Below are 88,227 nucleotides of genomic sequence, written 5' to 3'. Positions count from 1 at the left end.
GGATGAGCGAAGCGACATCCGGGACTCTCGCAGCGGTCCCGGGTATCGCTTCGCTCACCCGGGCTACAGGAGCTCACTCCTTGGTTCGCACTGGCGTTCCGTCCGCCCAGGGGCCGCCTGCGACAATTCGAGTCCGCCGCGGACATAAAGACGCAACAATTGCGCGGCTTGTCGATCGCCCCGCCCTAATTCCCTCCCCGGAGTTCCCATGTCTTCTGCCGACAGGCCAGCGACACGCCTTGCGACCAGGCTTGCCTTCCTCGTCGCGGGCTTCGGCATCGCGTGCTGGGCACCGCTGGTGCCGTTCGCGAAGGCGCGGCTCGCCGTCGACGACGGCATCCTCGGACTGCTCCTGCTCAGCCTTGGCATCGGCTCGGTCGTCGCGATGGTTCTGACCGGCATCTTGAGCGCGCGATATGGCAGCAAGCCGATCATCATTGCGGGCGGGCTCGGTCTTGCCTTGGTCCTGCCTCTGCTGACAATCGCGAGCTCGCTCGCGACGCTGGCGCTGGCACTCCTCGCATTCGGCGCCGCGCTCGGTTCCATCGACGTCGCCATGAACATCCACGCGGTGGAGGTGGAGCGCGCCGCGGGACGTCCGCTGATGTCCGGCTTCCACGCGCTGTTCAGCATCGGCGGCTTCGCTGGGGCCGCGCTGATGACCGCACTGCTCTCGCTGCAACTGGGCGCACTCGCTTGCACGCTGATCTGCTCCGTCCTGATGCTGATCGCGATGCTGGTGGCCTGGCCGCGGCTGCTTCGCTCCGTGCAGGTGCAAGAGGGACCGCTGTTCGTGCTGCCGCATGGCGCCGTGCTCCTGCTCGCACTGCTTTGCGCCATCACCTTCCTGGTCGAAGGCGCGATGCTCGATTGGGGCGCGTTGCTCGTCATCGGCGCGGGCCTCGTTTCCGAGGCGCAAGGCGGGATCGGCTATATCGTGTTCTCGGTCGCGATGACGATCGGGCGGCTCGGCGGCGACGCCGTCGTCGCGCGCATCGGAGACCGCACCACATTGTTCTGGGGCAGCCTGATTGCGATCGCGGGTTTCGTGGTCCTGCTCACGGCTCCCGTCGTGGCGGTCGCCGTGGCCGGCTTCCTGCTCATCGGCCTCGGCGCATCGAACCTCGTGCCGGTGCTGTTCCGCCGGGCGGCGAGACAGACGGTGATGCCCACGGGGCTCGCCGTCGCGGCGATCACGACCGCCGGCTACGCCGGCGTTCTCGTCGGCCCCGCCGGTGTCGGCTTCGTCGCACGCTTTGGCGGATTGCCGGTCGCGTTCTGGCTCCTGGCCGCGCTGATGGGTCTCGTCACGCTGACGGCGCGCATTGTCACGCGCGCCGACGGCTGAGCGGCCTCACAAATTGCTCAGCCCGATCGATTTGATCAGGGGCGCGAGGCTTGCGGATGTGGCCTCCACGATGCGCTGGAATTTGTCCGGGCTTGAATCATTGTCCGGCTCCATGCCCTGGGCGCGATAGCTCGCCAGAAGCGCCGGTTCGGCCATGGCGAGCCGCGTCGCCTGCGCGATCCGGTCGATGATCGCATCGTCGGTGTCCTTGGGCGCGAACAGACCGAACCAGCCCTCATACCGGATGCCGGGCATGCCGGATTCGACGGCGGTCGGGATCTCGGGCGCGCCGCTCAGCCGCGTTTCGGTGGTGACCGCAAGCAGCCTGATTTTCCCCGCTTGAGCCAACTGCTGCAATTGAACGGACATGACGGCAATGACGAGCGATATCTGGCCGCTGACGAGATCGTTGGTCGCCTGCGCGATGCCCCGATAGGGCACGTGGACGATGTCTAGCGCGCCGGCCTGCTGCTTGAAGGATTCCCCGACCAGATGGTTTCCGGTGGCGATCCCCGGCGTGCCGTAGGACAGCTTTCCCGGATTGGCTTTCGCATAGGTGATCAACTCGCGCAGGTTTGCGGCAGGCACCGAAGGATTGATGGCGAAAACCAGCGCGCTGTTGATCAGGCGGTAGATGGCGCGGAAATCGCCAACGGAATATCCGGGATTCGCCGACGTCATGGGAATGATGACCTGCGTGCTGCCGTTGCCGAGCAGCAGCGAATAGCCGTCGGGCTCCTCGCGCGCGACCGCCGCGGTCCCGATGGCACCGCCCGCGCCGCCGATATATTCGACGAAGGTCGGCCCCAGCAGCGACGGCATCCTGTCCACCCAGGGGCGCGCGATCTGGTCGCCCGATCCGCCGGCTCCGTAGGGAATCACCAGGCGAATGGGACGAGACGGATAGTCGGCGGCTTGTCCGTTGCGGGGAAGCGCGGTGAGCGCCGCCGCGCTTGTCAACGCGTGCACGAATTGTCGCCGCGTGAAAGAGGTCATGCTGCAAATTCCGGAAGTCGGCAGTCAATGTGGTGGCGGGACCGGCTCCCGGACGATGCCATCGCAGCAATCCGGCATCACAGTCAATGCTCCATCCGGACGAGCTCCGGCATCATCGCATTGTCACGTCGGCCTAACTCTTTACTTTCCAAGCATTATTCGGTGAGCGAGCCGACCCAAGCCGTCCACGCAGGGCTGCCAGCCCTGCCCACTGCTTTCGGCCAGTTTACTGTACGCCTCGTTCTGATAGACCAAAAAGTAATACCTTTTGACTCCCTTCGAGGGGGCGATGGCGCGTGCCAGATCGTAGCGAAGACTCGGCCATTTCCTTTGGGCCATTTCGACTGTTTCCGAAGTCCCGGCTCTTGGAGAAGGAGGGCTCGCCGCTTCATGTCGGCGGCCGCGCGCTCGACATTCTCATCTTCCTTGCCGGACGCCCCGGAGAAGTCATCGACAAGAGGGAGCTGGTCAAGCGCATCTGGGCCGGCGTCAATGTCGACGAGGGCAGCCTGCGCTTCCACGTCGCGGCGTTGCGCAAGGCGCTCGGTGACACCGGCAAGTCGGCCCGTTACGTCGTCAACGTGCCGGGCCGAGGCTATTGTTTTGTCGCCTCGTTCGCTCAAGCGGCTCCGCCGGCCGCCGCGCTCCCGGCCGAAACCGCCCCTCCCCGCTCCCTGCCCGCTCAGCTCACAAGGATGGTCGGCCGGGAAGATGTCATCGAAAAGATCTCGAACGGACTTTCGCTCTATCGCTTCATGACCGTCGTCGGCCCGGGCGGCATCGGCAAGACCTCGGTCGCCGTCACCGTCGGGCATCGCCGTTCCCAGGATTTCGACGGGCGAGTCTTCTTTGTCGATTTCGGTCCGCTGAGGGATGCCAGTCACATCGCGACCACCATTGCTTCGGCGCTCGGACTGACCATCAGCGCGGAGGATCCGACGCCGGCCCTGCTGACGTTTCTGAAGACCGGCCCGGCCCTGCTGATCTTCGACAGTTGCGAACATGTGTTGGATCAATTGGCGCCGCTCGTCGAGCACATTGTTCGCGAGGCACCGCAGCTCCGCGTTCTCGCAACCAGCCGCGAATCGTTCCGCAGCGAAGGCGAGCGGATTTTCCGGCTGTTCCCGCTGGATTGTCCGCCCGAGCGCGAAGGGCTTGCTGTCGACGAGGTCCTTGCCTATCCCGCGGCTCAACTCTTTGTGGACCGCATTGCGCAGAGCTCGGGCCCGTTCCAGCTCAGTGCAGAGGAGGCGCCCCTCGTCGCGAGCATCTGCCGGCGCCTCGACGGCATCGCGCTGGCGATCGAGCTCGCGGCGGGTCGCGTCAATGCTTACGGCATCGCCGGCACGGCATCCCTGCTCGACAGTCGCTTTTCGCTGCAATGGCGGGGCCGGCGTACCGCCGTGCCGCGGCACCAGACACTCGCCGCGGCGCTCGACTGGAGCTACGACCTTCTGCCTGCCGCGGAGAGCGCCACACTGCGACGCTTGTCGGTCTTTGCCGGGCCTTTCGCGCCGGAGGCGGCGGCCGCGGTCGCGTCCGGTGACGGCCTCAACGCATCCGAGACTCTCGAAGCAATCGACAGCCTGGTGACCAAGTCGCTGATTTCGCCGTCCGGCTCACGCACGCTGCGCTATCGGTTGCTCGACACCACGCGCACCTATGCATATGGAAAACTCAACGAGCTCGGCGAAGCCAGGCAGTTCGCGCGGCGTCATGCCGAGCACTTTCGCGATTTATTCGGGCGCGCGGAGGCCGATATTTCGACGCCGCTGCCCGAATGGCTGAGCATCTATGGCGCGGAGCTGGACAATGTGCGCGCGGCGTTGGACTGGGCCTTCGGGCCCGACGGCGAGGCGAGGCTCGGTGTCGCGCTGACGGCGGCCGCGGTCACGCTGTGGGTGCGTCTTTCGCTGTTCGCGGAATGCCGTGAGCGCAGCAGAACGGCGCTCGCAGCGCTCGGAGACACCGCCAACGACGACCGCATCCGCATGCAGCTGCTGTCGGCGCTCGGCTGGTCGCTGATGTATGGCGAGGGCCGCGCGCGCGAGGCGCGGCCGATCCTCGAGACGACCCTCGAGCTTGCTGACAGGCTCGACGACAAGGACTTTAGGCTGCGTGCGCTCTGGGGCTTGTGCATCGACCAGTTCAACAACGGACAGTTCGGCAAGGCCCGTGCGCTCGCCGATCGTTTTGCGAACGCGGCTGCGAACTCGCCCGACAAGACCGATGTCATGCTGGGCGACCGGCTGATGGCCGTCGCGCTGCATTATCTCGGGGATCAGAACGAGGCTCGGCTACGCATCGAGCGGGTCAATGCATCGCTGCATGTATTGGCGGAGAAGCCGAAAATCTTTCCGCTCGATCTGAGAATCTCGACGCAATATTTTCGGGCTCGCATTCTGTGGCTTCAGGGCCTGGCCGATCAGGCTCAGGCCCTTACCGCCAGGAATATCGAGGAAGGCCGCGCCAATGGCCACGCGCTGACCTTCTGCAGCGTGCTTGGACAAGCCGCCTGCCCGATCGCCTTCTGGTCCGGCGATTTCGACGCCGCGGAGCGTCACGGCGCCGAGCTGCTCGAACACACCGAGCGCCACGCCATCCGGCTGTGGGGCCTGTGGGCGCGGGCCTTCAACGCCGCAGTCATGGTCAAGCGCGGCGATTCGACCGGCCTGCCACTGCTGCGCGAGGAGCTCAATCGCGCCGGCGATGCGCGCTTCCTGCCCCGCTTTCTGCCCCTGCTCGGCGAGCTCGCCGCGTGTTCCGGAGAGGCCGACCAGGTCGATCGCGGGCTCGACGTGATCGAGGACGTCCTGACCCGCTGCAACGACCGGCAAGAGCTCTGGTATCTGCCGGAGCTGATCCGCATCAAGGGAGAGTTGATGCTCAGGAGCACCCGGCATTCAGAAGACGCCGAGGCGCGCTTTCGCGAGGCCATGGACATTGCCGGCCAGCAAGGCGCGCGCTTCTGGGAGCTGCGAAGCGCGGTCAGCCTGGCGCGGTACATGAACGGGGCTGGCCGGACCACGGAAGCCTTGGCAATTCTGCAACGCGCATGCGGGCCGTTCACCGAGGGCGCCGGCATCGCCGAGATCCGCAGCGCCCACGATCTGATCGAGCAGCTTCGGGCTTGACGAGTCGGCTGACCGGCGCCGATTCATCCAGCCCGCGGGATGAATCCGGGCAGGCCGGTCTCGACGACCGTGTTGAACCTGATGTTTGTCGTGATCTGGTCCCTCATCTGTCGCATGGCATCTTCGGGCAAGGCTGAAATATCGAAGTTTTCCTGGATGCGCCGGGGATTGGTCGAAGTCGTCAGGAAAGCGGTGCCGCGCTGGACGGCCCACGCCAGCGCAATTTGAGCCGGTGTCTTGTGCAAGCGTTCCGCGATGGCAGTGATCACCGGATCAGCCAGGACGTTCGGCTTCATGGCGTGTCCCAGCGCTGCAAACGCCTGCAGCACAATTCCGTGCTCTCGACAGAAGTCGAGCAGGTCCCATTCGGGAAGATACGGATGCGCTTCGACTTGCACCATGGCGGGCCTGATCCGCGCGACCGCAACGATCTCGCGCAACTTCTCCAGGGTGATGTCCGACAGGCCGATCGACTTGCAGTGCCCCTCGTCGACAAGGCGTTCCAGCGCCCCCCACGTTTCGGCCAGCGTAACCCCAGAATCATAGATGACCCGACCGTGCTCATCCCTCGGGTCCTGCTCGTCGCCGGGTTGAAAGGCAAAGGGCGTATGGATGATGTAGCAATCGATCTCGTCGAGCTGCAGGCGTCGGCGACTGGCGTCGAAGGCAGGCCTGACCCGTTCCGGCCGATGATTGGTGTTCCATAGCTTTGTCGTAACGAACAGGTCATTGCGCTGAAGCGTCCCCGCCTTGAACGTCTCCTGCAGCGCATCGCCGACCGCTTCCTCGTTGCGATAGCGCTCTGCGCAATCAAGATGTCGAAATCCGGCCTCCAATGCAGCCCTGGTGGCCTGCCTTGTCACGAGCGGATCCGGAATGAGTGTGCCAAATCCCACCGCGGGAATCGTCCCGGATTGATGAGTTGGAATCCTCGTATAACGAAGCGTATCTGACGAAGTCATGCTCATACTCCTTTGCTTGTCCTCGGCTCCCTCAAAAGTAAGGGACGAGGTATTCGGAATTGACGATGCGATGTCATTCCACGGCTCCAGGCGCTAACCGGTCGGCCGCGGCTTACGGAGAAAAAACACGAGCGGAATCACGACGAGCATGGCAAACATCAGGATCTCGAATTGGTCGATGACCGCGACTGTCGCCGCCTGACGCGTGACCATGCCGTTGAGGGCGGCAAGGCTTGGCTTCGCGATCGGCCCCCCGACGAATGCAGCGACTCGGTAGGGCGTGAGGTTCTTTGCGAGTGCGACGTGCACAGCCTGCGTGTTGGCGTAGAAGAAGAGCTGGACGACCGCGATGCCAATGGTGCTGCCATAGAGGCGCGACAGGTTGATCAACGCGCTGCCTTCCGGGCGGAGCTTCGGATCGAGCGTGCCGAACGCGGCCCTGGCGAGCGCGGGCAGCAACATGCCGAGACCCGCTCCCTGGAGCAGGCCGGCCTCGACCACCGGCCGCCAATCCATCGCCGGCGAATAGCCGAGCATCAGCCAGTTGGCATAGACCACCAGCGTCATTCCACCCACGAGGAATGGCCGGTAGTCGATCTGCGCGGGGACCAGGCTCGTCAGCACGAGCGCTCCCACCAGCGCGACGCCGCGCGGAACAGTCATGTATCCGGTGGTATCGACGGGGTAGTTGAGCAATTCCTCCAGCATCGGGGACGTCAGGGCCAGGGTCGGCAGCAGCACGAAGCCAAGCGCGAAGGAGATGACCGTCGAGAGCACGAGATTGCGGTCCCTGAACAGCGCCGTGCGGAGAAAGTGCTCCTTTGTCGTCATGACGTGCACAATGAAGAGATAGAAGCCGAGCACGGAGGCGCCCGCCTCGATCCAGATTTCCGTCGAGGCAAACCATTCCAGGCGCTCGCCGCGATCGAGCAACATCTGCAATCCGATCATGCCGACGGAGAACGTCGCAAGGCCAAAGAAGTCGAAGGGCTGGCTCCGCTCGGCCCGCTTCTCGCCGAGCAGCTGAGCCATCGTCAGGAAAATGAAGCCTGTCATCGGCAGGCTGAAATAGAAGATCGCGGGCCAGCCGTAATATTCACTGAGCCAACCGCCAATGGCCGGGCCGCTGCTGATGCCGAGCAGGGAGCAGACGGTCCACGCCAGGCTCATGCGCGCATGTCGCACCGGCGATGTCGCCTCGAGCAGGATCGCCAGCGAGAGCGGCGCAAGAGGTCCGCTCGCCGCGCCCTGGAGGATTCGCGCCAGCACGAACTGAATCGACGTCGTCGCCAGCGTGTCGAGCGCGAGACCCAAGACGAAGATCGTGACGGCGGCTTGATAGACCACTTTCCGGCCGTAGCGTCCCGCCAGCCATTGCGTGATCGACATCGTCACGGCGCTCGCAGCGATATACGAGGAAAACACCCAGCCGACCTCGTCATTGGCCATCGAGAGCGTCGCCTGAATATGGGGTAGCGCCGCGTTCGGTATCGAGATGTTGACGGCCTGCATGTAGGTCGCCATGAGGGCGGCCGCGGCGATCGCGTGATGACCGCCGGGCGCAGTGGTCGATGGGAGGGGCGTACTCATTTGCTCTCCGTCGCGAGCGCGGGTTGGAGCAGATTGGGCCAGGTGCGGCGATAGCCGGTATCAACCCGTGCCGTCACGCTGATCCCCGAGAACAGCGGCCGGCTCGGATCGAGATCGTCGAGTTCCAGGCGCACCGGCAATCGCTGGACGACCTTGACCCAGTTTCCCGTCGCATTCTCGGGCGGCAGGAGCGAGAAGTCCGATCCGGTGCCGGGACTCATGCTGACGATATGCGCCTTGAACTTGCGATCGGGATAGGCATCGACGTCGATCGTCGCCTCCTGCCCTGGACGCATATGAGTGAGACCGGTCTCGCGAAAATTCGCCTCGACCCAGACGTGCCGGCTCGACAGCAGCGAGAACGTCGGTGCCCCGGCAGTGACGAAGCCGCCGATCTGGAGATCGTCGACCTTGGTCACGATGCCGTCGTCCGGCGCCGTCACGGTGGCATAGGAGAGATCCAGCCGCGCACGGTCGAGCTGTGCCCTGGCCGCGCGAATGGTCGGATGGCGATCGATGTCGATATCGGCATCGCCATTGAGGGCCACGACCGTGTTGGCGATCTGCTGTTCGATCGACGCCATGCGGTGGCGAGCGACCTTCATGTCCGTCTCGGCCCGCTCATAGACCGCGCGTGGCGTGAAGTCGGAGGCAACCAGCATCTTCTTGCGGTCGAATTCGCGCTCGTCGAAGGTAGCCGTCTCTTTGGCCGACTGCAGCTCCGCCTGCTGCTGACGATGGGTCGCCTTGAGGGATTCGATCTGGAGCCGCGCACTTCCGAGGCGCGCCTCGGCCTGGTCGACGGCAATTTCATAAGGCTCCGGGTCGATGCGAAACAGCACCTGCCCCCGTCGGACGCGCTCGTTGTCACGCACGGCGATCTCGACCGCCTGGCCGGAAACCCGGGCATTGATGGTCACCTTGGCGGCGCGAACAAATGCGTCATCGGTGGAGACATATTGCTCCTGCGCCAGATAGATGAACGCGCCGACCACGGCCACCGCCATCGGCAGCGCGAGCATCAGCGGTCGTCGCAGCCGCTTGCCGAGCCCTGCCCCGAACCATTGCGCGGCAGCCTCGCTCGGGCGGAAGCTGTTGCGATCGCCGAGCCCGCCGGCGATTGGCGCGAAATCGAAACGCATCGAAGGATCCTCGGGTTCAATCTATTTAATAACGTTCGTTACAAATATTGCACTCCAACGCGGCGATCAAGTGGGCGACCTTGATTTTTATAACGATCCATACAAATATATGTGTGGAGCATGGCAACCGGGGTTCTGACGAAATGGCACGGAAAAAGAGCGAAACGAGCCCGGCGCGCCGGGGACGGCCACCGGCCTACGACGCAGAGACGGCCTTGAAGCGGGCAACGGAAACGTTCTGGAGGACGGGCTATTCCGGTACCTCCCTGGACAAGGTCGCTGCAGCGACCGGCATGAGTCCGCCGAGCCTCTACGCGGTGTTCGGCAACAAGCATGCGCTCTATCTCGAGGCGCTCGCCCGTTATTGGGAGATCAGCCTGGCCGCGACGCGTGAGGCTCTCGCCGGGGACCATCCCTTGGACGAAGCGCTGATGCTGGCCTATGACGCGGCGCTGTCGATCTATTTTTCTGGCAAGGGAGCCGCACGCGGCTGCTTCGTGGTGGGGACGGCGGTGACCGAAGTCGCAGAAGACGCCGCGATCCGGAGCAGCGTTGCGGCGGGACTGCGCATGATAGATGCCGATTTCGAAGCCCGCTTCCGCCTTGCGCAGGACAAGGGCGAGCTGAAGCGCGACGCCGATCCGGCGGCGCTTGCCATTCTCGCTTCAGCCACGATGCACACCATTGCCATTCGCGCCCGTGCCGGCGCCCGCCGCTCCGAGCTGAGGGAGATGGCCCGAAAAGCGGTCGATGTGCTCTGCGGATCCCGGCGGTGACCTCGCGGATTTCGGGCATGGCTCCCCCCGGCAATAGCGCCGACCAGCTTTAGCCTGCCGCTGCGGCCCCGCGCCGCGGCAGCTTCCAGTCGGGGCGGATGAAGTGGCAGGTGTAGCCGTCCGGATAGCGTTCGAGATAATCCTGATGCTCCGGCTCGGCCTCCCAGAACTCGCCCGCGGGCGCGACCTCGGTCACGACCTTGCCAGGCCAGAGACCGGACGCCTCCATCCGCTTCTGTTCGTCGCCGGTATAAAAGATCGCCGAACGATAGCTCGTGCCCAAATCATTGCCCTGACGATTGAGCGTGGTCGGATCGTGGATCTGGAAGAAGAATTCCAGCATGGTCCGAAAGCTGGTCTTGGCGGGATCGAAGGTGATCTCGATCGCTTCGGCATGACCTTCATGATTGCGGTAGGTGGCATTCTTCACCGCGCCGCCGGTGTAGCCGACGCGGGTGGAGACCACGCCCGGCTGCCTGCGGATCAGATCCTGCATGCCCCAGAAGCAGCCCCCGGCCAGAATTGCGCGTTCCGTTGTCATATCTCCACTCCCAATTGATCCGGCTGTCCATTCTGCATCCGTCGCATCCTATGCTTATGGCGGCCCAGCCGAAAGCCGGGCCTTTGTCCATCCAGTTCCACTCGCGGAGGCCAAAGCTTCGGCGACCCCAGCTTCCCCAACCAAAACTAGATGGACATAAATTAAGCCCGCCCTAGATCAGCTTGGCATCGAGCGTGATCGCGGCGTTGAGCACTTTCGACACCGGGCAGTTCTTCTCGGCCTCGCCGGCGATGCGGGCAAAGCCGGCGTCGTCGAGGTTCGGCACCTCGGCACGCAACGTCAGCGCCGATTTGCTGATCTTGAAACCCTTGCCTTCGGGCTCGAGGCTGACCGCGGCTTCCGTCGAGAGCTCGTCAGGCGTGAAACCGGCGAGTTGCAGGCCGAAGGCCAGCGCCATGGTGAAACAGCCGGCATGCGCCGCAGCGATCAACTCCTCCGGATTGGTGCCCTTCTCGTTCTCGAAGCGGGTCTTGAACGAATAAGGCGTCGCGGCGAGCACGCCGGATTCGCTCGACAGTTGACCGGTGCCATCGCGACCGGTGCCTTTCCAGACTGCTGTTGCCTTGCGGATCATCTCAATTCTCCTGGTTGATTTTTTAGCACCGGCGCTCGGTACCGAAGGAAAGCGACATTGGCACGACCACCTGTCGCCGTTCCGGGCCCGGCCGAACGCCGCGGTGGTTCCGTCAAGTCCCGTTCCGATAAAATCGGAACGAGACTCGATTCTTGCTTTGACGCGTTTTCTTCACGCGAACCGCTATCCACTTCGCTCGAAAACGCTTTAGCTACCAATCTGTCCGACGTGGAACCCGAGCCGGTTCTCGACGTCACCAGCGCGGTGGAAGCCGCGCGACATCAGCGCCTTGATGCGGGTCTGACTCGCGGGGCGGCTGAGCGAGGCCAGGAACGCCTCCCATTCCGGCTTGATCTCGACATCCGGCGGCAGGCTCGCGACGTCGACGAGGCGCTTGGTCTCGGCAATCGCCTCCTTGTCGAAGGACGCGATGCGCATGGCCAGCGCCTCGACGAAGCCGTCGAGCTCGACATCCGGCAACGACCGGTTCACATAGCCGTAACGTTCGGCGAGATCGCCGTGAATGTCATCGGCGCCGAGCAGAACTTCGAGCGCGCGGCCGCGGCCCATCAGGCGCGGCAACCGTGCCATCGGCCCGCCGCCGGGCACCAGGCCCGCACCGACCTCCCATTGCGACAGGATCGCCTTTTCGCGGCTGGCAAAGCGCATGTCGCTCGCGAGCGCCAGCTCGCTGCCGACGCCGGTCGCGCGGCCCCTGATCGAGGCAATCGAGACGACCGGCGCGCGGCTGAGACGCACCAGCATGTCGGGCAGTGCCTGCAGGCCGGTCGGCCCAAGCGGGATACGAAGCGAATCCTCCAGCGGCGCGAGGAAGTCGTAATGCGTGATGAAGAAGCCGTCGACGGCGCTGTCGAACACCACGACCTTCACCTCAGGATCGGTCTCGATCGCCGTGACGACGTCGTCCAGAAGCGGAAGCTGCTTGGGGCCGAAGATATTGACCGGGGGCATGTCGAAGGTGACGCGCCAATACGACGGCAGGCGACGTTCCAGGCGGATTTGGTCGGTCGTGAAGGTGCGTTCGGGGCGGTTCATGATTGCATTCCTGTCTGTGGGGAAAGAAGGGAACGCGCGGAAGTGCGCGTCCCCGCAGGTCTCAGATCGACTGACGCAGCGGTCGGAAGGCGGTGCGCATTTCCGCGGAGAACAGCGCGGGCTGCTCCCAGGCGGCGAAGTGGCCGCCCTTGTCGAGGCGGTTGTAGTGCATCAGCTTCGGATAGGCCTTCTCGGTCCAGCTGCGCGGCGCGGCGTAGATCTCGTCCGGGAAGACGCTGACGGCGACCGGGATCTTGATGTGCTTGGGCTCGAAGAACACCAGCTTGTTCTCCCAGTACAGCCGCGCCGAGGACACCGCGGTGTTGGTGAGCCAGTAGAGCGTGATGTTGTCGATCACGTCGTCCCGCGACAACCCTTCCGTCTTGCCCGCGAAAACCCGGGCAATCATCGCGGTGCTGCGCCCATCATGGTCGAGCATCCAGGACGCGAGGCCCGCCGGCGAATCCACCAGGCCATAGAGCGTCTGCGGCCGGTTGGACATCTCGATCGCGTAGCCAAGACCGTGCTTATAGAAATCATCGAGCTGATCGTAAGCGTAGCGCTCGTCGGCCGAGAGGTTCGACGGCCGCGATCCGCCGGGCTGAAGCGCCTTGGCAATGTCGTCCGGAACGGTCGCGGGCATATTGGTGTGGATGCCGAGCAGTTCCGGCGGCGCGATCACCGCCATCTGCTCCGTCACGGCATTGCCCCAATCGCCGCCTTGCGCGACATAGCGGTTGTAGCCGAGCCGCTTCATCAGCACGATCCAGGCGCGCGCCACGCGCTGGGGGTCCCAGCCCAGCTCCGTCGGCTTGCCGGAGAAACCGTGGCCCGGGAGCGAAGGGATCACGAGATCGAAGGCGTCCGCCGCCGTCGCGCCGTGTGCGGTGGGGTCGGCGAGCGGGCCGACGATCTTGATCTGCTCGATGATCGAACCGGGCCAGCCATGCGTGACGATCATCGGCAAGGCATTCTCGTGCCTGGAGCGGACGTGAATGAAATGGATGTCGACGCCGTCGATCTCGGTGACGAATTGCGGCAAGGCATTCAGCCGCGCCTCCATCTTGCGCCAGTCGTAGTCGTTCTGCCAATAGCTCACGAGCTGCTGCACCGTCGTCAGTTGCACGCCCTGCGATTGATCGGCAACGATCTCACGATCCGGCCAGCGCGTCGCCGCGAGACGGCGGCGAAGATCGAGCAGATCCGCCTCGGGCACGCTGACGTGGAACGGGCGAACCGCCCCACTCACGCTGGCCTTCGCCGAATGCAGCGGCAGCAGGCTCGATACGCTTGCGGCAACCGCGGTCATCGCGGCCTGGCTCAACAGTTGACGGCGGTCTGGGTTGAGAATGTCGGTACGTGCTTGCGTGGTCATGTTCGATCTCCCTGGCTTTGGCCGGTGACGCTGACCGAATTCGACATCAGCGCCTCGGTTCGTCATGCAGAGAGATTGGCGCAGGCTCTGGCAATTTGCTCGTTATGGGTTGTTAGACCGCGTTAGCCGTTGCGAGCCGCGCGACACCGAGGAGAGCGATCGTCGACTCGCGATGCGCGCCGCCAAAGCAACACGGCGCGCGATGAGCTCAGTCATCACGCGCCGCGTCGGCTTGCATCAGTCCAAGAATCCGCGCTGTCCCACTCAGGATGGCAGCGGCCCGCCCGCCTGCTCGCGGACGATATAATCGGCGTACCAATCGGCCCAGTTCTCATCGTGCCCGCCGATCCGCTTTTCGTGCTCGCCATGGGCCGCCGCCGCGCGGCGCAGTGCTGCGGCCAGCGCGGCCTGCGAAGCGAATGTGGTGCCGCCGCCCCCGATCCGTCCCGGCAATCGCGTCGTGACCTCCTGGAACAACCAGCCATTGCCGTCGGGATCGCTGAACGACGCATATGAGCCGTAGCTGCCGCGCTTCGGGTCAGCACCGCTCACCCGAACGCTGCCGGAGAGATAAGGCTCGTCGGTCCCAGCGTGAACATCGCCGGCACCGTGGAATGGAGCGCTGACCTCGACGCCGCGGTCGAGCAGATCCGTTCGCGCCGCCTCCAGATCGGAGACGATCAGGTACAACCCTCGCGCGGAGCCCGGCGCTGCCGCGGTCACGTTCCTGCCGAAGATCACCGAGCAGGCCGAACCCGGCGGCGTGAACTGGATCACGCGCCAGTCATCGCCGGAGGCAAAATCGGCGTCCAGTCGCCAACCGAGACGCGCGTAGAAGGCCTTGGCGCGATCGACATCGGCCACGGGGATTACGATCACCTCGAGGCGCTGATCGACGCTAGGCGAGCTCGACGGCGTCTTCGCAGACTTGTTGGAAGGCTTATTGGAAAGCTTGGCCGCGGCGTCGCGGTCGATTTCGGTAGTGGCCATGTCGAACTCCCTGGGTTGGATCTAAGACGAGCTTCAAGCAACTGCGATCGGCATCACGATGGTTACGCGTGTGCCGTCTTCTCCCGCTTCGCCCTGCAGCCGGGCGTGAATGCTGCGTGCGAGTCCTTCGAGAATCCGGCTGCCGGTGCCCTGAAGCGGCCCGGTCGCGCCGATCCCGTTGTCTGTTACCGTGCAGAACCAGGCGCCGTCGCGATTGGCCATCTCGATGCGGATCAGCGCATCATTCCGGTCCGGGAAGGCATGCTTGGCCGCATTCGTCACCAGCTCCGTCAGCATCAGCGCGAGCCGATGGCATTGCGACGCCGGCAGCGTCCCGCTTTCGATCGCGGCCTCGCAGCGGATGCCCGCCGGCTCCAGCACCGCCTCGGAAATCGCTCCACACAGGTTTTCGAAGAAGGCCGCCACCGGGATCGCCGTATGGTCGTCATTGTCGGACAAGAGTTGATAGAGCCTGCCGAAGGCGACGATGCGCCGCTCGAGCCGGTCCGCTGCAAGCGACACATCCCTGGTACCCGTTCGGGTGAAATCGCGGCGGACTGACGCACCGAGTATCGTCAGCGTGTTCTTCATCCGATGGTGGGACTCCCGCAGCACGAGCTCCCAGTCACGCGACTGATCGTCCAAACTTGCCACAAATTGAGATCGAACGACGTCGTCATTCGGCCGAGCATTGATACCGGACATCGTAGCCTCCCCGTTGGAATTAACGCCAAACTCGGAACGGATACTGGATGCAGTTCGTGCGCATTGCTCGTTAGACGTTGCAAGATTCTGTTATGATGGCGGTACGACGACCGGCACTCCGAACGTGAGCTGGTCGGTCAAGCAAGCTGCCGGGTTGTCCAGATCGCTTCGAAAGAGGCCCGCGTTTGAGTACAATTTGCGACGGATCGTCGCGCGCGACCGGCCAATTGCCGGCACCCTCCACGCGATTTCGCCACTTTCGACCAGTTTACTCAGGGTTCCCTTCTGCTAGATCAAAGTGCAGAGTTCAGCTCTCACTGGAATGATTGGCCCGTGCCGGACGCTAACAATCAGGATTCGGCCATTGCTTTCGGGCCATTCCGGCTGTTCGCAAAGACGCGGCTGCTCGAGAAGGACGGCGCCCCGGTTCACCTCGGCGGCCGCGCGCTCGACATTCTCGTCTTTCTCGCCGAGCGCGCCGGCGAGGTCGTGGACAAGCGTGAGTTGATCCGGCGGGTCTGGGCCGACGTGAACGTGGACGAAGGCAGCCTGCGCTTTCACATCACGACGCTGCGCAAGGCCTTGGGCGATCCGGGCGAAGGCTCCCGCTACGTCGTCAACGTCCCCGGACGAGGTTATTGCTTCACGGCCGCGCTGCTCCGGGCCGCCCCTTCGGAGAGCCGAACCAGCCTGCCCGTTGCTGCGCCGCGCTCGCTGCCCTCGCCGCTCGCGAAGATGATCGGGCGGGACGATGCGGTCGAGAGAATTTCCGCCGAGCTTGCCTTGCATCGCTTCGTCACGATCGTCGGTCCCGGCGGGATCGGCAAGACTTCGGTTGCGCTGGCGGTAGCGCATCGCGAGCTCCAGGCCTTCGACGGCCAGGTGTGTTTTGTCGATTTCGGCGCACTGAGGGAGACCCGGCTCGTTGCCGGAACGATTGCGGCCGCGCTGGGCCTGACGGTCAATTCCGACGATCCGATGCCGGGGCTGCTGACGTTCCTGCGCAGCCGGCGGATGCTGCTGGTCTTTGACAGTTGCGAGCACATCCTCGACGATCTCGCCCCTCTGGCCGAGCGCATCGTCCGGGAAGCGGGCGAGCTGCATATTCTCGCCACCAGCCGCGAATCTTTCCGCGCCGAAGGTGAGCGTGTCCATCGGCTGTTTCCATTGGATTGCCCGCCACAGCGCGACGGGCTCGGCATCGCCGACATCCTTGCCTATCCTGCAACTCAGCTCTTCGTGGAACGCATCGCAGAGAGCCTGAGCGAGTTCGAACTCAGCGAAGAGGATGCGCCGCTCGTGGCCGATATCTGCCGTCGGCTGGACGGCATCGCGCTCGCGATCGAGCTCGCGGCCGGGCGTGTGAATGCCTATGGCATCGCCGGGACCGCCTCTCTGCTCGACAGCCGTTTCTCGTTGCTGTGGCGCGGGCGGCGCACCGCTGTGCCGCGGCACCACACCCTGAGTGCGGCACTCGCCTGGAGCTATGATCTGCTGCCGGCAACCGAAAGCGCAACGCTGCGCGGATTGTCGGCATTCGTCGGGCCATTCACCCTGGAAGCCGCGCTTGCGGTCGCATCCTGTCAGGGCATTGGCGAAGCAGAAGCCTCCGAGGCGATCTCCAATCTGCTTTCCAAATCGCTGATCGCGACCTCGCCCGCGGAGCGGCGGCTGCGCTATCGCCTGCTCGACACCACACGTGCTTTCGTCGCGGAGAAGCTCGTCGAGAACGGCGAAGCGGACCGCGTCGCACGCGCCCACGCCGAATATTTCCGCGACTTCCTGCGCGACATCGCTCTCCAATCCACGGGCATGCAGAGCGCCGGTGGCTTTCTTCCCTATGCCGACCACCTGCCCAATGTCCGGGCCGCGCTGACCTGGAGCTTTTCAGACGACGGGGACCGAACGATCGGCGTGGATCTGGCGGCATCAGCGGCGCAATTCTTTCTCGAACTGACACTGCTGACGGAATGCTACCGCTGGACCCAGCAGGCGCTGGCGTCCCTCGACGCGAGTGCGGTGGACGGCCGCAATGAAATGATCTTGCAGGCGGCGCTCGGCGTCTCCGCGATGTTCACGCAGGGCAATACCGAAGCGGTCCGCTCGGCGTTCACGCGCAGTCTCCAGCTTGCGCGGGAGCTCCAGGATTTGCACTGGCAGCTCTGGCTGCTGCGCGGATTGCACATCTACCTGACCAGGGTCGGGGATTTTCACGGAGCGCTCGGAACCGGCGAACAGGGCGAGAGCGTCGCGCGGAAGCTGAACGATCCCGCCAGCACGCTGAATGTCGAATGGATGCTGGGCGTGGCCCATCATTTGATCGGCAACCAGGACAAGGCGGTGCAGCTCTGCGAGAGCGCGATGTTGCATAATCCCGGCTCGCAGCGGCTGAATATCGGGCATCTCGGCTATGACGACCGCATCGTCGCACTGGTGGCGCTGGCGCGCGGGCTTTGGCTCACCGGCCGGCCCGATCGTGCGATCGAGGCGTCGCGATACACCATTCGCGAAGCCGAGCTGCTCGAGCAGCCGCTCACTCTCGGTATTTCCTTGATCTGGACCATCTACGTGTTCCTCTGGGTCGGCGACCTGGCCAATGCGGAAATCCTGATCGAGCGGTTGATCGATCATTCCGCGCGGCACTTCCTCGGGCCCTATCACGCGGTCGGCATCGGCCAGAAGGGTGAGCTGCTGCTTCGCCGCGGCGACGTCGCCGCCGGCATCGAGCACCTCCGCCGCAGCCAGGCCACGCTGTACGCGACGCGACATCGGATCATGACGACGGTGTTTGCGACCGCGCTCGCGGAGGGGCTTGCCTCCCAGAACCAAGCCGACGAAGCCTTGCAGACCATCAATGATGCCATCGCGGAGATCCCCGATCATGGCGAATCCTTCGACATGCCGGAGATGCTCAGGGTCAAGGGCGATATCCTCGCCCGGTCGGGCAATGCCGCGGAGGCCGAAAGCTGCTTCCGGGACTCGCTCGATCTGTCACACCGCCAATGCGCGCTCGGCTGGGAGCTGCGGGGGGCAGTCAGTCTCGGACGGTTCTGGCGCCAGGCCGGAAAAGCCGGAGACGCACGCGCCCTGATTGCCCCTCTCGTCGCGCGGTACCAAGAGGGCCTCCAGACCCGTGATCTCGTCGCGGCCAGGGAGCTCCTTGCGGCGCTGAATTGAGTGTATCTTCAACGGGATACCGCAAGGATATCCGCTCGCAACTCCTAACAAATTCTAACACGCCAAGCCGCATCTGCCCCGCCATGGTGCTGGCACTTCACGGTGGATATGGCGGGACATGGCGCTTCTTGACGATGTAATTGATGCCAGCGGCGGAATGGCCCGCTGGAATAGCTTGAGCCGGTTCACGCTTCACCTCTCCGTCGCCGGAACGCTGTTCTCCAGCACCGGACATGCCAGCGAATTCAAGGACGTGACGGCGGAGGGCTCGACCCGCACGCAGTCGGTCCGCTTCACCGGCATCACCGGAGGCGAACACTCCGGCTCTTTTCAGCCTGACGCGATCACGATCGAAAGCCTCGAGGGTGAGATCCTCAGGACCTGGCCCAATCCGAGCCTTGCGTTCACCGAGACCGGTTCGCCCGCGCTCGCAGACGAACTGCATCTCGTGTTCTTCTGCGGCGTCGCGATCTGGAATTATCTGACCAATCCATTCCTGCTCGCTCATCCAGATGTCGTGGTGGAGGAACTGCCACCGTGGCAGGAGAACAACGAGTCATGGCGGCGGCTGCGGGCGCAGTTCCCGCCGGGCCTGATCACGCTCGCGCCCGAGCAGATCTTCTATTTCGACGACAACGCGTTGCAACGGCGGACCGACCACGATCTGTTCGGCATGAAAGTCGCGCATTACTCCTGGGCCCATGACAGCTTCGGCGGCATCGTGGTGCCGACGCTCCGACGCGCGCAGACGCTGCGGCCCGACGGAACCGTGGTCGCCAAGCCCGTGCTGATGGACGTCGAGATCTTTGACGCCGTCTTCGAGTAGCGGCACGCGCGAGAAATTGGCTTCGACTTCATCAGGCCGTCGGCTCGTTCAGCATGCGCCGTGCCGCAATGAGATCGGCGGTCTCGAATCCTTCCGAGAACCGGGCATAGGTTTGAGTGAGCTGTTCCAGCGGATTCTTCCCACGATGCGGGATTCGAAGCCGTGCCAGCGACATCTCGGCTCGCAGCCGCCAGGATAACGCGCCCTGCTGTTCGGCGAGCGAGATCGAGGCAACAATATCCGCCTCGGCCGCGTCGAGATTGCCGCCATGGGCCTCCACCTCTCCCCGCAGACGGAGCAGCTCGGGCATGTCGAAGGCACCGCCTTCCTGCTCGACCCGCGCAATGGTCTCGTGAAGAGCCTGAATGCCTTCCGTCAATTGTCCCAACGTGACCAAGCCTCGGGACAGATCCGCGGCGAACGCCGAGGCATAGAGCTCGTAGCGATCGGCGTGCAGGCGTGGAAGCGCACTTCGCATCAGGTCGACGCCGCCGGTGACCTCGCCCCGAGCGATCATGCTCTGCGCCCGAAAACCCGCCGCGACGGCTTCGTAGGGCACGAGTCCGTGCATGCTCGCATGCGCGGCCAGGCGATCGGTCATGGCCTCGACCGACGACCAGTCGCCGAGCCAGCCGAACACCGAAGCGGACCAACATAATGCGATAGAATGCATGACCACGTCATGCGGCGCTGAAGCGCCGACCAGCGGCCGTATGCATTCAAGCGCACGATCGGGAAAGCCGCGCAGCCATAGCACGCGCGCAAGCGGAATCTGCGGTGTGCGTGAATAGGCGAAATGCCCTGGTTGGGTCCCGCGGAGCGCAGCGTCGTCGCGCAGGCCCTGATCGAGATGAGCTTGCGCCGCGGCCTGGTCTCCGGCGAGGTGATATGACACGCCGAGCAGCGCTTTGCTTCCGGCAATGCCCGCGGTATCGCCGATGACGCGGGCAATCCGCTCGGCGTGAAGCGCAGTCGGCACCAGATGCCGATAGCGACCGGTCCGGCGGTAGAACATGTTCAGCCGGGACAACAGCCTGAATGTGTTGGCGTGATCGGAAAGCGCTTCCGCTATCTCCAGCCCGCGCCTGAGCGCCGATTCCGCCTGCTCGCTGTTACGCTCGGTGAACATCAAGGCGTGACCGAGCGTCGACTGAAGCTCGAGCTCCCATGCGCCACCCCGGTCGGCCTCGTCCAGCATTGCGAGTGCGCGATCGGACCAGATGCGGGCCTCGTTCAGCAAATTGAGTTCGACGAACAGCCTTGTGCAGCTGCCGGCGAGCGGCACGCGCAAGCCGGCGCCGTCGTCGTTGGCATAAGCCCATTGCAGCGCAGCGCGGGCATCGGCGAGCAGGCTCGCGCGTTCCTGCAAAGGTGGGGCATGATCGCTGCCCTCCTTATCCTTCATGCCCGCTTCGAGCGTGCATTGAACATAGAGAGCGTGACGATGCGCTATCTCGGCCAGCTGTCCGCCGTCGGCCAGTTTCTGCAGGGCATAGGCGCGCGTTGCGTCGAGCAGGCGATACCGCCGCGATGCGCCGTCCGGCTGGACGGACACCAGCGACTTCACCACGAGTTGCTCCAGGGCCTCGACGACGCGGTCCTCCGGCATCTCCGCCCCGGCCGCGACCGCTATCACGCCCTTCAAACTGAAGTGACCTGCGAAGACGGCGAGGCGCTGAAACACGACCCGCTCGCTCTCGCCGATCAGACCGAAACTCCAGTCGAGCGTAGCGCCGAGCGTCTGCTGCCGCGGCGGCGCCGTCCGCCGCCCGCGCCATTCGAGCTGCAGCCGGTTGTCGAGCAGCGCCGCCATCTCGCGCAGTCCATACAGACCGACACGTGCGGCAGCCAGCTCAATCGCCAGCGCGACGCCGTCGAGCTTGCCGCAAATCCGGGCCAGGACTTCGGCATCCTCGTCGGTGATGTCGTCGCGATGCCCCGCCGCGACGGCGCGATCAACGAACAGGCGCACAGCGGGATAGGCCAGCACCTCGCCGGCACTAAGGCGGGTGTCCTGCGGCGGACCAGGGAGCGAAACGAGCTCGAAAATCTGCTCGCCTTCCACCAGCAGCGACTCGCGGCTGGTTGCGAGGATGACGATGCCGGGCGCCTCCCGGTAGATGTTTTCTGCAAGGCGCGCGACCTCGTCGATGACGTGCTCGCAGCTGTCGAGCACGAGAAGCAGGCGGCGGCTGCGCAGGAAGTTGATGATGCTGGCCGTGGGATCATCGTGGTGCACGACGAGGCCCAACGCGGCGGCAACCGTGCTCGCGACCAGGGCCGCGTCCTTGAGCGGACCGAATTCCAGGAAATGGACGTTGCCGTCGAAGCTATCGCACATCTCGTGCGCGAGCGCGGTCGCGACGGTGGTCTTGCCGATGCCGCCCGGCCCTCGCAGCGTGACGAAGCGATCGCGGAGCAAGCGCGCCGCCAACTCGGCCACGGCGTCCTCCCGCCCGACCATCCGGTCCAATCGACGCGGCAGAGACGGTGGCGGCGCGGCCCTTTCGGGCGCACGCGACGCCAGCGCAGCCAGCTCCGCGCGCTCGCCACGCCGCACGGGCGCGACGAAGCAATAGCCCCGGCCCGGAATGGTGGTGATGTAACGTGCACCGTCCTTTCCGTCGCCGAGCACCTTGCGAAGCTCCGCGACATGGACTCGCAGGCTGATCTCCTCGACAGAAAGTCCGGACCACGCATAGCCGAGAATTTCGTCCTTCGGGACCACTTCGCCGGCGCGACTGACCAGCAGGCGCAAAATATCCATGGCCCGGCTGCCGAGCCTGACCGGCAAGCCATCCTTCTCCAGCAGCCGCGACCGAAGCGAAAATGGCCCGAACGCCACGGTATCGAAATCGAGCATCGTCGCGGCCTCGCTGCCGCGGGGCCCGTGTCCCGCCGAGAGCTCGGTCACTTCTGACTCATCCTGACAGCTGCTCCATGGAAATGCGGCGTGACTATACCCGGCACTGGTGCGAGGTCCAGCGAGGGCACCGCAGAGAACTCACACCGCCGCATCGCTCTCCACCGGACGTTCTGCGCTCTCCCGAGTCGGGGCGGAGATGCGCAAATATCTGATAAAATTTGAAAAAAAGACGTTTCCTGAGACGGGATGTCGCACCTGATGCGGTCCCACAAAAACTAACACATCCTAATCACCACTAACGAGCTTGCAGCGCAGCTCACCCCTATCCTCTCACCATGGAAACGTGGGGCTTTGCGCGTTTGCTGGTCGCAAACAGCGGAGAAAGCCCGGAGAGGACGAACGATGTTGACCAATTTGCAGGCGGCCGATGCCTGGATTGAATTTCCGGGCGGCTCGGGGGATTGCGAGATCCCCCAGGCAACACAGGGGATCATTCGGGAGCGTCAATGGCGTCAGATCGATCCGCGCGCGGGGGCGGCCGCCGAGGACATCGCGATCTCGCGATGGGAGGACCCGCGGAGCACCTCGTCGCACCAAGCGACGACGCCTGAGGATCGCTATTTCGTCGGCGTCGCCCTGAAGACCACGCGGGCGAAACTGACCCGGGATCGCCAAGTCATTTTCGACGGGGCCATGCCCGCGGGCACACTGTATCTCACCGCGCCGTCGAAGCCCCTTGCCGTGCAATTCCAGGCGCCATGCGCCTTCTTGCACATTTACATTTCCGCGGACCAATTTCCGGCACAATTTTCCGGAGCCGAGGGATTGAATGATCTCGTGTTGTTGCGCGATCCGCTCGCAGCCGAGCTTGCCAAGGCGCTGATCGAACTTGGCGACGCCGCGGACCACGAGTTTACGCGCTGCATCGGTCAAACCCTTGCGATGCATCTGGCGCGCCTGGAATTGCCACGCGCCAGGGTCAACGCCTTGCCGAAATGGCGGCTGCGGCGCGTCGAGCAATATGTCGCCGATCATTTCCACCGCTGCATCAGCCTGTCCGAACTCGCCAACGTCGCCGGCCTGTCCAGAATGCACTTTGCGGCGCAGTTCCGCGTCGCGACCGGTTACCGGCCCCGCGAATATCTTCTCAATCACCGGATCGAGCATGCCAAGATGCTGCTGGCAACCACCGACCGGCCGTTGGCGGAGATCGCGCTTGCGGTCGGCTTCAGCACGCAGGCGCATTTTTCGACCGTGTTCAAGCGCATCAGCGATCAATCCCCGGCACGCTGGCGCCTCGCCAGCAAGGGCGAACGGCGAGAGATGCAAGCATTCCCGCCGCGTCGTCCTTCTGCGGAGAGAGACTGGATCAGCGCAGCCGCGTGAACATTCGCTCGCGCCCTCATCCTCCCGGGCCTGCGAGCCACTCGGGGCCGTCCCTGCCCCACACAGGGCGGCCCCTTTTTTCTACACCGGATCGAAAGCCCGGATCGGCGGCAGATTGCCGGTGAACTTCTCGACCTCGACTGTCGTGAGCTGGCCGGTGCAGCCCTGCGCAAAGGACGAGGTGCCGACGTCGCGGGTGAGTACGTTCGGATTGCCGTGCACGCAGAGCGGCGCGTCGCCTTCGGGGTCCATCGGGTCGTACCAGGCGCCGGTCGGGAGCTGAACCACGCCGGGCGCGATACCGTCGGTGACGTGGACCGCGGCGAGACAGGCGCCGCGCGCGTTGAACAGCCGAATGATGTCGCCGTGCTTGATCCCGCGTGCGTCTGCGTCCTGCGGGTTCATGCGCGCGACCTCGCGGCCGCGATGTTTGCTTTGAAGCGAATGTCCACCGAAATCGAGCTGGCTATGCAGACGCGTCACCGGCTGGTTGGCGACCAGGAAGCACGGCGCCCCCGGCTTCGGCATGTCGGACTTCTCCAGCCAGACCGGATGGCCCGGACAATCCGCATCGCCATGACCCGCGATCTTGGCAGAGAATATTTCGATGCGACCGCTCGGCGTCGGCAAAGCGTGGTTGACGGGATCGTCGCGAAAGCGGCGCAGCCGGCCACCGTCGTCGGGCTGCTGCGGCACGACCAGGCTGCCGCGCCGCCAGAACTCTTCGAAGCTCGGCGCCTCCAGGCCGCGCGCTTCGAGCGAGGCGCGGGTCGGCTCATAAAGGTGCTCCAGCCACTGCCGTGACGTCCGCCCCTCGGTAAAGGGTTCGCGCGCGCCGAGACGGTCGGCGAGATCGGCAAAGATCTCGTAGTCGTCGCGCGCAAGGCCGAACGGCTCGGCAATCCGGTGCATGGCGACCATCAGAGGATCGTTGCTGGAATAGCCGATGTCCTCGCGCTCGAGCGTCATCGTCGAGGGCAGGACGATGTCGGCGTGCCGGGCCGTGGCAGTCCATGCGAGTTCGTGCACGACCAGCGTGTCGACTTTCGCAAACGCCTTGCGCAAACGATTGATGTCCTGGTGGTGATGGAAGGGATTGCCGCCGGCCCAGTAGACGAGGCGGATATCCGGATAGGTGCGCGTCTCGCCGTTGTAGCGATAGGTACTGCCGGGATTGAGCAGCATGTCGGCGATGCGCGCCACCGGAATGAAATCGCGGACAGCGTTGCGGCCCTGCCCCAGTGTCGGCCCCGGCACGTCGTTGACGCGGCGGCCGTAATAGCCGATCGCCCCCAACGAATAGGCGTAGCCGCCGCCGGAGAGACCGATCTGGCCGAGCACTGCCGCCAGCACCATGCCCATCCACACCGGCTGCTCGCCATGCTCGGCGCGCTGGAGCGAATGAGAGACGGTGATGAGCGCACGCTTGCCGGCGAGGCGGCGCGCCAGCTTGCGAATTGTGTCAGTGTCGACGCCGCAGATCGCGGCGGCCCATTCGGCGTGCTTGGGTTGGCCGTCGCTCTCGCCGGTGAGATAGCGCAGGAAGACGGGCCATCCCTCAGTGTAGCGATCGAGGAAGGCCTGGTCGTGCAGGTTTTCCGCGATCAGCGTATGAACGATGCCGAGCATCAGCGCGGTGTCGGTGCCGGGCACGCATGTCATCCATTCGGCGCCGGCCTCGACGGGCAGGTCTTCGCGCAACGGGCTGACCAGGATGAACTCGCAGCCGCGGCGGCGCGCAGCTTCCATCGCGCCGCGCTCGACATGCTTGCTGATCGAGCCGCCTGCGACCATCGAGTTCTTCAGCGCCATGCCGCCGAACGCCAACACGATTTCGGTATCAGCCGCGATCTGCTCCCAGGTAACGTTGCGCTTGGTTATGTCCTCGTAGCCGCAGAGGATCTGCGGCAGCAGCACCGAGGACGCGCCGGAGGAATAGGAGTTCACCGAGCGCACATAGCCGCCCAAGGCGATGTTGAGGAAGCGATGCACCTGGCTCTGGGCGTGGTGGAAGCGGCCGGCACTCGACCAGCCATAGGAGCCGCCGAACACCGCGCCGGGGCCGCGCGTGTCACGGATGCGTGCCAGCTCGTCGCCGAGCAGATCGAGCGCCTTCTCCCAGCTGACGGAGACGAATTCGTCGCGGCCGCGGCGATCGTCCGGACCGGAACCGCGTTCGAGCCAGCCGCGGCGGATCGCAGGTTGGGTGATGCGCGCCTGATGGCGCAGCGCGCCGGGAAAATTGCCGATGATGCCGTTCGGATCGGGATCGCCCGCATACGCCCTGACCTCGAGCCCGGCCTCGCCTTGACGTGCCGAGAACACGCCCCAATGCGAGGTGTGCGGCTTGAAGCCGTCGGACAGGTCGAGGCCGGGGTCGGGGAAGCCAATCGTATCGTCCATCGTCGCATTCCTTGTTCCGGTCGCGGCACTGTCCCGGCCGCACCGATGTCATCCGGATAGCAGTATAGCGATCCGCTCTTCGATGTCGTCGGGTCAGGGCCGGCGAAAATGCCGGGCGCTCGTGCAAGGACAGCTTGGCGAACGTTCGAAGTGACGACAGGCGGCGATTTTCGATCAATTTGTGCTTTTATTTTCAACGGTTTAGTCGGCTACATTCCGAGCCGCACGGTCGGTCTTTCGGTAAGACTTGGCGCGAGATCTCTTGCGACGACACTGACATTGAAATGTGCGATATGCCGGCTCGTCACACAGCAACATCGGTCCCATCATGATCAAGCGCGTCTTGCCCTACGAAGGTCTGCTCCACGAAGTGGTCGAGCACAATGGCGTGCTTTACATCGGTGGCATCGTCCCCGAGGACGCGAGCCTCGATATGTCCGGCCAGGCAAACGACGTCCTCGGGCAGTTGGCGCAGCTGCTCAAGAGCCTCGGATCCGATCTGAGCAACGTCTTGCAGGTGACCATCTACATGACGAGCCTCAAGGAGAAGGCAGACTTCAACGCGGCCTGGAAGGCGCATTTTGCAGAGGCTCATCTGCCGGCGCGCGCCGCAATCGGCGTGGCCGATCTCGGTCCCGGTGTCAAACTCGAGATCACGGCCATCGCCGCTCGAGGATCATCAAGTTTAGATGCGTGAACTGGTGCGGTTGAGGCAAGTCGAATCAGGAGGCGGCCGCTTGGTACAGGCACTCGCGTAGCCAGGCATGAGCTCCGTCCTCCTGATTGCGCGGATGCCACAGCGCAACGATACGCGCTGGCGGCAGATCGAGCGGCGGCGGCGTGAGATCGAGCTCGTGGGAAAATCGCATGAGAAAACGTCGCGGTAGTGTGCAGATACAGTCACTGTGCGCAAGGATGACCGGCGCCAGCGCATAGGTTTGAATCGAGACGGCGACGCGTCGGGAACGTCCGAGCGCAGCCAGCGCATCGTCGACGAGGCCTGAGAAGCCGCCGCCGTCGGCAGAGATCAGCAGATGATCGAGCGCACAAAAGCGATCGAGATCGAGCGCGCCGTTGCCGCGGGGATGACCCTTGCGCTGGGCGGAGAGGAAGCTGTCCTCGAAAAGCGGGCGCTGCATCAGATCGCCGTGTGCCCCGTCAGCCCCCGTCACCAGAATGTCGATCTCGCCCCGCTCAAGACGATCGACGACGTCGCGCGTGGGATGAACGAAGGCCAGCCGCGCCCGTGCGGCCATCGAGGTCAACCGCGCGACGAATCCGGGCGCCAGCGTCACGGCTGGATTCTCATGGATGGCAACGACAAAGGTGCGCTGGCTGCGGACAGGGTCGAATACGGCCGGTCCCTCGACCATGCGACGGAGCTTGCCGAGCACGTCCGCCAGCTCCGCCTGCAGCTCCACCGCTCTCGTCGTCGGCACCACGCCGCGGCCCGCCGCCGCGGGCACGAACAACGGATCGGCAAAGACCTGTCGCAGCCGGTTCAGCCGAGCCGATAGCGCCGGCTGGCCGATGTTCAGGCGCGACGCCGCACGCGTGACGTTCCGCTCGCGCAGCAGAGCCTCCAGGGCGAGCAGTAGGCCAAGGTCGATCTCGGCAAGATCGGTATCGTCGGCCGGCCGACCTGGACCGTTTTCCGCATCCGGCATCGGTCCTCCTCCGTTTCAAGGCACATGATCGCGGCCGGACGAGCCGCGATGAGAGAGGTAAAGCCAAAATGGCGGCCTGAAAAGCTCGGCTGACAGCCTTTCGATATCGACGGGGTCGATGGGACCTATCGAGCCCACGGCTCTCCCGGCGGTGTGGCGCGCTTCGTACTTCCCGGTCACGGCGGCGCTGGCAATCAGGCCAGCTCAGCCACGACCTGGAGTGGAGGACCTTGATGACGCAAGCGACGAAAACCTATCGCGTTGGCGATGCAACCGTCACGCGGATCGATGAATTGCGGCTCGCCGCATTCAAGTTCGAGGCCCTCTATCCTGACGCCGAGCCGGATGCGCTGGCGCGTCATCGCGACCGGCTGGAGGCGGGCTCTTTCGATCCTGCGACCGGCACCTTCATCCAGAGCATCCACAGCTGGCTGGTCAAAACCCCGCACCACACGATCCTGATCGACACGGCGACCGGCAACGACAAGAACCGGCCCGACATCCCGCCGCTCCATCGTCTGAACGAGCCCTTCCTGGCGCGGCTGGCGGCGGCGGGAGTCGCCCCGGAACAGGTGGACTACGTTCTGCTCACTCATGTCCATGCTGACCACGTCGGCTGGAACACGCGACTCGTCGACAATCGCTGGATTCCGACGTTCCCGAATGCGACCTACGTCTTCTCCGGGATCGAGCAGGCCTACGGCGAGAGCCTCGCGGCGGGCAACGACCCCACTGGGGCAGCGCGCCCGGACCCTGCGCTCGGCCCGGTGGCGCGCAAGCCGGCCGACCGGGTCTATGACGACAGTGTGCGGCCGGTGATCGAGGCCGGCCTTGCCAAGCTCATCTCCGTAAATGGTGAGGAGGTCCTGGACGGCATCTGCTTCATTCCGACGCCCGGCCACAGTATCGATCACGCGTCGATCCGCCTCGTGTCACGGGGCCAGCAGGCGCTGTTTGCCGGCGACGTGATGCACCATCCGCTGCAGGTGTATGAGCCTTCGCTCAATTCCTGCTTCTGCGAATTCCCTAAGGCCTCCTTGCGCTCGCGCGCCAGCGTCCTGGAGGACGCAGCCGAGCGTGGCGCAACCGTCTTCACCACCCATTTCGCACAATCGTCCGTCGGACGCATCGACCGTCGCGGCGATCGCTTCGCCTGGCAATTCCTCTAATCAAGGAGACCGATCATGGACCAGCAAACTTACGCGCGGGCAGAGAGGCCCGACATCGTGGTCGAGGATCTCATGATCCCGAGCGACACGGCCGGCATCTCGCTTCACTTGCGCAACAAGCGACACGCGGCGCTCACGACGTTTTCCGCAGAGCGAACCATCCTGATGATGCATGGCGCGACCTATTCGTCGGAAAGTCTGTTCGACGCGCCGCTCGGCGGCATCTCCTTCATGGATTATCTCGCCGGGCATGGCTACGACGTCTTTGCACTCGACGTGCGCGGCTATGGCGGATCGACGCGTCCGCTCCAAATGGACGTGGCGCCCGAGGACTCAGAGCCGCTTGTGCGCACCGAGGTGGGCGTGCGCGATCTCGCCAGCGCAGTCCAATATATCCTGAAGCAGCGCAACATCACGCAGCTCAATCTGGTCGCGATGTCCTGGGGCGGCTCTGTGGCCGGCGCTTACACGGCGGGCAATAACGACAAGATCGTAAAGCTCGCGCTGGTCGCGCCGCTGTGGTTGCTGAAAGGCCCGGCTCCGATCGATGCGGGCGGCCGCCTCGGGGCCTATCGCAACGTCCCTGTTCTGGACTTCAGGGAGCGCTGGCTTTCGGCAGCGCCGGAAGCAGCGCGATCAAGCCTAATTCCGGCAGGCGGCTTCGAACTGTGGGCGAACATCTCGCTCGCGACAGACCCGCAGGCCAGCGCAGGAGCTCGTCCGCTCATGCGTGCCGTGAACGGCCCGATCCTGGACATCCGCGAATACTGGGCCGCCGGCAAGGCCCTTTACGACGCCAGCGCCATTCGCGTGCCGGTGCTTCTGGTCCACGCCGAATGGGACCGGGACGTGCCCATCAGCTCGGCGCAGGATTTCTTCCTCTCACTGAAACACGCGCGATATCGGCGATGGGTCGAGATCGGCGAAGGCACGCACATGGTTCTGCTGGAGAAGAACCGGTTGCAGGCGTTCGACGCGATCAACCAGTTTCTCTCGGAACAGTATGAGCATGACTAGCGCGATCTCCGCGGATCCCGCCGCGAGAACACAGATGCTTCGCCTGAGCGCGCCTCGCGCTTCCGGTTCCCGAATCGTCCGATCCCTGAGGACGATCGCATGCGCCGTCTACTGTTCCGGAACCGTTTGACCGATGGTCCCTCCCACTTCTGGGCGCATGCTGGGCAGACAAACATGACCTGCATGGAGTGAAACTATCAAAGTTTAATGCGCTCTATCGTTCTCATCGATCAGATTGGAGACGGGTTCTGAGTTGTTAGGCGACCAATGCAGGCAGGATTTGCGTTCTCCAAGCTCGCCGACCGGTTGGCGAGCCTCACTCCCGTAACGGCCGACGATCTCCACCTGCTCGCGGACATGGCAAGCACAATCGCGCATCTCGGTTCGCGTCAGGCCGTTTTGCGGCATGGCGATGATGCCACCCAGTGCTGTCTGCTCCTTCAGGGATACCTGTCGTGGCAGGATGCAGAGAGTGCAGACGGGCAGATCACGTCAATCCATGTTCCCGGAGACATCGCCGATCTACACACGCTTTATCGTCCTCGCGTTGACGGCAACCTGATCGCACTTGGCCCCGCCATCGTCGCTCTCGTGCCACACCGTTTCTTCCACGATTTGTCGGCGCGTTCGCCCGCTATGGCTCGCGCATTGCTGCTGATGCTGCTCACCAGCCACGCCATTCAGCGCAACTGGACAGTGAACCTGGGTAGCCGTGATGCATTGACGCGTGTGGCGCATCTGCTGTGCGAGATCACCACCCGCTTGCAAAGCGTCGGCTTGGCGAGAGATCTCAGGCTGCCATCACCCTTCACCCAATCGGACCTTGCGGCAGCATGCAGCATCTCCCCGGTCCACGCCAACCGCACGATTCAGGAACTGCGACGATGCAACCTCCTGCAATGGCAGGGTAAGACGGTAACGATCACGGACTGGCCGGGCCTCGTACGGCTCGCAAGATTCGATCCGACTTACCTGGGCATTCCGTCCAGCCGCGACGATGCGTCGTCCTCGCGTCTCCGGCCACTTACGGCGGACCTTGCGCTCGCTTGAGCTCCTTGCGGACGACACCCTGGAGACTTGCGGAGCGTGCAATCAGGGCCTCCCGCACCTCTCCAAGGACGCTATCCCAATTGCCTGATGTCCTCTGATGAAACAGCCGCAGGCTCGGATACCAAAGGGAATGGGACTCGGATGACGGCCAGCGCCAATCGCAATCCGCATGCAACAAGACCCACGCGTCACAGCCGAGTGCTCCCGCGAGATGAGCCACCATGGTGTCGACGCAAATGAGCAGATCTAGCCGCTGGAGGAGATGACCGAGAACCGTAATGTCGGGCGTACTGACGTCCTTCGCGCCGATCTCGGCCAGTTCGCGCGTCCGGGCCCCGCGTTGCAGTGAGCAGAGCGTCACGCCGGGAACGGCAAGTTGCCCTAGCAGGGACGGCGGGATGGTCCTTCGCTTGTCCCAGTTGCCAACCTCCCAAACCAGGCCGACGGCAAGACCTTGTGGCAGTGGTAGCTCGATCGCCGACGGCAGCGAAACGTAAGGTGCGCGCATTTCGACCTGCTCCCGCCTCGCCCTTATGGCATGCGGCACCTCCATAATCTCGATATCGACCTCGAAGTCGACGTCAGGTGCACCGTCGTGGAGCGCAAAGGCCCGATCGACGCCGGCCGCTCGCTCAACCAGCGGCCGAAGCTCGCTCTGGCACCAGACCGTGACGCGGCGCGCGACGCCACGAAGCGGCCGCATGAAGCGCAGGAACTGGATGGTGTCGCCGAGCCCGTGGTAACAGCGGACCAGTACATCCTTGCCCCTCAGCTCCTCGCCGCGCCAGATGCGCTGGAGGTGACGAGGCCCGGTATGCTTGGGGGGATACGCAAGCACCGTCAGATCGCGGTCATTGATCGCCCAGGCGCGTTCGAACTCGCCTGCCCGCATCGCCTCGGTCCAGCTGCCCGACACGTGGTGATCCAACTAGCGTCGCACGAATTTGTGAAAGCGGCTCGGCTTACCGTCCTTGGTCTGGTCCTGGTGGAGGAAGGCAATGCCGGCCTCGTCGAACTTGGTGAAGAATTCGTCCCAGCCGATCCGGTCGAGCCCTTCGTCGGGCGGATCGAAATCGATGCGCAGGATGCCGGCGTGTCCGTCCTCCTCGGTAGCCTTGACCGTCGCGGGCTTTCCGCCGCGCTCCTCCGCCCATTTCCGGATCACGTCATGGCTGGTGGTCTGCTGGGCTTCGCTGGTTTGTGATTTGGATGACATGTGACACCTCGATTTCCGACAAAGAGCAAGCGACGGTTAGGTCGTCGCGTCAGACTGTTTCGCCGTGAACGCCGGACGCGAGGATTTGTTCTTTTGTAGGCCGGACTCTCTCAAAGCATCATCTTCTTCATCTTCATCATGGCAGCGTTTCGTTCCCGCCAAACTCCCCGGGATTCTATCCCAGGTTAAGCGCGCGAAATTTTTTCGGCCGAAATCCGACGTGAGGCGGACATAGTGCCGTGAGTTCAGGAACGAACATACGTTCCTCACGTTCGCCGACGTACTTACGTCAACACTGCAAGTCTTCAACACTGCATGCCTCAACGCTGCACGTCTTCCGGAGGGCCTCGATCCATGCATTCTCGTCTTCAGGACAGGCGGCGTGTGCGCGTCGGCATCGTCGGTGTCGGCAATTGTGCGAGCTCCTTCGTTCAGGGGCTCTCCTACTACCGGGACGCCAAATCGAATGAGCCGGTGCCTGGGCTGATGAACGCCGATCTCGGCGGCTACCACATCAGCGACATTCAGGTCGCGTCGGCCTTTGACGTCCATGCCGGCAAGGTCGGACGCGACGTGGCCGAGGCGATCTTCGCAGCGCCGAACAACACCCACCGCTTCTCCGACGTCGCGCCCACCGGCGTCGTGGTCCAACGCGGCCCGGTCATGGACGGCGTCGGCCAATATCTCAAGGATGACGTTCCGATCGCGGATGTCCCGGAAGCGGACGTCTCCGAAGTGCTCGCGACGTCGCGCACGGACGTGCTTGTGTCCTATCTTCCCGTCGGTTCGCAGCGCGCGAGCGAATTTTACGCCGCGCGCGCGATCGAGGCCGGCTGCGGCTACGTTAATTGCATCCCGGTCTTCATTGCCTCGCATCCCGACTGGCGGCGGCGCTTCGAGGACGCAGGCCTGCCGATCGTCGGCGACGACATCAAGAGCCAGGTTGGCGCCACCATTCTGCACCGTGTGCTCGCCAACCTCTTCCGCGAACGCGGCGTGCGGCTGGACAGAACCTACCAGCTCAATGTCGGCGGCAACACCGATTTCAAGAACATGCTCGAGCGCGAGCGGCTGACATCAAAGAAGATCTCCAAAACCCAAGCCGTGACCAGCCAGTTCGACGTGCCCATGGATGCCGACAATATCCATGTCGGCCCGAGCGACCATGTGCCGTGGCTGACCGACCGCAAGCTGGCCTTTATCCGCCTGGAGGGCACGACGTTCGGCGGTGTTCCCTTGAGCGCGGAAGTCAAGCTCGAGGTATGGGACTCCCCGAACTCGGCGGGCGTCGTAATCGACGCGGTCCGCTGCGCCAAGCTTGCCATGGACCGCGGGCAGGCCGGGGCGCTGACGGGCCCTTCGAGCTATTTCATGAAGTCGCCGCCTCAGCAGTTCACGGACGAGGAAGCCGGACGGCGAACCCGCGCCTTCATCGACGACAAGGCGTATACCTGATGGCGAAGATCATTCATCTGATCCGCCACGGGCACCATGCCCTGCTCGGCCGCACGCTCTGTGGGCGGATGAAGGGCGTAGAGCTCGATGATCTCGGCTGCGAGGAAATCGCGCGATGTGCTGATACCTTCACGCCGCCGCCGAGCATGGTTCAGTCGAGCCCGCAGCGGCGCTGCATGCAGTCGGCCTGCATCCTGGCGGCGCACTTCGGCTTGCCGGTCGAGATCGTGCCGGCACTCGACGAGCTCGACTACGGCGAATGGACCGGACTGTCGTTCGAGGCGCTCGCCCGGGACCCCCGATGGTCGCGCTGGAACGAACAACGCGGAACGAACCGCCCGCCGGGCGGCGAAAGCATGCGGTCGCTCCAGAAGCGCGTCGTCGCCCATCTGGAGCAGCTGCGCAATGATCACGGTAGCGGCACCGTCGTCGTCGCCGTCAGCCATGCAGAACCGATCCGCGCGGCGCTGCTGCACTATTCCCGGAAAGAGCTCGACGACTTTCTTTCGATCGAGATCGACCCCGGCAGCGTCAGCACCCTCAGCGTGGACAATCGCGGACTCAGGATCACCGGGATCAATCAGCGGGTGCCAGCGTGAAGATCGTCATTTTCGGCCTGACAATTTCTTCGTCCTGGGGCAACGGCCACGCCACCTTGTGGCGAGGGCTTTGCAAGCATCTCGCGCGAGCCGGCCACAGCGTCGTCTTTTTCGAACGCGACGTGCCCTATTACGCCGGCGCGCGGGATTTGCACGAGCTGCCCGGCGGCCAATTGCGACTGTTCTCGAACTGGGACGACGTGCTTCCTTTGGCGCGCAGCGACATTCGTGATGCCGACGTCGCGATCGTGACCTCCTATTGTCCCGACGCGATCGCCGCCACGGAGCTTGTCCTGTCCGAGGGCCGTGCGGTGCCCGTGTTCTACGACCTCGACACGCCGGTCACGCTGGCGAAGCTCATGGACGGCGAGGCCGTTCCCTATATTGGGCCGCGCGGCCTGCGGGATTTCGCCCTGGTCCTGAGCTTCACCGGCGGTCCACGCATCTGCAACGAATTTCGCGACAGGCTCGGCGCCTGCAATGTCCGCCCGCTCTACGGCCATGTCGATACGGACACCCATCGACCGGTGCCGCCGCAGCCGCATTACCGGGCGGATCTGTCCTATCTCGGCACTTATTCTCAGGATCGCCAGCGCGCGCTCGAGGCTCTGTTCGTCGAACCTGCACGCAGCAGGCAGGATCGGCGATTCCTGATCGGGGGTGCACAATACCCGGAAGATTTTCCCTGGTCGCCAAACATCTACTTCGTGCAGCACTTGCCGCCGTCGGAGCACGCGTCGTTCTTTGCGTCGTCCCGGCTGACACTCAACGTCACGCGGCGCGCCATGGCGGAGATGGGCTGGTGCCCCTCCGGCCGCCTGTTCGAAGCCGCTGCCTGCAAGGCCCCGCTGCTCAGCGACGACTGGCCGGGACTCGATGAATTCTTTGAACCCGGGCAGGAGATCCTGATCGCACGCGATGCGAAGGACACGCTTGCCGCGTTGACGATGGCCGACGCCGAGCTTCAGCACATCGCCGGGCGCGCATATGAACGGACCATGGATCAGCACACATCCGACAAGCGCGCAGCCGAACTGATTTCGCTGCTTGAGCAGACGGCATCCCTTGGCGCACGCCGACAGCAACCCGAGGAGGCCTGATCATGTGGGGCATCGTTCCGGCCGCGGGCCGCGGCAGCCGCATCCAGCCGCTCGCCTTTTCCAAGGAGTTGCTTCCGGTCGGAAGCCAACGGGACGACGGCGTCGACCGTCCGTGCGCCGTCTCCGAATATCTGCTGGAACGGCTGATCCTTGGGGGCGCCGACAAGATCTGCTTCGTGATATCTCCCGGCAAATCGGACATCCTCGAATATTTCGGCGATCATTATGGCAGCGCCCAGCTCGCCTATGTCGTGCAGCCCGATGCGTCGGGGCTGTGCGATGCCGTGTTCCGGGCGGGCACGGTCGTTGGCCACGACGAAGACATCCTGGTCGGACTTCCGGACACGGTCTGGTTCCCCAAGGCGGCCTTGCAGGCATTGCCGGCCGCTGACCTGTCATTTCTGCTGTTTCCGGTTGAGCACCCCGAGTTCTTCGATGCGGTCGTGCTCGACGGCGATCGTGTCACGGAGATCCAGGTCAAGCAGCCGGATGCGGCGTCGAAATGGATATGGGGCGCCTTCAAGATGTCCGGCAACGGATTTCGCGAGCTCCAGTCGCTGTGGACGAAGCGCGAGCGCCGGGATGAATATTTCGGGACGCTCGTCAATGCCTACATCGCGGCCGGCGGCCAGGGTCTCGGCGTCAAGGCTGGCGAATCCTATGTCGACGTCGGCACCATCGACGGCTACCGGACGGCAATGGCGTTGCTCGCGGAAAGCTCCGCCGGGAACGGACGCTCTCGGCTGCTGGCCGGCGGTTCGCCGGAGGCAGCCCGCCCGGCCCACGCAATGAACAATGGAGTGACCGCATGAGCAGAGGCGCCCTCTCCCGCGAGGAAATCCGTCAGCGCGTCGATGCGCTCGGGCCATGGTTTCACAATCTGGACCTGAACGGCGTGCCGACCGCGCCTTCACACTTTCTCGGCGACTATCCCAACGTGAAATGGCGCCGCTTCTCCGGGATCATCCCGGACCGCCTCGAAGGCAAGACCGTGCTCGATATCGGCTGCAATGCCGGTTTCTACGCCATGGAGATGAAGCGACGCGGCGCCGAGCGCGTCCTCGGCCTGGACACTGACGACGAATATCTCGCGCAAGCGCGCTTCGCGGCTGAGGTGAACGGGCTCAGGATCGAATTCCGCAAGATGTCAGCCTACGATGTCGGACAGCTGCGCGAAAAGTTCGATCTCGTGATCTTCATGGGCGTGCTCTATCACCTGCGGCACCCTCTGCTGGCACTCGACCTGATCCACGAGCACGTCGCCGGCGATCTCCTGTTGTTCCAGTCGATGCAGCGCGGCGACAGCCGCGTGGATTCCCTGGACAAGAACTACGACTTCTGGACCACCGATCAGTTCGATTCCCCGGGCTATCCAAAGCTGCACTTCATCGAGAACAAATATGCCGACGACCCCACAAATTGGTGGGTGCCGAACCGCGCCTGCGCCGAAGCCATGCTGCGCAGCGCCGGCTTTGCGATCGCGGCGCATCCGGAAGAGGAAGTCTATCTCTGCAAGCGGGTGGCGAGGCCGCAGGCGGAAGGTCCGGTTTATCCGTCGCGGGAGACCGGCCGATGATCGAAGCGGCCAAGATCTGGAACGAGCCCAACAACAAGTCGCACTGGGACATCCTGATCGATCCGGATTGGACCATGTTCGCGAGCCTGGCGCTCGCTGCCGGAAAGGCGATCCGCAGTGCGCATCCCACACTGCCGCGTGTGCTTGGCGGTATATCGCCGATCGATCCGTCCTTCATCCGCAACATGCAGGCGCGCGGCGTGCTCGATCATGTCGATGCCGTGGCCGTGCACGGCTTTCCGCTGGACTGGAACCTGTGGCAGATCTCGGAATGGCCGGCCAAGCTCGACGAGATCAAGGCCGTCACTTCCCTGCCGGTGTGGGTGAGCGAGGTGGGAGTCTCGTCCTTCGGTGCCGAGGAGGTGCAGGCCTGGGGACTGACCCGAACGGCGGAGTTGTTGATCGGCCGCGTGCCGCGGATTCATTGGTACAGCCTCTACGATCTTCCTTCGAGCTGGGAGGCGACCACGCGGCACAAGGAAGCTGAAGGCTCGTCGTACTATCGGCACTTCCACATGGGGCTGCTGCGCGAGGACGGAACGCCGAAAGCCTCGGCGGACCTTTTCGCCCAATATGCACCCGCGATGGGCCTGTGCCAGTGGTTTCACTTCGAGGACCACCGCCTCGACGACGCCGTGCGCTGGATGCGCCGGCTCGGCGTGCAGCATCTCAGGACCGGCCTGTCCTGGGCCGACAGCTTCCGTCCCAACGCGCTCGCCTGGTTCGATCGGCAGATGGACGCGCTGGCCGAGTTTCAGGTCACCGTGACCTTCTGCTTCACCCCGGAACATCGCGGTATCGAACCTCATCACACCAGCCCGCCCCTCGACGTCAACGAGTTCGCGGATTTCTGCGCACAGATGGTCGAACGCTATTGCGCGAAAACCGGACTCGCGCCGTCCGTAGCGTCTTCCCGCCCAGCCATCTCGGAGCCGACATGCGTGCCCTGATCCTGGTGATGGACTCCGTCGGGATCGGCGCCGCCCCCGATGCCATCAATTACGGCGACGAGGGTGCCGATACCGTCGGCCACATTGCTGACATGTGCATGGCCGGCACTGCCGACGGACCAGGCCGGGAGGGGCCGCTTCGGCTTCCCAATCTGGTTGCGCTCGGACTTGGCGAGGCTTGCCGTCTCGCCACCGGACGCGTGCCGCCGGGGCTCGATGGCCGTCCTGAGCACGCGCGATTTGGCTGCGCGAGCGAGATCTCCAAAGGCAAGGACACGCCATCCGGCCATTGGGAGATCGCCGGCGTGCCGGTGCCGTTCGACTGGGGCTATTTTCCAAGAACCAAGCCGTGCTTTCCGCGCGACCTGGTGGAGCGCCTGTGCGAACAGGCTCGATTGCCCGGCATTCTCGGGAACTGTCACGCCTCCGGCACCGAGATCATCGCCGAATTCGGCGAGCGTCACATCAGGACGGGCGAACCGATCTGCTATACATCGGCCGACAGCGTGTTTCAGGTCGCAGCGCACGAGCAGACGTTCGGACTCGAACGCCTCTATGAGGTCTGCCGCATTGCCCGCCGACTGATCGATCCCCTCAACATCGGGCGCGTCATCGCACGTCCCTTCATCGGCACGTCGGCAGGTGACTTCAAGCGGACAGCCCACAGAAAGGACTTTTCCGTCCCCCCTCCCGAGCGGACGATCCTCGATCTTGCCGAAAGCGCAGGCCGTGACATCGTCACGATCGGCAAGATCGACGACATCTTCGCCCATCGCGCGACCGGGAGGAACCTGCGCGGCGACGGCAACCAGGCGCTGTTCGACGCCACCCTCGATGGGTTGGCCTCTCTCGCGGAGGGCGGGATGTTGTTCGCCAATTTTATCGATTTCGACACGCTGTACGGCCATCGCCGAGATGTCGGGGGCTATGCAGCGGCACTCGAAACCTTCGATGCGCGCGTTCCGGATCTGCTGAACCGCCTGCGCGAGGATGATTTCCTGATCATCACGGCCGATCATGGTTGCGACCCGACCTGGAGCGGTACCGATCACACCCGGGAACAAGTGCCGATTTTGGCGTGGAGCGCGCGGTCAACTTCTCCGATCGGCAAGCGCGCAGGATTTGCGGACATCGGCGCGACGGTTGCGAGCCATCTCGAACTGCAGGCGCCGGGTCACGGCGTACATTTCTAGCCCGCTGCACCCGGCAGATTCACCTGGGTTATTGATCCAGGTTAGAGAAATATTCGTTTGTAGGTTTCGCAGGAACGAACATTCCTTGCATCGCTTCTACTCCCAAATGTGACTGGCGCGCCGGTCGCCCGACCAGAACAGCAGCGCGCTTTCATTCTCATCACGGATTGATCCCGCAGGATCGATCTCACGGCGGCACGGAGCGGTGAATGACGCGAGTATTGATCACTGGAGGTGCGGGATTCATCGGGTCGCATACAGCCGACGCGCTGCTGGCGGCCGGCTATGAAGTCCGCCTGCTCGACAATCTCTCGCCGCAAGTCCACGGAGGCAACCGCCAGCGCCCCGCTTACCTTGCCAAAGACGCGGAGCTCATCGTCGGTGACGTCACCGACGCCCTCGCGGTCGATCATGCGTTGCGCGGCACCGACATGGTGCTGCATCTCGCATCAGCAGTCGGCGTCGGCCAGAGCATGTACGACATCGAACCCTATGTCAGAACCAACGAGCTCGGTACCGCCGTGCTGTTGCAGGCACTATCCAAGCGCCCGGTCGCGCGGCTCGTGGTGGCCTCGTCCATGAGCATTTACGGCGAGGGCCTTTACCGGAGCGCCGATCAAAGTGTGGTCGCCTGCGAGGAGCGCGCGGTCGAGCAGCTTCGCCGCGGCGATTGGGAGCTGCACGATGCAGCCGGCAACCCGCTCGATCCCGTTCCCACGCCGGAGACAAAGCAGCCTTCGCTGAGCTCGATCTACGCGCTCAACAAATATGCGCAGGAGCGCATGTGCCTGATCACGGGCAAGGCTTATGGCATCCCGACGGTGGCGCTACGCTTCTTCAATGCGTTCGGACCGCGTCAGGCCCTGTCCAATCCGTACACCGGCGTGCTGGCCATCTTTGCCGCCCGGCTGCTCAACGGCCGCCCTCCCCTCGTCTTCGAGGACGGCCGGCAACGCCGCGATTTCGTCCATGTCCATGACGTCGCCCGCGCCTGCCGGATGGCGCTGGAGGCGGAGCACGCGCAGGACGTCTTCAACGTCGGCTCCGGCCAGAGTCGCACCATTCTGTCGGTCGCGGAGGATCTGGCCGAAGTCATGGGGCGCCGCGACATTGCCCCCGAGCTGACGCGGAAATATCGCGCCGGAGATATCCGGCACTGCTTCGCCGACATGGGAAAATCCCGCGACGTGCTCGGCTTCGAGCCTCGCGTCGCATTCAAGGATGGGCTCGAAGAGCTGGCGGAATATCTCGCCGACCAGATCGCTGACGATCAGGCCGAGCGAGCCACCAAGGAGCTGCAGCAACGAGGATTGGTCGCGTGATGAGTGAACGAGACAACAGACCCGTCCTGATCACCGGCGGCTGCGGGTTTATCGGCTGCAACCTCGCCGACCGGCTCGCGGAGCGCGGCGAGCCGGTACTGATCCTGGACAATCTCGCCCGCGCCGGCGTGCGAGAGAACGCGCAATGGCTGAAGTCCCGGCATGGCGACCGGGTCACAATCACCGTGGCCGACATTCGCGAGCCGATCCCGGTGATCGACGCCGTACGCGAAGCCCGCGCCGTGCTGCACTTGGCCGCCCAGGTCGCCGTCACTGATAGCGTGAGCGATCCGGCCACCGATTTCGAGATCAACGCGCGGGGCACATTGAACGTACTCGAAGCCGTGCGCCTCCACAACAACGCCGCGCCGATCGTGTTCGCCTCGACCAACAAGGTCTACGGACGCCTGATCGACGATGGCGACATCGCGCTCACCGGCCGCCGCTACACGCCGAAAACCGGCCTGCTCGGCGCTGGCATCTCGGAAAATGCGCCGCTCGACTTCTACAGCCCCTATGGATGCTCCAAGGGAACGGCGGATCAATACGTCCATGATTATGCGCGGGTCTACGGCCTCCAGACCGTGGTGATGCGCATGAGCTGCATCTATGGGCCCCGTCAATTCGGCACGGAGGATCAGGGCTGGATCGCGCATTTCCTGCTGAGCGCCATCCGCAGCAAAGAGCTGACGATCTATGGCGACGGCCATCAGGTCCGCGATGCGCTTCACGTCTCCGACGCGGCCTCGGCCTGGCTCGCCGTGCTCGATGGCATCGCACTGGCCCGTGGACGCGTCTTCAATCTCGGCGGCGGTCCGGCCAACGCAATCAGTCTGCTGGAATTGGTCGACCGCATCACCGATCTGACCGGCCGCAAGGTGGCCTATCGCTTTGCCGATTGGAGGCCCGGGGATCAGCCCTGGTACGTCACCGACACGCGCGCACTCTCCAACGCGCTCGGCTGGGCCCCTCAGGTTTCGTTCGCAGACGGTCTCCGATCCCTGCACACCTGGCTGGACGGCCGGTTCGGATCGTCACAAGGCAATCGCGAGGCGCTGGCATGACGCGTGTTGCCCTCATCAACCCAAACTGGGATTTTGGCGGCAGCATCTATTTCGGCTGCCGATCCCCTCACCTTCCGCTCGAACTCGGGATCTCTGAGCATTATTTGAAGGCGGCCGGGCACAAGACGCTGCTGCTCGACGCCCACATGTTCGATCTTTCCCTCGCCGATATCGAAGCCGAGCTGCGCGCGTTCGGCCCCGACCAGATCGTCATCACGACGGCACCGACCTATCTGTTCTGGCGCTGTGCCCCTCCCGAGCTCCGCGTTCCGCAGGAGCTTGCGAGGGCAGTGCGCGACTTGGCTCCGATCCTCATCGCGGTGGGCCCCCATGGCTCGACCGTGCCAAAAGCGGCGCTTCGAAAGCTCGGCACCGACATCGTCGTGATGGGCGAGTGCGAGGCTTCCTTGTTGCGTCTTGCCAATGGTGAGCGGGACTTTCCGGGCCTGTGCTTCGTCGATGGCGCATCGCTTCGTGTCAATGGCGGCCCGCAGGCGGTCTCATTCAAGGATCAGCCGCCGCTCGATTGGCCGGAGGAGATGATCCTCCGGCACCACCATCACCATCACCGCTTCGAAGCCGAGCCGCTGGCGCCGGGCGCCGAGGTCGAGGCGTCCAGGGGGTGTCCGTACAACTGCACGTTCTGCGCCAAGGAGAACTTCCGCAACGCTTACCGCAAGCGGCCTGCCTCCATCGTTCTCGAAGAGATCGACGGCCTGCGTCATCAGGGCATCGAATACGTCTATTTCATCGACGAGATTTTCCTTCCGAACGCGGAACTGTTGGAAGGGCTGACCACACGCGGGCTGAAGTTCGGAGTGCAGACCCGCATCGACCTTTGGAAGCCGGATATGCTCGCGCTGCTCGGCCGCGCCGGCTGCGTCTCGATCGAAGCCGGCATCGAAAGCCTCACGGTCGAGGGCCGCGCCGCGCTCGCCAAGAACTGCAAGATGACGACCGACCAGCTTGCCGAACGGCTGGTCGAAGCGCGCCGTCACGTCCCCTTCGTGCAAGCCAATTTGATCGAAGTCCCCGAGGACGACGACCCCATCGTGCAGCGCTGGCGCCGCACCATGCAGGATGCCGGCATCTGGGCCAACGATCCGGTCCCGCTGTATCCCTATCCCGGCTCGCCGGATTATCGAAAGCTGTGGGGCGAGCCCGATGATTCCGCTTGGGAGCGCGCACACCGGCACTATCTCGCGATGTTCGACCAGTTCAGCGATGTGCAGAACGATCGCCCGGTCCCGCTCGAGGCTCTCGAACTGCAGGTGGCGTCATGAGCCGCAGCTCGCAGCTCACGATCCTGATAACGACTGACACCGTCGGAGGCGTCTGGACCTATTCGTCATCTCTCGCTTCCTCCCTTGCTGCGAAGGGCGCCGACGTCACCTTGGTGACGATGGGTCCGCGCGCGCGGGCCGGCCAGCTTGCGATGCTCCGTGGCTCGCGGGTCCGCCTGATCGAAACGGACCTTGCACTCGAATGGCAGGACCCGGAAGGACAAGATCTGTCCCAGGCCAGGCGCGTCCTTGCGAAGCTCGAAGCCAGTATCGGGCCCGACGTCGTTCACCTCAATAGTTTTCGCGAGGCGACCTTCGCCTGGCGCGCTCCGGTGGTGGTCGTCGCGCATTCCTGCGTCAATTCCTGGGGGCTCGCTTGCCACGATACGAACTGGCTCGGTGAACCGAAATGGCGCGGCTACACCGAACGGGTGACGGCCGCACTCGACACGGCACAGGCCTGGGTTTGTCCCAGCCAGTCCTTCCACGATGACATTGCGGAAATCTATCGGCCTCGCTCGCGCGGCATCGTGATCTGGAATGGAATTGGCCCTCAGGGCCTCGCGGGGCGGAAGCAAGACGTGATCTTTGCGGCGGGCCGGCTCTGGGACCGCGCCAAGAACATCGAGGTCCTGGCGGCCGCGGCACCTGGGCTGGACTGGCCCATTCAGGTCGCCGGGCCGGCGGACGAGTGCCCTTCGGCTTCCGTCACCTGGCTCGGGCAGTTGTCTCACGAAGCCATGCGCGCGCACTTGCAGCACGCTGCCATCTTCGCCAGCCCCGCGCTCTATGAGCCGTTCGGCCTCTCCGTTCTGGAAGCCGCGGCGGCGGGATGCGCTCTCGTCCTATCCGACATTCCCACTTTCAGGGAATTGTGGAGCGGGGCCGCGCTGTTCGTCGATCCCACCGACAGCAAGGCGCTGCATCAAGCACTCGCAGGTCTGTGCACCGACGACGGCGAGCGGGTACGGCTGCAACGTGCCGCCTTTGAGCATTCCCTGACCTACTCGCTGGGCCGAACCACGAGCGCCTATCTCAGCCTCTACGAGGAGCTGCTTGCGGTCCATCACGCGCCCGCCCCCATGGAGGTACGCGCATGAAATGCGTTCTGTTCTACCACGCGTTCACCTCCTGCTGGAACAATGGCAATGCCCATTTCCTGCGTGGCTACGCCCGCGAACTTCACGCGCTCGGTCACGAGGTTGTCGTGTTCGAGCCAATCGACGGCTGGAGCCGATTGAATGCGATCAAAGAGGGCGGCAGTCAGACGATGGAGGATATTCCAGCGCTGTTTCCCGGAATCGGCATCCGCCGTTACGACGCTTCCCTTGATCTCGATGAAGCCTTGCACGGCGCCGATCTCGTCGTCGTCCACGAATGGAATTCGCCTGATCTGATCGCGGACATCGGATCGAGACGGGCTCACGGCGCTCCGTTCACGCTGCTGTTCCACGATACCCATCATCGCGCCGTCAGCGCACCGGACGAACTTGCGCAGTTCGACCTCGACGGATTCGACGGTGTGCTCGCCTTCGGCGAGGTGCTTCGCCAAATCTATCTGAAGCTCGGCTGGGCCGACCGGGCCTTCACCTGGCACGAGGCGGCCGACATCGCCCTGTATCATCCGCTGTCGCATATCGAGCGCACCGACGATGTTGTCTGGATCGGCAATTGGGGCGACGGCGAACGCAGTGCCGAGCTCAACGAATTTCTGGTCGAACCCGTGGCCGAGCTGAAGCTGCGCGCGGGGGTCTATGGCGTCCGCTATTCGGACGCGGCGCTTGCGACCATTCAGGCGGCAGGCATTCGATATGGCGGCTGGCTGCCCGCACACTGGGCTCCCATTGCTTTCGCCGGCGCACGCGCGACTGTTCACGTTCCCCGCGGCCCCTATGTCCGCTTGCTCCCGGGCATTCCGACCATTCGCGTCTTCGAAGCGATGGCGTGCGGCATTCCGCTGGTCTCGGCCCCCTGGTCAGATGCGGAAGGCCTGTTCCCGGAAGGTGCCTATCTCAGCGCTTCCGACGGCACCGAAATGAAGCGGGCGCTTCGTGCGCTGCTCGATGACCGAGAGTTATGGTCCGCCACGGTGGAGACCGGGCTCCGCACGATCAAGGAGCGTCACACCTGCCGTCATCGGGCGGAGCAGCTTGTCGGCATCGCGCAGGAGCTCCGGGCCACAGGCCACTCCACACAGCCCCTGCGATACATCGGAGCCTCCGCATGAAGATCTGCTTCTTCGGATCCAGCCTCGTCTCATCCTACTGGAACGGTGCCGCCACCTATTACCGCGGCATGCTGAAGGAGATTGCGGCCCTCGGCCACGACGTCACATTCTTCGAGCCCGATGCCTTCGAGCGCCAGGCTCATCGCGACATCGACGATCCGGACTGGGCGAAGGTCGTGGTCTACGCCGCAACGCCCGACGGCTGGCGAAGCTCGCTTGAGGAAGCCGCCCGCTCGGCCGACATGCTGGTCAAGGCCAGCGGCGTCGGCGTCTTCGATCAGGAGCTGGAGAACGCGGTCGCCGAAATTCCATCGAATGCAATGCGCATCTACTGGGACGTCGACGCCCCCGCGACGCTGGAGTCGGTGGCGGACAATCCAGACCATCATCTGCGCCATGCGATCCGGTCCTACGACATGGTTTTGACCTATGGCGGCGGCGATGCTGTCGTATCCGCTTATCGCGGCATCGGCGCGCGAGACTGCGTGCCGGTCTACAATGCGCTCGACCCCGCCACGCACTTTCCGGCGCCGCCCAATGCGCGCTTCACGTGCGATCTGAGCTTACTGGCAAACCGCCTCCCTGATCGCGAGCAGCGCGTCGAGCGGTTCTTTCTCGACGTCGCACGCCAACTGCCTGACAAGACGTTCGTGCTCGGTGGATCGGGGTGGGACTCCAAAGACACGCCAGCCAATCTGCACAAGGTCGGGCATGTCGGGACCGGCGACCACAACGCGTTTTTCGGCTCCGGTCTGGCTACGCTGAACGTCAATCGCGACAGCATGGCGCGCTACGGCTTCTCGCCGCCAACACGCGTGTTCGAAGCCATTGGTGCTGGCGCCTGCCTGATCACCGACGAGTGGGACGGCATCGATCATTTTCTCGAGCCAGATCGCGAGGTGCTGGTGGCCGCGAGCGGGGCGGAGGTCGCGGAGCATCTTGCCGCACTGCGCCCCAACCGAGCTCAGGCGATCGCAGCGCGCGCTCGTGCGCGCATTCTGAGCCATCACACCTACCGGCAGCGCGCGCGCCAGTTCAACGATCTCTTTGCCGCAAGCAGTTCGCGAATCGAGGCAGCAGAATGAAGCTCACCATCGTCGTCGTCGGTCTTTCGGTTACTTCGTCCTGGGGCAATGGCCATGCCACGACCTATCGCGCCCTGATCGAAGCCCTGGCACGACGAGGTCACCAGGTCACGTTTCTGGAACGCGACGTCCCGTGGTATCGCGAGCATCGTGATCTTGCCAAACCTTCCGCTTGGACTGTCGAGCTTTACCAATCCTTGAAGGACATCCCGCAGCGTTTCGGAAAAATGATCCGCGATGCCGATCTGGTGGTCATCGGCTCCTACGTGCCCGACGGCATCGCGATCTCCGAATGGATCACGACCCATGCCCGGGGGATTACCGCCTTCTACGACATCGACACACCGGTCACGCTTGCCAAGCTCGAACAGGGCCTGGACTACCTTTCCGCGGCGATGATCCCGCGCTTCGACCTTTATTTGTCCTTTGCCGGCGGCCCGGTGCCCGGCATGATCGAGGAGAACTATGGCAGTCCGCTGGCTCGGGTGCTGTATTGCAGTGCCGACACCGACATCTACGCGCCGCAACACGCGGAGAAGAAATGGGCACTGGGCTATCTCGGAACCTACAGCGAGGACCGGCAACCGGTTCTGGAGCAGTTGCTGCTCGCCCCTGCTCGCACTCTGTCACGCGAGCAATTCGTCGTCGCCGGGGCGCAATATCCTGATGAGGTGGTCTGGCCCGCCAATGTCGCCCGGATCGAGCACCTTACACCCAAACATCATCCGGACTTTTACGCAGGGCAACGCTTTACGCTGAACGCCACCCGCGCCGACATGCGCGCGCTCGGCTTCTCGCCCAGCGTTCGGCTGTTCGAAGCGGCCGCGTGCGGCACGCCCGTCATCTCGGACCGGTGGCCTGGAATCGAGACCGTCTTCGAGCCTTCCCGGGAAATCCTGCTCGCATCGAGCCCTCGCGACGTCGTGGAGATCCTGCGCGACATGCCCGAGGAGCAAAGGCGCACGATCGCGGAAAACGCGCGGCGCCGCGTTCTGGCCGACCACACCTCCGACCATCGCGCCCGGCAAGTGGAGACCTACTACGCCGAGGCATCGGTACGTCGCCGCTGGAAAGCCCCGCAACTTCCCGCCTCGCGTCCCATGCAGGTCGCTCAAATCTGAAAGGCAGCACAATGACAGTTCAGACCCGCATCAACGCGTCCCGCCGCTCCCCCACCGTTCTGGTGGCCGGCGGCGCCGGCTTCATCGGATCCCACCTTTGCGACGCGCTTTTGCAGCGCGGCCACACCGTGATCTGCCTCGACAACCTGTTTACGGGAACGACCGACAACATCCGGCCGCTGCTCAATCACCCGAATTTTCGCTTCATCGAACACGACGTGCGCGATCCCGTCGAGATCGAGGGCGAGATCGACCGGATCTACAGCCTCGCCTGCCCGGCGTCGCCCCGTCATTATCAGAAAGATCCGGTCGGCACGATGAAGACGTGCGTGCTCGGCACCATCAACATGTTGGAGCTCGCGCAGCGGAAAGGCGCCCGGGTGCTGCAGGCATCGACCAGCGAGGTCTACGGCGATCCGGAGGTCCATCCCCAGCCGGAAACCTATCTCGGCAACGTCAATCCGATCGGGCCGCGGGCCTGCTACGACGAGGGCAAGCGGGCCGCGGAAACGCTGATGTTCGATTACCATCGGATGTACGGCGTCGAAATCAAGGTCGCGCGCATCTTCAACACCTACGGACCCCGGATGCTGGAGAACGACGGGCGCGTGGTCTCCAACTTCATCGTGCAGGCCTTGCGCGGAGAGCCGATCACGATCTATGGAGGTGGCACGCAGACCAGGAGCTTCTGCTTCGTCGACGATCTCGTGCGCGGCCTCCAGCTGCTCATGGAGAGTCCATCGTCGGTCACCGGACCCTGCAACTTGGGTAATCCGCACGAGGTTACCATCGAGGCGATCGCGCGCGACGTGCTGGCGTATACGGAATCAGCCTCCCCGCTCCGGTTCGAGGAGCTGCCGAAAGACGATCCGAAGCGCCGCAAGCCCGTCATCGACAAGGCCGTGAAGGCGCTGGGGTGGCGGCCGCGCGTGGCGCTCAAGGATGGCCTTCGGGCGACGATCGCCTATTTCGCCATGCGGATGGCCGGGGAAGCGCCGGCACTCGTTCCGGCTGTTGCACCGCGCAGGGGCGGACGTACCGGGGCGCGCGGACAGCTGACGATCGCCGATCGGCAGTAAACGGCAGAAAGAGCCCACGAACCCGCGTGAGCTCTCAGGCCCGCGAAGCAGCCGCGCCACGGGCCGGCTTGCAGAAGTTCTCGAGATGGTACTGGTATTCGGAGATCGCGCGATTGGCCATCCGGATCCGGTTTTCCCGGCCTTCCTCGACCATCATGGTGATGCGCTGGGCCAGAAATACGCACGCGTCGAACTCATCGTGGATCGCCCCGCTGCGGGCGAGAAAGTCCCATGCGATCTCATAGGCCTGTTCGGCAGCAGGACTGCGGTAGTCGCTGAAAATGATGTGCGCCATGACACCAAAACGCGGAGAGATGGTTTGAGAAGGCAGGCGGACCCAGCGGCCGAAGCCGCCGGTCTCGCCGTGGTGGCGTGACGTACGATCAGGCTGCCTGGCGCTGATGCGCCAGATATTCCATTGTCACCTTCTCGACGTTTGAGTCGATCCAGGCGGCCATGCGCTGCTCCTCCTTCAGCGATGTCTCGAGCGGCTCCTTGGCCTCCGCGAACCCAGCGGCGCCACAGAGGGCGAGCAGAGACTTGTAGGCCGCGATCTCGAAATTCTCGAAGGCATTGTTGGCGAACGTGTTCTTCAGGATCTCGTCGCCGGCAACCGAGTGTGCCATGGCTTGCATGTTCGCCATCATGGATTGCGTCGTATCCTTGAGGCTGGAGGTACTCTCCCCGCAGGCTTCCAGGCATCTCTCCAGCCGCTTCAGCTGCTCGTTGGTCTCCTGAAGGTGGGCGGCGACCTTGGCTTTGACCTCGGGATATTCGTCCAGTCGTTCCGACTGACGTTCCATCAACTCTCGCGCTTGCACTTCCATCGCATGCGCATTGCGTAATCCAACCACGAATGTATCGCGGGCTGCGTTCGTCATCTCATGTTCTCCATTTCACGGGCCATGTTGCCGCCAACCGCAGTTTCGGTGGATCGTTCCTAGGGATGATGAGTGACGCGAACGCTGGGTTCCGGCCGCCGGACCCGAGGCTAACCTGCGATAACAGAACACAAATCGCCCTAAAGCCGCAGGAACGCTGCATGCGAATGACTGTTCTCGGCAACGTGTGGTCGCATCGGCAAACGGCCGCAGCGCTCAGGGAAAAGAATGACAAACAGTTCTCCGCACGCCAGCAACCCAGGCCCTTCGCTTGGCAGGCCCGGATTTGGCCGGCCGGGCGAGGGACGGCCGGACAACACGTCCGATCCGTTCTTCACGAGCATCCGCGACGATCTTGCAGACAAGGGCTTCTTCACGGCGACCGCGGAGGAGCTGATCACCTGGGCCCGAACCGGATCGTTGATGTGGATGACGTTCGGGCTCGCCTGCTGCGCGGTCGAGATGATGCAGATGTCGATGCCGCGCTATGACGCCGAACGCTTCGGCTTCGCCCCGCGCGCATCGCCACGCCAATCCGACGTGATCATCGTCGCCGGCACGCTCACCAACAAGATGGCGCCGGCGTTTCGCAAGATTTACGACCAGATGCCCGAGCCGCGCTACGTAATCTCGATGGGGTCGTGCGCCAACGGCGGTGGTTACTACCACTATTCGTATTCGGTCGTGCGCGGCTGCGATCGCGTCGTGCCTGTCGACATCTACGTGCCCGGCTGCCCGCCGACCGCGGAAGCGCTGCTGTACGGCGTGATGCTGCTTCAGAAGAAGATCCGGCGCATGGGCACGATCGAGCGCTAGTGAGCTGACCAACCGGACCCGAATGAACATGACGCAGATATCGCTTCCCTCTTCCGCCGACGCGGAGCACCCGCAATCCGACCTCGACCGCAATGACAATACGCGACAGATCGTCGCTGACGTCGCCTATCGTCAGCTTGCGATCGTCAACGTCATCTTCGTCGGTTTCGAGAACGCCGGTGACGGCAATTGGGTGCTGGTGGACGCCGGCATTCCCGGATCGGCTGGCGCCATCCGCTCCGCCGCGAAAGCTAGATTTGGAGGAAACGGCCGGCCCGCCTGCATCATCATGACGCATGGGCATTTCGATCACGTCGGTGCGCTCGAAACGCTGGCGAGTGAATGGGAGGTGCCGGTTTATGCCCATGCGGCCGAGCATCCCTATCTTGATGGAAGCCAATCCTATCCGTCGGCCGATCCCAGCGTCGGTGGCGGGCTGCTCGCTCGGCTCTCTCCGCTATTTCCGACAAAGCCGGTGAACGTCGCATCGCGCCTCTATGATCTGCCCTTTGATCACAGTGTGCCCTTCATGCCGGAATGGCAGTGGATCCATACGCCTGGCCATACCCCCGGGCATATCTCGCTCTGGCGCGAACGCGATCGCGTGCTGATCGCCGGCGACGCCTTCATCACGACGCGCCAGGAATCCGTTTACGCGGCGGTGACGCAAACGCCGGAGATGCACGGGCCCCCGATGTATTTCACCCCCGATTGGGAAAGCGCCGAGAGATCGGTGCGCGCACTTGCCGCGCTCGCTCCGGAGATCGTCGTCACCGGGCACGGCGCGGCCATGCAGGGGCCGCATATGCGCGTGGCTCTCGATGCTCTCGCCCAACGATTCGACGAAGTTGCCGTGCCTTCGCAATACCGACGCGGAGTCGTCGATGACAGAGCTTGATCAGGCTGCACGGCTAGGAACGGTCAATGCTTCACATGATTGGTCCGACATCGAAACCTCAAGGAGAAGAAAGATGCGTAAGACGATCCTGACGATCTTCATGGCCACGATGCTTGCAGGCGCTTCAGTCGGCGCAGCGTTCGCGCAAGGTGCTGGCGGCGGCGCTGGGGGTGGCGCAGGCGGCGCCGGCGGTGGCGCTGGTGGCGGCGCTGGCGCGGGCGCTGGTGCCGGCGGCGCAGGCGGCGGTGCTGGAGCTGGCGCTGGCGGTGCGGGAGCCGGCTCAGGCGGAGCCGGCGGCTCCGGTGGCGGCGGCATCACCCATGTCGAACGGGGCGGACAAGGTGCCTCCAGTCCTTCCGGCATGCGCAACGAGACGACCCCACCGTCCAACGGCACCATGCCGCGCCGCTAACGGCTCGCGGTTCGCAATTTTCTTAAAGCGCGCTCCTTGCTGTTGCGCGCATGAGAGCGGCTCCGGCGAGATCCTCTCCTCGCCGGGGCCGCATCGCGTTCACGTCGCAATTTAAAGGTTTTCAAAGCAGTCGCTAGAAACTTCATAGGAACGCAACCCGGCAGCACTCATTGCGCAATAGCGTGAACATAAAAGGAGCTGCGCATGTACTACTTCGACAAACGACTGCAATATCCGGTCAGGGTCGAGAAGCCCGATCCGATCTTCGCCCGCCAACTGCAGCAAGCCATCGGCGGCGTCGAAGGCGAGATCCGCGTCTGCCTTCAATATTTCTTCCAGGCCTGGGGCGCGCGGGGGCCGGCCAAATATCGCGACGTCCTGCTCAATACCGCGACCGAAGAGATCAGCCACATCGAGATGCTCGCGACCGCGGTCGCATTGAACCTGGAGAATGCGCCGGCAACGATGCAGGAGACCAGCCTGCAAGCCAACCCGGTCGTCGGCGCGGTGATGAACGGCGGCGAACGGCCGCGGCATGTGATCGAGGGCATGCTGCACCGGCATCTGCTCTCGACCGGCATGGCTGCCTTCCCTGCCAATTGCGACGGCGTCCCCTTCGATTGTTCGCATGTCTATGCCAGCGGAAATCTGGCCGCCGACATGTATTGCAACGTCGCGGCCGAATCCACCGGCCGGACCCTCGCCGTGCGTCTCTTCAACTCCACGAGCGATCCCGGCATGCAGGACATGCTGAGCTATCTGATTGCGCGCGATACCATGCATCAACAGCAATGGCTCGCGGTGATCGAGGAGATGGGCGCGGACGCCGCCCTGCCGATTCCGAACAGCTTCGACCGCAGCAAGGAGGCGACCGAGTTCAGTTACATGTTCATGGGCACCGAACGCAACGCGGCGCCGCTGCAGCCGGGGCGCTACTGCGAAGGCCCTTCGCTCGACGGCCAGGGGTCGTTCAGCTTCCGCGCCGGGTTCGAGCCTTTGGGCGAGGAGCCTGTGCTTGGACCGGCCCGGCCCGATAGCGGCGCACAGGTCGAGCAAATGAACGAGCCGCCGGTGACGAACGCGCTGGCCTGATTCTCGTGCAACGGCCGGGGTCGTCCGATGAAAGGGGCGGCCCTGGCCGACGTCTAGCGACGCCGGGCCACCAGAACGCCCAACAGAAACGCCGCAAAGACCGCTTGCAGCGGCGCTGCTCTGGTTATATTCCGCAGTTCGTCGGCCAATTGCGCCGAGGGCGCTTGGGAAGGCGTATCAAGTCCTGTTCTTGTATCGCCGTGCGGCGCGTGCGAGCCGTTCTGCGCGGTGATCTGATCGTCCACAAGGCCCGACGCTTCGGTCATCGCGGAGCTTTCCCTGATATCCATCCTGATCCTCCAATGCGGTTTTCCTGTCAGCGATCGACCTCGCCGAAGACAATATCCAGCGACCCGAGGATCGCCGAAACGTCTGCCAGCAAATGCCCTTTGCATAGAAAGTCCATCGCTTGCAGGTGGGCGAAGCCCGGCGACCTGATCTTGCACTTGTAGGGACGGTTCGTCCCGTCCGAGATGAGGAACACACCGAACTCTCCCTTCGGAGCCTCCACGGCGACATAGACCTCGCCGGCGGGAACGTGGAAGCCCTCGGTGTATAGCTTGAAGTGGTGAATCAGCGCCTCCATGGAACGCTTCATCTCGCCACGTCGCGGCGGCGCGACCTTGTTGTCCTGCACGAGCACCGGGCCCTGCCCGTCGGCAGACTTCAGCTTCTCGATGCACTGCTTCATGATGCGCACCGATTGCCGCATCTCTTCCATGCGAATGAGATAGCGGTCGTAGCAGTCGCCGTTTCGTCCGACGGGAATGTCGAAGTCCATCTCGGCATAGCAGTCGTAGGGCTGTGCCTTTCGCAAGTCCCAGGCCGCGCCCGATCCCCGCACCATCACGCCGGAGAAGCCCCACGCCCATGCCTGATCGAGTGTCACCCGGCCTATATCAACGTTTCGTGCCTTGAAGATGCGGTTGAGCGAGAGCAGCCGATCCAGGTCGTCGACGACGCGCAGGAACGGATCGCACCAGGCCTCGATATCGTCGATCAGTTTCGGTGGAAGGTCCTGGTGCACGCCGCCGGGACGATAATAGTTGGCATGCATCCGACTGCCGGACGCACGCTCGTAGAACACCATGAGCTTCTCGCGTTCCTCGAAGCCCCAAAGAGGTGGCGTCAAGGCCCCGACGTCCATCGCCTGCGTCGTGACGTTCAGAAGATGAGACAGGATGCGGCTGATCTCGTGATAGAGCACCCTGATCAGCTGCCCTCGCCGCGGAACTTCAAGCCCGATCAGTTTCTCGATCGCTAGGCAAAACGCGTGCTCCTGCGTCAGGGGAGCGACATAGTCGAGCCGGTCGAAATAAGGGATCGCCTGAAGATAGGTCTTGGCCTCGATCAGCTTTTCGGTGCCCCGATGCAAAAGACCAATATGCGGATCGACGCGTGCGACGATTTCGCCATCCAGTTCGAGCACGAGCCTCAGCACGCCATGGGCGGCGGGGTGCTGGGGGCCGAAGTTGATGGTGAAATTTCTAAGGCTGGGGGATTGGTCAGGCATACGACTTCCGATCGAGGACATCCGTCACCTTAGTCGCGATCGACATCGAACGGCTTCACACAGGTTAACGATTTGCGCCGAACCGGAGAAAAGGAGCCGTGACCGTTGCGCTTTGGAACACCGCTTCACGAGCGACGTTCACTGTTGAAATTGGAGATTTTCATGAAACATCGATTGCTCCTGGCTGCGGCCTCACTCGCGCTCATGGCGGGCATCGGCTCCCCAACGGCGGCCGTCGCACAAGACCGCTACTGCCTTCAGGGCCGCGTTTGGGGCTATCCGGGCAACTGCCAGTTCGCCAGTTACGCTCAATGTATGGCGACTGCATCGGGAACGAACGCCTATTGCGGCGTCAATCCGCGCTATGCCTATGCACGGCGATATAGGGGATATCGGTGACCGGCCCAGGTTGCGGCTGATAACCGAGCTCCTTTCTGACCGATCCTGCCGCTAAGCCGAGCGACCCCATGGCAACAGAGCAACCGCTCACGGCCGTCGTGTTCGCTGGCGGTCTCGGTCTTGGCGCGTACCACGGCGGCGCATTCGAGGCCCTCACTTCTTTCTCGCCGCATATCGACTGGGTCACCGGCTCGTCCGCGGGCGCGATCACGGCCGCATTGATCGCCGGATCTCCAATCGCCGACCGCCTCTCGAGTTTGCGCAGCTACTGGCATGCTTCCGCAGCGCCCGCCGCCACAAAGGGCGCCAGCCGCCATCTGTCCGCCTGGCTGAGCTCAATCAACACGCGCCTGCTTGGCCACGCCGGCTTTTTTCATCCCCGTCTCCCTCTAACGTCATTCCCGTTCACCGGTCTGTATGATCTCGGCCCGACGCGCGAGCGCCTTCAGCGGCTGGTCGATTTCGGGCGCCTGAACAACGGCGAGCTGCGCATCTCTATCTGCGCTACAGACCTCGAAAGCGGCGATGCCATTCTGTTCGACTCGTCATCGGAACGGATCGAAATGGATCACATCCTGGCCAGTTGCGGATTTCTCCCCGAATTCGCTCCGGTACAGGTCGCCGGAAGATGGCTCGGCGATGGCGGGTTCTCGCTCAACGCGCCGTTCGATCCGGTCCTCGAAGCTGCAGCCTCGCTTCGCCTTTACGTCGTCGACCTCTATGCGCGGGACGGCAGCGTCCCTGACGGCCTCGAGGCCGCGGCTGAGCGCAAGAGCGATCTCACCTTCGGCAATCAGACCTTTCAGCGTCTTCGCCACGCCCTCGAAGCCCGCCAGCGTCGCGCCGAGCTACAGGGGCTCGATCGCAACGACAGGATCTATCTCCTGAGCTACCGGCCGGGCCGCGAGGAAGCCGGACCTGAGAAATCGTTCGATCTGTCGGAAGCCGCCATGGCGCAACGTTGGCGCGCGGGCTTTTTGGACATGCAGCATGCCGCATCCCTGGCGCCCGGGGACGGGATATGCAAGGTGCGGCGAGGCTAGCAGCGTTTCAGCGCGCCGGGGACCGCTTTAGGTCTCTCGCTCGATACGCTGCTGGATGTCCAGCAAAAACCGGCTGACACCATCATCCGGGCTGACGCCATCGGGCGGCGCGATGGTGGTGATGCCCCAGTTCGCCAATACGGCCTCTTGCACCGGATTGCGCTGCGTGACGAAAGCGAAGGACCTCGGCCGGTCCTGGCGGTGCCCGGATTCGTCCCAACTCTGCCAAATGCGGTGCAGCAGGAGCCGAATGTTGGGATCTGACATGCTGTATCCAATGAAAAGCAACGTGCTTCCCAAAGCATCGGCGCGAAACCGGATATCGAGTGGCGAGTCGAACGCGAGCCGGTTGAGGAAGTCGGTCTCGGTCAAGACGAGCGAGGCATCGTCGTCGAAATCGCCATGGAATTTGATGATGTGCGTGACGCCGGAACGGGCGCTTGCAATGTCCTTTGCGTTGCTGATCTTGGCATAGGGCTTTTCCAGGACCTCGAAGGCCGTCTCGAGGTTGCGGTCGTAGTTCGTAGTGTAAATGGTCGGAAAATCGAGCTCCACGATCAGCCGGTGGAGCCGTGAGGCAGCGATCCTGTCGGGGTCGACGCGCCAGTTGCGGTCGAGCCAGCTGCGGAGCGGGCCAATTCCGCCGCGCTTCAGCCGGTAGTACTCCGCCAGCATCTGGTAGCCACCGTGCATTCCATCGATCGCGTTGCGCTCAAGACCAAGGTCATCCAGCAGATGGTCGATCAGAGACTGCCAGGACGGCAGGCCAACAGCCATCGAGACGCCGGCGCCGACGAACAGGATGGCGCAGCGCCGCTTGATCGCAGCGGCCAGGACCTCCTGAGGCGGTCGCTCCTCGAATGCGAGTCCAGTCGGCTGCTGGTTCATCTACCTTGAATAGCTGGACGAGACGCGGGTTCCTGGAGCCATGCGATCGCTCAGTGGTGCGGAGGCGGTCTTCTCCGTCTGCGCGGCGAAGCGGGCGATCAGACGCCGAAGCTGCGCCTTGTGCACCAGACGGCCCGCCGTCTTCGGCGAGACCCAGATTGCTTCGCGCTCGCCCTTTTCCGGCCACCAGCGCTCCTGCCCGTGGACCCTCATGGGAAAGACGGCGACGTCCATGGTCCGCTTGCGATCACCCTTCCGTTTGCGATGCTTGAATGACCCGAGGGCGCGCTTTGCGGTGACGCCGACAAGACCGGCCTCCTCGTAAGCCTCGAGCGCAGCCGTACGATGCGGCTCCGTCTTGCGCATCGGCGATCCCTTCGGGACACTCCACCTGCCCTTGCGCCTGGTCGTGATCAGCATCACGCGCAATTCGGAATTGTTCAGCGTGAACGGCAACGCGGCGAATTGTTTCTTGCCCATCAGGCGCCTCCAGTTTGGTCGATAAGCCAACGCCGCAGCCATCGTTCCTTTCTGCGGACAAGTGTGCGCACGAGGATCAGAACTTCCGTTCGACCATCTTGAGGCGCAATCCGGAAATGGCTTCGCCCGGATTCAAGCCCTTGGGACACGCCTTCGCGCAGTTGAGGATGGTGTGACAGCGATAAATCCTGAAGGGGTCTTCGAGCTTGTCGAGGCGCTCGCCCGTCGCTTCGTCGCGGCTGTCATTGACCCAGCGGGCCGCCTGGATCAGCGCCGCCGGGCCGAGGAAACGCTCGGAATTCCACCAGTAGCTTGGACAAGATGTCGAGCAGCAGGCACAGAGGATGCATTCGTAGAGCCCGTCGAGCTTCGCCCGGTCCTCATGGCTCTGCCGCCATTCCTTCTGCGGCGTGGGCGACACGGTTTGCAGCCAAGGCTCGATCAATGCGAGCTGTGCGTAGAAATTCGTCAGGTCGGGAACGAGGTCCTTGACCACCGGCTGATGCGGCAAGGGCAACACGCGCAACGGCTCGCCTTGAGTTACGTCCTCGCTCATGGACTTGGTGCAGGCGAGCGTGTTCTGGCCGGCGATATTCATTGAGCAGGAGCCGCACACGCCTTCGCGGCAGGACCGCCGGAATGTCAGCGTGGAGTCGATGTTGTTCTTGATCCAGATCAGACCATCCAGCACCATGGGCCCGCAATCGCTCATATCGACGAAGTAGATGTCGAGCCGGGGATTGCGTCCGTCGTCGGGATTCCAGCGATAGACCTGGAATTCTCGCAACGATTTGCTGTCCGGCTTGGGCCAGACCCTTCCCTTTTCGACGCGGGAGTGTTTCGGAAGCCTGAACTCGACCATGGTACCTCCGGGCGGACATGAGGCGTTGATAACCGCATCAGTTGGGATTGAAGCAACGTAGTTGCAGGAGATCGTCCAGCGACACACCAAACAGCACGATGCGAAAAGCCGGTGCTATCGCCAGCAACAGCAGCAATATAAAAATGGCATAGACCAGAGCTGGCGGAGTCTCTCTAGCGAGCCTGTAGACTGCTTTCCGCATGTCCCCTCCCCTGCGTACCCGCGCGTGACATGGCGGCGCCGATGACCAACATGGCCGCACCCCATAGCAGGAAGCCGATGTCCCAGAAGATGCGCTGTTCGTCGGGGACCGTCTCATTCACCCGATGCAGCTTGAAGATCTCATGGTCCACCACGCCTTCAACCAGATTGAAGATGCCCCAACCGAGCAGGACCGCGCCGAGGCACCGGCTGCCCGACAAGTGAATGTCGGACCTGCGCGCCCGTTGCCACAGCACATACAGGCCGAGGAGCACAAGAACATAGGCTGCGCTATGAAAGATGCCGTCCCAGGTCGTGTTGAGCTTGACGTTGTCGATGGAGTTGAGCGGGTACCAGCCGCTTAACATATGATGCCATTGCAGCAGCTGATGAAACACGATGCCATCGAAAAATCCGCCCAGACCAAGCCCGAGAAGGACGCCCGCGGAAATCGGGAAGCTGGATGAATCGCTGTCTTGCATGAATTGACTCGTGCGCCGGTCGGCATCTGGATCATGGACAAACCGTCCTCAGTGCTGCCGTTCCTATGATCATGGCGCACTTGCCGTGCCAATAACCTGCGTTAATCCGCCGGCGCATGCCACGATGCCGATGACGTCAGGTGGAGCATCGCTCGGCTGCTTACGGCGACGATAGGAACGTTCGAAACGGCCGCAGCGTCTTGTGAATCCAACATTGGAGATTCCATCATGCTGAGAAGATCGTTTTTACTTGCATTGGGCGGCCTCGGACTATCGACCTACGCTGCGCAATCCAAACCAGTCCCACAGCGGGATTTTCGAACGGCCGACCTCATGGGTGGGGCGTTTGCGATGCAGACGAGTCAGCTCGCCCTGACGCGGACCGGCAATCCCGACATCGTCAATTTCGCCAATGCGGAGATCGCCGAGCAGGTCCAGGTCGCGGGCGCGCTCGGAGCAGCGCCGGGATCGGCGCCGCTGCGGCCGGATCATGCCGCCCTGCTTCAGCGCCTTCAGGCCACACCATCGGGTCCCTTCGACCGGATGTATGTGCAGGGACAGATCCGCGGACACCGCGAATTGCTCGCGCTCAACAGTTCGTATCTGCGATCCGGTGGCAACCCCGGCGAACAGCAGGTCGCGCAGATGTCGCTGCCGATTATTCAGCGCCACCTGGCGATCCTGAGCAACCTCAGGGAAGTCGGCTAGAGCTTCACCCAGGGACAAGGAGCGGCGGTGGCCGCGTGTGTCGACCCCCGTCAAAGTCTTCGATGATCCAAATCGCGAGGAGCTGATATGGCGTATGCCCTGTTCAAGGACGACGAAAAACTGAGCCGGACGTTTCCAACCAAAGAGGAAACGCTGAAAAAGGCCGAAGACGCCGGTCTGGTCGAAAGCAGCGAGGGCAAGCCCAGGCTTGAGGACGATCTGAAGATCAAGCCCTGCTCGCCCGACCCCGAACCTCGAAGCGAGGACGACCTCGATTGGACGCCGGGGAACCCGACGTCCTGATCACCGATCTAGCAACCTTTGCAGATGCTCTTGATCTTCCGATCGACGTGGGAATCCTGAGAGTTCTCCGATCGTATTTCGGCGTCGCCCGGCATCGACGGACCGGGTGTCGCAGTTCCGTCGATCCGTCCGCTGCTAGTCCCTCCCGCGGGATTGCCGGCCCGCCCGACGGTGGTCGATCCTCGCGGGCCAGCACCGGTTGATTGGGCCGTTCCAGCGGTGTTCGTGCCGGTAGCCGTCGTGCCGCGCGAAGCCGCGGCCGCGTCGGCTGGATTACCCAGATTGGGCGATGCACCGCCTGTCTGGTTTGTAGCTCCAGCAGACCCGAGGCCTGCAGACCCAGGACCGGCAGACCCAACGCCTGCAGACCCAACCCCTGCAGACCCAAGGCTCGAGGCACCCCCGGTCGACCCGGGGCTTGTGGCACCGCCGGTGCCACCGCTCGTGCTGCTCGCGCTTGCTCCGCCCGATCCTCCCGAACCGCCGCCGCCGCCGCCACCCCCGCCACTCTGCGCCGAGGCTGCCCCTATCGACGCGCTCGCCAGGAAGGCGATCAGTATCAAGCTCGAAGTTGTCCTGGCCATTGCTCAGCTCCTCTCACGATCATTGTGCGTGTGATGTTGATCGCGCTCACCACCGCCTCCCGAGACGTGTGATTTGCGGTCGTTGGTGGGCGCTCCAGCCGCAGGGCGCTCATGCTCGCGACCTCCCTTTTCGGGGTGCTTGCGGTCCTGCCGCGAGGAGCCCGGACCACCGAAGCGTTCAGTGTCTGAGTTCTTGTGTGGCATTCATCGGTCCTGCTGGTAGCCTTGGTTTGTCGTGTTCTGCTTGATATTGCCGTGACGGCCCTGGGTGTCGAAGTTCTCGCGGCCGGGCACCTTTTCGTCCATCTCGATCCTCGGATCAGATCCGGGTCCCTTGTCGCTGCGCTGCTCCGGCGGGATGGGGGGCATTTTGGACATTGCATGCTCCTTGTTTCGATCTCGCGACCTCATGCGACGGCAATGAGATGCGGCGGCGGTCGTTCCTGATCGATGCTGATGCATGCCCGTAGGAACGAACGATTCCTGCCCGTGTTGACCCCGCAGTTCATACCGAAGGCTTTCAGTTCATGGTCAAGGATCTATCGCGTCAAACGGAGAAGGACGGCACCCGGAAGCTGATGATGGCGGGATCGGTAGTGGCCGCGGTTCTGTTTGTAGGTTTCATCGTCTGGTTCGCCGTCCCCCAGATGTTCGGGACAACGGACTATCTGGGCCGCCCCTCCACAGGAGCAGATAAAAGTGCCGCGGCCACGACGGTCGGCACTGGAGTTCCAACGCAACACGAAGCCGTCAGCAAAGCGGCCAAGGAAAACCCGGCTGGCAATGAAGATGCGACCGGCGCCCGTGCGCGGGATGTGAAACAGACCGCGCAGCCGGCAGGCCTCAACGATCAGCAACGCGAACAGCTCCGCGCCATCATCTCATCGGCGCACAGCCCGACGATGGATCGCCCGAATTTCGAGATGATGATCGGTACTTCCGTGCCGCGCCAGACCGAAGTGGCCGACCTGCCGCCCGAAGTCACCCAAGTGCTGAACGGTTTCTGGGGCGACCAATATCTGATCGCCGGAAAAGATCTCGTCATTGTCGATCAGCATTCGCGCCGCGTCGCCGCAATCATCGCTGGCGTACGCTGATCGCGTGCCGCCGCATCGATAAATCATAAAGAGGACAACTCATGCCGAAAGCAAAAGAACCTGAAACCGACCCGAGAGAGACCCCGGTCGACGATCCGCGACAGCAGACTGATTTGCCAACCCACCGGCAGACGGATCAGCCTTGGCAGGGAAATCCCGAGAAGGAGCAGATCGACCCAAAGCGTCCCCCGATTGATCTGGAGCGGTGGCAAAAATCGAATACCCATTAGCTGCCACGCACGTACCTCGTTCACGCGTCGAGCTCATGGATGGTGGGCCGCAGGTCGCCGCTCTCATCCAGATCCAGCGTTGCCAGCGTGATCGGCAGCTTGAAGCGCCTTGGACCGGCGCTCCCAGGATTCAGGAAAAGCACTCCGTTGATCGTGTTGACCTGCACCCGGTGCGAATGTCCTGATATCACCGCGTTCACGCCGGATGCTGCAGGGTCGAGGGCGAGCGCCTTGAGATCGTGCAGAAGGTAGAAGCAGCGAGCGCCGAGGTGCACTGTTTCGGTTTCGGGATAGCGCCTCGCCCAACTGCCCACGTCGACGTTTCCCCTGATGGCGGTGACGGGCGCTATTCGGCAAAGCCGCTCCAGAACCTCCGGCGCGCCGATATCACCGGCGTGGAGGATATGCGACACTCCAGCAAGGCAGCGTTCGGCCCCCGGCCTGAGAAGGCCGTGCGTATCCGAGATCACGCCGATCCTCAACGTCATGTCAGGCCAGGACTTCAGTGCAGGACATCCAGAGGTACCTTCCCGATTTCCTCGCCCTCCTGGTTCGTGACCAGGATGGAAAAATGACGATTCCGGAGTTCGGGACGCTCCGCAAGGAGCCTCTTCGCGATCTCCTCGGCAACATCCAGCGCCATGATGTCGTCGGGCAATTCAGCACCTCCCTCGTCTGCAACGGTCTTCGAATCGACCAGATCAAAATGATAGCGCGGCACGTGAACCCTCGAATTCGTCGCAGGAACGCGCGATCTGGAGCCTTCGTTCCGGCGCTCGCACGTCAACTCCCGGCATGTCTGCAGGAACCCTGAGGGTCATCGCGGCATTGCTGCACTTTTGGAGCCGACACATGCTCGGAGAGTTGCGCGTGCTTGCCCAGCCCGGCGCGATCATCGCCAGTCTTGCCGTCCTGTTACTGATGGCCGCTGGCGACGCAGCGATCGTGGTCGCCGTGAAGGGCTGGCCATTCTAGCCCGATGAACGATGTCGGACATGTCCTTGTTCGGCGAACCGATCCGATTAGCGCATAGGAACCTTTGTAGGCCTGACCGGTTCCGCCTGTGAGCGGAGTGCGACAAAACGTCAATGCAGGTCTGGGTACGAAGGGTTCTGATGTTGTGCATGACCTGGCCGCTTGCTGCGTGCGCGGGCCGTCAGTCGGCGCTCGACCCTCAGGGGCTGGAATCCGACCAGATTCGGCGCACGCTGTTCATCTTTCTCATTGTTGCGGCGATCGTCTGGACTGCTGTCGTCATCGTTCTAGGCGTGGGGCTGTTGCGCCGAAAGCGCGCAGCCGATCAGCCGCTGGACCTCCACCAGCCGTTCGAACAACGCTCCGGGCGCGTCATCCTCGCACTCGGGATTGCGACCACCGTCATCGTGCTCGGCCTCTCCCTGGTCAGCTATGCAGGTCAGCGCACCGTCTTTGCCAAGGATGAGAAAGCCCACACGCTCAAGATCATCGGCCATCAATGGTGGTGGGAGGTTCGCTATGAAGCCGACAGTCCGCACCAGAGTTTCGTGACGGCCAACGAGATCCGGATCCCGACCGGCCAGCCGGTGAAGGTCGAGCTGGAATCCGCCGACGTGATCCACAGCTTCTGGGTGCCCAGCCTGACCGGCAAGATGGACCTGATCCCCGGACAGAAGAACGAGCTGCAATTCACGGCGAAGAATGCCGGCGTGTATCGCGGACAATGCGCCGAGTTCTGCGGGATCCAGCACGCCCATATGGCATTCGCCGTGATCGCGATGTCGCCCGACGAGTTCGGCCGCTGGCGCGACCATGAAAACCAGAGCGCGAACAGCCCGGCGGATCAGCTCGGCAAGCAGGGCGAGGCTCTGTTCCGCGGTCGTGGGTGTGCCCTATGCCACAACATCAGCGGTACGCTGGCCGGCGGCCAACTCGGCCCGGACCTCACGCATATCGGCAGCCGCACGACGATCGCGGCGGGAACGCTGCCGAATACGCCTGCCACGCTCGGCGCCTGGATCGCCGATCCCCAGCACATCAAGCCCGGCAATCTCATGCCGAAGATGCCGCTGCAATCTGACGAGCTGATCGCGATCATTCATTATCTGGAGCAGCTCAAGTGAGCATGGCCGCTGAACCAAATGAGTTGCGAGACGACGTCCTGAATGGCCTGCAACTTTCGACGCAGCTCGAGCGGGTGTGGCGCACGCCGTCCGGACTTGTCGGTGCGCTCATGTCGGTCGATCACAAGGTCGTTGGACGTCGCTACATCCTGACCGCATTCGCCTTCCTGCTTCTTGGCGGCATCCTTGCGATCCTGATGCGCGTTCAGCTGGCCGGGCCCGAGAAGACGTTTCTCTCCGCCGACAAGTACAATCAGGTCTTCACGATGCACGGCTCGACGATGATGTTCCTGTTCGCCGTGCCTGTCATGGAGGCGTTCGCCGTCTATCTGGTGCCGTTGATGGTCGGCACACGGAACATCGCCTTTCCGCGCCTGAATGCCTTCAGTTATTGGATGTTTCTGTTCGGCGGCTGCTTTCTGTGGATCTCCTTCCTGTTCAACGTCGGCCCGGATGTCGGCTGGTTTTCCTACGTTCCGCTCTCCAGCCTCCAGTTCACACCCACGAAGCGCGCCGATGTCTGGGCGCAGATGATCACCTTTACTGAGGTCGCGGCGCTCGCGGTCGCCGTCGAGATCGTCGTCACCGTGTTCAAGCTCCGCGCGCCAGGCATGACGCTCGACCGCATACCCCTGTTCGTCTGGGCCATGCTGGTGACGGCCTTCCTGGTGATGTTCGCGATGCCATCGATCATGGTCGCATCGACGTCACTGATCCTGGACCGCCTCGTCAATACCCGCTTCTACGACTCCTCGTCGGGTGGGCATCCCCTGCTCTGGCAGCATCTGTTCTGGTTCTTCGGCCATCCCGAGGTCTACATCATCTTCATCCCGGGCACGGGAATGGTCTCGGCGATCCTCGCGACGTTCGCGCGGCGGCCCGTGATCGGCTATCCCGTCGTGATCCTCTCCTTGATCGCGACCGGCTTCCTGTCGTTCGGCCTCTGGGTCCACCACATGTTCGTCACGGGCCTGCCCCAACTCGGCGCGGCCCTGTTCACGGCCTCCAGCATGCTGATCGCGGTGCCGAGCGGGCTGCAGATATTCTGCTGGCTGGCGACGCTCTGGGACGGACGTCCGGTGTACCGGACGCCGCTGTTGTTCGTGATCGGCTTCATCGTGATCTTCGTGCTCGGCGGGCTGTCCGGCGTGATGGTCGCCTCGGTCCCGATCGACACCCAGGTGCACGACACCTATTTCGTCGTCGCCCACTTCCATTATGTCCTGATCGGCGGCGCTGTGTTCCCACTGGTCGGCGCGGTCTACTACTGGTTTCCCAAGATCGCCGGCCGCATGCTGAGCGAAAGGCTCGGACGCTGGAATTTTTGGCTCGCCTTCATCGGCTTCAACGTCGCCTTCTTCCCGATGCACATCCTCGGGCTGATCGGAATGCCGCGCCGGGTTTACACCTACACCGCCGACATGGACTGGGCTCACTTGAATCTGCTGTCCAGCGTCGGCTCCTTCGTGTTCGCGCTCAGCTTCGCGCTGCTTGTGGTCAACGTGATCTACAGCCTGCGCAAGGGTGCGCTTGCGGGCGACAATCCCTGGAATGCCTCGACGCTGGAATGGGCGACTTCGTCGCCGCCTCCGCCGCAGAATTTCGACCGCATTCCGGTCGTCAAACACCGCGATCCGCTGTGGGCCGACAGCGAGAGCCTGCCTGTGGTCGCGGGTCTGAGCGCCGAGCGGCGGGAGGTGCTGCTGACCTCGCTTGCGGAAGCCGAGCCGCAGATCCGCGAGGCATCGCCCGAGCCAAGCATCTGGCCGCTGCTTGCAGCGATCGCAACGACCGTGTTTTTCATCGGCTCGATCTTCACGCCCTGGGCGGTGCTCTGGGGCACGCCGCCGATGGCCGTAACCTTGATCGGCTGGTTCTGGCCGACCGGCAGCAAGGAGGACGAGGAGTGAGACAGACCATCGTCCGCGACGTCTCGGACCTGCCGACTTACGGCTATGGTCCGCGTAGTGGCCCGTGGTGGGGCGCCATGGGTTTCATGGCGCTCGAAGGCATGGGCTTTGCCATTGCCATCGGCGCCTACCTTTATCTCTACGCAGTCAACCCGACCTGGCCGATCGGAGCATCCCCGCCGGATCTCTGGCCGGGAACGGTCGAGACGGTGATTTACGTGTTGAGCATCATTCCCAACGAGTTCACGAACCGCGCCGCACACCGACAGGATCTCGCGAAGGTGCGGATCGGCCTGATCGTGATGGCCTTGATCGGCATCGCGCTCCTGGTGCTGCGCGGCTTCGAGTTCGCGCATCTCAACACGCGCTGGGACAATTCAGCCTATGGCTCGATCGTATGGCTCATTCTCGGGCTGCACACGACTCACCTTGCCACCGATCTCGGCGACACTGTCGTGCTGGCGGTGTTGATGTTTACGCGTCATGCGAAACCGCGCCGGTTCAGCGACGTGACCGATAACGTGTTCTACTGGAACTTCGTCGTGCTCGCCTGGCTGCCGCTCTATGTCTTGCTGGATTGGGTGCCACGCCTATGACCGCAGCCGACGGACGTTCCAGACTGCTCTACTGGGCCGGCGTTGCGCTTGGGCCCATCGCGTGGGGGATCAATTTGCAGGGCGTCTACGTGCTCGCGCACTTCTCCTGCGAACAGACCAGGATCAGCGGCGCGATCATGAGTGCGGTTCTGGCTATCGTCGCCCTCGCGGGCACTGTCATTTCCGCCCGCGCGGTTCGGCGCGGCGCCGGGGCTGAATGGACGGATGCGCAAGGCGGCGGGCCACGAACGTTCATGGCATGGCTCGGCGTCGGCTCCGGCGTGCTGTTTGCGCTGGTGATTGCGAACCAGTTCGCCGCCTCGCTCATGATCAGCCCATGCCTGCGCTGAGCCTTCCAGCACTGCTGCTTGCGCTGCTCGCGGGACCAGCCGCCGCACACGGACTGTCGGAGGTCGATCCCGGCTCGCTGTGGAGCTACGATCCCTGGCTCATGGCCCCGCTCTATGCCGTCGGCATCGGCTTCTATGTCGGAACGCAGCGGCTCTGGCATCATGCGGGCGGCGGCCGCGGCGTCAGCTTCCGCCAGGTGGCCGCGTTCTGGACCGGATGGCTGGTGGCCGCACTTGCCGTGACCTCGCCGCTGCACTGGCTCGGCGAGCGCCTGTTCACCGCGCATATGGTCGAACACGAACTGCTGATGGTGGTCGCGGCACCGCTGATGGCGTTCGCCCGGATCCATGGCCCGCTGCTGTGGAGCCTGCCGACCCGGCTTCGCCCGGCGGCAGGTCGCATGCTCAATCTGCCGATACTGGCGTGGCCGTGGCGGTTTGTGAGCCACCCGATGAGCGCGACCATCCTGCACGGCGCAGCGCTCTGGGTCTGGCACGCACCGCCGTTATATGCGTGGGCGCTCGAAAATACGGCAATCCATCGTCTCCAGCACATCAGCTTCTTCGCGACCGCGCTGTTGTTCTGGTGGGTGCTGCTGCATGGCCGCGGTCAGGGCCGCAGCACCCGAATTCGTGACGGCATCGCTGTCGCGTGCCTGTTCATCACCATTCTGCATTCCGGCGTGCTCGGGGCTCTGCTGACAGTGTCGCCGAGACTGTGGATCCCAGGCCAGGGCGCCCTCGCCGGCGAATTCGGCCTCTCGGCACTTGAGGACCAGCAACTCGCCGGAATCCTGATGTGGGTGCCCATGGGCATACTCTATACGGGCGCGGCGTTGTTCTTTGCTCACCGATGGCTGACCGCGAACGGCGGCCATTCCCACCTGCCGCTCCTTCAACATCCGGGCTGAGCGACGTTGCATAGGAACCGCAACTTCTCTTCGAACGTTCGCCCGCCGACTGCGACACTCCACGGAGGCCACATGGAAAAGCGATCCGTCAGGGCGGCAACGGTTATCTTCACCGCAGCATTCTTGATGCCTGCAGTCTTGAACGCGCAGGATCAACCCCGGCCAGGCACGTCGTGCCCGGTCGACCATGACAAGCTCGCCGATATCCTCAAGAAGAGTGTCAAGCCGGGCGGCGGCCCGAGCAACGGAGGTCTCGACAACAACGAATGGGCTGCCGTCGTCAATCGGCAGGGCGTCGTCTGCGCAATTGCCTACAGCGGCGGCAAGGTCGACGACCAGTGGCTGGGCAGCCGTGCCATCGCGGCCGAGAAGGCCAACACGGCGAATGCGTTCAGCCTGAAGGACAAGGCGATGGCGACGGCCAATCTCTATGCCGGCGCGCAGCCCGGCGGGTTCCTGTTCGGCGCGGCACTCGGCAACCCGCCCTCCCCGGAAGCCTTGTACGCCGGATCTCCGGACAACTTCGGCACACCCCAGGATCCGATGGTGGGCAAGCCGATCGGCGGCACCGTCGTTTTCGGAGGCGGGCTGGCGCTCTACGATGGCAACGGCATCACGGGCGCGCTCGGTGTCAGCGGTGACAGTTCCTGCGCCGATCACAACGTCGCTTGGCGCGTGCGCCACCAGCTCGGGCTCGATCGCGTGCCGGCTGGAGTCAGCCCCAACATGAAGGACGCGATCATCTACGACATCGGCCCCGACGGCAAAAGCCCGTCGGGATTTGGCCATCCCAAATGCAACGGCAAGGAAGACCAGATTGGAGTCGACCTCGGCGCCGGCGTGTCGGGCAACGTCGTGAGATAGCTCGTCGGTCTCACCATTTTGGAACCAAGCGATGGCGGAACGTTTGTAGGTTCGTAAACCGGCCTGCAACGCGGCACGGCCGCATTCCCTGCCGTGGAGATCTTTACATATGTTAGTGCGTGGTCTCACGCGTCTGCTCAACCGGATTCCGGCCATCCTTTGCGCCTGTTGCGCGGTGCTGTCATCCGCGTCAGCACAGAGCGATCTCGCCAGCCGCATGAAAGATCCCGGCCAGTGGCCGATGGCGGCGCGCGACTACGCCAACACCCGCTACAGCGAGCTCGACCAGATCAACGCGTCCAATGCTTCGCGCCTCCAGCTCGCCTGGACCTTCTCGGTGGGCGCCGACCGGGGCCAGGAAGCGGCGCCGCTCGTGGTGGACGGCACCATGTATGTGGTCGGTCCCTATGCGGGACCCTATCCCAACCGCGTGTTCGCGCTCGATGCCACGACTGGCGAGTTGAAATGGTCCTATGCGCCGAAGCCGGAGCCCGCAGCCGCGGGCGTTGCCTGCTGCGACGTCGTCAATCGCGGGCTGGCCTTCGACAACGGCAAGGTCTTCCTCAATACGCTCGATAACCACACCGTCGCCATAGATGCCAAGTCCGGCAAAGAACTCTGGCATACAAAGCTCGGCGAGATCAACAAGGGCGAAACCATCACGATGGCTCCCATCGTGGTGAAAGGCAAAATTCTCGTCGGCAACAGTGGCGGCGAACTGGGCGTGCGCGGCTGGGTGACCGCGCTCGACGAGACCACCGGCGCCATCGCCTGGCGCGCCTATTCGACAGGCCCCGACAAGGACGTGCTGATCGGAGACGATTTCAAGCCCTTCTACGACAATCTCAAAGGCCAGGATCTCGGCGTGAAGACCTGGCCCGCCGACCGCTGGCAGGTCGGTGGCGGCACGGTCTGGGGCTGGATCTCCTACGATCCTGATCTGAACCTGATCTATTACGGCACGGCCAACCCAAGCCCCTGGAATGCGAACCAGCGCAGCGGTGATAATCTCTGGAGCGCATCGATCTTCGCGCGAAACCCAGACACGGGCCAGGCGAAATGGGCCTACCAGATCAACCCGCACGACCTCTTCGACCACGACGAGATCAACGAGAACGTCCTCGTCGATCTCGAGCTGAATGGCCAACCGCGCAAGGTTCTGATCCATCCCGGCCGCAACGGCTATATGTACGTGATGGATCGTGCCACCGGTGAAGTCATCTCGGCGGACGCCTACGAGTTCGTGAACGCCTACAATGGCGTCGACCTCAAGACCGGCAAGATCATCCCGAACGAGGAGAAGACCCCGCTCGTCGGCAAGACGGTCGAGAACATCTGCCCGACAGCTCCGGGCGCCAAGGACTGGCAGCCGAGCGCGTGGTCACCGCGTACAAAGCTGCTCTATGTGCCCCATCAGCATCTCTGCATGAACTTCAAGGCTTCTCAAGTCGGCTACATCGCCGGGACCCCCTATGTCGGCGCAGACGTCGACATGTATGCAGGCCCCGGCGGCTATCGCGGCGAGTTCATGGCGTGGGATCCCATCGCGCGCAAGAAAGTCTGGGAGATTCACGAGAAGCTGCCGGTCTGGAGCGGCGCGCTGGTCACGGCAGGCGATGTCGCCTTCTACGGCACCATGGATCGCCTTTTTAAAGTAGTCGACGCCAAGGATGGGCACGTGCTCTGGCAATTCCGCGCCGGATCCGGGTTCATCGGCCAACCGATCTCCTATCGCGGCTCCGACGGGCAGCAATACGTCGCGATCCTGTCGGGCGTCGGCGGCTGGCCGGGGGTAGTCGCCAATGCCGAGGTCGATCCGCGGGTGCGCAACGGCGCGCTCGGTTTTGTCGGTGCGACCCAGGATTTGCCGTTCTACACCGCCGGCGGGAGCGAGCTGCTGGTCTTCAAACTCGGCGGCGCAAATGGTGAGGACACCAGCCATGCGCCTTCGAAATAGTTGTCCGGGTATCGCCCTTGCTTTTTTGGTCGGGCTTGCAACCACGGCGGCGGCAGCGTCGGATCGCGAGCTTCGCGTCTGTGCCGATCCAAACAATCTGCCGTTCTCGAACAGCGCCGAAGCAGGATTCGAGAACAGGCTCGCGGCCATGGTGGCCGCGCATTTCGGCCAGCAGGTCTCCTACACCTGGTGGGCGCAGCGCCGCGGCTTCATCCGCAACACACTGAAAGCCGGCAGATGCGACGTCGTCATGGGCGTGCCGTCCGGCTATGAGCTCGTCGAGACGACCAAGCCCTATTATCGATCGAGCTACGTGTTCGTCACGCGGCAGGACCAGCACCTCGACCTTTCGTCCCTGCTCGACCCGCGCTTGCATCATCTCGTGATCGGCGTGCATCTGATCGGCGACGACGGCAACAATCCACCGCCTGCGCAGGCGCTCGGCGACCAAGGCATCGTCGATAATGTTCGCGGCTACTCGATCTACGGTGATTATCGCCAAGCCGATCCGCCGGCGCGCCTGATCGAAGCCGTCGAAAGCGGCAGCGTCGATGTCGCCGCAGCCTGGGGCCCCCTCGGCGGATATTTCGCCCAGCGCTCCCCCGTCCCGCTGACGGTCACGCCGATCCGGGATTACGAACGCTTTGCACCTCAGCAGTTCCAGTTCGCCATCGCGATGGGCGTGCGCAAAGGCGACGACGCCTTGCGCGACCGGCTGAACGAGTTCATCGACGAGCATCGGTCCGAGATCGCCTCGCTGCTACGCAGTTATGGCGTTCCGCTGGTGGACCAGCCCGTTACGGTATCGGGAGGACATGAGTGATGTCAGCTCCAGTACTGCGCGCGAGCGCCCTGTCGTTGCTGCTGACGGTCGTGCCGCATGGCGCGGCGCTGACCCAGCAGTCTCTGCCTCAGTCGCAGGAGGCGCAGATGCCGACGCTGTCCCCGCGCCCGAATTTCGGTGGCAGCGTCGGCAATGGCAGCCCCGGCGTCTTCATGCAGGTCCCGGTCAGTCACCTCCATCCCGGCGCGCAGCCGGACCCGCCCCAGATCAAGAATCCCGTGCAAGGTGATCCCAACGCGCAGCAGCGTGGGATGACCTACTATGTCAACTTCAACTGCGTCGGCTGCCACGCGCCCAATGGCGGCGGCGGCATGGGGCCGGCATTGAGCAACAACACCTTTACTTACGGCTCGCAGCCCGAGAACATCTTTCTCTCGATCTACCAGGGGCGGCCGAACGGAATGCCGGCTTGGGGCGGCGTGCTGCCCGACAGCGTGATCTGGGATCTCGTCACCTATATCGGCAAGATCAGTAACGAACCGAGCCACCAATGGGGCCGCACTTTTTCGGCGAATCTGCCGTCGCCCGAGGTCGAGCAAGTCCCGAGCGAGCAAGTTTCGACGACCGATCCCTGGTCTGCCACCAAGTCCTTCAATTTCGGTCAGAAGCCGTGATGAGCCCGGCGGAGCATCGATGGTAAATCCGATCGCGAAATTGCTCGTCACTACACTGCTGGCTACGGCTACCGCCGCCTGCGAGGCTGCGGGCCCGGACAATTTCACCGGCGACGCGCGTCGTGGCGCCGACCTCGTCAAGCAATACCAGTGCGGCGGCTGTCACGATATTCCCGGCATTGCCGGCGCCGAAGGCAATGTCGGCCCACCCTTGCATCGGATCGGCACGCGGACCTACATCGCCGGCTACATCCACAATTCGCCGGACAACATGGCTGACTGGATCGAGGATCCACAGCGGGCGTTGCCGGGCAATGCGATGCCGAGAATGGGTATCCCGCAAAAAGACGCGCGCGACATCGCGGCGTTTCTCTATACGCTGAAGTGACCATCATGCCTCCCATGCATCGTTCGACGAATTGGTTCCGTGGCGCGCCATTGCTGGCCATCACCATTGTGGTCGTCGCTATCATGGGACTGGGGCTCCTGGCCGGCGGTGCCTGGCTCGCCGCCCTCGGTGGCTCCGTCTACTACCTGATCGCGGGCATCATGCTTCTGCTCACGAGTTGGCTGCTCGCGCGCCGTCGCGCCGAGGCGCTCTGGATCTATGCCGCGCTGCTGGCCGGAACGATGGCTTGGGCGATCTGGGAAGTGGGCCTCGATTTCTGGTCGCTGGCGCCGCGCGGCGACGTGCTCGTGCCGCTTGGCCTCTGGCTGATGCTGCCCTTCATTGCCTCCCGCCTGGCCCCCCCCTTGCGCGCAGCGCGATGGGCGCTTGGCCTTGTGTTGATCGCCGCACCCATCGTCGTCGGCATGTCCCTGACGAGCGATCGCCGCGATCTTGCCGGCACGATCCCTGAGGGCGAAACAACCGGGGCCATTGCGGCTCCCAAAGCAGACCAGCCCGCTGCCGGGCAGAACTGGACGGCCTATGGCGGCAGCGGCTTCGGTACGCGCTTCTCGTCGCTGAGCCAGATCACCAAGGACAACGTCAAGGACCTCAAGCTCGCCTGGGAATTCCGCACCGGCGACCACAAGGGCCCTGATGACCCCGACGAGATCACCAACCAGGCAACGCCGCTCAAGGTGGGTGATCTCCTCTACACCTGCTCCCCGCACCAGATCGTGTTCGCGCTCGAAGCTGCGACCGGACAACTGCGCTGGAAATTCGATCCACAGGTCCAGCACAACAAGGCGTTCCAGCACATGACCTGCCGCGGCGTGTCCTATCACGCGACCAGGCCCGGCGCGGTGACTGCCGACGGCACGCCGGCCCCGAGCGATTGTGCGGGACGCGTTTTCGTGCCGACCAATGACGGGCGGATGTTCGCGCTCGATGCGCAGAGCGGCTCGCCTTGCCAGAGTTTTGGCAACCAGGGACAGATCGACCTCAAGCAAGGCAGCGAGATCCAGACACTCGGCTTCTACGAGGGCACCTCGCCGCCCGTCGTCACGGACAAGGTTCTGATCGTCGGCGGAGCGGTGATCGACAACTATTCCGATCGGGTGCCCTCGGGCGTGATCCGCGGCTTCGACATCTATTCCGGACGGCTGATCTGGGCGTTCGATGCCGGCAGTCCCGACCCGAACGAAATGCCTTCGGCCTCGCATCATTTTACGGCCGGCTCACCCAATTCGTGGAGCATTTCGGCGGTCGACGAGAAGCTCGGACTCGTCTACGTCCCGCTCGGCTCGAGTTCTCCGGATATCTGGGGCGGCGGCCGCTCGCCCGAAAACGAGCGCTACGATTCGGCAATGATTGCGCTCGACGTCATGACCGGAAAACTGCGTTGGTCGTTCCAGAACGTGCACCACGATCTCTGGGACATGGATATGCCGTCGCAGCCCAGCCTAGTCGATTTGCGCTCCGACGGCGGCGTGACGCCGGCGATCTACATCCCGGCCAAGACCGGCGACATCTTCGTGCTCGACCGCCGCGACGGGCGTCAGTTGGTGCCTGCACCGGAGAAGCCGGTGCCGCAGGGCGCCGCGAATGGAGACCGGCTGTCGCCAACCCAGCCATTTTCGGAATTGAGCTTCCGCCCTTCCGGCATGCTGACGGACGCGCAGATGTGGGGCAGCACGATGTTCGACCAGCTCGCCTGCCGGATCAAGTTCAAGCGCCTGCGCTATGAGGGGCCGTTCACTCCGCCGTCTGAACAAGGCACGCTGGTGTTTCCCGGAGACTTCGGCATGTTCGAATGGGGCGGCATTGCCGTCGATCCGCAGCGCCAGATCGCGATCGCGAATCCCCAATCGATTCCCTTCATCTCTCGCCTGGTGCCGCGCGGAAAGGACAATCCGGCCGCGCCGAATGCGGCGCATCCACCAGGAACCGAGCTGGGCGTGCAGCCGATGTACGGCGCCCCCTATGGCGTCGACCTCGGCATTTTCCTCTCACCGCTCGGCATCCCCTGCCTTGCCCCGCCTTGGGGCAACATCGCCGCAATCGATCTTAGGACGCACAAGGTGGTCTGGCAGCATCGCATCGGCACGATCCGCGATCAGGCCCCGCTGCCGCTGCCATTCAAGCTCGGCGTTCCCATGCTGGGCGGTCCGATCGTCACCGCGGGCGGCATTATCTTCATCACGGGAACGATGGATGACTACATCCGCGCGTTCGACGTCCGCGATGGCAGACAGCTTTGGCAGGATCGCCTTCCTGCCGGCGGCCAGTCGACGCCCATGACCTATGAGGCCGGCGGCAAGCAATATGTCGTCACGGTCGACGGCGGCCACGGGTCATTCGGAACTAAGCTCGGCGATTACGTGCGGGCCTACGCGCTGCCGTGATCTGCGTCGGCACGACTTGTTTGTGCTTGGCGACGCCTTGGCTCGATCTGCCGACGCGACGCGCAACTGCTGAAGCCAGCAGAGCCACGCCCGCAGCTAGTCCGAGCACCGCGAGCCCCTGACTGATCACCCCGGCAGGTGGAAGTTGCTTGCGTGACAGCCAACCGCCATCGATCGACGTGCCCTGCGGACCAGCTTCGATCATGGTGCCCTCGCTGCTCTTCGCCGGGCGCGCGCGCGACAGCAGGTAGCGGAAGGCAGCTCCCACGATGTTCTCGGTAATCTGCGGAGCCATCGCGTAGGCAAATTGGCCGGCACGAGCCGGCCAGCCCACGGCGACCTCGTCTCGGGGTGCACGAACGAGGCTCACGAACGTCTCGGCAACATCCTCCGCCTGATACAGCAGCGGACCGGGATCGAGCGTTCGACCGGACATGTTGGCGCCGTGGACGAAGCCCGGCGTGTCGACCATGGCCGGGAAGACGCCGCAGACATGGATGTTGCGGTGAGCACTGAGCTCTTGACGCAAGCTAGCGGTGAAGCCCCGAAGGCCGAACTTGCTCGCCGTATAGGCCGCAGCAAAAGGCGTCGGCGCCCAGCCACCGAGCGAGATGTTGTTGATCAGGATGCCGCGGTTCTGGCGGAGGAAGATCGGAAGCACCGCGAAAGCGCCATGCATCGTGCCGAGGAGATTGACCTCGATCGTTCGGCGATGAAGCGCAATATCCGCGTCCTGATAGGCCCCGAAAACGCCGGTGCCGGCGTTGTTGATCCAGACGTCGATGCCACCGAACGCGTCTTCGGCCTCCCGGGCCAGTCGCTGCACCGCCTCCGCATCGGTGACATCGGTCGCGATCGGCAATGCGCGGCCTCCGAGCGCCTCGCATTCCGCAGCGAGGGTCGTCAAGACTTCAGCACGGCGTGCCGCCAGGACCACGCTTGCGCCCTTGCCGGCGAAGGCCAGCGCCGCTGCACGCCCGATTCCGCTCGAGGCACCGGTGATGACGACGCGCGTGCCGGTCATTTGCCGCGGCTCAGATCCGGAGCGGGCCGCCGGAAGCAGCCAGTGCAGGGATCGCCGGAGGCGCTCAGTTCCCTCCGCTTCAAACCAGTCGCCATGCGCGAAAATCACCCGCTCCGGCGACAGCCGTATAAGCCGCTCGGCTGCGGATCGCACGGAGCGGCCGCCGAGGCGCAGCAGAAGCCGCAGATAGACCGGCGCCATGCCGTTTGGCTTGGAAATGCCGAGGAGGTTTGCCGCGGCCTCGTTTGGCCCGCTGAGATCATTGGGATCGAGGTTCTGCACGAGATCCGTCAGGATCAGCGTCCGGCTGCGCTTGTCGAACAGCTCGATCTCGGAGAACATCGGAGCGTTCACCGAGACGGCTTCGAGGTCGGCCCTCCATTCCTCAGGCGTCGCGTCTCCAAGCTCGCGGTCGATGCGGATGCGTGCTGCTCGAACTTGCCTGCGCGCCGCAAGGCCGCGCGCCGCGAAAATCGCCACCTGCGGCAGTTCCCTCTGCCACTCGGACAGGAACATCCAGTGCGCGATATTCGGCGCGAGCAAGTACCTTATCGTCCCTAGCCGCTCCAACTCTCCGCGGAGAGCCGGCGAATATCTCACCGGCGAATGCAGCACGAGATCGCCATTCGAGAGCCGAATGACGCTCATGCGCACCGGGAGTTTCAGACCCGCAGCGCTGATCGGGGCGTCGTCCACGACCCAGATATCGTCCGTCACGCGCGACAGACGGGCGGTCGACAAGGTGGGGTCGGAACTTTGCATGAGCGTCTTCCATCACGAGGCGTTTGCTCAAGCTTCGGAAGCGACGCTCGTTCCTCGCTAGGACGCCCGAGCCTGGTCGCGGGCATTGCGTCGGCGACGGCGCGCCGCGAGTCGTCCTCGGCCCCTCTCCGCCGGAATGTGCCGCTGGATCGCCGGTGCGAGCTCCGGCTCTGAGGGAGGTTGTTGGGCGGCAACCGGGGCTTGGTCCGGACGAGCTTCCATCAGATCAAGCACGGCGCGGCCCTTATCGGTGATGCGCCACCCGCCATTTGTCCGGTCGATCAGCCCTTGCGAAAAGATGTCCAGCCCCGGCACCCGTCCGGCGAGCCGCCGGGTGCGCTCCGTCCAGTCGCGACCGCTGGTCGCCAGAATGGCCATATCCCGCTTGAGATCCTCCATGGTGGCGAACCCATCCGGATAGCTCACCAGGATCTTGAGGACCGTCACGTGGAAATTCACCCCCGCCCCCACATGATCATCGTCACATCGTCTGAATTTCTGAGAGAGCATTGCGGGCCGCTTGTTTGAGGCGATCTGCAGAGACGTCGCCCCTGCTTGCAGTCTCCAGAAGCTTCGAGGCTACGCGGGTCCTGGCGCCGATCTCACAGCGTGGAACACCCTCACACACCTCGTCGAGAACGGTGCGCAACAACGCCTTGGTCGCGGTATCGATCATGGAAAGCCCCAGCGGAAAGCTTCATGCTAGGGCAATCGCTCCGGCCAGGGATTCAACATTGTTAATGATATGAAAATTTCGCTGGCGTCCATTGCCTACCGCGCTCACCCAGCCCGAGGGCGGCCGCAATCCCCTTGGGCGCTACGACTTCGAACACCGGCAGCTTGGGGTCAGGAGTCTGAGGGGGCCGGCATCACGTCGCGACCCTGTCGCATAGCTCGCAGTCCAGCGAACCCTGACCTTCAAACACCTCAGTTCGCCAAAACCGTTTGAAAACCGTTTTAGCAGTTCTCGTCCGCCCTCATGACCGACATCCGCATTACTCTCAGCGACAAGGCCATCGCTCAGTGAGCCCGATGGTCTGCACGGTTGAATGATAATGAGCACGCACAGCAGACAGTCGCTGCCGTAGATACTCGACGCGCGGATGCCACCGAAGTGCCGCCTACCGCGCGACACACGACACAACGACCCGGCAGAAATTGAAGGCGAAGCGTCCGTAGAGAAAGCCGCTCCCCGGCTCCAGTGCAGCCAGGCGATACGAATTGCCGAGAGCGCGGACAATCTCAACCACTTCCATGAATTCATGGTGCGTCAGCGCCGGGTGATTGCTGAGCAGCGACAGCAACAGGGCGTGAATGCCGAAATTGCTCATGACGAACCTGCCTTTGCGCGCGGCAGCGGCATGAATTGCGCGAGATAGGCGCTGCGCCATTGGTACGGCGTATCGCCGACAAAGCGCTTGAACACCGTGGTGAAATGCGCCTGGGTCTGGAAGCCCACGGTCAAGGCGATATCGACCAGAGCGACTTCGGCCTGCTTGAGCAGCTCCTGGGCGCGCTCGATGCGGCGCCTCAACAGATATTCGTGAGGCCGGTCACCGACGGCTGCACGGAACTGTGCGGCGAAATGCATCCGGCTCAGGCCGGCGACCGCGGCCATGTCCTGAAGCGTGACCTTGGCGGCCAGATTCTTGTCGACATATTCCAGAACGCGCTTGAGGCGCCAGGTCTGCAGCGATCGTACAGTCCGGCAGGTCCCTTCCGCGTGAACACTATCGGCCGGGTCGAGTGCGGCCGGTGCGCCGGACGCTTGCCGGCTGAACGTCCGGGTGAGGATCGCAAGCCGCAAGGCGTCGGCCATGATCGCCGAATGGGCATCGTGCGCGGCTTCGGTTGCCGCGAGTGCGTCCGACAGGCGCCGCATGACCGGATCGGCGGCTTCCGCTGCAACCGCCTCCGCGCTCTCGACGGGCTGCTCCGCAAGGAGTTTTGCAGAGAGCCGGAAGCGAGGACCACGATCGGCGGATCGTTCAACGTCGGCCGCATTCGTCTCGACCGCGAGGGCCACGTCCAGGTGAACGAAGGACAGCATCGTTCCGTTTTCGCCAAACCGGTCGGGGAGGTTCGAGAGCCCGGTCCGCTGGCGATCGATTGCCGAGATATCGATCGCGCGAACGTCATGATCCTTGATTGCCTGTGAGCGTGACATCTGCAGCGACATCGTCGAATCTCCTTGTCCCGTTTTCGATCCGGCATCGCCTGATCGGCTTGTCCGAATGTCGTGGGAGCAGAGTAGTTCGGCGGTTCGCGCGATCCATTCTACGCGCGGGTGCATCGATAGGTTCTCGGGTTAACCGTGTCATACCTAGGTATGATCGCGACATGTTCGCCGGGTGAGCGCGACGGTGCTGCGATGACCGGCATCGCTGATGCGGACGCGAATCGCGGCGTGCGGTGCCTGCGGTAAGTTGACGCGCTTTTGCACAAATCCGCCGATGGAACCACGCGAGCCGGCCGGTTTCTCCCCTGAATGCCGGCTGCTGGTACTTTCGCCGGATTGCGTGGCGCGCAGGTCTTCCACGAGAGCACGAAAATCACGCCGCGGGATGTTGTGAACGCGATCAAATCGCGGCATCAACGCGCAGGTATGAGAAGAGCGACTGCCAGTGACGATAACGACTCATGATCGACCCACGGGTTCATCCATGAGCCGCGCCGGCTTGCGGCTCTGCTCCGCCATCCTTGCCATCGCGGTCTTCCTGGTTGACGTGCTGACGCCGCTCGAGGGCGCGGTCGCGGTTCTCCATGTCGTGGCGGTCCTGCTCGCGGCGAAGACCAACCGGCGCGACGATACCATCGTCGCCGCGGCCGGCTGCGTCGTCCTGACGGTTATCGCCTATCTGCTGTCGCACGATCTGGAGAGCATCGCCTCGCCCACCGTTCGCGCGCTGGTGAGCCTCGCCGCGATCGGGATCACGACCCTGCTGGCGCTGCAGAATCACGCGGCGACGAAGCGCCTCGCGGCGCAGGCGCGGCTGCTCAACCTCTCGCATGACATGATCTTCGTCAGGGATCGCGTTGGCGTGATCACCTTCTGGAACAAGACCGCCGAGCAGGCCTATGGCTGGTCGGTCGACGAGGCGGTCGGACAGCTCGCCGACAAGCTTCTGCAAACCACCTATCCCGACCGGCGCGAAGTCATCGAAACCGGCCTGCTCGGCGCGGGCCGATGGGAAGGCCGCGTGCAGCAGCGGACCAAGGACGGCGCCGTGCTCACCGTCGATGCCCGATGGGCCTTGCAGCACGACCGTCTCGGCAAGCCCGTCGGGGTTCTCGAGACGCATACCGACGTCACCGACCGCGTGGTCGCGCACAGCGCACTGGTGCAGAGCGAGCAGCGATACCGCCGGATGTTCGACGCCAGCCGGATCGGCGTGGTCGAAGAGGACTGGAGCGAAGTCCGAATCGCACTGCAATCGCTGGACACCGCGGCAGCCGGCCTTCGCGACCATCTGGCGCAACATCCTGATTTCGTGCGGAATGCCCGCCGGCTCGCCAAAATCACCGACGTCAATCCGGCCCTGCAAAAGATGGCAGGTGCAAACGGTGCCTCGGCCTTTATCGAGAATGTGGACCTGCTTCTCGGTGAGAACGACCGGAGTTTCCTCGGCGCATTGATCGCTTTTGCGGAAGGCGAGCCGTTCTACGAAGGCGAGACCGAGCTCGTCAGGTTCGACGGGCGCAAGGTTCCCGTGCTGTTCACGATCACGTTTCCGTCCGGGCCCCACGGCGATCGCAACGTGCTCGCCTTTGTCGTCGACATCACCGAGCGCAAGCAGGCGCAGGATGCACTGCTCGCGGCGCAGGCGGAGCTGGCCCATGCCGCGCGCGTCGCCACCCTCGGCGAGCTCACCGCCTCGATTGCCCACGAGGTCAACCAGCCGTTGGCGGCGATCGTCACCAGCGGCGAGGCCGGCCTGCGCTGGCTGCGGCGCGAGGTGCCCAATCTGGACGAGGTCGCGGCCACGATCACCCAGGTCGTCGCGGCAGGCCGACGTGCCAGCGAGATCGTAGCTCGCATCCGGACCTTCCTGAAGAAAGCGCCCGTCCAGCAGGACAGTATCGATATCGCCGAGATCATCGAGGACGCGGCCCTTCTGGTCGCGCGGGAGCTCGCCAATGACGATGTCGTCCTCACCTCCGAGATCGAGCATGGCCTGAGGCCAATTCGCGGCGATCGGATTCAGCTTCAGCAGGTGCTCATCAATCTGCTGGTCAATGCCGGCCAGGCCATGGCGGACCAACCCGGTTCCCGCACCGTCAAGCTGCGCGCCAGCGCCATTGACGGCGAGCGTCTCGCCATCATGGTCCAGGACAGCGGTCCCGGTATCAGGCCTGACGACATGCCGCGCCTGTTTGATCCGTTCTTCACGACGAAACCCGGGGGAATGGGCATGGGACTTGCGATCTGCCGAACGACGGTGGAAGCTCACGGCGGCCGGCTGTCGGTCCAGAGCACGCCCGGCGCGGGGGCGACATTCCGCCTGACCCTGCCATACGCCGAAGAACATCCGGGACCATGACACGACCAGACCAAGTGCAGCCGCCTGCCCAATCCGTCAACTCGATTGTCATCATCGTTGATGACGACGCCGGAATCCGCGCCTCGCTCGACAGCCTGTTCCGGTCCGTCGGCCTCGAGACGCGCCTGTTCGCCTCGCCCGCCGAACTGCTCGGCGGCTCACTCCCAGACCGCCCAGGCTGTATCGTGCTGGACGTCCGCCTTCCCGGCGTGAGCGGGCTCGATCTGCAGGGCCAGCTCGTGCGGCAGGGCATCAGACATCCCATCATCTTCATGACCGGCCATGGCGATATTCCGATGTCGGTGCGCGCCATGAAGGCCGGCGCGGTCGATTTCCTCGCCAAGCCGTTTCGCGACCAGGACATGCTCGATGCGGTCACGGCGGCACTCGAGCGCGACGCGCAGGACCGTGCCGAAGCCGCGACCAAGGAGGATATCCGCGCTCAATACGAGACCCTGACGGCGCGCGAGCGCGAGGTGATGGGCCATGTCACCGCCGGCCTGATGAACAAGCAGGTCGCCGCCCTGATCGGCCTCAGCGAGATCACGGTCAAGATCCACCGCGGCAACGTCATGCGCAAGATGGAGGTGCGGTCGCTGGCCGACCTCGTCCGCAAGGCCGAGGCGCTCGGGGTTTCCCAGACCCGAAGGACTACGGACCAAACCTGAGTATAATTCCGGCGGGACCGTCCCGGGTGCATATAGGGCGTCATCGGCCGTGCCAAGGGAGATATCCTCCTTGCGGAACACCGCGGTCAGGATTGTACGCCAATGGCCAAGACCCCGGTGATTGCGATCGTGGACGATGACGAAGGCGTTCGCGCCTCGCTTGCGAGCCTCGTGCGTTCGGTCGGCTACGAGGCCCAGGCCTACGAATCCGGTCTGGATTTCCTGCGGCGGGCGCCGGGAGACGATCCGGAATGCATGATCGCCGACGTCCAGATGCCCGAGATCACCGGTGACGAGTTGCAGGCCCGGCTGATTGCCGCCGGCCGCCGTTTCCCGATCATCTTCATGACGGCGTTTCCGAGCGAAACCGTGCGTCAGCGTGTCATGGCCGCAGGCGCGCATTGCTATCTCGGCAAGCCGTCCAGCGGTGACGAAATCATTCGCTGCCTTGAAGAGGCGCTGGCAAGCCACGGGCCGCAATAGTCCAGTCCGCCGCTGGGCGGACGAGCACGGTTTTTCCCTTTGTTCCAATTGAACTTTTCACGACCCGCGGTCGCACCCACTCGCATTTGCAAAATCTAATACCGCTTCAGCTTCCTTAACGAGCCTCCCGACGCGGTCGCACCTATCGTTCGAACACGGATCAATTGCATTCTGCTGCCGTCCCGACGGCAGCAGAATCCAGGATAGGGGACGAACGATGCTTACTGATATGCAAGCGGCCGGCGCCCGGGTGACGTATCAGCCCAGCCACCGCGAACCGGCTTTCCCGCAAGAGTCTCTCGCATTTCCCCTCGAACGAAGGTGGCGCCAGCCCGGCCAACATGCCGGCATCGCGTCCGAGGACATCACGATCTCGCGCTGGATCTCTGCACAAACAGGCATAAGGCACGAAGGAGCCCGGACACCTTGCGACCGATACTTCCTGGCCATCGCCTTGAAAGCAACACGCGTCAAACTGACCAGAGGTCGTCACACCGTCTTTGACGGCGTCATGCCCGCAGGCACGCTGTATATCGGCGCACCGTCGCAGCGGCTCAGTGCGCAGTTCTACGCGCCGTGCGATTTCCTGCACTTCCACGTCTCTGCCGGCCGTTATTTTTCGCCTCTACGGCCCGGAGCAGGACCCGCCGCGCCGGAAGGCCTCAACGACCTGGTCCTGCTCCGTGACCCGTTTGCCGAGCAGCTTGCGAAAGCGCTGACCGAACGCGGCCATTCGGTCGACCGGGAATTCGCACGCTGTATCGGCCGGACGCTGGCAATGCACATCGCCCGGCGCGAGCTCCCTCACGCGAAAGTCAATGCGTTGCCGAAATGGCGGCTGCGGCGCATCGAGGAGTATGTCGGGACGAACTTTGACCACGGCATCACCCTCTCCGAGCTCGCCAAGGTCGCCGGACTGTCGCGGATGCATTTCGCGGCCCAGTTTCGTGCCGCGACGGGATACCGGCCACGCGAATACCTGCTGCACCAGCGCATCGAGCATGCGAAATTGCTGCTGTCGAATTCCGAGACGGCGTTGGTCGAAGTCGCGCTGACCGTCGGCTTCTGCACGCAGGCGCATTTCTCGACCGTGTTTAAACGCGTGACGGGCGACACGCCCGCGCGCTGGCGCTGCGCCAGCCGGAACGCATCGGCTTCGGCCAGGCTCTCCGCCCGCGATCCGGCTTCGACATCGAAGACCGTGGCTCACATGCTGCCCGCGGACTTCCTGTGAATCATGCGAAATGAGAAACAGAAGGGGTTCGTGAAATACTTTGGTTACGGGATCGGCGATGCTGTGCGTGTTAGGTGACCGAGACCCCCCAAGTCACCGCTCGAGCCTCCCTCCTCCCTGGGCATACGAGCATCTAGGGGCCGTCCTCCCCAAGGCGGCCCCCTTTTTTCGAAAGCACTGCACGATCGATTGCGGCCTCTGTTCGGACCAATCGGCGCTAGGCGCCGAGGTGACGCGCAATCCAGGCGCGGACACCCTGAAGACTCCTGAAATCATCCAGTGAGCGCGCCGGAAATCCCGGCTCGACCTCCGCAATCATCTTGCTGAGCGCCTGTCCCGGTCCAAGCTCGAGAAAAATCGTGGCGCCCGCCTCAAAGCAGCTCTCCAGGCAATTTGCCCACTGCACGGTTTGCGAAATCTGCGCGGCGAGCTTGTCGAGGCCGATCTCGGCGGAGACGACCGTAGCGCCGTCGATACCGCTCAGGATGCGCGCGCCGGCGGCCGGCGGGAACGTGACCTGCGCCGACCGCAACACCTCGCGAAACGCCGCCGCCGCTCCGGCGAGCCGTTCAGTGTGGGAAGCGACCTCGACCGGCAGATCGACGACCATTGCCGCGTGCATCGCCCGCGCCTCTGCGGCGATTGCGTTCAATGCCTCCCGGCTCCCGCCGATCACGAAGGCGTCGCCGGGATTGATGATGGCGATCGCCGCGCCGCAGCGCCCGCAGAGGCGGTGGACGTCGCCACGAGAAAGTCCGCGCACGAAGACCAGGCCGTCACCGGCGTGCGTGAAGGCGTCCATGGCCTCCGCACGGCGCGCGACGAGGTCGAGCGTGACGGTCGCTTCGAACAACCCGGCGCCCCAGGCAGCAACCTCGCCGACGCTATAGCCGGCGATGACGGCGCCATGCGGAATGACATCCTTGAGCGCCGCCGTGGCGGCCAGCGCCTGCAAGGTGCACAGGATCTGGCTGGCGCGGTTGCGATGCAGGGCCTCGTCGGGCTCGCTGCGCACGAAATCGCGCGGATCCCTGCCGCCCAGCAATGTTGCGGCATGGGCAAACAGGTGCGCAGCTTCCGGTGCGTCGCCGGTGAGGGCGAACATCTCCCGGTGTTGCCTGCCTTGCCCCGAGCACAGGATCGCAAGCGTCATCGCCGCCGCCTAGTTCGGAAAGAGCGTTGCGATCGCAATCGCCAGGGTCACGACACTGAACGCGGTACTCGCAATGACCATGGATCCCGCCCTGGCGGAATCCAGCCGGTAGTTGACGGCGAACAGGATGCCGAAAAAGCCGGAAGGTACGGCGGCGAGCAGAATGGCCGTCTTCGCGACATCCGCCGCGACCGGAATGACGCGAATGACCGCAACTGCCAACAGCGGGCGCACGATGTCCGAGGCCAATGTTGCAGCGACGATCTTCCAGTCAAGCCGAAACGACTGCGCCGACAGAATGGCTCCGGTGAGGAACAGGGCGACGCCGGCAGCCGAACTTCCAATCAGCGCGAGGCTTGCACGGGCCAACGCGTCGAGGCTCACATCAGATAACGAGAACAGGATGCCAAGCGCCGGCGCGAGCACCACCGGCTTGGTGATCGCACGCCGAATTGCCGTCAGGACCTGCCGTGCCGCCATTTGCTCGCCGCGAGCCTTGGCGGCGCCCATTTCCGCCATGATCAGGGTCAGCGGACTGATGAGGATCGAGCCCGCCGCCAATGCGACGGCAACCGGCACAGTGCCGGCCGGCCCCACGATTGACGTCATGATCGGAAGGCCCACGCCGGCGAGATTCGGAAAGCCGATCGTCAATGCCTGTAACGATGCCTCCGACCGGGGCACCTTGGAAAAGCTGCGTGCAGCAAAATACCAGGTGAGATAGAGCAGCAGCATCGTCACGCCGAGCACCAGAAAGAGCGGGATCTGCTCGATCATCTCGCGGCGCGACGCCCAGGCTGTGGCCGCGAACAGCGACGCCGGCAGCGCGAAATCCATCACCAATGCGTTGAGGGCGTCGACGTGAAGATTGTCGACGATATGAAATTTTCCGGCGGCGTATCCCAGCAATAGAACGAAGAAGACCGGCACCAGCGCCATCAGGATCGCGTTGGACATCATGGAATCGGCCTTTCATGGGCGTCGACAAAGAGTGTCATTGCAAGCAGGTCGGCCGATCCACCCGGGCTGAGGCGACGGGCAACGAAGCTTTCGTGGATCGACTGCGCCTGTGCACGCCAGCCGGACGCGCCGACGCCGCCTGAAGCGATGAAGCGACGCGCCGCATCATGTGCAAAGCGAAGGCCGTCGAGCCCGCCGCGATGCAGGAGGTTGGTGTCTTCGACGAACGCGATCAGAGCAAAGCACGCCTCGGCCCGGGCAGCTTCCATATTCTCCGGCAGGACAGACGCGGCCCTGCGCAACGCCGGCAAGCCGATTCCGTAGACACTGGGAAATCCGTTCGCGGCCTCGATACGCGCACCGCCCGCGCGAAAACGGCGGCGCGCCACGCTGCCATGGCTGTGCAGCAACACCGGACCGCCGAGGATGCTGTCGCCCCACAGGCGCGCCACGACATCGCCGAGCGGAAGCGCGGGATCGACCAACCCGCCGGCTTTCGCGCCGGCCGCCGCGCACAGCAGGCCGAGCCCGAAGATGGCGCCGCGGTGCGTGTTGACGCCCGCGGTCGCCGCCAGCATGGCGCGCTCCGCCTCAAGACCGATGATCCGCAGCCGTCCCATGCCGCAGCCAAACGCGCCCGCATCGGCCAGCTGTTGCAGATAGGGCCTGATCGCCGCAGCGCTGCGACGAAACGTGCCCGCATCCATATCGTCGTGGCTGCCATTGTCGACATGGCTCACCAGACCCGGCTTCGGCCAGGTTTCGAGCTCCTTGACGAGGCAATCGGCGGCGACGGCGCCGATGGCAGAGACATCAGGCGCGATCTGCGCCCGGCGCAGGGATGGCCGTTCCACGCCTCTTGCGGCCGTGATGATCATGATGCCATCGCTCCCGACATGAATTGATGCCTGCCGAGCAGGACCACCCGCTCGATGCTCTTGACCAGAAGCTCGCTCGCGCCGCCGTGGAATTCGCGCCAGTTGACCGCAGCGCCGTCGGCACCCATCAACTCGCCATCGAGCCGCATCGGCGCGCCGGTCTCGATCGCGGCGACATCGGCGACGAAGCGATCGATGTCGGTTTCGCGGCGAAACTCGAACAGGACATCGAGGTCGGAACGGCCGGTAACGTAGTCGAGCCCGGTCAACGCCTGCCAGGCCAGGCTGCCGAAGACGCGCACGTCCACCGCATGGCGAAGTGCCAGCCCGTCGAGCCGGTCGAGCGCGGGCCACCAGTTGCGCGGCGCGTAAGCCCGCGTCTGCCGCAGCAACGGCGGCCTCGCGACCGAGGCGACGTGGTCGATATCGACCAGAAGCGAGATCCGCTTCTTGCCGGCCGAAGGCGGCAAGGGCAGGCCCAAGGCGAGGCCGGTCGCCTCGGATGGCAAAGCGCGTCGCCTGACCGTCGGCCATCTCATTCGAGGCCAGCGCGCCAGAAGGGACTCGGTTGCGAGATCACCGCGCGCATCCAGCATCGCGCGCCAGCCTGCGGGGCTGACGAAGACGAGGTCGTGACGACCGGGTGGCCGTTCACCGGGTTTGCAGGGCGAGGTCACGAACGCGCTCCGCGATATCGGCGGCCTTCAGCCGGCCACCGCGCTCCTTGCCGAGCGCATCCCGCCGATCCTGCTCAGCAGGCATGTCGGCGAGCAGCGCCTCCAGCTGGTCGGCGAGCGAATTGGCATTGCTCCACGTCCTGTGAACGGCGCCCATTTGCGCGAGATTGGACAGGCCCGGCGCGAATACCGGCGTCGACTTCGCCTTCTCCTGCAGCGCCTCAATCGATAGCTTGGTGACCTTCGCCATCGACGGCAGGTCCATCACTGCGGGATCGGCCCCGGGCAATCCGACCAGCACGCGCGTCGCAAGACCCGTCGCAAGCAGAGCGCCCGCAGCCGAGTGGCCGTAGAGAAGACCGATCGTTGGACGACCGTACATGTCCGCGTGGATCAGCACCTTGGCCAGATGCGCGAGGAACTCGTTCAGTCCGAGCAATTCGTCACGCTTGCTCATGCGCTGGCTGTCGCTGTCGACGAGGACCAGAATCGGCCCGGAGTCCCGGTCAATCGACTCCAGGACGTGGCCCGACAGCCTGATCGCTTCGTCGACGCCTAGCGCCGTCCGGTCTGCAACACCAAGCACGAGGATCCGGCCGCCGGATCGCAGCGTCGCCGAGCCGAGGATGACGCCGTTGTCGTTCCTCACCTCATGGCCGTCGAGAAAGAGCGAAGCGAGGATATCATCGAGCGTCACGGCTGGTCCTCCCGATCCGGTTGGCAAGGGCAATGAACTCATGGGCCGGCAGCTCGGGAACGGCCTCGGCATGCGCGACGCCTTCTGCCGTCCAGATCTCGACGGCATCGCCGCAGTCACCGAAGCTGCGCAGCCGGTCGGCAAGCCGCCGCTGCTCGGCCTTCAGCCTGTCGAGACCGAAAGGTCCAACCAGGCCGAGCAGCTCCAGCGCGGCCTCACGAAAATCCTGCACATTGTCGTCGACGAAGGCATCGGCGGCGCCGAGCAGGCGGCGATGCTTGCCTCCCATGGTCCGCCAGACCAATGCGCGATCGCGGGAATCGAACTCCTCGACGCCGCGATTGGTCTCGATCACTTCGGGGCCCGACACTGCGATGCGCCCGGGTTCCGACACGGCCAGCGCGGAGCAACAGCCCGCGATCAGGCCGCCGCCGCCGTAGCATCCGGACCTGCCGCCGATCAGGCCGATGACTTTCACGCCGGCGCTGCGCGCTTCCATCACGGCGCGCATGATCTCGGCGATAGCAAGCTCGCCGGCATTCGCCTCCTGCAAGCGGACGCCGCCGGTATCGAGCAGGATCAGGACCGGGGTCGAGCCGATCTGGCGCGCGGCGCGGAGCAGCCCGATCAGCTTGGCGCCGTGTACCTCACCAAACGCGCCGCCCATGAAGCGGCCTTCCTGCGCGGCGACGAACACCGGCGAGCCGTCGAGGCGACCTTGACCGACGACGATGCCGTCGTCGAATTGCTCGGGAAGATCGAATATCTTCAGATGCGGGCTGACCTCGCGCCGCTCCGGACCAATGAACTCGACGAAGCTGCCGGCGTCGAGCAGCAGCTCCAGTCGCGTGCGGGCCGACGCCTCGTAGAAGCTGGTGTTGCGGGCCCGTTCGGCCGGGCTGATGTCCTTGAGCGGAGCAGTCATTGGCCGGCCTCCGCGATCAAGCGCACCGCCTGCGCCAGCCGAAGCGACACCGTATCCGGACGCGCGCCTCCGTCATTGATCGAGAACTTCAGCCCGCCCGGCGAATAGCGCTCGACGAAATCGCTGATCACGGCACTCCAGACTGCTCCGAAGCCCACGGCCGCAGTCTTGATGTCCACGGCGCATTCCGCATCCGGCAAGCTCCGCTCGACCAGCACTTCCAGATTTCCGGAAGCGACCACGCCGACAATCGCGCTTTGCCTGGTGCCGCCGGCTCGCGCGCGAACCTGGTGTTGAAAGTTGAGATCTTCCATGGTCCGTCCCTCACCAATTCCTGAATTTTGACGGCGGTGCGTA

At 63.9% G+C, this 88,227-nt stretch carries 92 protein-coding genes (1 of these 92 cut by a window edge); 51 read left to right on the top strand and 41 right to left on the bottom strand.

Annotated features, from left to right (window positions below):
- Positions 1–208: 208 nt before the first annotated feature.
- A complete protein-coding gene (locus tag AC0L20_RS27085) occupies positions 209–1,348 on the top strand; it encodes an MFS transporter (RefSeq protein ID WP_473293784.1) in 1,140 nt (379 codons plus the stop codon).
- Positions 1,349–1,354: 6 nt separating this feature from the next.
- Here AC0L20_RS27085 and AC0L20_RS27080 read toward each other — a convergent pair whose 3' ends face one another.
- Entirely contained in the window at positions 1,355–2,344 is a 990-nt protein-coding gene (locus AC0L20_RS27080) for a Bug family tripartite tricarboxylate transporter substrate binding protein (RefSeq protein ID WP_473293783.1), read from the bottom strand.
- A gap of 296 nt (positions 2,345–2,640) precedes the next feature.
- On the opposite strand from AC0L20_RS27080, the gene AC0L20_RS27075 reads away from it, so the two are divergent.
- A complete protein-coding gene (locus tag AC0L20_RS27075) occupies positions 2,641–5,478 on the top strand; it encodes an ATP-binding protein (protein ID WP_473293782.1) in 2,838 nt (945 codons plus the stop codon).
- A gap of 23 nt (positions 5,479–5,501) precedes the next feature.
- Here AC0L20_RS27075 and AC0L20_RS27070 read toward each other — a convergent pair whose 3' ends face one another.
- From AC0L20_RS27070 to AC0L20_RS27060, 3 genes are all read right to left on the bottom strand, one after another.
- Entirely contained in the window at positions 5,502–6,440 is a 939-nt protein-coding gene (locus AC0L20_RS27070) for an aldo/keto reductase (protein WP_473293781.1), read from the bottom strand.
- 93 nt (positions 6,441–6,533) lie between these two features.
- Positions 6,534–8,030 (bottom strand): MDR family MFS transporter, encoded by a 1,497-nt coding sequence (locus AC0L20_RS27065; RefSeq protein WP_473293780.1) that lies wholly within the window; start codon positions 8,028–8,030, stop codon positions 6,534–6,536.
- Positions 8,027–9,172 carry an HlyD family secretion protein gene (locus tag AC0L20_RS27060; RefSeq protein WP_473293778.1) on the bottom strand — a complete coding sequence of 382 codons (1,146 nt, stop codon included), beginning with the start codon at positions 9,170–9,172 and terminating at the stop codon, positions 8,027–8,029. The genes AC0L20_RS27065 and AC0L20_RS27060 overlap by 4 nt, the downstream gene beginning before the upstream one ends.
- Positions 9,173–9,387: 215 nt before the next feature.
- Between AC0L20_RS27060 and AC0L20_RS27055 the strand changes: the two genes are divergently transcribed.
- Complete coding sequence (locus AC0L20_RS27055; RefSeq protein WP_473293777.1) at positions 9,388–9,948, top strand: TetR/AcrR family transcriptional regulator; 561 nt, start codon at positions 9,388–9,390, stop codon at positions 9,946–9,948.
- 49 nt (positions 9,949–9,997) lie between these two features.
- On the opposite strand, the gene msrA is transcribed toward AC0L20_RS27055, so the two are convergent.
- The 6 genes from msrA to AC0L20_RS27025 all read right to left on the bottom strand — a co-directional run bounded on the left by msrA (position 9,998) and on the right by AC0L20_RS27025 (position 15,210).
- Positions 9,998–10,489, bottom strand: coding sequence for a peptide-methionine (S)-S-oxide reductase MsrA (gene msrA, locus AC0L20_RS27050; protein WP_473293776.1), 492 nt, complete (start codon positions 10,487–10,489; stop codon positions 9,998–10,000).
- Positions 10,490–10,661: 172 nt separating this feature from the next.
- Positions 10,662–11,084 carry an OsmC family protein gene (locus tag AC0L20_RS27045; protein WP_473293774.1) on the bottom strand — a complete coding sequence of 141 codons (423 nt, stop codon included), beginning with the start codon at positions 11,082–11,084 and terminating at the stop codon, positions 10,662–10,664.
- A gap of 207 nt (positions 11,085–11,291) precedes the next feature.
- Positions 11,292–12,140 (bottom strand): enoyl-CoA hydratase/isomerase family protein, encoded by an 849-nt coding sequence (locus AC0L20_RS27040; protein WP_473293773.1) that lies wholly within the window; start codon positions 12,138–12,140, stop codon positions 11,292–11,294.
- A 61-nt stretch (positions 12,141–12,201) separates the two neighbouring features.
- Positions 12,202–13,515, bottom strand: coding sequence for an epoxide hydrolase family protein (locus AC0L20_RS27035; protein WP_473293772.1), 1,314 nt, complete (start codon positions 13,513–13,515; stop codon positions 12,202–12,204).
- Between the two features lie 264 nt (positions 13,516–13,779).
- Positions 13,780–14,505 carry a VOC family protein gene (locus AC0L20_RS27030; RefSeq protein ID WP_473293771.1) on the bottom strand — a complete coding sequence of 242 codons (726 nt, stop codon included), beginning with the start codon at positions 14,503–14,505 and terminating at the stop codon, positions 13,780–13,782.
- Between the two features lie 33 nt (positions 14,506–14,538).
- Positions 14,539–15,210 (bottom strand): sensor histidine kinase, encoded by a 672-nt coding sequence (locus AC0L20_RS27025; RefSeq protein WP_473293770.1) that lies wholly within the window; start codon positions 15,208–15,210, stop codon positions 14,539–14,541.
- 333 nt (positions 15,211–15,543) lie between these two features.
- On the opposite strand from AC0L20_RS27025, the gene AC0L20_RS27020 reads away from it, so the two are divergent.
- Both AC0L20_RS27020 and AC0L20_RS27015 read left to right on the top strand, forming a co-directional pair.
- Positions 15,544–18,387, top strand: a complete 2,844-nt coding sequence (locus AC0L20_RS27020; RefSeq protein ID WP_473293769.1) for an ATP-binding protein — start codon at positions 15,544–15,546, stop codon at positions 18,385–18,387.
- Positions 18,388–18,505: 118 nt separating this feature from the next.
- Complete coding sequence (locus AC0L20_RS27015; RefSeq protein WP_473293768.1) at positions 18,506–19,213, top strand: hypothetical protein; 708 nt, start codon at positions 18,506–18,508, stop codon at positions 19,211–19,213.
- Between the two features lie 31 nt (positions 19,214–19,244).
- Here the strand turns inward: AC0L20_RS27015 and AC0L20_RS27010 are convergent, their stop codons facing one another.
- On the bottom strand, positions 19,245–22,127 hold the full coding sequence (locus AC0L20_RS27010; RefSeq protein WP_473293767.1) for an ATP-binding protein: 2,883 nt from the start codon (positions 22,125–22,127) through the stop codon (positions 19,245–19,247).
- A 354-nt stretch (positions 22,128–22,481) separates the two neighbouring features.
- Between AC0L20_RS27010 and AC0L20_RS27005 the strand changes: the two genes are divergently transcribed.
- Positions 22,482–23,465, top strand: coding sequence for a helix-turn-helix domain-containing protein (locus tag AC0L20_RS27005; RefSeq protein ID WP_473293766.1), 984 nt, complete (start codon positions 22,482–22,484; stop codon positions 23,463–23,465).
- 81 nt (positions 23,466–23,546) lie between these two features.
- On the opposite strand, the gene AC0L20_RS27000 is transcribed toward AC0L20_RS27005, so the two are convergent.
- Complete coding sequence (locus AC0L20_RS27000; RefSeq protein WP_473293765.1) at positions 23,547–25,868, bottom strand: molybdopterin guanine dinucleotide-containing S/N-oxide reductase; 2,322 nt, start codon at positions 25,866–25,868, stop codon at positions 23,547–23,549.
- Positions 25,869–26,196: 328 nt separating this feature from the next.
- Between AC0L20_RS27000 and AC0L20_RS26995 the strand changes: the two genes are divergently transcribed.
- A complete protein-coding gene (locus tag AC0L20_RS26995; protein ID WP_473293764.1) occupies positions 26,197–26,565 on the top strand; it encodes a RidA family protein in 369 nt (122 codons plus the stop codon).
- A 25-nt stretch (positions 26,566–26,590) separates the two neighbouring features.
- Here the strand turns inward: AC0L20_RS26995 and AC0L20_RS26990 are convergent, their stop codons facing one another.
- Positions 26,591–27,535 carry a LysR family transcriptional regulator gene (locus AC0L20_RS26990; RefSeq protein ID WP_473293763.1) on the bottom strand — a complete coding sequence of 315 codons (945 nt, stop codon included), beginning with the start codon at positions 27,533–27,535 and terminating at the stop codon, positions 26,591–26,593.
- 233 nt (positions 27,536–27,768) lie between these two features.
- Between AC0L20_RS26990 and AC0L20_RS26985 the strand changes: the two genes are divergently transcribed.
- The 3 genes from AC0L20_RS26985 (at position 27,769) to AC0L20_RS26975 (ending at position 30,771) form a co-directional block, all read left to right on the top strand.
- Complete coding sequence (locus tag AC0L20_RS26985; protein ID WP_473293762.1) at positions 27,769–28,704, top strand: MBL fold metallo-hydrolase; 936 nt, start codon at positions 27,769–27,771, stop codon at positions 28,702–28,704.
- A gap of 15 nt (positions 28,705–28,719) precedes the next feature.
- Entirely contained in the window at positions 28,720–29,721 is a 1,002-nt protein-coding gene (locus AC0L20_RS26980) for an alpha/beta hydrolase (RefSeq protein ID WP_473293761.1), read from the top strand.
- A 267-nt stretch (positions 29,722–29,988) separates the two neighbouring features.
- Positions 29,989–30,771, top strand: coding sequence for a Crp/Fnr family transcriptional regulator (locus AC0L20_RS26975; protein ID WP_473293760.1), 783 nt, complete (start codon positions 29,989–29,991; stop codon positions 30,769–30,771).
- Here AC0L20_RS26975 and AC0L20_RS26970 read toward each other — a convergent pair.
- Both AC0L20_RS26970 and AC0L20_RS26965 read right to left on the bottom strand, forming a co-directional pair.
- Positions 30,746–31,687, bottom strand: a complete 942-nt coding sequence (locus tag AC0L20_RS26970; RefSeq protein WP_473293759.1) for a glycosyltransferase family protein — start codon at positions 31,685–31,687, stop codon at positions 30,746–30,748. The genes AC0L20_RS26975 and AC0L20_RS26970 overlap by 26 nt on opposite strands.
- Positions 31,688–31,699: 12 nt before the next feature.
- Positions 31,700–31,987 (bottom strand): hypothetical protein, encoded by a 288-nt coding sequence (locus AC0L20_RS26965; RefSeq protein WP_247350305.1) that lies wholly within the window; start codon positions 31,985–31,987, stop codon positions 31,700–31,702.
- 354 nt (positions 31,988–32,341) lie between these two features.
- On the opposite strand from AC0L20_RS26965, the gene AC0L20_RS26960 reads away from it, so the two are divergent.
- The 15 genes from AC0L20_RS26960 to AC0L20_RS26890 all read left to right on the top strand — a co-directional run bounded on the left by AC0L20_RS26960 (position 32,342) and on the right by AC0L20_RS26890 (position 48,041).
- On the top strand, positions 32,342–33,442 hold the full coding sequence (locus AC0L20_RS26960) for an inositol-3-phosphate synthase (RefSeq protein ID WP_473293758.1): 1,101 nt from the start codon (positions 32,342–32,344) through the stop codon (positions 33,440–33,442).
- On the top strand, positions 33,442–34,041 hold the full coding sequence (locus AC0L20_RS26955) for a histidine phosphatase family protein (RefSeq protein WP_473293757.1): 600 nt from the start codon (positions 33,442–33,444) through the stop codon (positions 34,039–34,041). Before AC0L20_RS26960 ends, AC0L20_RS26955 begins: the two co-directional genes overlap by 1 nt.
- Positions 34,038–35,141 carry a CgeB family protein gene (locus tag AC0L20_RS26950; protein WP_473293756.1) on the top strand — a complete coding sequence of 368 codons (1,104 nt, stop codon included), beginning with the start codon at positions 34,038–34,040 and terminating at the stop codon, positions 35,139–35,141. The genes AC0L20_RS26955 and AC0L20_RS26950 overlap by 4 nt, the downstream gene beginning before the upstream one ends.
- Before the next feature lie 2 nt (positions 35,142–35,143).
- A complete protein-coding gene (locus tag AC0L20_RS26945; RefSeq protein WP_473293755.1) occupies positions 35,144–35,953 on the top strand; it encodes a nucleotidyltransferase family protein in 810 nt (269 codons plus the stop codon).
- The gene (locus tag AC0L20_RS26940) at positions 35,950–36,717 is read left to right on the top strand and encodes a TIGR04290 family methyltransferase (RefSeq protein WP_275169432.1); all 768 of its coding nucleotides are present in this window, start codon (positions 35,950–35,952) and stop codon (positions 36,715–36,717) included. The genes AC0L20_RS26945 and AC0L20_RS26940 overlap by 4 nt, the downstream gene beginning before the upstream one ends.
- Positions 36,714–37,667 carry a glycoside hydrolase 5 family protein gene (locus tag AC0L20_RS26935; RefSeq protein ID WP_473293753.1) on the top strand — a complete coding sequence of 318 codons (954 nt, stop codon included), beginning with the start codon at positions 36,714–36,716 and terminating at the stop codon, positions 37,665–37,667. The genes AC0L20_RS26940 and AC0L20_RS26935 overlap by 4 nt, the downstream gene beginning before the upstream one ends.
- Positions 37,655–38,860 (top strand): phosphopentomutase, encoded by a 1,206-nt coding sequence (locus AC0L20_RS26930; RefSeq protein ID WP_473293752.1) that lies wholly within the window; start codon positions 37,655–37,657, stop codon positions 38,858–38,860. The genes AC0L20_RS26935 and AC0L20_RS26930 overlap by 13 nt, the downstream gene beginning before the upstream one ends.
- 209 nt (positions 38,861–39,069) lie before the next feature.
- Positions 39,070–40,182 (top strand): NAD-dependent epimerase/dehydratase family protein, encoded by a 1,113-nt coding sequence (locus tag AC0L20_RS26925; RefSeq protein WP_473293751.1) that lies wholly within the window; start codon positions 39,070–39,072, stop codon positions 40,180–40,182.
- Positions 40,182–41,246, top strand: a complete 1,065-nt coding sequence (locus AC0L20_RS26920) for a GDP-mannose 4,6-dehydratase (protein WP_473293750.1) — start codon at positions 40,182–40,184, stop codon at positions 41,244–41,246. The genes AC0L20_RS26925 and AC0L20_RS26920 overlap by 1 nt, the downstream gene beginning before the upstream one ends.
- On the top strand, positions 41,243–42,529 hold the full coding sequence (locus AC0L20_RS26915) for a TIGR04295 family B12-binding domain-containing radical SAM protein (protein WP_473293749.1): 1,287 nt from the start codon (positions 41,243–41,245) through the stop codon (positions 42,527–42,529). The genes AC0L20_RS26920 and AC0L20_RS26915 overlap by 4 nt, the downstream gene beginning before the upstream one ends.
- Complete coding sequence (locus tag AC0L20_RS26910) at positions 42,526–43,629, top strand: glycosyltransferase family 4 protein (RefSeq protein WP_473293748.1); 1,104 nt, start codon at positions 42,526–42,528, stop codon at positions 43,627–43,629. Before AC0L20_RS26915 ends, AC0L20_RS26910 begins: the two co-directional genes overlap by 4 nt.
- Positions 43,626–44,756, top strand: a complete 1,131-nt coding sequence (locus AC0L20_RS26905; RefSeq protein ID WP_473293747.1) for a CgeB family protein — start codon at positions 43,626–43,628, stop codon at positions 44,754–44,756. The genes AC0L20_RS26910 and AC0L20_RS26905 overlap by 4 nt, the downstream gene beginning before the upstream one ends.
- Positions 44,753–45,841, top strand: coding sequence for a CgeB family protein (locus AC0L20_RS26900; RefSeq protein WP_473293746.1), 1,089 nt, complete (start codon positions 44,753–44,755; stop codon positions 45,839–45,841). The genes AC0L20_RS26905 and AC0L20_RS26900 overlap by 4 nt, the downstream gene beginning before the upstream one ends.
- On the top strand, positions 45,838–46,962 hold the full coding sequence (locus AC0L20_RS26895; RefSeq protein WP_473293745.1) for a CgeB family protein: 1,125 nt from the start codon (positions 45,838–45,840) through the stop codon (positions 46,960–46,962). The genes AC0L20_RS26900 and AC0L20_RS26895 overlap by 4 nt, the downstream gene beginning before the upstream one ends.
- A gap of 11 nt (positions 46,963–46,973) precedes the next feature.
- On the top strand, positions 46,974–48,041 hold the full coding sequence (locus tag AC0L20_RS26890) for a UDP-glucuronic acid decarboxylase family protein (protein ID WP_473293744.1): 1,068 nt from the start codon (positions 46,974–46,976) through the stop codon (positions 48,039–48,041).
- A 34-nt stretch (positions 48,042–48,075) separates the two neighbouring features.
- On the opposite strand, the gene AC0L20_RS26885 is transcribed toward AC0L20_RS26890, so the two are convergent.
- Complete coding sequence (locus AC0L20_RS26885) at positions 48,076–48,336, bottom strand: hypothetical protein (protein ID WP_473293743.1); 261 nt, start codon at positions 48,334–48,336, stop codon at positions 48,076–48,078.
- Between the two features lie 88 nt (positions 48,337–48,424).
- Positions 48,425–48,922 (bottom strand): ferritin-like domain-containing protein, encoded by a 498-nt coding sequence (locus AC0L20_RS26880; protein WP_026234016.1) that lies wholly within the window; start codon positions 48,920–48,922, stop codon positions 48,425–48,427.
- Positions 48,923–49,150: 228 nt separating this feature from the next.
- On the opposite strand from AC0L20_RS26880, the gene AC0L20_RS26875 reads away from it, so the two are divergent.
- The 4 genes from AC0L20_RS26875 (at position 49,151) to AC0L20_RS26860 (ending at position 52,140) form a co-directional block, all read left to right on the top strand.
- Positions 49,151–49,738, top strand: coding sequence for a NuoB/complex I 20 kDa subunit family protein (locus AC0L20_RS26875; RefSeq protein ID WP_473293742.1), 588 nt, complete (start codon positions 49,151–49,153; stop codon positions 49,736–49,738).
- A gap of 28 nt (positions 49,739–49,766) precedes the next feature.
- The gene (locus AC0L20_RS26870) at positions 49,767–50,636 is read left to right on the top strand and encodes an MBL fold metallo-hydrolase (protein WP_473293741.1); all 870 of its coding nucleotides are present in this window, start codon (positions 49,767–49,769) and stop codon (positions 50,634–50,636) included.
- A gap of 73 nt (positions 50,637–50,709) precedes the next feature.
- Positions 50,710–51,048 (top strand): hypothetical protein, encoded by a 339-nt coding sequence (locus AC0L20_RS26865; RefSeq protein ID WP_473293740.1) that lies wholly within the window; start codon positions 50,710–50,712, stop codon positions 51,046–51,048.
- A 204-nt stretch (positions 51,049–51,252) separates the two neighbouring features.
- Entirely contained in the window at positions 51,253–52,140 is an 888-nt protein-coding gene (locus AC0L20_RS26860; protein ID WP_027566451.1) for a manganese catalase family protein, read from the top strand.
- Between the two features lie 53 nt (positions 52,141–52,193).
- On the opposite strand, the gene AC0L20_RS26855 is transcribed toward AC0L20_RS26860, so the two are convergent.
- Both AC0L20_RS26855 and AC0L20_RS26850 read right to left on the bottom strand, forming a co-directional pair.
- Complete coding sequence (locus AC0L20_RS26855; RefSeq protein WP_473293739.1) at positions 52,194–52,430, bottom strand: hypothetical protein; 237 nt, start codon at positions 52,428–52,430, stop codon at positions 52,194–52,196.
- Between the two features lie 26 nt (positions 52,431–52,456).
- Positions 52,457–53,653 (bottom strand): NADH-quinone oxidoreductase subunit D, encoded by a 1,197-nt coding sequence (locus tag AC0L20_RS26850; RefSeq protein ID WP_473293737.1) that lies wholly within the window; start codon positions 53,651–53,653, stop codon positions 52,457–52,459.
- 162 nt (positions 53,654–53,815) lie between these two features.
- Here AC0L20_RS26850 and AC0L20_RS26845 point away from each other — a divergent pair, with 162 nt between their 5' ends.
- Complete coding sequence (locus AC0L20_RS26845) at positions 53,816–54,052, top strand: DUF3551 domain-containing protein (protein WP_473293736.1); 237 nt, start codon at positions 53,816–53,818, stop codon at positions 54,050–54,052.
- Positions 54,053–54,120: 68 nt separating this feature from the next.
- Positions 54,121–55,095: a patatin-like phospholipase family protein gene (locus tag AC0L20_RS26840; protein WP_473293735.1), complete on the top strand. Its 975-nt coding sequence runs from the start codon at positions 54,121–54,123 to the stop codon at positions 55,093–55,095.
- A 27-nt stretch (positions 55,096–55,122) separates the two neighbouring features.
- Here the strand turns inward: AC0L20_RS26840 and AC0L20_RS26835 are convergent, their stop codons facing one another.
- From AC0L20_RS26835 to AC0L20_RS26815, 5 genes are all read right to left on the bottom strand, one after another.
- Positions 55,123–55,983, bottom strand: coding sequence for an SIR2 family NAD-dependent protein deacylase (locus AC0L20_RS26835; protein WP_473293734.1), 861 nt, complete (start codon positions 55,981–55,983; stop codon positions 55,123–55,125).
- Positions 55,984–56,463, bottom strand: a complete 480-nt coding sequence (locus AC0L20_RS26830) for an NUDIX hydrolase (RefSeq protein ID WP_473293733.1) — start codon at positions 56,461–56,463, stop codon at positions 55,984–55,986. It abuts the gene before it with no gap.
- A 76-nt stretch (positions 56,464–56,539) separates the two neighbouring features.
- Complete coding sequence (locus AC0L20_RS26825) at positions 56,540–57,325, bottom strand: succinate dehydrogenase iron-sulfur subunit (RefSeq protein WP_473293732.1); 786 nt, start codon at positions 57,323–57,325, stop codon at positions 56,540–56,542.
- 37 nt (positions 57,326–57,362) lie between these two features.
- Positions 57,363–57,527, bottom strand: coding sequence for a hypothetical protein (locus AC0L20_RS26820; RefSeq protein WP_473293731.1), 165 nt, complete (start codon positions 57,525–57,527; stop codon positions 57,363–57,365).
- Positions 57,499–58,008 carry a DUF2243 domain-containing protein gene (locus tag AC0L20_RS26815; RefSeq protein WP_473293730.1) on the bottom strand — a complete coding sequence of 170 codons (510 nt, stop codon included), beginning with the start codon at positions 58,006–58,008 and terminating at the stop codon, positions 57,499–57,501. Before AC0L20_RS26815 ends, AC0L20_RS26820 begins: the two co-directional genes overlap by 29 nt.
- Positions 58,009–58,236: 228 nt before the next feature.
- Between AC0L20_RS26815 and AC0L20_RS26810 the strand changes: the two genes are divergently transcribed.
- Both AC0L20_RS26810 and AC0L20_RS26805 read left to right on the top strand, forming a co-directional pair.
- A complete protein-coding gene (locus AC0L20_RS26810) occupies positions 58,237–58,716 on the top strand; it encodes a DUF4142 domain-containing protein (protein ID WP_473293729.1) in 480 nt (159 codons plus the stop codon).
- Positions 58,717–58,803: 87 nt separating this feature from the next.
- The gene (locus AC0L20_RS26805) at positions 58,804–59,019 is read left to right on the top strand and encodes a hypothetical protein (protein ID WP_249806685.1); all 216 of its coding nucleotides are present in this window, start codon (positions 58,804–58,806) and stop codon (positions 59,017–59,019) included.
- A gap of 788 nt (positions 59,020–59,807) precedes the next feature.
- On the opposite strand, the gene AC0L20_RS26800 is transcribed toward AC0L20_RS26805, so the two are convergent.
- The gene (locus tag AC0L20_RS26800) at positions 59,808–59,981 is read right to left on the bottom strand and encodes a hypothetical protein (protein WP_473293728.1); all 174 of its coding nucleotides are present in this window, start codon (positions 59,979–59,981) and stop codon (positions 59,808–59,810) included.
- A 149-nt stretch (positions 59,982–60,130) separates the two neighbouring features.
- On the opposite strand from AC0L20_RS26800, the gene AC0L20_RS26795 reads away from it, so the two are divergent.
- The gene (locus AC0L20_RS26795; RefSeq protein ID WP_473293727.1) at positions 60,131–60,700 is read left to right on the top strand and encodes a DUF1236 domain-containing protein; all 570 of its coding nucleotides are present in this window, start codon (positions 60,131–60,133) and stop codon (positions 60,698–60,700) included.
- A gap of 41 nt (positions 60,701–60,741) precedes the next feature.
- Positions 60,742–60,930 (top strand): hypothetical protein, encoded by a 189-nt coding sequence (locus tag AC0L20_RS26790; protein ID WP_473293726.1) that lies wholly within the window; start codon positions 60,742–60,744, stop codon positions 60,928–60,930.
- A 20-nt stretch (positions 60,931–60,950) separates the two neighbouring features.
- Here the strand turns inward: AC0L20_RS26790 and AC0L20_RS26785 are convergent, their stop codons facing one another.
- Together AC0L20_RS26785 and AC0L20_RS26780 are read right to left on the bottom strand one after the other, a co-directional pair.
- On the bottom strand, positions 60,951–61,418 hold the full coding sequence (locus tag AC0L20_RS26785) for a metallophosphoesterase family protein (RefSeq protein ID WP_473293725.1): 468 nt from the start codon (positions 61,416–61,418) through the stop codon (positions 60,951–60,953).
- A 14-nt stretch (positions 61,419–61,432) separates the two neighbouring features.
- On the bottom strand, positions 61,433–61,651 hold the full coding sequence (locus tag AC0L20_RS26780) for a DUF6894 family protein (RefSeq protein ID WP_247289215.1): 219 nt from the start codon (positions 61,649–61,651) through the stop codon (positions 61,433–61,435).
- A gap of 131 nt (positions 61,652–61,782) precedes the next feature.
- Between AC0L20_RS26780 and AC0L20_RS26775 the strand changes: the two genes are divergently transcribed.
- The 12 genes from AC0L20_RS26775 to AC0L20_RS26720 all read left to right on the top strand — a co-directional run bounded on the left by AC0L20_RS26775 (position 61,783) and on the right by AC0L20_RS26720 (position 73,868).
- Positions 61,783–61,905, top strand: a complete 123-nt coding sequence (locus AC0L20_RS26775) for a hypothetical protein (protein ID WP_473293724.1) — start codon at positions 61,783–61,785, stop codon at positions 61,903–61,905.
- Between the two features lie 149 nt (positions 61,906–62,054).
- Positions 62,055–63,029 carry a cytochrome c oxidase subunit II gene (gene coxB, locus AC0L20_RS26770; RefSeq protein WP_473293723.1) on the top strand — a complete coding sequence of 325 codons (975 nt, stop codon included), beginning with the start codon at positions 62,055–62,057 and terminating at the stop codon, positions 63,027–63,029.
- Between the two features lie 2 nt (positions 63,030–63,031).
- Entirely contained in the window at positions 63,032–64,939 is a 1,908-nt protein-coding gene (ctaD, locus tag AC0L20_RS26765; protein WP_473293787.1) for a cytochrome c oxidase subunit I, read from the top strand.
- Positions 64,936–65,535 carry a cytochrome c oxidase subunit 3 gene (locus AC0L20_RS26760; protein WP_473293722.1) on the top strand — a complete coding sequence of 200 codons (600 nt, stop codon included), beginning with the start codon at positions 64,936–64,938 and terminating at the stop codon, positions 65,533–65,535. The genes ctaD and AC0L20_RS26760 overlap by 4 nt, the downstream gene beginning before the upstream one ends.
- Complete coding sequence (locus AC0L20_RS26755; RefSeq protein ID WP_473293721.1) at positions 65,532–65,885, top strand: hypothetical protein; 354 nt, start codon at positions 65,532–65,534, stop codon at positions 65,883–65,885. Before AC0L20_RS26760 ends, AC0L20_RS26755 begins: the two co-directional genes overlap by 4 nt.
- Positions 65,873–66,796 (top strand): cytochrome c oxidase assembly protein, encoded by a 924-nt coding sequence (locus tag AC0L20_RS26750; protein ID WP_473293720.1) that lies wholly within the window; start codon positions 65,873–65,875, stop codon positions 66,794–66,796. Before AC0L20_RS26755 ends, AC0L20_RS26750 begins: the two co-directional genes overlap by 13 nt.
- A gap of 72 nt (positions 66,797–66,868) precedes the next feature.
- Positions 66,869–67,660, top strand: coding sequence for a GlcG/HbpS family heme-binding protein (locus tag AC0L20_RS26745; RefSeq protein ID WP_473293719.1), 792 nt, complete (start codon positions 66,869–66,871; stop codon positions 67,658–67,660).
- Positions 67,661–67,769: 109 nt separating this feature from the next.
- Complete coding sequence (locus AC0L20_RS26740; protein ID WP_473293718.1) at positions 67,770–69,617, top strand: methanol/ethanol family PQQ-dependent dehydrogenase; 1,848 nt, start codon at positions 67,770–67,772, stop codon at positions 69,615–69,617.
- Complete coding sequence (locus AC0L20_RS26735) at positions 69,601–70,440, top strand: substrate-binding domain-containing protein (protein WP_473293717.1); 840 nt, start codon at positions 69,601–69,603, stop codon at positions 70,438–70,440. Before AC0L20_RS26740 ends, AC0L20_RS26735 begins: the two co-directional genes overlap by 17 nt.
- A complete protein-coding gene (locus AC0L20_RS26730) occupies positions 70,440–71,075 on the top strand; it encodes a c-type cytochrome (RefSeq protein ID WP_473293716.1) in 636 nt (211 codons plus the stop codon). The genes AC0L20_RS26735 and AC0L20_RS26730 overlap by 1 nt, the downstream gene beginning before the upstream one ends.
- 19 nt (positions 71,076–71,094) lie before the next feature.
- A complete protein-coding gene (locus tag AC0L20_RS26725; RefSeq protein ID WP_473293715.1) occupies positions 71,095–71,463 on the top strand; it encodes a c-type cytochrome in 369 nt (122 codons plus the stop codon).
- Positions 71,464–71,468: 5 nt separating this feature from the next.
- On the top strand, positions 71,469–73,868 hold the full coding sequence (locus AC0L20_RS26720; protein WP_473293714.1) for a glucose/quinate/shikimate family membrane-bound PQQ-dependent dehydrogenase: 2,400 nt from the start codon (positions 71,469–71,471) through the stop codon (positions 73,866–73,868).
- On the opposite strand, the gene AC0L20_RS26715 is transcribed toward AC0L20_RS26720, so the two are convergent.
- The 6 genes from AC0L20_RS26715 to AC0L20_RS26690 all read right to left on the bottom strand — a co-directional run bounded on the left by AC0L20_RS26715 (position 73,828) and on the right by AC0L20_RS26690 (position 78,247).
- Positions 73,828–75,654: an SDR family oxidoreductase gene (locus AC0L20_RS26715; RefSeq protein WP_473293713.1), complete on the bottom strand. Its 1,827-nt coding sequence runs from the start codon at positions 75,652–75,654 to the stop codon at positions 73,828–73,830. The two genes, AC0L20_RS26720 and AC0L20_RS26715, sit on opposite strands and share 41 nt — an antisense overlap.
- A 57-nt stretch (positions 75,655–75,711) precedes the next feature.
- Positions 75,712–76,113: a hypothetical protein gene (locus AC0L20_RS26710; RefSeq protein ID WP_473293712.1), complete on the bottom strand. Its 402-nt coding sequence runs from the start codon at positions 76,111–76,113 to the stop codon at positions 75,712–75,714.
- Positions 76,114–76,135: 22 nt separating this feature from the next.
- Entirely contained in the window at positions 76,136–76,330 is a 195-nt protein-coding gene (locus tag AC0L20_RS26705) for a hypothetical protein (protein WP_473293711.1), read from the bottom strand.
- A 445-nt stretch (positions 76,331–76,775) separates the two neighbouring features.
- Positions 76,776–76,985, bottom strand: a complete 210-nt coding sequence (locus AC0L20_RS26700) for a hypothetical protein (protein ID WP_473293710.1) — start codon at positions 76,983–76,985, stop codon at positions 76,776–76,778.
- The gene (locus tag AC0L20_RS26695; protein WP_473293709.1) at positions 76,982–77,833 is read right to left on the bottom strand and encodes a helix-turn-helix domain-containing protein; all 852 of its coding nucleotides are present in this window, start codon (positions 77,831–77,833) and stop codon (positions 76,982–76,984) included. The genes AC0L20_RS26700 and AC0L20_RS26695 overlap by 4 nt, the downstream gene beginning before the upstream one ends.
- Before the next feature lie 144 nt (positions 77,834–77,977).
- Positions 77,978–78,247, bottom strand: coding sequence for a hypothetical protein (locus AC0L20_RS26690; RefSeq protein WP_473293708.1), 270 nt, complete (start codon positions 78,245–78,247; stop codon positions 77,978–77,980).
- 70 nt (positions 78,248–78,317) lie between these two features.
- Here AC0L20_RS26690 and AC0L20_RS26685 point away from each other — a divergent pair, with 70 nt between their 5' ends.
- The 4 genes from AC0L20_RS26685 to AC0L20_RS26670 all read left to right on the top strand — a co-directional run bounded on the left by AC0L20_RS26685 (position 78,318) and on the right by AC0L20_RS26670 (position 82,580).
- Positions 78,318–80,195 (top strand): PAS domain-containing sensor histidine kinase, encoded by a 1,878-nt coding sequence (locus AC0L20_RS26685; protein ID WP_473293707.1) that lies wholly within the window; start codon positions 78,318–78,320, stop codon positions 80,193–80,195.
- A complete protein-coding gene (locus AC0L20_RS26680) occupies positions 80,192–80,863 on the top strand; it encodes a response regulator transcription factor (RefSeq protein ID WP_456768691.1) in 672 nt (223 codons plus the stop codon). The genes AC0L20_RS26685 and AC0L20_RS26680 overlap by 4 nt, the downstream gene beginning before the upstream one ends.
- A 102-nt stretch (positions 80,864–80,965) precedes the next feature.
- Positions 80,966–81,346 (top strand): response regulator transcription factor, encoded by a 381-nt coding sequence (locus AC0L20_RS26675; RefSeq protein WP_473293706.1) that lies wholly within the window; start codon positions 80,966–80,968, stop codon positions 81,344–81,346.
- 229 nt (positions 81,347–81,575) lie between these two features.
- Positions 81,576–82,580 (top strand): helix-turn-helix domain-containing protein, encoded by a 1,005-nt coding sequence (locus AC0L20_RS26670; protein ID WP_473293705.1) that lies wholly within the window; start codon positions 81,576–81,578, stop codon positions 82,578–82,580.
- A gap of 217 nt (positions 82,581–82,797) precedes the next feature.
- Here the strand turns inward: AC0L20_RS26670 and AC0L20_RS26665 are convergent, their stop codons facing one another.
- The 8 genes in view from AC0L20_RS26665 to mdcA are tightly spaced (at most 10 nt apart) and all read right to left on the bottom strand, a layout consistent with a single transcriptional unit that may run on beyond the window.
- Entirely contained in the window at positions 82,798–83,733 is a 936-nt protein-coding gene (locus AC0L20_RS26665; protein ID WP_473293704.1) for an acyltransferase domain-containing protein, read from the bottom strand.
- Between the two features lie 9 nt (positions 83,734–83,742).
- A complete protein-coding gene (locus AC0L20_RS26660) occupies positions 83,743–84,693 on the bottom strand; it encodes an AEC family transporter (RefSeq protein WP_473293703.1) in 951 nt (316 codons plus the stop codon).
- The gene (gene mdcB, locus AC0L20_RS26655) at positions 84,690–85,571 is read right to left on the bottom strand and encodes a triphosphoribosyl-dephospho-CoA synthase MdcB (protein WP_473293702.1); all 882 of its coding nucleotides are present in this window, start codon (positions 85,569–85,571) and stop codon (positions 84,690–84,692) included. The genes AC0L20_RS26660 and mdcB overlap by 4 nt, the downstream gene beginning before the upstream one ends.
- Positions 85,568–86,248, bottom strand: a complete 681-nt coding sequence (mdcG, locus tag AC0L20_RS26650; protein WP_473293701.1) for a malonate decarboxylase holo-[acyl-carrier-protein] synthase — start codon at positions 86,246–86,248, stop codon at positions 85,568–85,570. The genes mdcB and mdcG overlap by 4 nt, the downstream gene beginning before the upstream one ends.
- Complete coding sequence (mdcE, locus tag AC0L20_RS26645) at positions 86,223–86,945, bottom strand: biotin-independent malonate decarboxylase subunit gamma (protein ID WP_473293700.1); 723 nt, start codon at positions 86,943–86,945, stop codon at positions 86,223–86,225. Before mdcE ends, mdcG begins: the two co-directional genes overlap by 26 nt.
- The gene (locus AC0L20_RS26640) at positions 86,932–87,870 is read right to left on the bottom strand and encodes a biotin-independent malonate decarboxylase subunit beta (protein ID WP_473293699.1); all 939 of its coding nucleotides are present in this window, start codon (positions 87,868–87,870) and stop codon (positions 86,932–86,934) included. Before AC0L20_RS26640 ends, mdcE begins: the two co-directional genes overlap by 14 nt.
- Positions 87,867–88,184: a malonate decarboxylase acyl carrier protein gene (gene mdcC, locus AC0L20_RS26635; RefSeq protein ID WP_473293698.1), complete on the bottom strand. Its 318-nt coding sequence runs from the start codon at positions 88,182–88,184 to the stop codon at positions 87,867–87,869. Before mdcC ends, AC0L20_RS26640 begins: the two co-directional genes overlap by 4 nt.
- Positions 88,185–88,194: 10 nt before the next feature.
- On the bottom strand, positions 88,195–88,227 hold the 3' portion of the coding sequence (gene mdcA / locus AC0L20_RS26630; protein WP_473293696.1) for a malonate decarboxylase subunit alpha. The gene runs 1,614 nt beyond the window's last position; only the last 33 of its 1,647 coding nucleotides appear in the window; its start codon lies beyond the right edge, outside the window; it ends in the stop codon at positions 88,195–88,197.

Source organism: Bradyrhizobium sp. Kon58, from assembly GCF_055807455.1.
This window is presented reverse-complemented; position numbering and strand designations above follow the sequence as displayed.

Bases quoted from the DNA above. Each gene is read 5' to 3' on its own strand.
- AC0L20_RS26800 (WP_473293728.1), bottom strand. From the start codon at position 59,981: ATGTCCAAAATGCCCCCCATCCCGCCGGAGCAGCGCAGCGACAAGGGA.
- AC0L20_RS27045 (WP_473293774.1), bottom strand. From the start codon at position 11,084: ATGATCCGCAAGGCAACAGCAGTCTGGAAAGGCACCGGTCGCGATGGC.
- AC0L20_RS26805 (WP_249806685.1), top strand. From the start codon at position 58,804: ATGGCGTATGCCCTGTTCAAGGACGACGAAAAACTGAGCCGGACGTTT.
- AC0L20_RS26830 (WP_473293733.1), bottom strand. From the start codon at position 56,463: ATGGGCAAGAAACAATTCGCCGCGTTGCCGTTCACGCTGAACAATTCC.
- AC0L20_RS26990 (WP_473293763.1), bottom strand. From the start codon at position 27,535: ATGCCGGATGCGGAAAACGGTCCAGGTCGGCCGGCCGACGATACCGAT.
- AC0L20_RS27040 (WP_473293773.1), bottom strand. From the start codon at position 12,140: ATGAACCGCCCCGAACGCACCTTCACGACCGACCAAATCCGCCTGGAA.
- AC0L20_RS26785 (WP_473293725.1), bottom strand. From the start codon at position 61,418: ATGACGTTGAGGATCGGCGTGATCTCGGATACGCACGGCCTTCTCAGG.
- AC0L20_RS26750 (WP_473293720.1), top strand. From the start codon at position 65,873: ATGCCTGCGCTGAGCCTTCCAGCACTGCTGCTTGCGCTGCTCGCGGGA.
- AC0L20_RS27000 (WP_473293765.1), bottom strand. From the start codon at position 25,868: ATGGACGATACGATTGGCTTCCCCGACCCCGGCCTCGACCTGTCCGAC.
- AC0L20_RS26715 (WP_473293713.1), bottom strand. From the start codon at position 75,654: ATGCAAAGTTCCGACCCCACCTTGTCGACCGCCCGTCTGTCGCGCGTG.
- AC0L20_RS27030 (WP_473293771.1), bottom strand. From the start codon at position 14,505: ATGGCCACTACCGAAATCGACCGCGACGCCGCGGCCAAGCTTTCCAAT.
- AC0L20_RS26885 (WP_473293743.1), bottom strand. From the start codon at position 48,336: ATGGCGCACATCATTTTCAGCGACTACCGCAGTCCTGCTGCCGAACAG.
- AC0L20_RS26755 (WP_473293721.1), top strand. From the start codon at position 65,532: ATGACCGCAGCCGACGGACGTTCCAGACTGCTCTACTGGGCCGGCGTT.
- AC0L20_RS27025 (WP_473293770.1), bottom strand. From the start codon at position 15,210: ATGTCCGGTATCAATGCTCGGCCGAATGACGACGTCGTTCGATCTCAA.
- AC0L20_RS26745 (WP_473293719.1), top strand. From the start codon at position 66,869: ATGGAAAAGCGATCCGTCAGGGCGGCAACGGTTATCTTCACCGCAGCA.
- AC0L20_RS26900 (WP_473293746.1), top strand. From the start codon at position 44,753: ATGAAGATCTGCTTCTTCGGATCCAGCCTCGTCTCATCCTACTGGAAC.
- AC0L20_RS26925 (WP_473293751.1), top strand. From the start codon at position 39,070: ATGACGCGAGTATTGATCACTGGAGGTGCGGGATTCATCGGGTCGCAT.
- AC0L20_RS26835 (WP_473293734.1), bottom strand. From the start codon at position 55,983: ATGAACCAGCAGCCGACTGGACTCGCATTCGAGGAGCGACCGCCTCAG.
- AC0L20_RS27080 (WP_473293783.1), bottom strand. From the start codon at position 2,344: ATGACCTCTTTCACGCGGCGACAATTCGTGCACGCGTTGACAAGCGCG.
- AC0L20_RS26790 (WP_473293726.1), top strand. From the start codon at position 60,742: ATGCCGAAAGCAAAAGAACCTGAAACCGACCCGAGAGAGACCCCGGTC.
- AC0L20_RS26660 (WP_473293703.1), bottom strand. From the start codon at position 84,693: ATGATGTCCAACGCGATCCTGATGGCGCTGGTGCCGGTCTTCTTCGTT.
- AC0L20_RS27085 (WP_473293784.1), top strand. From the start codon at position 209: ATGTCTTCTGCCGACAGGCCAGCGACACGCCTTGCGACCAGGCTTGCC.
- AC0L20_RS27065 (WP_473293780.1), bottom strand. From the start codon at position 8,030: ATGAGTACGCCCCTCCCATCGACCACTGCGCCCGGCGGTCATCACGCG.
- ctaD (WP_473293787.1), top strand. From the start codon at position 63,032: ATGGCCGCTGAACCAAATGAGTTGCGAGACGACGTCCTGAATGGCCTG.
- mdcB (WP_473293702.1), bottom strand. From the start codon at position 85,571: ATGATCATCACGGCCGCAAGAGGCGTGGAACGGCCATCCCTGCGCCGG.
- AC0L20_RS26960 (WP_473293758.1), top strand. From the start codon at position 32,342: ATGCATTCTCGTCTTCAGGACAGGCGGCGTGTGCGCGTCGGCATCGTC.
- AC0L20_RS26905 (WP_473293747.1), top strand. From the start codon at position 43,626: ATGAAATGCGTTCTGTTCTACCACGCGTTCACCTCCTGCTGGAACAAT.
- AC0L20_RS27005 (WP_473293766.1), top strand. From the start codon at position 22,482: ATGTTGACCAATTTGCAGGCGGCCGATGCCTGGATTGAATTTCCGGGC.
- AC0L20_RS26815 (WP_473293730.1), bottom strand. From the start codon at position 58,008: ATGCAAGACAGCGATTCATCCAGCTTCCCGATTTCCGCGGGCGTCCTT.
- AC0L20_RS26735 (WP_473293717.1), top strand. From the start codon at position 69,601: ATGCGCCTTCGAAATAGTTGTCCGGGTATCGCCCTTGCTTTTTTGGTC.
- AC0L20_RS26870 (WP_473293741.1), top strand. From the start codon at position 49,767: ATGACGCAGATATCGCTTCCCTCTTCCGCCGACGCGGAGCACCCGCAA.
- AC0L20_RS26695 (WP_473293709.1), bottom strand. From the start codon at position 77,833: ATGTCGCTGCAGATGTCACGCTCACAGGCAATCAAGGATCATGACGTT.
- AC0L20_RS26995 (WP_473293764.1), top strand. From the start codon at position 26,197: ATGATCAAGCGCGTCTTGCCCTACGAAGGTCTGCTCCACGAAGTGGTC.
- AC0L20_RS26965 (WP_247350305.1), bottom strand. From the start codon at position 31,987: ATGTCATCCAAATCACAAACCAGCGAAGCCCAGCAGACCACCAGCCAT.
- AC0L20_RS26810 (WP_473293729.1), top strand. From the start codon at position 58,237: ATGCTGAGAAGATCGTTTTTACTTGCATTGGGCGGCCTCGGACTATCG.
- AC0L20_RS26740 (WP_473293718.1), top strand. From the start codon at position 67,770: ATGTTAGTGCGTGGTCTCACGCGTCTGCTCAACCGGATTCCGGCCATC.
- AC0L20_RS26915 (WP_473293749.1), top strand. From the start codon at position 41,243: ATGACGCGTGTTGCCCTCATCAACCCAAACTGGGATTTTGGCGGCAGC.
- AC0L20_RS26860 (WP_027566451.1), top strand. From the start codon at position 51,253: ATGTACTACTTCGACAAACGACTGCAATATCCGGTCAGGGTCGAGAAG.
- AC0L20_RS26930 (WP_473293752.1), top strand. From the start codon at position 37,655: ATGCGTGCCCTGATCCTGGTGATGGACTCCGTCGGGATCGGCGCCGCC.
- AC0L20_RS26725 (WP_473293715.1), top strand. From the start codon at position 71,095: ATGGTAAATCCGATCGCGAAATTGCTCGTCACTACACTGCTGGCTACG.
- AC0L20_RS26980 (WP_473293761.1), top strand. From the start codon at position 28,720: ATGGACCAGCAAACTTACGCGCGGGCAGAGAGGCCCGACATCGTGGTC.
- msrA (WP_473293776.1), bottom strand. From the start codon at position 10,489: ATGACAACGGAACGCGCAATTCTGGCCGGGGGCTGCTTCTGGGGCATG.
- AC0L20_RS26940 (WP_275169432.1), top strand. From the start codon at position 35,950: ATGAGCAGAGGCGCCCTCTCCCGCGAGGAAATCCGTCAGCGCGTCGAT.
- AC0L20_RS26720 (WP_473293714.1), top strand. From the start codon at position 71,469: ATGCCTCCCATGCATCGTTCGACGAATTGGTTCCGTGGCGCGCCATTG.
- AC0L20_RS27070 (WP_473293781.1), bottom strand. From the start codon at position 6,440: ATGACTTCGTCAGATACGCTTCGTTATACGAGGATTCCAACTCATCAA.
- coxB (WP_473293723.1), top strand. From the start codon at position 62,055: ATGACCTGGCCGCTTGCTGCGTGCGCGGGCCGTCAGTCGGCGCTCGAC.
- AC0L20_RS26690 (WP_473293708.1), bottom strand. From the start codon at position 78,247: ATGCCGCGATTTGATCGCGTTCACAACATCCCGCGGCGTGATTTTCGT.
- AC0L20_RS26890 (WP_473293744.1), top strand. From the start codon at position 46,974: ATGACAGTTCAGACCCGCATCAACGCGTCCCGCCGCTCCCCCACCGTT.
- AC0L20_RS26985 (WP_473293762.1), top strand. From the start codon at position 27,769: ATGACGCAAGCGACGAAAACCTATCGCGTTGGCGATGCAACCGTCACG.
- AC0L20_RS26825 (WP_473293732.1), bottom strand. From the start codon at position 57,325: ATGGTCGAGTTCAGGCTTCCGAAACACTCCCGCGTCGAAAAGGGAAGG.
- AC0L20_RS26705 (WP_473293711.1), bottom strand. From the start codon at position 76,330: ATGATCGATACCGCGACCAAGGCGTTGTTGCGCACCGTTCTCGACGAG.
- AC0L20_RS26685 (WP_473293707.1), top strand. From the start codon at position 78,318: ATGAGCCGCGCCGGCTTGCGGCTCTGCTCCGCCATCCTTGCCATCGCG.
- AC0L20_RS26910 (WP_473293748.1), top strand. From the start codon at position 42,526: ATGAGCCGCAGCTCGCAGCTCACGATCCTGATAACGACTGACACCGTC.
- AC0L20_RS26895 (WP_473293745.1), top strand. From the start codon at position 45,838: ATGAAGCTCACCATCGTCGTCGTCGGTCTTTCGGTTACTTCGTCCTGG.
- AC0L20_RS26855 (WP_473293739.1), bottom strand. From the start codon at position 52,430: ATGGATATCAGGGAAAGCTCCGCGATGACCGAAGCGTCGGGCCTTGTG.
- AC0L20_RS26850 (WP_473293737.1), bottom strand. From the start codon at position 53,653: ATGCCTGACCAATCCCCCAGCCTTAGAAATTTCACCATCAACTTCGGC.
- AC0L20_RS26795 (WP_473293727.1), top strand. From the start codon at position 60,131: ATGGTCAAGGATCTATCGCGTCAAACGGAGAAGGACGGCACCCGGAAG.
- AC0L20_RS26840 (WP_473293735.1), top strand. From the start codon at position 54,121: ATGGCAACAGAGCAACCGCTCACGGCCGTCGTGTTCGCTGGCGGTCTC.
- AC0L20_RS27060 (WP_473293778.1), bottom strand. From the start codon at position 9,172: ATGCGTTTCGATTTCGCGCCAATCGCCGGCGGGCTCGGCGATCGCAAC.
- mdcC (WP_473293698.1), bottom strand. From the start codon at position 88,184: ATGGAAGATCTCAACTTTCAACACCAGGTTCGCGCGCGAGCCGGCGGC.
- AC0L20_RS26955 (WP_473293757.1), top strand. From the start codon at position 33,442: ATGGCGAAGATCATTCATCTGATCCGCCACGGGCACCATGCCCTGCTC.
- AC0L20_RS26700 (WP_473293710.1), bottom strand. From the start codon at position 76,985: ATGAGCAATTTCGGCATTCACGCCCTGTTGCTGTCGCTGCTCAGCAAT.
- AC0L20_RS26670 (WP_473293705.1), top strand. From the start codon at position 81,576: ATGCAAGCGGCCGGCGCCCGGGTGACGTATCAGCCCAGCCACCGCGAA.
- AC0L20_RS26680 (WP_456768691.1), top strand. From the start codon at position 80,192: ATGACACGACCAGACCAAGTGCAGCCGCCTGCCCAATCCGTCAACTCG.
- AC0L20_RS26640 (WP_473293699.1), bottom strand. From the start codon at position 87,870: ATGACTGCTCCGCTCAAGGACATCAGCCCGGCCGAACGGGCCCGCAAC.
- AC0L20_RS26845 (WP_473293736.1), top strand. From the start codon at position 53,816: ATGAAACATCGATTGCTCCTGGCTGCGGCCTCACTCGCGCTCATGGCG.
- AC0L20_RS26775 (WP_473293724.1), top strand. From the start codon at position 61,783: ATGCTCGGAGAGTTGCGCGTGCTTGCCCAGCCCGGCGCGATCATCGCC.
- AC0L20_RS26675 (WP_473293706.1), top strand. From the start codon at position 80,966: ATGGCCAAGACCCCGGTGATTGCGATCGTGGACGATGACGAAGGCGTT.
- AC0L20_RS26975 (WP_473293760.1), top strand. From the start codon at position 29,989: ATGCAGGCAGGATTTGCGTTCTCCAAGCTCGCCGACCGGTTGGCGAGC.
- AC0L20_RS27035 (WP_473293772.1), bottom strand. From the start codon at position 13,515: ATGACCACGCAAGCACGTACCGACATTCTCAACCCAGACCGCCGTCAA.
- AC0L20_RS26865 (WP_473293740.1), top strand. From the start codon at position 50,710: ATGCGTAAGACGATCCTGACGATCTTCATGGCCACGATGCTTGCAGGC.
- AC0L20_RS26935 (WP_473293753.1), top strand. From the start codon at position 36,714: ATGATCGAAGCGGCCAAGATCTGGAACGAGCCCAACAACAAGTCGCAC.
- AC0L20_RS26820 (WP_473293731.1), bottom strand. From the start codon at position 57,527: ATGCGGAAAGCAGTCTACAGGCTCGCTAGAGAGACTCCGCCAGCTCTG.
- AC0L20_RS26945 (WP_473293755.1), top strand. From the start codon at position 35,144: ATGTGGGGCATCGTTCCGGCCGCGGGCCGCGGCAGCCGCATCCAGCCG.
- AC0L20_RS26665 (WP_473293704.1), bottom strand. From the start codon at position 83,733: ATGACGCTTGCGATCCTGTGCTCGGGGCAAGGCAGGCAACACCGGGAG.
- AC0L20_RS26875 (WP_473293742.1), top strand. From the start codon at position 49,151: ATGACAAACAGTTCTCCGCACGCCAGCAACCCAGGCCCTTCGCTTGGC.
- AC0L20_RS26880 (WP_026234016.1), bottom strand. From the start codon at position 48,922: ATGACGAACGCAGCCCGCGATACATTCGTGGTTGGATTACGCAATGCG.
- AC0L20_RS27015 (WP_473293768.1), top strand. From the start codon at position 18,506: ATGGCGCTTCTTGACGATGTAATTGATGCCAGCGGCGGAATGGCCCGC.
- AC0L20_RS26920 (WP_473293750.1), top strand. From the start codon at position 40,182: ATGAGTGAACGAGACAACAGACCCGTCCTGATCACCGGCGGCTGCGGG.
- AC0L20_RS26730 (WP_473293716.1), top strand. From the start codon at position 70,440: ATGTCAGCTCCAGTACTGCGCGCGAGCGCCCTGTCGTTGCTGCTGACG.